Origin of the sequence: Paraglaciecola arctica BSs20135 (assembly GCF_000314995.1) — a bacterium.
In the GTDB taxonomy this organism is placed as follows: Bacteria; Pseudomonadota; Gammaproteobacteria; order Enterobacterales; family Alteromonadaceae; genus Paraglaciecola; species Paraglaciecola arctica.
The window spans coordinates 57,672-173,014 of record NZ_BAEO01000031.1 but is presented as its reverse complement, the minus strand read 5'-3'; the positions used below and the strand labels follow the sequence as shown (position 1 = coordinate 173,014).

Annotated in this window: 105 protein-coding genes and 3 pseudogenes (2 of these 108 cut by a window edge); 69 read left to right on the top strand and 39 right to left on the bottom strand. The window is 40.3% G+C overall.

Going from position 1 to position 115,343, the window contains the following annotated elements; all coding sequences use genetic code 11:
• On the bottom strand, nucleotides 1-233 hold the start of the coding sequence (locus GARC_RS12500) for a DEAD/DEAH box helicase (RefSeq protein ID WP_007620524.1). It extends 1,084 nt beyond the left edge of the window; 233 of the gene's 1,317 nt are visible here — the first part of the coding sequence; the start codon lies at nucleotides 231-233; its stop codon lies off the left edge, out of view.
• A gap of 199 nt (nucleotides 234-432) precedes the next feature.
• Entirely contained in the window at nucleotides 433-3,339 is a 2,907-nt protein-coding gene (gene rne, locus GARC_RS12495) for a ribonuclease E (RefSeq protein ID WP_007620522.1), read from the bottom strand.
• A gap of 608 nt (nucleotides 3,340-3,947) precedes the next feature.
• Here rne and rluC point away from each other — a divergent pair.
• A complete protein-coding gene (gene rluC, locus GARC_RS12490) occupies nucleotides 3,948-4,901 on the top strand; it encodes a 23S rRNA pseudouridine(955/2504/2580) synthase RluC (protein ID WP_007620519.1) in 954 nt (317 codons plus the stop codon).
• Nucleotides 4,891-5,532: an HAD family hydrolase gene (locus GARC_RS12485; protein ID WP_007620517.1), complete on the top strand. Its 642-nt coding sequence runs from the start codon at nucleotides 4,891-4,893 to the stop codon at nucleotides 5,530-5,532. Before rluC ends, GARC_RS12485 begins: the two co-directional genes overlap by 11 nt.
• Nucleotides 5,533-5,537: 5 nt before the next feature.
• Here GARC_RS12485 and GARC_RS12480 read toward each other — a convergent pair whose 3' ends face one another.
• The gene (locus GARC_RS12480) at nucleotides 5,538-6,143 is read right to left on the bottom strand and encodes a Maf family protein (protein ID WP_007620515.1); all 606 of its coding nucleotides are present in this window, start codon (nucleotides 6,141-6,143) and stop codon (nucleotides 5,538-5,540) included.
• Between the two features lie 120 nt (nucleotides 6,144-6,263).
• Between GARC_RS12480 and yceD the strand changes: the two genes are divergently transcribed.
• The 13 genes from yceD (at nucleotide 6,264) to GARC_RS12415 (ending at nucleotide 16,645) form a co-directional block, all read left to right on the top strand.
• The gene (yceD, locus tag GARC_RS12475) at nucleotides 6,264-6,791 is read left to right on the top strand and encodes a 23S rRNA accumulation protein YceD (protein ID WP_007620513.1); all 528 of its coding nucleotides are present in this window, start codon (nucleotides 6,264-6,266) and stop codon (nucleotides 6,789-6,791) included.
• Nucleotides 6,792-6,801: 10 nt separating this feature from the next.
• Nucleotides 6,802-6,972 (top strand): 50S ribosomal protein L32, encoded by a 171-nt coding sequence (gene rpmF / locus GARC_RS12470; RefSeq protein WP_007620512.1) that lies wholly within the window; start codon nucleotides 6,802-6,804, stop codon nucleotides 6,970-6,972.
• Nucleotides 6,973-6,989: 17 nt separating this feature from the next.
• Complete coding sequence (gene plsX, locus GARC_RS27100; protein ID WP_007620507.1) at nucleotides 6,990-8,015, top strand: phosphate acyltransferase PlsX; 1,026 nt, start codon at nucleotides 6,990-6,992, stop codon at nucleotides 8,013-8,015.
• Between the two features lie 3 nt (nucleotides 8,016-8,018).
• A complete protein-coding gene (locus GARC_RS27095) occupies nucleotides 8,019-8,978 on the top strand; it encodes a beta-ketoacyl-ACP synthase III (RefSeq protein WP_007620505.1) in 960 nt (319 codons plus the stop codon).
• 24 nt (nucleotides 8,979-9,002) lie between these two features.
• On the top strand, nucleotides 9,003-9,929 hold the full coding sequence (gene fabD / locus GARC_RS12455; RefSeq protein WP_007620504.1) for an ACP S-malonyltransferase: 927 nt from the start codon (nucleotides 9,003-9,005) through the stop codon (nucleotides 9,927-9,929).
• A 27-nt stretch (nucleotides 9,930-9,956) separates the two neighbouring features.
• Nucleotides 9,957-10,694, top strand: a complete 738-nt coding sequence (gene fabG, locus GARC_RS12450; protein ID WP_007620502.1) for a 3-oxoacyl-ACP reductase FabG — start codon at nucleotides 9,957-9,959, stop codon at nucleotides 10,692-10,694.
• 169 nt (nucleotides 10,695-10,863) lie between these two features.
• Nucleotides 10,864-11,103 carry an acyl carrier protein gene (gene acpP / locus GARC_RS12445; RefSeq protein ID WP_007620501.1) on the top strand — a complete coding sequence of 80 codons (240 nt, stop codon included), beginning with the start codon at nucleotides 10,864-10,866 and terminating at the stop codon, nucleotides 11,101-11,103.
• A gap of 76 nt (nucleotides 11,104-11,179) precedes the next feature.
• The gene (fabF, locus tag GARC_RS12440; RefSeq protein ID WP_007620499.1) at nucleotides 11,180-12,415 is read left to right on the top strand and encodes a beta-ketoacyl-ACP synthase II; all 1,236 of its coding nucleotides are present in this window, start codon (nucleotides 11,180-11,182) and stop codon (nucleotides 12,413-12,415) included.
• Between the two features lie 63 nt (nucleotides 12,416-12,478).
• Nucleotides 12,479-13,324: an aminodeoxychorismate lyase gene (pabC, locus tag GARC_RS12435; RefSeq protein ID WP_007620497.1), complete on the top strand. Its 846-nt coding sequence runs from the start codon at nucleotides 12,479-12,481 to the stop codon at nucleotides 13,322-13,324.
• Entirely contained in the window at nucleotides 13,321-14,316 is a 996-nt protein-coding gene (gene mltG / locus GARC_RS12430) for an endolytic transglycosylase MltG (RefSeq protein ID WP_007620495.1), read from the top strand. Before pabC ends, mltG begins: the two co-directional genes overlap by 4 nt.
• 11 nt (nucleotides 14,317-14,327) lie before the next feature.
• The gene (gene tmk / locus GARC_RS12425) at nucleotides 14,328-14,957 is read left to right on the top strand and encodes a dTMP kinase (protein WP_007620493.1); all 630 of its coding nucleotides are present in this window, start codon (nucleotides 14,328-14,330) and stop codon (nucleotides 14,955-14,957) included.
• Entirely contained in the window at nucleotides 14,958-15,845 is an 888-nt protein-coding gene (gene holB / locus GARC_RS12420) for a DNA polymerase III subunit delta' (RefSeq protein ID WP_007620491.1), read from the top strand.
• A 29-nt stretch (nucleotides 15,846-15,874) separates the two neighbouring features.
• Complete coding sequence (locus GARC_RS12415; RefSeq protein WP_007620489.1) at nucleotides 15,875-16,645, top strand: TatD family hydrolase; 771 nt, start codon at nucleotides 15,875-15,877, stop codon at nucleotides 16,643-16,645.
• 17 nt (nucleotides 16,646-16,662) lie between these two features.
• Here the strand turns inward: GARC_RS12415 and GARC_RS12410 are convergent, their stop codons facing one another.
• From GARC_RS12410 to GARC_RS12385, 6 genes and pseudogenes are all read right to left on the bottom strand, one after another.
• The gene (locus GARC_RS12410; protein ID WP_081587547.1) at nucleotides 16,663-17,337 is read right to left on the bottom strand and encodes a glutathione S-transferase family protein; all 675 of its coding nucleotides are present in this window, start codon (nucleotides 17,335-17,337) and stop codon (nucleotides 16,663-16,665) included.
• Between the two features lie 173 nt (nucleotides 17,338-17,510).
• On the bottom strand, nucleotides 17,511-17,990 hold the full coding sequence (locus tag GARC_RS12405; protein ID WP_007620482.1) for a YchJ family protein: 480 nt from the start codon (nucleotides 17,988-17,990) through the stop codon (nucleotides 17,511-17,513).
• 106 nt (nucleotides 17,991-18,096) lie between these two features.
• Complete coding sequence (locus GARC_RS12400) at nucleotides 18,097-18,474, bottom strand: hypothetical protein (RefSeq protein ID WP_007620480.1); 378 nt, start codon at nucleotides 18,472-18,474, stop codon at nucleotides 18,097-18,099.
• A 63-nt stretch (nucleotides 18,475-18,537) separates the two neighbouring features.
• Nucleotides 18,538-19,197, bottom strand: a complete 660-nt coding sequence (gene msrQ / locus GARC_RS12395) for a protein-methionine-sulfoxide reductase heme-binding subunit MsrQ (protein WP_007620478.1) — start codon at nucleotides 19,195-19,197, stop codon at nucleotides 18,538-18,540.
• Nucleotides 19,198-19,209: 12 nt separating this feature from the next.
• Complete coding sequence (gene msrP, locus GARC_RS12390; RefSeq protein ID WP_007620476.1) at nucleotides 19,210-20,214, bottom strand: protein-methionine-sulfoxide reductase catalytic subunit MsrP; 1,005 nt, start codon at nucleotides 20,212-20,214, stop codon at nucleotides 19,210-19,212.
• 115 nt (nucleotides 20,215-20,329) lie between these two features.
• Nucleotides 20,330-21,337, bottom strand: a pseudogene (locus tag GARC_RS12385) (anti-phage deoxyguanosine triphosphatase); the annotation flags it as partial.
• 92 nt (nucleotides 21,338-21,429) lie between these two features.
• Here GARC_RS12385 and GARC_RS12380 point away from each other — a divergent pair.
• The 4 genes from GARC_RS12380 to GARC_RS12365 are packed head-to-tail and all read left to right on the top strand — an operon-like array spanning nucleotide 21,430 to nucleotide 28,314.
• A complete protein-coding gene (locus GARC_RS12380; protein ID WP_007620474.1) occupies nucleotides 21,430-22,662 on the top strand; it encodes a site-specific integrase in 1,233 nt (410 codons plus the stop codon).
• On the top strand, nucleotides 22,652-25,006 hold the full coding sequence (locus GARC_RS12375) for a hypothetical protein (RefSeq protein WP_153810923.1): 2,355 nt from the start codon (nucleotides 22,652-22,654) through the stop codon (nucleotides 25,004-25,006). Before GARC_RS12380 ends, GARC_RS12375 begins: the two co-directional genes overlap by 11 nt.
• Nucleotides 24,996-27,809, top strand: a complete 2,814-nt coding sequence (locus tag GARC_RS12370) for a hypothetical protein (protein ID WP_007620472.1) — start codon at nucleotides 24,996-24,998, stop codon at nucleotides 27,807-27,809. The genes GARC_RS12375 and GARC_RS12370 overlap by 11 nt, the downstream gene beginning before the upstream one ends.
• The gene (locus GARC_RS12365; protein WP_007620471.1) at nucleotides 27,802-28,314 is read left to right on the top strand and encodes a hypothetical protein; all 513 of its coding nucleotides are present in this window, start codon (nucleotides 27,802-27,804) and stop codon (nucleotides 28,312-28,314) included. The genes GARC_RS12370 and GARC_RS12365 overlap by 8 nt, the downstream gene beginning before the upstream one ends.
• A 946-nt stretch (nucleotides 28,315-29,260) precedes the next feature.
• Here GARC_RS12365 and GARC_RS12360 read toward each other — a convergent pair.
• Nucleotides 29,261-30,313: a DNA-binding protein gene (locus GARC_RS12360; protein WP_007620467.1), complete on the bottom strand. Its 1,053-nt coding sequence runs from the start codon at nucleotides 30,311-30,313 to the stop codon at nucleotides 29,261-29,263.
• Between the two features lie 200 nt (nucleotides 30,314-30,513).
• On the opposite strand from GARC_RS12360, the gene GARC_RS12355 reads away from it, so the two are divergent.
• A complete protein-coding gene (locus tag GARC_RS12355) occupies nucleotides 30,514-31,524 on the top strand; it encodes a tyrosine-type recombinase/integrase (protein WP_007620464.1) in 1,011 nt (336 codons plus the stop codon).
• A gap of 125 nt (nucleotides 31,525-31,649) precedes the next feature.
• Here GARC_RS12355 and GARC_RS12350 read toward each other — a convergent pair whose 3' ends face one another.
• On the bottom strand, nucleotides 31,650-33,104 hold the full coding sequence (locus GARC_RS12350) for a heavy metal sensor histidine kinase (protein WP_007620462.1): 1,455 nt from the start codon (nucleotides 33,102-33,104) through the stop codon (nucleotides 31,650-31,652).
• On the bottom strand, nucleotides 33,091-33,771 hold the full coding sequence (locus tag GARC_RS12345; RefSeq protein WP_007620460.1) for a heavy metal response regulator transcription factor: 681 nt from the start codon (nucleotides 33,769-33,771) through the stop codon (nucleotides 33,091-33,093). Before GARC_RS12345 ends, GARC_RS12350 begins: the two co-directional genes overlap by 14 nt.
• 313 nt (nucleotides 33,772-34,084) lie before the next feature.
• On the opposite strand from GARC_RS12345, the gene GARC_RS12340 reads away from it, so the two are divergent.
• The 24 genes from GARC_RS12340 (at nucleotide 34,085) to GARC_RS12225 (ending at nucleotide 58,633) form a co-directional block, all read left to right on the top strand.
• On the top strand, nucleotides 34,085-34,408 hold the full coding sequence (locus GARC_RS12340; RefSeq protein ID WP_153810922.1) for a hypothetical protein: 324 nt from the start codon (nucleotides 34,085-34,087) through the stop codon (nucleotides 34,406-34,408).
• A gap of 99 nt (nucleotides 34,409-34,507) precedes the next feature.
• A complete protein-coding gene (locus GARC_RS12335) occupies nucleotides 34,508-35,035 on the top strand; it encodes a DUF411 domain-containing protein (RefSeq protein WP_007620455.1) in 528 nt (175 codons plus the stop codon).
• Nucleotides 35,035-36,495: a TolC family protein gene (locus tag GARC_RS12330; protein ID WP_007620453.1), complete on the top strand. Its 1,461-nt coding sequence runs from the start codon at nucleotides 35,035-35,037 to the stop codon at nucleotides 36,493-36,495. Before GARC_RS12335 ends, GARC_RS12330 begins: the two co-directional genes overlap by 1 nt.
• Nucleotides 36,492-38,057, top strand: coding sequence for an efflux RND transporter periplasmic adaptor subunit (locus tag GARC_RS12325; RefSeq protein ID WP_007620451.1), 1,566 nt, complete (start codon nucleotides 36,492-36,494; stop codon nucleotides 38,055-38,057). The genes GARC_RS12330 and GARC_RS12325 overlap by 4 nt, the downstream gene beginning before the upstream one ends.
• Nucleotides 38,058-38,059: 2 nt before the next feature.
• The gene (locus GARC_RS12320; RefSeq protein WP_007620445.1) at nucleotides 38,060-41,197 is read left to right on the top strand and encodes an efflux RND transporter permease subunit; all 3,138 of its coding nucleotides are present in this window, start codon (nucleotides 38,060-38,062) and stop codon (nucleotides 41,195-41,197) included.
• Nucleotides 41,198-41,246: 49 nt separating this feature from the next.
• On the top strand, nucleotides 41,247-41,570 hold the full coding sequence (locus GARC_RS12315; protein WP_007620444.1) for a hypothetical protein: 324 nt from the start codon (nucleotides 41,247-41,249) through the stop codon (nucleotides 41,568-41,570).
• A 68-nt stretch (nucleotides 41,571-41,638) separates the two neighbouring features.
• Entirely contained in the window at nucleotides 41,639-42,172 is a 534-nt protein-coding gene (locus GARC_RS12310) for a c-type cytochrome (RefSeq protein ID WP_007620443.1), read from the top strand.
• Between the two features lie 190 nt (nucleotides 42,173-42,362).
• A complete protein-coding gene (locus GARC_RS12305; RefSeq protein WP_007620442.1) occupies nucleotides 42,363-44,273 on the top strand; it encodes a vanadium-dependent haloperoxidase in 1,911 nt (636 codons plus the stop codon).
• 51 nt (nucleotides 44,274-44,324) lie between these two features.
• Complete coding sequence (locus GARC_RS12300; protein WP_007620441.1) at nucleotides 44,325-44,537, top strand: c-type cytochrome; 213 nt, start codon at nucleotides 44,325-44,327, stop codon at nucleotides 44,535-44,537.
• Between the two features lie 55 nt (nucleotides 44,538-44,592).
• The gene (locus GARC_RS12295) at nucleotides 44,593-45,078 is read left to right on the top strand and encodes a YybH family protein (protein WP_007620440.1); all 486 of its coding nucleotides are present in this window, start codon (nucleotides 44,593-44,595) and stop codon (nucleotides 45,076-45,078) included.
• Between the two features lie 83 nt (nucleotides 45,079-45,161).
• Nucleotides 45,162-45,929 carry a helix-turn-helix domain-containing protein gene (locus GARC_RS12290; RefSeq protein WP_007620436.1) on the top strand — a complete coding sequence of 256 codons (768 nt, stop codon included), beginning with the start codon at nucleotides 45,162-45,164 and terminating at the stop codon, nucleotides 45,927-45,929.
• Between the two features lie 117 nt (nucleotides 45,930-46,046).
• Nucleotides 46,047-46,913 carry a sterol desaturase family protein gene (locus GARC_RS12285; protein WP_007620435.1) on the top strand — a complete coding sequence of 289 codons (867 nt, stop codon included), beginning with the start codon at nucleotides 46,047-46,049 and terminating at the stop codon, nucleotides 46,911-46,913.
• Between the two features lie 787 nt (nucleotides 46,914-47,700).
• Nucleotides 47,701-48,114 carry a MerR family transcriptional regulator gene (locus tag GARC_RS12280; protein ID WP_007620433.1) on the top strand — a complete coding sequence of 138 codons (414 nt, stop codon included), beginning with the start codon at nucleotides 47,701-47,703 and terminating at the stop codon, nucleotides 48,112-48,114.
• 151 nt (nucleotides 48,115-48,265) lie between these two features.
• Nucleotides 48,266-50,497 (top strand): heavy metal translocating P-type ATPase, encoded by a 2,232-nt coding sequence (locus GARC_RS12275; protein WP_007620432.1) that lies wholly within the window; start codon nucleotides 48,266-48,268, stop codon nucleotides 50,495-50,497.
• A 12-nt stretch (nucleotides 50,498-50,509) separates the two neighbouring features.
• Entirely contained in the window at nucleotides 50,510-50,863 is a 354-nt protein-coding gene (locus GARC_RS12270; RefSeq protein ID WP_081587544.1) for a cupredoxin domain-containing protein, read from the top strand.
• A gap of 69 nt (nucleotides 50,864-50,932) precedes the next feature.
• Nucleotides 50,933-51,316, top strand: a complete 384-nt coding sequence (locus GARC_RS12265; protein WP_007620430.1) for a hypothetical protein — start codon at nucleotides 50,933-50,935, stop codon at nucleotides 51,314-51,316.
• 70 nt (nucleotides 51,317-51,386) lie between these two features.
• Nucleotides 51,387-51,695: a hypothetical protein gene (locus GARC_RS12260; protein WP_007620429.1), complete on the top strand. Its 309-nt coding sequence runs from the start codon at nucleotides 51,387-51,389 to the stop codon at nucleotides 51,693-51,695.
• Nucleotides 51,685-51,945 carry a DUF5676 family membrane protein gene (locus GARC_RS12255; protein WP_039989493.1) on the top strand — a complete coding sequence of 87 codons (261 nt, stop codon included), beginning with the start codon at nucleotides 51,685-51,687 and terminating at the stop codon, nucleotides 51,943-51,945. Before GARC_RS12260 ends, GARC_RS12255 begins: the two co-directional genes overlap by 11 nt.
• 85 nt (nucleotides 51,946-52,030) lie before the next feature.
• Nucleotides 52,031-52,591 carry a methyltransferase family protein gene (locus GARC_RS12250; protein WP_226989135.1) on the top strand — a complete coding sequence of 187 codons (561 nt, stop codon included), beginning with the start codon at nucleotides 52,031-52,033 and terminating at the stop codon, nucleotides 52,589-52,591.
• A gap of 272 nt (nucleotides 52,592-52,863) precedes the next feature.
• Nucleotides 52,864-53,838, top strand: coding sequence for an FtsH protease activity modulator HflK (hflK, locus tag GARC_RS12245; protein ID WP_007620416.1), 975 nt, complete (start codon nucleotides 52,864-52,866; stop codon nucleotides 53,836-53,838).
• Nucleotides 53,838-54,797: a protease modulator HflC gene (hflC, locus tag GARC_RS12240; protein WP_007620415.1), complete on the top strand. Its 960-nt coding sequence runs from the start codon at nucleotides 53,838-53,840 to the stop codon at nucleotides 54,795-54,797. Before hflK ends, hflC begins: the two co-directional genes overlap by 1 nt.
• A 580-nt stretch (nucleotides 54,798-55,377) precedes the next feature.
• Nucleotides 55,378-56,658 (top strand): hypothetical protein, encoded by a 1,281-nt coding sequence (locus GARC_RS12235; protein ID WP_226989134.1) that lies wholly within the window; start codon nucleotides 55,378-55,380, stop codon nucleotides 56,656-56,658.
• 128 nt (nucleotides 56,659-56,786) lie between these two features.
• Entirely contained in the window at nucleotides 56,787-58,115 is a 1,329-nt protein-coding gene (locus tag GARC_RS12230) for an APC family permease (RefSeq protein ID WP_007620412.1), read from the top strand.
• A 170-nt stretch (nucleotides 58,116-58,285) separates the two neighbouring features.
• The gene (locus GARC_RS12225) at nucleotides 58,286-58,633 is read left to right on the top strand and encodes a hypothetical protein (RefSeq protein ID WP_007620410.1); all 348 of its coding nucleotides are present in this window, start codon (nucleotides 58,286-58,288) and stop codon (nucleotides 58,631-58,633) included.
• A 103-nt stretch (nucleotides 58,634-58,736) separates the two neighbouring features.
• Here GARC_RS12225 and GARC_RS12220 read toward each other — a convergent pair whose 3' ends face one another.
• The 14 genes and pseudogenes from GARC_RS12220 to GARC_RS12155 all read right to left on the bottom strand — a co-directional run bounded on the left by GARC_RS12220 (nucleotide 58,737) and on the right by GARC_RS12155 (nucleotide 72,032).
• Nucleotides 58,737-59,201, bottom strand: coding sequence for a DUF4124 domain-containing protein (locus tag GARC_RS12220; protein WP_007620408.1), 465 nt, complete (start codon nucleotides 59,199-59,201; stop codon nucleotides 58,737-58,739).
• 211 nt (nucleotides 59,202-59,412) lie between these two features.
• The gene (locus GARC_RS12215; RefSeq protein WP_007620407.1) at nucleotides 59,413-60,333 is read right to left on the bottom strand and encodes a cation diffusion facilitator family transporter; all 921 of its coding nucleotides are present in this window, start codon (nucleotides 60,331-60,333) and stop codon (nucleotides 59,413-59,415) included.
• Nucleotides 60,334-60,423: 90 nt separating this feature from the next.
• The gene (locus GARC_RS12210) at nucleotides 60,424-63,606 is read right to left on the bottom strand and encodes an efflux RND transporter permease subunit (RefSeq protein WP_007620397.1); all 3,183 of its coding nucleotides are present in this window, start codon (nucleotides 63,604-63,606) and stop codon (nucleotides 60,424-60,426) included.
• 26 nt (nucleotides 63,607-63,632) lie between these two features.
• Entirely contained in the window at nucleotides 63,633-64,925 is a 1,293-nt protein-coding gene (locus GARC_RS12205) for an efflux RND transporter periplasmic adaptor subunit (protein ID WP_007620395.1), read from the bottom strand.
• A gap of 55 nt (nucleotides 64,926-64,980) precedes the next feature.
• Nucleotides 64,981-66,225 carry a TolC family protein gene (locus GARC_RS12200; protein WP_007620393.1) on the bottom strand — a complete coding sequence of 415 codons (1,245 nt, stop codon included), beginning with the start codon at nucleotides 66,223-66,225 and terminating at the stop codon, nucleotides 64,981-64,983.
• 104 nt (nucleotides 66,226-66,329) lie between these two features.
• On the bottom strand, nucleotides 66,330-66,677 hold the full coding sequence (locus GARC_RS12195) for a hypothetical protein (protein WP_039989491.1): 348 nt from the start codon (nucleotides 66,675-66,677) through the stop codon (nucleotides 66,330-66,332).
• 349 nt (nucleotides 66,678-67,026) lie between these two features.
• Entirely contained in the window at nucleotides 67,027-67,593 is a 567-nt protein-coding gene (locus tag GARC_RS12190; RefSeq protein ID WP_007620389.1) for a hypothetical protein, read from the bottom strand.
• 82 nt (nucleotides 67,594-67,675) lie between these two features.
• On the bottom strand, nucleotides 67,676-68,125 hold the full coding sequence (locus GARC_RS12185; RefSeq protein WP_007620387.1) for a MerR family transcriptional regulator: 450 nt from the start codon (nucleotides 68,123-68,125) through the stop codon (nucleotides 67,676-67,678).
• A gap of 108 nt (nucleotides 68,126-68,233) precedes the next feature.
• Nucleotides 68,234-69,685, bottom strand: coding sequence for a mercury(II) reductase (gene merA / locus GARC_RS12180; RefSeq protein WP_007620385.1), 1,452 nt, complete (start codon nucleotides 69,683-69,685; stop codon nucleotides 68,234-68,236).
• 23 nt (nucleotides 69,686-69,708) lie between these two features.
• Nucleotides 69,709-70,127: pseudogene (gene merC / locus GARC_RS12175) on the bottom strand (organomercurial transporter MerC).
• Nucleotides 70,127-70,411, bottom strand: coding sequence for a mercury resistance system periplasmic binding protein MerP (gene merP / locus GARC_RS12170; RefSeq protein ID WP_193363076.1), 285 nt, complete (start codon nucleotides 70,409-70,411; stop codon nucleotides 70,127-70,129). Before merP ends, merC begins: the two are co-directional and overlap by 1 nt.
• A gap of 61 nt (nucleotides 70,412-70,472) precedes the next feature.
• Entirely contained in the window at nucleotides 70,473-70,820 is a 348-nt protein-coding gene (locus tag GARC_RS12165; RefSeq protein WP_007620382.1) for a mercuric transporter MerT family protein, read from the bottom strand.
• A gap of 187 nt (nucleotides 70,821-71,007) precedes the next feature.
• On the bottom strand, nucleotides 71,008-71,397 hold the full coding sequence (gene merR / locus GARC_RS12160; RefSeq protein ID WP_007620380.1) for an Hg(II)-responsive transcriptional regulator: 390 nt from the start codon (nucleotides 71,395-71,397) through the stop codon (nucleotides 71,008-71,010).
• A 242-nt stretch (nucleotides 71,398-71,639) separates the two neighbouring features.
• Nucleotides 71,640-72,032 (bottom strand): Cd(II)/Pb(II)-responsive transcriptional regulator, encoded by a 393-nt coding sequence (locus GARC_RS12155; RefSeq protein WP_007620379.1) that lies wholly within the window; start codon nucleotides 72,030-72,032, stop codon nucleotides 71,640-71,642.
• Between the two features lie 80 nt (nucleotides 72,033-72,112).
• Here GARC_RS12155 and GARC_RS12150 point away from each other — a divergent pair, with 80 nt between their 5' ends.
• From GARC_RS12150 to GARC_RS12090, 13 genes are all read left to right on the top strand, one after another.
• Nucleotides 72,113-72,769 carry a cation diffusion facilitator family transporter gene (locus GARC_RS12150; protein WP_007620378.1) on the top strand — a complete coding sequence of 219 codons (657 nt, stop codon included), beginning with the start codon at nucleotides 72,113-72,115 and terminating at the stop codon, nucleotides 72,767-72,769.
• A complete protein-coding gene (locus tag GARC_RS12145; RefSeq protein WP_007620377.1) occupies nucleotides 72,766-73,524 on the top strand; it encodes a transglutaminase-like domain-containing protein in 759 nt (252 codons plus the stop codon). The genes GARC_RS12150 and GARC_RS12145 overlap by 4 nt, the downstream gene beginning before the upstream one ends.
• The gene (locus GARC_RS12140; protein WP_007620375.1) at nucleotides 73,511-74,392 is read left to right on the top strand and encodes a cation diffusion facilitator family transporter; all 882 of its coding nucleotides are present in this window, start codon (nucleotides 73,511-73,513) and stop codon (nucleotides 74,390-74,392) included. The genes GARC_RS12145 and GARC_RS12140 overlap by 14 nt, the downstream gene beginning before the upstream one ends.
• A 120-nt stretch (nucleotides 74,393-74,512) precedes the next feature.
• Entirely contained in the window at nucleotides 74,513-74,866 is a 354-nt protein-coding gene (locus tag GARC_RS12135; RefSeq protein ID WP_039989489.1) for a DUF2946 family protein, read from the top strand.
• Between the two features lie 82 nt (nucleotides 74,867-74,948).
• Nucleotides 74,949-76,244 carry a TolC family protein gene (locus tag GARC_RS12130; RefSeq protein WP_007620368.1) on the top strand — a complete coding sequence of 432 codons (1,296 nt, stop codon included), beginning with the start codon at nucleotides 74,949-74,951 and terminating at the stop codon, nucleotides 76,242-76,244.
• Entirely contained in the window at nucleotides 76,241-77,179 is a 939-nt protein-coding gene (locus tag GARC_RS12125; RefSeq protein ID WP_007620366.1) for an efflux RND transporter periplasmic adaptor subunit, read from the top strand. The genes GARC_RS12130 and GARC_RS12125 overlap by 4 nt, the downstream gene beginning before the upstream one ends.
• Nucleotides 77,180-77,269: 90 nt before the next feature.
• On the top strand, nucleotides 77,270-80,410 hold the full coding sequence (locus GARC_RS12120; protein WP_007620364.1) for an efflux RND transporter permease subunit: 3,141 nt from the start codon (nucleotides 77,270-77,272) through the stop codon (nucleotides 80,408-80,410).
• Between the two features lie 92 nt (nucleotides 80,411-80,502).
• On the top strand, nucleotides 80,503-80,823 hold the full coding sequence (locus GARC_RS12115) for a P-II family nitrogen regulator (protein ID WP_007620362.1): 321 nt from the start codon (nucleotides 80,503-80,505) through the stop codon (nucleotides 80,821-80,823).
• Between the two features lie 213 nt (nucleotides 80,824-81,036).
• A complete protein-coding gene (locus tag GARC_RS12110) occupies nucleotides 81,037-81,432 on the top strand; it encodes a hypothetical protein (protein WP_039989488.1) in 396 nt (131 codons plus the stop codon).
• A 784-nt stretch (nucleotides 81,433-82,216) separates the two neighbouring features.
• A complete protein-coding gene (locus GARC_RS12105; protein ID WP_007620355.1) occupies nucleotides 82,217-83,095 on the top strand; it encodes a bacteriophage abortive infection AbiH family protein in 879 nt (292 codons plus the stop codon).
• Nucleotides 83,096-83,551: 456 nt separating this feature from the next.
• The gene (locus GARC_RS12100) at nucleotides 83,552-84,784 is read left to right on the top strand and encodes a metallophosphoesterase family protein (protein ID WP_007620353.1); all 1,233 of its coding nucleotides are present in this window, start codon (nucleotides 83,552-83,554) and stop codon (nucleotides 84,782-84,784) included.
• The gene (locus tag GARC_RS12095) at nucleotides 84,784-86,568 is read left to right on the top strand and encodes an ORC-CDC6 family AAA ATPase (protein ID WP_007620351.1); all 1,785 of its coding nucleotides are present in this window, start codon (nucleotides 84,784-84,786) and stop codon (nucleotides 86,566-86,568) included. Before GARC_RS12100 ends, GARC_RS12095 begins: the two co-directional genes overlap by 1 nt.
• Nucleotides 86,561-87,532: a hypothetical protein gene (locus GARC_RS12090; protein ID WP_007620349.1), complete on the top strand. Its 972-nt coding sequence runs from the start codon at nucleotides 86,561-86,563 to the stop codon at nucleotides 87,530-87,532. Before GARC_RS12095 ends, GARC_RS12090 begins: the two co-directional genes overlap by 8 nt.
• Before the next feature lie 231 nt (nucleotides 87,533-87,763).
• Here GARC_RS12090 and GARC_RS12085 read toward each other — a convergent pair whose 3' ends face one another.
• The 4 genes from GARC_RS12085 to GARC_RS12070 all read right to left on the bottom strand — a co-directional run bounded on the left by GARC_RS12085 (nucleotide 87,764) and on the right by GARC_RS12070 (nucleotide 91,702).
• Nucleotides 87,764-89,083 (bottom strand): tyrosine-type recombinase/integrase, encoded by a 1,320-nt coding sequence (locus GARC_RS12085; protein WP_153810920.1) that lies wholly within the window; start codon nucleotides 89,081-89,083, stop codon nucleotides 87,764-87,766.
• A 626-nt stretch (nucleotides 89,084-89,709) separates the two neighbouring features.
• A complete protein-coding gene (locus tag GARC_RS12080) occupies nucleotides 89,710-90,783 on the bottom strand; it encodes a hypothetical protein (protein ID WP_007620347.1) in 1,074 nt (357 codons plus the stop codon).
• Nucleotides 90,784-90,795: 12 nt separating this feature from the next.
• Nucleotides 90,796-91,299: a hypothetical protein gene (locus GARC_RS12075; protein ID WP_153810919.1), complete on the bottom strand. Its 504-nt coding sequence runs from the start codon at nucleotides 91,297-91,299 to the stop codon at nucleotides 90,796-90,798.
• Complete coding sequence (locus GARC_RS12070; protein ID WP_039989484.1) at nucleotides 91,292-91,702, bottom strand: hypothetical protein; 411 nt, start codon at nucleotides 91,700-91,702, stop codon at nucleotides 91,292-91,294. Before GARC_RS12070 ends, GARC_RS12075 begins: the two co-directional genes overlap by 8 nt.
• Nucleotides 91,703-91,846: 144 nt before the next feature.
• Here GARC_RS12070 and GARC_RS12065 point away from each other — a divergent pair, with 144 nt between their 5' ends.
• Nucleotides 91,847-92,701, top strand: a complete 855-nt coding sequence (locus tag GARC_RS12065; RefSeq protein ID WP_007620345.1) for a hypothetical protein — start codon at nucleotides 91,847-91,849, stop codon at nucleotides 92,699-92,701.
• 93 nt (nucleotides 92,702-92,794) lie between these two features.
• Entirely contained in the window at nucleotides 92,795-93,394 is a 600-nt protein-coding gene (yfbR, locus tag GARC_RS12060) for a 5'-deoxynucleotidase (RefSeq protein ID WP_007620344.1), read from the top strand.
• A 159-nt stretch (nucleotides 93,395-93,553) separates the two neighbouring features.
• Here yfbR (GARC_RS12060) and GARC_RS12055 read toward each other — a convergent pair.
• Nucleotides 93,554-93,874 (bottom strand): annotated as a pseudogene (locus GARC_RS12055) (HD domain-containing protein); the annotation flags it as partial.
• A 382-nt stretch (nucleotides 93,875-94,256) separates the two neighbouring features.
• On the opposite strand from GARC_RS12055, the gene dld reads away from it, so the two are divergent.
• On the top strand, nucleotides 94,257-95,957 hold the full coding sequence (gene dld, locus GARC_RS12050) for a D-lactate dehydrogenase (protein ID WP_007620341.1): 1,701 nt from the start codon (nucleotides 94,257-94,259) through the stop codon (nucleotides 95,955-95,957).
• Between the two features lie 109 nt (nucleotides 95,958-96,066).
• Here the strand turns inward: dld and GARC_RS12045 are convergent, their stop codons facing one another.
• Both GARC_RS12045 and GARC_RS12040 read right to left on the bottom strand, forming a co-directional pair.
• Entirely contained in the window at nucleotides 96,067-96,825 is a 759-nt protein-coding gene (locus GARC_RS12045) for a GntR family transcriptional regulator (RefSeq protein ID WP_039989482.1), read from the bottom strand.
• Between the two features lie 55 nt (nucleotides 96,826-96,880).
• Nucleotides 96,881-99,568 carry a TonB-dependent receptor plug domain-containing protein gene (locus tag GARC_RS12040; protein WP_007620337.1) on the bottom strand — a complete coding sequence of 896 codons (2,688 nt, stop codon included), beginning with the start codon at nucleotides 99,566-99,568 and terminating at the stop codon, nucleotides 96,881-96,883.
• Nucleotides 99,569-99,834: 266 nt separating this feature from the next.
• Here GARC_RS12040 and GARC_RS12035 point away from each other — a divergent pair, with 266 nt between their 5' ends.
• The 4 genes from GARC_RS12035 to murQ are packed head-to-tail and all read left to right on the top strand — an operon-like array spanning nucleotide 99,835 to nucleotide 104,658.
• Complete coding sequence (locus GARC_RS12035) at nucleotides 99,835-101,049, top strand: anhydro-N-acetylmuramic acid kinase (RefSeq protein WP_039989480.1); 1,215 nt, start codon at nucleotides 99,835-99,837, stop codon at nucleotides 101,047-101,049.
• Between the two features lie 52 nt (nucleotides 101,050-101,101).
• Nucleotides 101,102-102,154, top strand: a complete 1,053-nt coding sequence (gene nagZ / locus GARC_RS12030) for a beta-N-acetylhexosaminidase (RefSeq protein WP_007620332.1) — start codon at nucleotides 101,102-101,104, stop codon at nucleotides 102,152-102,154.
• Nucleotides 102,151-103,719, top strand: coding sequence for a sodium:solute symporter (locus tag GARC_RS12025; protein ID WP_007620331.1), 1,569 nt, complete (start codon nucleotides 102,151-102,153; stop codon nucleotides 103,717-103,719). Before nagZ ends, GARC_RS12025 begins: the two co-directional genes overlap by 4 nt.
• Before the next feature lie 12 nt (nucleotides 103,720-103,731).
• On the top strand, nucleotides 103,732-104,658 hold the full coding sequence (murQ, locus tag GARC_RS12020; RefSeq protein ID WP_007620328.1) for an N-acetylmuramic acid 6-phosphate etherase: 927 nt from the start codon (nucleotides 103,732-103,734) through the stop codon (nucleotides 104,656-104,658).
• 401 nt (nucleotides 104,659-105,059) lie between these two features.
• Here the strand turns inward: murQ and yfbR (GARC_RS12015) are convergent, their stop codons facing one another.
• Both yfbR (GARC_RS12015) and GARC_RS12010 read right to left on the bottom strand, forming a co-directional pair.
• Nucleotides 105,060-105,659, bottom strand: coding sequence for a 5'-deoxynucleotidase (gene yfbR / locus GARC_RS12015; protein ID WP_007620327.1), 600 nt, complete (start codon nucleotides 105,657-105,659; stop codon nucleotides 105,060-105,062).
• A gap of 125 nt (nucleotides 105,660-105,784) precedes the next feature.
• The gene (locus tag GARC_RS12010) at nucleotides 105,785-107,005 is read right to left on the bottom strand and encodes a pyridoxal phosphate-dependent aminotransferase (RefSeq protein ID WP_039989478.1); all 1,221 of its coding nucleotides are present in this window, start codon (nucleotides 107,003-107,005) and stop codon (nucleotides 105,785-105,787) included.
• A gap of 202 nt (nucleotides 107,006-107,207) precedes the next feature.
• Here GARC_RS12010 and GARC_RS12005 point away from each other — a divergent pair, with 202 nt between their 5' ends.
• Together GARC_RS12005 and GARC_RS12000 are read left to right on the top strand one after the other, a co-directional pair.
• Complete coding sequence (locus GARC_RS12005) at nucleotides 107,208-107,726, top strand: C40 family peptidase (protein ID WP_007620322.1); 519 nt, start codon at nucleotides 107,208-107,210, stop codon at nucleotides 107,724-107,726.
• Between the two features lie 169 nt (nucleotides 107,727-107,895).
• Nucleotides 107,896-108,690 carry a DUF2189 domain-containing protein gene (locus GARC_RS12000; protein ID WP_007620320.1) on the top strand — a complete coding sequence of 265 codons (795 nt, stop codon included), beginning with the start codon at nucleotides 107,896-107,898 and terminating at the stop codon, nucleotides 108,688-108,690.
• A gap of 84 nt (nucleotides 108,691-108,774) precedes the next feature.
• Here the strand turns inward: GARC_RS12000 and GARC_RS11995 are convergent, their stop codons facing one another.
• Nucleotides 108,775-109,134, bottom strand: a complete 360-nt coding sequence (locus GARC_RS11995; RefSeq protein WP_007620318.1) for a hypothetical protein — start codon at nucleotides 109,132-109,134, stop codon at nucleotides 108,775-108,777.
• Between the two features lie 120 nt (nucleotides 109,135-109,254).
• On the opposite strand from GARC_RS11995, the gene GARC_RS11990 reads away from it, so the two are divergent.
• Together GARC_RS11990 and GARC_RS11985 are read left to right on the top strand one after the other, a co-directional pair.
• Entirely contained in the window at nucleotides 109,255-110,016 is a 762-nt protein-coding gene (locus GARC_RS11990) for a Nif3-like dinuclear metal center hexameric protein (RefSeq protein WP_007620315.1), read from the top strand.
• A 14-nt stretch (nucleotides 110,017-110,030) separates the two neighbouring features.
• Nucleotides 110,031-110,795 carry a methyltransferase domain-containing protein gene (locus GARC_RS11985; protein WP_007620313.1) on the top strand — a complete coding sequence of 255 codons (765 nt, stop codon included), beginning with the start codon at nucleotides 110,031-110,033 and terminating at the stop codon, nucleotides 110,793-110,795.
• A gap of 6 nt (nucleotides 110,796-110,801) precedes the next feature.
• Here GARC_RS11985 and GARC_RS11980 read toward each other — a convergent pair whose 3' ends face one another.
• A complete protein-coding gene (locus GARC_RS11980) occupies nucleotides 110,802-111,290 on the bottom strand; it encodes a glutathione peroxidase (RefSeq protein WP_007620304.1) in 489 nt (162 codons plus the stop codon).
• A gap of 109 nt (nucleotides 111,291-111,399) precedes the next feature.
• On the opposite strand from GARC_RS11980, the gene GARC_RS11975 reads away from it, so the two are divergent.
• Nucleotides 111,400-112,269, top strand: a complete 870-nt coding sequence (locus tag GARC_RS11975; RefSeq protein WP_007620303.1) for an NAD(P)-dependent oxidoreductase — start codon at nucleotides 111,400-111,402, stop codon at nucleotides 112,267-112,269.
• A gap of 38 nt (nucleotides 112,270-112,307) precedes the next feature.
• Here GARC_RS11975 and GARC_RS11970 read toward each other — a convergent pair whose 3' ends face one another.
• Both GARC_RS11970 and sbcB read right to left on the bottom strand, forming a co-directional pair.
• The gene (locus GARC_RS11970; protein WP_007620302.1) at nucleotides 112,308-113,963 is read right to left on the bottom strand and encodes a DUF342 domain-containing protein; all 1,656 of its coding nucleotides are present in this window, start codon (nucleotides 113,961-113,963) and stop codon (nucleotides 112,308-112,310) included.
• A 159-nt stretch (nucleotides 113,964-114,122) separates the two neighbouring features.
• Nucleotides 114,123-115,343: the 3' portion of an exodeoxyribonuclease I gene (sbcB, locus tag GARC_RS11965; protein ID WP_007620301.1), read on the bottom strand. 219 nt of this gene lie beyond the right edge of the window; only the last 1,221 of its 1,440 coding nucleotides appear in the window; the start codon falls outside the window, past its right edge — the gene reads right to left on this strand; the stop codon is at nucleotides 114,123-114,125.

Here is a 115,343-nt window from a genome sequence, read left to right as displayed (position 1 = left end):
ATCAAAGCTCGTGCTTGATTAGGCCTAGCTGATTGTCCTTGGCTTAGTAAATGTAAAATTGGTAAAGTAAAACCAGCAGTTTTACCTGTTCCAGTTTGGGCTGCAGCCATTACGTCACTACCTTGCAATACCGCTGGTATGGCTTTAGCTTGAATGGGGGAAGGTGTGGTATAGCCTTTACTAGCTACTGCAGATAAAATTTTTGGTGATAGGCCTAGGTCGGCAAAACTCATAGATATTTCTCAAATAGGGTGATTAGCTTATTTGTCAAACAAAGTCTTAGACCTTGCCAAACATAGCTTAAATTTTAAACACTTTAAAATAGTCGCGGGAGGATACAGTAATCAACACACAATAGCACTTAGACTATTAATAAAATGCCGCAAGACTAGAAGTCTTGCGGCATTATTCTAAACTCTTTCGAGTATAGCTTTATTCGCTTTGTGAACCAGGGCGTGTTGCTGGTGCAGTTGATGCGTTTGATGAACTTGAAAAAGCAGCTGACTTACCAGAGCGTTTAACTTCCGGTCTGGCAGCGTCATCAAGTGAACCAATTTTAACATCGACAAATGCTTCATCAATAGAAGCAGGTCGAGCCATTGGGGCTGAAACTGATTCTTTTTTGACTGGCTTAGCCGCAACTTTCAAAGGTGTTGCCTTTTTTGCCGGTTTTTTAGCTGGCGCTTTTTTCACTGGCTTTTCAGATCCATCAACCGCAACGTCACTTGTATCTGCACTGGCAGATTGTGCAACTGGCTCAGGCGTATCAACAACCGGTGCAGACTCAGTTGCTAATTCCATTGCCACTTGAGCTGGCGCTTCTTCAGCAATAATCACTTCAGGTGTTGTTTCAACTTTAGGCGCAGCTACAGGTTCATCAAACTGTAGTTCATCCTGTGTGACTTCTGCTGCTTCAGCTTTTACCGCTTCGTCTTTCTCGTCACCTTCTTTACGGCGTTTTTGACCTGCAGCGCGAATGTGTCTAGGAGAACGACGACTGCGAGTACGAGATGTTGATTCTTCATCTTTGTTTACTTTGCTAAGGGCTTTTGTTTCGCTAACGGCTTCTGTCTCGCTAACGGCTTTTACTTCGCTAGCGGCTTGAGTGTCAGTCGTTGCAACTGCCGGCTCTGGCGCTACAACTGCTGCTGCAGTTTCGGTGACTTTTTGCTCATTAGTTGTTTGACTAGCGACTACCGCATCATTTTGAACCACAGTATCTGGTTGCGCAATGACGGCTGCCTGAGTTTCTTGAACCGCTGTAACTGGGGTCTTTTGCTCAGTATTATCATCGTCAACTCTAACACTACGTCTGGTATCGCGGCGTTTTCTACGTTCTGCTACTTGCTCTTTTTTCTTGGCTGGTGCCGGTGTAGATGCAGCTGCAGGAGTATTGCTCTTCGCAACCGCAGCAGTGTCTTGCTTCGCTTCTACTGGTTTGTCATCGCGACGAGGCTTACGGTTATCATTTCTTGGCTTGCGCTCTGAACGTTCGTTTCTATCTGGGCGCGCATTGCGATTAGCAGATTGTTCACCTTGTTCTTTACGCTCGTTATTTTTGCCGTTACGTTTATTTCTATCAGGGCGAGCATTTCTATTTTGACGCTGATTAGTACCTTGATTACGGGTATGAGTAGTTTTCTTAGGAACCACTTTTTCTTCAGCTTTAAATAAACCAGAAATCCACTTGCTGGCTTTATCTAATAAACTTTCTGATTTAACTGCGACTTTAGCAGGAGCTACTTTTTTCTGTTCAGGTGCAATAAGGCTTTGTAGGGCTGGTTGTTCTTTAGCCATTGCAGGTGCTACGGTTTTATCAGTTATGTTTTCTTCTTGCTCAATTAATGGCAAGTTATAACTCATTTCCTGCACTGCATCGTCTGGACGTCTGCGGGCTACGCTGTATTGTGGCGTTTCCATGTTTGGGTTAGGGATAATAACTAACTGAACACTATGACGTTTTTCAACACCCTGAACTGAACTGCGTTTTTCGTTTAATAAATAAGTCGCCACATTAACAGGTAACTGAGCTTCGATTTGCCCAGTATTATCTTTAATGCTTTCTTCTTCCATGATGCGAAGTACAGATAATGCTAATGACTCTGTGCCACGAACTGAACCGTGACCACTACATCTTGGACACACGTTATTGGCTGAATCACCTAATGAAGGACGTAAACGCTGACGTGACATTTCTAGTAAACCAAAGCGTGAAATACGGCCTAGTTGTACTCGTGCTCTGTCACCTCGGACTGCATCTTTCATACGGTTTTCAACTTCACGTTGATGACGCACTGGGGTCATATCGATAAAGTCAATGACCACTAAACCACCAGCATCACGTAAGCGTAATTGACGAGCAATTTCGTCTGCGGCTTCAAGGTTAGTATTAAAAGCAGTTTCTTCGATATCACTACCTTTAGTGGCACGGGCAGAGTTAATATCGATTGAAATCAAGGCTTCAGTAGGGTCAATCACAATTGAGCCGCCTGAAGGCAGTCTCACTTCACGTTGGAAAGCTGATTCGATTTGGCTTTCAATTTGATAATGGCTGAATAAAGGTACATCACCGCTATATAGTTTTACGCGGTTTGCGTAGTCTGGACGCATTTGTTCAACGTGTTTTAATGCTCTTTCGTGCACTACGGCATTATCGATAAGAATTTCACCGATGTCCCGTCTAAGGTAATCGCGGATCGCACGTACTACTACATCACTTTCTTGGTGTATAAGGAATGGGGCAGGGCGAGAGTCGGCCATTTCTTTAATTCGGCCCCAACCTGATACTAGGTAATCCAAATCGTATGCAAGTTCTTCAGTTGTTTTACCTACACCAGCGGTTCGGACGATTAAGCCCATACCATCTGGTAGATCTAAACCACCTAAAGCTGCTTTTAATTCAGTACGCTCATCGCCTTCAATACGACGAGACACACCACCAGCGCGAGGGTTGTTTGGCATTAACACTAAGTAGCTGCCAGCTAGACTGATAAAGGTGGTTAAGGCTGCGCCTTTTTGGCCACGTTCTTCTTTATCAATTTGAATAATGACTTCTTGGCCTTCTCTGATCACCTCTTTAATATTGGGGCGACCTTCAAATCTATAACCTTGAGGGAAGTAAGTTCTGGCAATTTCTTTTAGAGGTAGGAACCCATGTCTGTCGGCGCCATAATCGACAAATGCAGCTTCTAAACTAGGTTCTACGCGGGTAATTGTACCTTTGTAAATATTGGCTTTTTTCTGTTCGTGGCCTGGACTTTCTATGTCCAAGTCATACAATTTTTGACCATCTACAAGTGCCACTCGCAATTCTTCTTGCTGAGTAGCATTGATTAACATTCTTTTCATTCTTGTTGCTCGGTAAAGTACCGATCACCACAAGTAAAGAACTACGCTGTAATGTGACAATTTTTCAATGCAGCCTCACGACTGTATACTAATGGTTAAGTTTTTGCGCCTAAGTGTTATTTGCATTAATTATTCAATGTATTGTTTTTTAAACACTTTACCTATATTTCATAGGCGCTAAACAAGACGGTATGTTTAGCTACTTATTTATCATTTAAAACTTAGTGGTATTCGAATAACAAATGCTTGTCTGGCTATTTTGTTATTCAAATATCTTGTCAATTCTTTTGTATTCTTTACACCTATGGCGATCAATAGGATATTTATATCGCTGATGTAAGGGTTCTGTTTAATCAAGCTTGTGAAAAGTTACTCGCTTCACAGTTGATTAGCCGTATTAGGCTTGCAAGTCACGTTATGATAAACGGGTTACGACAAATTGGTCGTTTTTGCATACAGAACTGATTAATCCATCTGTTTGTTTAAAACATTTATTATATGTTTGAAAACCGGCGTATTATCACATTAAAGCACTAACACTAGCAAGACATTAAAATACTGGACAACTACTAGAGCAATTCGGTTACAATGCGCGGCTTATGACAGACCTATCATTTCAAAAAGTTCAATTTGTTACTATCGATCCTGACCTGGAAGGGCAAAGGATAGATAACTATTTACGCACTTTCTTAAAAGGAGTGCCTAAAAGCCTTATTTATCGCATTTTGCGTAAGGGCGAAGTGCGAGTGAACAAAAAACGGGTTAAGCCCGAATATAAATTGCAGCCCAATGACGAGCTACGTATTCCGCCTGTGCGAGTATCTGAGCCAACTGATTTGCCTTCTACTAAGCTCAACAAAGTATCGAGTTTAGAAAATCACATACTATATGAAGATGATTGGCTAATTGTATTGAATAAACCTTCAGGTACCGCAGTACATGGTGGCAGTGGTTTAAGTTTTGGGGTGATTGAAGCTCTAAGAGCATTGCGCCCTCAACAAAAGTTTTTAGAGTTGGTGCATCGACTAGATCGCGATACCTCGGGTTGTTTATTAATCGCTAAAAAACGCTCTGCGTTAAAAAATCTCCACGAACAGCTCAGAGATAGAAAAGTAGATAAACGTTATCAAGCCTTAGTGGCGGGAGAATGGCCAGCTAATCGCTTTAAGGTAAAAGCGCCACTATTAAAGAACACCTTAAAATCTGGCGAACGTATAGTATTAGTTGATGATGAAGGCAAACCATCGGAAACCCGTTATCGTATTTTGGAGTCCTTCAACCAAGCAACCTTAGTTGAAGCCTCACCTATTACCGGTCGTACCCATCAAATCCGCGTACATTGTTTGCATGCGGGTCACCCTATTGCGGCTGATAATAGATACGGCGATAAAGACTTTGACCAAAGAACCTATAAGTTAGGTCTTAAAAGATTATTTTTACATGCACACTCATTGGCTTTTATTCATCCTAATACCGATGAACGAGTGAGTTATAAAGCACCTCTTGAGCCAAGTTTAGTCAGTGTGTTGAAGAGACTTAGAAGTGAAGTATAAAGCCATAGTGTTTGATTGGGATGGCACACTGATGGACTCCATCAGTAAAATTGTTGAAAGTATGCAAACCAGCGCTCAACAACTGGGTTTTCCAGTACCAGATTATGACCAAGCAAAAAACGTGATCGGTATTAGTTTGTTACCTGCGTTACAAAAACTCTTTAATATCGATGATGAAAAAGCCGCAATGGATCTTTTTCATACTTATAAAGAACACTTTAAAGATCATGCAACAATAAGTAGTCCGCTGTTTAATGGTGCGATAGCTTTATTAGAAGAGTTGAAGCAACGAGGCTACATATTAGCGGTGGCGACAGGGAAAGCTCGGCAAGGTTTAGATCACAATTGGCATCATTCCAATACTAAACACTATTTTAGTGCTTCCAGAACCGCAGATGATGCCCAAAGTAAACCCTCTCCAGATATGTTGCAGCAAATTCTGTCTGAATTAAATTTGTCGGCAGATCAGGTTTTGATGGTTGGCGACACTAGTTATGACATGGCAATGGCCGAAGCGATTAACATGGATCGCATTGGTGTGAGTTTTGGTGTGCATAGTGCTGACACTTTACAACAACATAAACCTTTAGCTGTGATTGATACCTTAGAAGAATTATTACTGCACGTTTAATACCATTAATCGGTATCTTTTTGCATATAATCAAACAAGTCCACATCCATAGAATTAAATAAATCCATTAAGGCAATCAGTGGTAAACCAATTAATGTATTGGGATCTCTGCCATGGAGAGATTCAAATAAGGCAATGCCTAAACCTTCACATTTAAAACTACCTGCACAGTCGTATGGTTCTTCAATTTGTAAGTAAGTAGAAATTTGATCCTCAGTTAAGGTCTTAAATGTCACATCAAAGGTTTCTACTAGCTGTGATATTTGTTTGTTAGCTGAATGCACTAGACATAACCCTGTGTAAAACCTGACAGTCTGACCACTGAACATTAACAGTTGTTGTTTAGCTTTAATAAAGTCTCCCGGTTTACCTAATACTTGCCCATTAAAACTAGCCAATTGATCTGAGCCAATAACATAACTATCAACGTGAGCCTTTTGTGTGGCGATGATTAAGGCTTTATCTTTAGCAAGTCGTTGTACCTTGTCCGATATTGACTCAGTCTCTATCGATGATTCATCGACATTAGGCGCGACACTAGAGAACGGGATATGGAGTTTTTTTAAAATAGATTGGCGGTAAGGGGAACTCGAAGCCAGAATGATTTTCATAAATGGTGATTACTACATCTTATTAATATTAGTTAAAGCATATAAAATGCAGCGCTGGGTGTCATTAACTATGATTTATTCTTTGACTAAACCGCGATGAAACTATAATATGCGCGCGCTATGCAGAAAGTGAAACTACCCAAGCTGGTTGACCCAGTTAAAAACGCCACATTACGCTCCGATTATCGGGGAGTTATTTTGTCGTCTGAGATGCCCAGATTACTTGGAGCAGTTGCTGATATTGCCAAAGAAGTTGATGTTGAAGTTAAGTTTGCAAAAGACGAGCAGGGTCTTACTTATTTTCAAGGTCATATGGCATGTTCAACATCACTTATCTGTGAGAGATGTAATGAAGTCTTCGATCATCCTTTGGATGTGTTTTTTTGTTTTAGCCCAGTGCAGAGTGCTAAAGAAGAAACCGAAGATGAATTACCGGATGTTTACGAACCGGTTGAGGTCGATGACCAAGGAGAAATCAATTTATTTCAAACTCTTGAAGACGAACTGATTTTATCACTACCGATTGTAGCCCTTCATGCAGAGGAGGATTGCAAACAAAAGCGTGATAAAATGAGCTTCGGAAAAATTGAACCGGCCGATGAACGTCCAAACCCGTTCGCGGTTTTGAAAGAACTTAAGCGAGACTAGGAGTAAAGTAATGGCTGTACAGAAGAGTAAGAAAACTCGTTCAAGACGTGGAATGCGTCGTTCACACGATGCACTAGGTTCTGCGACTTTGTCTGTAGATTCAACGTCAGGTGAGACGCATATTCGTCATCACGTGACCGCTGATGGTTACTACAAAGGCAAAAAAGTTTTATCTCTTTAATTTAAAGTGACAGAACTTTGAGTCGTCTGACCTTAGCGTTAGATATCATGGGGGGCGATCACGGCCCCCATATTATTTTTCCTGCTGCATTAACAGCACTTCAACAAACTCCCCATTTACATTTTATATTTTGTGGTCCTTTAGCACTTATGTCACTGTGGTTGAGCAAACAGCAACCAGATATCCAAGCTCGTATTACCTTATCCGACTGCCCCCAAGCCGTAGCTATGGATGAAGCGCCAGCTCATGCCTTACGGCACAAAAAAAATTCTTCGATGCGACGTATACTCGATTTAGTTCATAACAATGAAGCCGATGCGTGTGTCAGTGGCGGTAATACTGGCGCTTTGCTCAGTATGGCGTATTACGTGTTGAAAACCTTACCTGGCATAGATCGTCCCGCTCTTATTACTTTGGTGCCTACCATTAATAACGGCAAAGTGTATTTTTTGGATTTAGGCGCAAATATTAATTCTGATTCAGAGGTGTTATTCCAATATGCCGTGATGGGCTCTGTATTGGCCGAACATATTGCCAATATCAAACAGCCAAAGGTGGCGTTGCTCAATGTTGGTTCAGAAGAAATCAAAGGTAACGACCAAGTTAAACAAACTGCCAAATTATTAACTGACTCCAAGAACATTAACTATATTGGTTATGTTGAAGGTAACGATATCTTTTCCCAGAAAGCAGATGTGATAGTTACAGATGGTTTTGTCGGTAATATTGCCGTGAAATCTTGGGAAGGTTTAGTGAATTTTGTCATTCAAGAAGTTAAAAAAGCATCACAGCATAATTGGTTGTCTAAAATTGTGGCAAAAATAGCCATGCCTTTGTTTCGTGGTATTTATTTACGGATGAAACCCGACCAGTATAACGGCGCTAGTCTGATAGGATTGCGCGGAATTGTGGTAAAGAGCCATGGTAATGCCTCGTCAGAGGCTTTTTTGTATGCGATCCGTGAGGCGATACAACAAGTCGAAATGCAAGTCCCTGACAAGATAAAAGATAAGATTGAAGCTGTTTTAATGGAGCGTCACTAACAAATGAATTCCAGAATAATTGGCACAGGTAGTTATTATCCAAGTGAGATACGAACCAATGAACACCTGTCAACTATGGTTGATACCTCAGACGATTGGATCACCGATCGCACCGGGATCAAAGAAAGGCGTATCATTGGAGCTAACGAAACTGCTGCTACTATGGGTTTTGAAGCCAGTAAAAAGGCGTTAGAAGCGGCAGGTATTGATGCTAAATCTTTAGACATGATTGTTTGTGCTACTACTAGTGGTCGGTATGCGTTGCCTAGTACCGCCTGTGAAATCCAAAAAGCTCTAGATGTTGATGGTATACCTGCATTTGATGTGGCGGCTGCCTGCGCTGGTTATTGCTACGCCCTTAGTGTGGCTGATCAGTATATAAAAAGTGGTATGGCTAAACGAATATTAGTAGTAGGCACAGATTGCTTAAGCCGTATGATTAGCCCTGAGGATCGCACTATGGTGATCTTATTTGGCGATGCTGCAGGTGCCACTATTATTGAAGCAAGTGAAGAGCCTGGTATTTTATCCACACATATTAATGCTGCTGGCTCCTATGGTGATTTATTAACTATAGGCAACCCGCAACACGGTAATGAACAATCTGTGCATGAAAACTGGGGAAGCATGAAAGGCAACGAAGTATTTAAAGTTGCCGTCACTAAGTTAAGTGAGGTAGTTGAACAAACGTTAGCTGCCAACAATATGAAAAAATCAGATTTAGATTGGTTAGTGCCACACCAAGCAAATTTTCGGATTATTAAAGCGACGGCAAAAAAACTGGATATGCCACTCGAACGAGTGGTGATGACACTTGAACAATACGGTAATACATCTGCAGCTACAGTGCCAACGGCCCTTGATACTGCTATTCGAGATGGCAGAATTAAACGCGGACAGAATCTACTTTTAGAAGCTTTTGGTGGCGGTTTTGCATGGGCATCAGCGTTAGTACGTTATTAAAATACAATTTTTAGAGAATTAAATATGAGTAAACAAGCGTGGATTTTTCCTGGTCAAGGATCACAGACTTTAGGCATGTTAAGTGATTTAGCTGCCGAATTTAGCAGCATTCAAGATACCTTTGCCCAGGCTAGCGAAGTCTTAGGTTATGACTTGTGGGATGTGGTACAAAATGATGAACAACAACTTAATCAAACCCATATTACTCAACCGGCTTTATTAGCGGCGAGTTATGCAATATATAAACTGTTGCTCGAAAAAGAGCTCAGTCAACCGGCATATATGGCAGGTCATAGTTTAGGAGAATACTCCGCTTTGGTGTGTGCTGGGGTAATCGACTTTGCTGATGCTCTAAAGTTGGTTGAGGCTCGCGGTCAATTTATGCAACAAGCTGTGCCAGCTGGCGTCGGAGCTATGTATGCAATAATAGGTTTGGATGACGATAAGGTTGTTGCTAGTTGCGAGCAGGCACAAGGGCAAACCAATGAAGTTGTGGCTGCAGTAAATTTTAATTCACCAGGACAAATAGTGATCGCTGGGAATAAAAACGCCACAGAAGTCGCCGCAAATTTATGTAAAGAACAAGGTGCAAAACGAGCATTACCATTGGCCGTTAGTGTGCCGTCTCATTGTGCTTTGATGAAACCAGCAGCAGAACAACTGGCTAGTTTACTTAAAGACATTCAGTTCCACGCACCTAAAGTGCCGGTTATCAATAATGTTGATGTGGCTTACCCTAATGATCCAGAAGCAATAAAGCAGGCATTAGTTGAGCAATTGTATAGCCCAGTTCGATGGACAGAAACAGTCAATAAATTAGCAGAACTTGGTGTTGAAGCTTTATTCGAAGTGGGGCCAGGGAAAGTCTTAACTGGATTAACTAAGCGTATTGATAAACGTTTAAGTTGTGTTGCGATTAATACAGTTGAATCTGTAAATTCATTGATTTAATTTAATTATTGTTTGTAGAGAGAATGTATGGCTAATTTAAATGGCAGTATTGCACTAGTAACAGGTGCAAGTAGAGGAATTGGCAGAGCGATAGCCGAGCGTCTAATGGCTGATGGTGCAACTGTTATAGGTACTGCAACATCCCAAAATGGTGCTCAGGCAATCAGTGATTACCTGCAAGGTAGTGGTGAAGGTAAAGTACTTAATGTTGCCGATCCTGATTCGATGCAAACATTGCTGACAGAAATCACAGAAAAACACGGCACTGTGGATATATTGATAAATAATGCTGGGATCACTCGTGATAATTTACTGATGCGTATGAAAGATGACGAATGGCAAAGCATTATGGATACTAATTTGACCTCTATTTTTAAAATGTCTAAAGCTGTGCTGCGTGGCATGATGAAAAAACGCAAAGGACGTATTATTAATATAGGTTCAGTAGTTGGCTCTACAGGTAATGCGGGGCAAGCTAATTATGCTGCTGCAAAGGCTGGTGTGATTGGTTTTAGTAAGTCTATGGCTCGTGAAGTTGCATCTAGAGGTATTACCGTTAATGTTGTTGCTCCGGGCTTTATTGATACTGATATGACAAAATCATTAACTGATGACCAAAAAGAAAGTATATTTAAAGATATTCCAGCAAACCGTTTAGGTGACCCAAAAGAAATAGCCGCGACTGTTGGATTTTTAGCCAGTGATGATGCAGCATATATCACTGGTGAAACAATACATGTCAATGGTGGCATGTATATGGGGTAAGATGTGTTAAAGTTTTCAATTATTGATGCTTTATTGAATAAATGAATAATTACTAATCAGCGAGTGGTTAGACCAGATAAAAAGTTGAACCTGTTGCTTGCAAGGGCTCACTTAGCTGAATACACTACTCGCAAATTTATATCTAGCGACTTAAAGGATAACTAGAATTATGAGTACTATCGAAGAACGTGTAAAAAAAATCGTCATTGAACAACTTGGTGTTAAAGAAGAAGAAGTTAAACCAGAAGCCTCGTTCGTAGATGATTTAGGTGCGGATTCATTAGACACTGTTGAATTGGTAATGGCTCTTGAAGAAGAGTTTGATACTGAAATCCCTGATGAAGAAGCTGAAAAAATTACTACTGTTCAGTCTGCTATTGACTACGTTAACGCTAATAAAGACGCGTAATGTATTATAAACGGTCCTCTCAGGGCCGTTTTTTTTTCAAAAATAAACAACCATTCATAGATAAGCGGAGGCCAATGTGTCTAAACGTCGCGTAGTTGTGACCGGTCTTGGCATGCTTTCCCCTGTTGGCAATACTGTAGATTCTACTTGGAAAAACATTCTTGCCGGTAAAAGTGGCATTGCCCCTATTACTTCTTTTGATCCTTCTTTGTTAACCACTCAGTTCGCTGGTGAAGTCAAAGATTTTGATGTTGAGAAGTATATCCCCAAAAAAGAAACCAAGAAGATGGATAGGTTTATCCAACTAGGTATTGCAGCGGGTAAACAAGCCCTAGAAAATTCAGGCTTTAAAGTCACAGCACAAAATGCATCGCGAGTTGGTGTTGCTATTGGTTCTGGGATTGGCGGTTTGGGTTTAATTGAAGAAAATCATCGTAGAATGCTTGAATCAGGTCCGCGCAAAATATCACCATTTTTTGTTCCAGCGACTATTACTAATATGATCTCAGGATTCTTTTCGATATTTGAGGGGCTCAAGGGTCCAAATATTAATGTTGTCACCGCATGTACTACTGGAGTTCATAATATTGGTATCGCAGCCCGTATTATTGCTTACGGAGACGCTGATGCGATGATTGCCGGTGGTGCTGAGTCGACCGTTTGTGCGCTCGGTATTGGTGGTTTTGCTGCAGCCCGTGCTTTATCTACTCATAATGATAACCCTGAAGCGGCTAGCCGTCCTTGGGATAAAGATCGGGATGGTTTTGTAATGGGTGAGGGGGCTGGTGTTGTGATGTTGGAAGACTATGACTCAGCTGTCGCTCGTGGTGCAACAATATATGCTGAATTGGTTGGTTTTGGCATGAGTGGCGATGCTTATCATATGACCTCGCCGCCAGCTGACGGTGAAGGTGCTGCAACTGCTATGGTCAATGCTATTAACGATGCCAAGATTGACGTTAGCGAAATTGGTTACATCAATGCTCATGGTACTTCTACCCAGGTAGGGGATATGGCTGAAGTGGCTGCGATTAAACGTGTCTTTGGTGAACATGCCAACAGTGTTTTGGTTAGTTCAACTAAATCGATGATCGGACATCTTCTTGGAGCCGCAGGCTCGGTTGAAGCCATATTTACTATTTTGGCACTACGTGACCAAATAGCACCACCCACTATTAATTTAGATAATCCGGGTGAAGGCTGCGATCTTGATTTTGTTGCTCATACATCCAGACCTGTGAAGATGGATTATGCTTTATGTAATTCATTTGGTTTTGGCGGCACTAATGGCTCATTATTATTTAAAAAATAATAGGCAACATTTAACTTTTGGGTAATATTGAAGTTCTATTACGGCATCTAGATACAAAAAATAATGATTGTTAACGGAAGGCAGCAACAACATATAGAAATTGCAGATAGAGCTTTTCAGTATGGTGATGGCTGCTTTACCACTATGGCGTTTAGAAATGGTCATCTTGAATTTTTTGATGCCCATATTGAACGTCTAAAATTGGCGTGTAATACTTTATACCTAGATTTTGATAAATGGTCAGAGTTGACAAGTTGTATATTCGATTCGTTAAAGTCTACTTCTGACTGCGTAGTCAAAGTCATGATTACCCGGGGCGAAGGTGGCAGAGGATATAGTCCAGAAGGCGCCTTAAGCCCTAATTATATTATTACCCTGCATACAATCCCAGCACATTACACTCTTTGGCATACCAAGGGCATAAAGTTAACTATTAGTCCCATCACTTTAGCTAGCCAACCTTTGCTTGCAGGTATTAAACATCTTAACCGTCTAGAACAGGTTTTAGTCAAGCAAGCATTAGTACAAACTGGTTATGATGATGCGATTGTTTGTGACATTCAGCAACAAATAATTGAAACCTCTGTAGCTAATTTGTTTTGGTACAAGGATAATGTCTGGTATACCGCAGACCTTTCAAAATCAGGGGTTGAAGGGGTTATGCGTAACCATGTTCTGGAAGTTATGCAACAAAAAGGGATAGAATGTCAGGTGGTCAAGCAGGATGTCAGCGTTTTGTTTAGCGCTCAAGAGTTGTTTGTTTGTAACTCGTTAATGATGGTGGTTCCGGTGCTGAGTTTGTTTAATCCAATTAATCAGCGAACTAAAAATTATGTTGTAGAGCAGACAAAACAATTACAACATTATCTGCAACCTACAATTAATCTCAAAGCGATAAAAGTGTCATGAAAATTGTAAAATGGTTGTTTATCTTTGGGATTATATTAGGTTTTGTTTTTGTCGCAGCTTTATTTCATTTTGACAAAAAAGTACATCAGCCACTTAACCTTACTGAGGCAACTCTGTATCAAGTTAAAGCCGGACAATCTGCAAAAGGCATACTCAATAGATTAAAAGAGCAGGGGATCATCAAGGATAATATTGGCCTCAAAATCAGGTTAAAGCTTGTGCCAGAACTAGCTAATATCAAAGTAGGTACCTACGAATTATTGCCGTCAATGAGTGCACTAGATTTGTTAGAGTTATTATCTAGCGGCAAAGAATTTCAATTTTCAATCAGTTTAATCGAAGGACTAAATTGGCGGGAGTGGTTAGTAGCGATCAAGTCTCATCCACAAATTAAATTTAATGATAATTTTTATCAACAGCTTGAGACGTTAACCGCTGAATTGCCTGAACAGTCCATTGAAGGATATCTATTACCCGATACCTATCACTTTGTAGCGCAAACGGCGGCGATTGACTTGGTTAAACGTGCTCATCTTAGTATGCAACAATATTTAAACATGGCATGGCAAGATCGTGCCCAAGGTTTGCCCTATGATTCGGCTTACGAAGGCTTGACTATGGCGTCGATCATTGAAAAAGAGACAGGGGTGGCAGATGAACGTCCACGAATTTCTGGGGTATTTGTTAACAGACTTAACCTAAATATGCGCTTACAAACCGATCCTACTGTAATTTATGGCATAGGTGAAAGTTTTGATGGCGATATCAGGCGTAAAGATTTGAAAACTCCGACACCTTATAATACTTATGTCATTAAAGGGTTACCGCCAACGCCTATAGCTATGCCGAGTAAATTGGCCATTGATGCTGCGTTTAACCCTATGATAACGGATGAATTGTACTTTGTATCCAAGGGTGATGGCAGTCACAAGTTTTCAACCACTTTGCAAGAGCACAATCTTGCAGTGCGTCAATATCAATTAAAAAGATAAGTGAGTATTAGTTGCAAACATTAGGCAAATTTATTGTTATTGAAGGTTTGGAAGGTGCTGGAAAGAGTAGCGCTGTAGCTATATTGACTCAAACCATTCAAGCTGCCGGTCATACTGTGGTTAATACCAGAGAGCCAGGTGGTACTGCTATGGCTGAAGCGATAAGAGATGTAGTCAAACATGACTGGGTTGATGAAAAAGTCACAGTAGAAGCTGAGTTGTTGTTAATGTATGCCGCAAGAGCGCAATTAGTGCAAAACGTTATTTTGCCTAATTTAGAAAAAGGCAACTGGGTACTAGGGGACAGGCACGATATGTCCTCACAAGCATATCAAGGTGGTGGTCGTCAGATTGATCAGAATATGATCGAAAGCCTAAGAGTTATCACCTTAAAAAACTTTAAACCAGATTTTACCTTATATATGGATGTTGAGCCCAAAGAAGGGCTTAAACGCGCCAAAGGACGTGGTGAACTAGACCGTATTGAACAAGAAGATCTAAGCTTTTTTGAACGAACCCGAGCGCGTTATTTATTATTGGCCCAGCAGGATCATAATTGTGTGGTGATCGATACCATGCAGAGTATCCAGGCGGTGCATCAAGATGTTGAGCTAGCGATTAAACAATTTTTGGAGAATTGAGTGTTTCCTTGGTTAGATGGGACTTTTAAAAAGTTGAGCAACAGAATTGCAGCAGATAAGTTGCATCATGCTCTGCTTATTCAAGGTCCCTCTGGATTAGGTAAATCAAACTTTGCCCTAGAGTTAGCTCAGTTACTGCTATGTAAAGCTAGAAAAGGGGATGAAGTGTGTGGTTTTTGCCAGTCTTGCCTATTAAATGCTGCAAACAATCACCCTGATTTACATGTGGTGGAATCAGATAAACAAATAGGTGTTGATCAAATTCGCGATGCCATTAAAACCTTAGTCAGCTCTGCTCACATGTCAGGGGCCAAGGTTTTGATTATCTATCATGCACACACTATGACTGAATCAAGTGCTAACGCTTTACTTAAAACCTTAGAAGAGCCAACTGCCAACACGTTTTTATTACTTACCACGGATAAGCCGGAGCGCATATTACCAACAATCAGAAGCCGCTGTGAAAAGTTGGCTCTACCTTTACCTGATTTAGATACCACTATTGCTTGGGTGAAAACCCAATATGATGCTGAAATCGATATTAATTTTGCCAAGTTGTTTAGTGCCCGCCCTTTGGCCTTATTTGCCGAACTGCAAGAAGAACAGAGTTTCACTTATGAAACCTATAGCACCGGGCTAGAGTCTTTGTTGCAAGGTAAAACGAGTGCCACACAACTGGCAATGGATTGGCAAGATAATGCCGATAAAGTACTTAAATGGACGCAATATTGGGCAAGACAGCAATGTACCGAACAGCTTTCTGAAACACTTTGGCAGCTAAATCTACAAGCGACTAAAGTCATCCGACAATTACGCAACCCTGGGGTCAATAAAACCTTAGTGTTAACCGCGCTATTAGATAAACTTGCCTTAGTAAAAGCCGCTTAAACCTAACTCTTTAAAAATGGAAAAATTACGTGTTTGTTGATTCACATTGCCACCTAGACCGATTAGATAAAACCCCAGAAGAACTGTCAGATATACTCAATTTTGCTAGAAGTCGCGGTATTGAACACTTTTTATGTGTGTCGGTGTCGGTTAAAGATTTTCCTGCGATGTTAGATACGGTTAAACATTTCAAAGATGTGTCTGTTTCTTGTGGTGTCCACCCATTACATCAAGAGGATGCGTGTAGTTATGATGAGCTCCTTAACATGGCTGATAATGATGAAGTAGTCGCCATAGGTGAAACTGGCTTAGATTATTTTTATAGTGCCGAAACAAAGTCTGTGCAATTAACTTCTTTTGTTGATCATATTAAAGTAGCCAATAAGCTAAACAAACCTTTGATTATCCATACTAGAGATGCCCGTGAAGATACCATTGACTTACTTAAGCAACACAAAGACCCATCCACCAGAGGTGTGCTGCACTGTTTTACCGAGACTTGGGAGATGGCTCAGGCAGCAATAGAATTAGGCATGTATATCTCAATATCTGGCATAGTCACATTTAAAACTGCTACAGAATTGCAAGAAGTCGTTAAAAAAATTCCACTAGACAAATTACTCATTGAAACAGATTCACCTTGGTTAGCACCAGTTCCTTACAGAGGTAAACCCAATCAACCGGGATTTGTAAGAGAAGTTGGAGAGTTTATTGCAGAAATAAAGGGGGTAAGTGTGGAAGAGCTAGCTAAAATCACAACGGACAATTTTTATGAGTTGTTTGGGATTGTAAGAACGTAATATAGTACTTTTAAAACTCATAATACTAGCGATTTAAAAGGGTCTAATTCAACACCTTTTTTCATTGCTCTTTTAAAAGCAGTTCTAGCTGTTAATCTTGTTAGGTAGGAAGATACATCAGAATTAAAATGCTCCTTCAAACCAATAATGGTAGCAAAATGTAGCGCATAACCTACAGCGATATCAGCAACAGTGAATTTGTTACCACATAAAAATAATCGACCCGTTGATAAGTGTTGTTCTAACCAACGTAGACGCGCCGAAAACCATCGAATATAACCTTCTGCAACTTGTGGCAACTTACGGTCATCGGGTTCTAAATGTCGATATCTTAAAATAATTGCTAATGGGAATGTCAGGGTTGTATCGCTTTGATGCAAAAAATTTAAGTAATGACCATAATCGGGAGCGTTAACTGCAATACCAAATTCAGGTTTGTTGTAAACGTCGACTAAATATTGGCATATTGCTGATGATTCAGTCATTTGGCTTATGCCATCGTCAAAAAAAGGAATAGTGCCAAGGGGATTGGTTTCTAAATACTCACTTTGGGTAAAGCGAGGTGGGAATGGCATAACATTTAATCGATATTCTATCCCCATCTCTTCTAAAGCCCATAATGGACGTAAAGATCTAGTATTATAGCAATGCCATAATGTGGGTGGAACCTGGTTTGTATTAAAAGATGTCATTATTTATACGCTTATACTTAGTCAAGGTGTTAAGTTGAAACGGGGATCCCATCAGAATAAGTGAACAATCCTATCTGAATTTTAAGTAACAAAATACTGAATGATTGAGGCAGATCAAATCTAGGCTATATTGTATATTTGCTTGGCTAAAATCTAAGTAGATCTCCAATTTCCTATCTTGCACAACATTTCTTAAATTTTTTACTGCTAGCGCACAAACATTGGCTGTTACGTTCTGGTGAAAATTTACCAGAGCCTTTTTGCATTACTCCTTCGGTATACAGCCACCGTCCTGCTTCAAACACAAAATCTGATAGTTCATGCATCACGTAATAGCAGCTGTCGACTTGATAGAAGGCTTTGAATTCAACCTGAGCAGTATTTTTTTGAGAGAAATGGGTTAGGACTTGTAGGGATAACCATCGGGTATCTTGAGAACTTTCTGTTAATTCGCTAACTGTTAATTTAGCACGTTGAGCTGATGCGTAGGTTTGCAAAATATATTGATAGTTTTTTATTACATAAGCCGTAAAACGCGAACGCATTAACTCTTCGGCATTTTTCGCATTCACTTTACCAGCAATAATAGGCTGGCAGCATTGTTCAAATGTGAACTCGTTACCGCAAAAGCAGTTTTTAATAGACGTAGTCAAAGTTTTAATACTTAAGGAAGCAGATAGTGAAGACTAGGCGATTGTACTTAGTAGAGTCAATATCAAACGAGGCTAAATTTAACTAAGTGTCCCGAGTTCAGGTTACTTACCAAGGTCCTTTTACTACGTTATCTTTTTGTAGGCTGTTGGGCATTAGGTTTACTAACGCAACTTTGTAATCAATACATAGTTGTTTTAGTCGCTCAAAACTTATTTCATCTAATGTTAATTGTTCAACAAACAAATTTGAACATTGACCGCCAGTGACAATTTTTTCGAGCCACAGTGACAAACTCTGTTGTTTAGGTTTAGTTAGACGAATGCAATAGGTTTGTTTTTCAGCAAAACGAATTTTATTGGCCACCAAAAAAGTCCACTTGTGGTCATGGTTAACATTTATATTGTTGCTATGCTTATGATCCGCTGGCACTTGCATGGTGACTAGTGGAGTCGAGCTGTTAGTAAATGCATGTAAACTTGCCATAATGATTTCCAAGTAGTGATGTTATATACAGTGGTTGGATATACAGTAGTACTGTATAAATCATCATGCAAGCTTTTTTTTACTTTGTTGGGTTTTTGTTCGTTTATTGAAGCGTGATTGTATCGGTTTTAAAAACTTGGTCCTTCGTGCCACTAACAAAGCCAGTAATACTAGGGCGTATATTATTGGCTGAATGAGCTCGGATTTTACTGACCATATATAATGTAAAGCAACCAATAAACTTGCCACATACACCCAGTTATGGGTTTTTTGCCAAGTTCTTCCCATACGTCTTTGTATTGGTTTGGTTGAGGTGGCAGCTAAGATACTCAAAATGAGCAACGCGATAAAACCAACACTAATATAAGGACGTTTTAGTATTTCAGATAATAATAGCGACCATTCAAGTTGTAACTCAAACAACAAATAACTACTGAAATGACATATCGCGTATACAAATGCATAAAGACCTATGGGCCTTCTAAGCGTTACTAATTGCCCTTGACGTAGATACTTAGCCAAAGGTGATATTAATAATGACAGCAGTAACAAATTGAATGCACCTATACCGCTAAAATGTAATATGGCTTTGACTGGATCTGCACCTAATTGGTCGCTGAAAGCTTGATAGTAGGTGAATAACAAGAGGGACAAAGCCACTAGATGTAGCGTTACTTTGATCCAAAAAGTATGAGCAGCTGTAATGCGCACAGATTTAATCATTACAATTTCCACTTAATAGAATTTTCTGAGATCCATATCCGCATACATAGAAGCAGCTTCAGGATATCCGTTAAACATTTGGGTCTCAATACGGTTACGAGTAAACAATCCGCCTGACGTTATGCGACGCTCACTGGCTTGAGTCCATCGTGGGTGGTCAACTTGAGGGTTAACATTGGCATAAAATCCGTATTCGCTAGCAGCCAGTTTCTCCCAAGTGGTCTGGGGTTTTTTATCCGTTAAGCGAATACGCACCACAGACTTAATACTCTTAAAACCGTATTTCCAAGGTACCACTAGCCTTATTGGGGCACCGTTTTGTGGTGGTAGAGTTTTGCCATATAAGCCAACTGACATTAACGCTAGAGGGTGCATGGCCTCGTCAATCCTTAAACCTTCAACGTATGGGTAGTCAATTCCTCCACCTGTAAAGCGATTTTTCTGACCAGGCATTTGATCAGGATCGTATAGCGTTTCAAACACTACATATTTTGCAGAACTCAAAGGTTTAGCTTTTTTAATCAAAGCGGCCAAAGAAAAACCAATCCAAGGTACAACCATAGACCAAGCCTCAACGCAGCGTAGTCGATAGATCCGCTCTTGCAATTCAAAACTTTTATATAAGTCGTCATAATCTAATGTCAGAGATTTTTCTACTAATCCATCAATTTTTAGTGACCATGGGTCAACTTTGAAAGACTGTGACTGTGCAAGGGGGTCAGATTTTCCAGAGCCAAATTCATAAAAATTATTGTGACTGATGATTTTCTGCTCTGGCGTCAAGAGATCTTCTGAGTGATAAACTTGTGGTTGGGAAAATTCAAGTGGGGTGGTTTCAAAGGTTTTGTTTTCATCACCGCCAAACCAGTTTACTGCCTTAGCATGTGGACTGACCATTAAGGCTGAAGCCCCTAAAAATCCCATAGACTTTAATAGTTGCCGCCTATTTTGGTAGACACTTTCATCAGTTACCTGATTTTCTTTTATCTCACTGGGTTTAGGCGTGCGAATTAACATATTTGTCTCATTACTTTGATTCAGCTAAAGGTATATACGTATAGACAGCTAATTCAGCACAATAATTTCTTCACATTTTTATCACGATAAATACGGCCAATTGTTCTGTAACGATTTATGAACCGATTTTTTCTCCAACAATGCCTGAGGAAGGAAGAAATAAACTGCCATACAATTTAGAAGCAAAACCATCTGTCATACCCGATATATAATCGGCAATCACTCTATGACCGTTACCTGCATCATTAGCTTCTAACCAACGTTGACAGGTGTTGTCAGGTAATAATCGTTGAGGATCGGATGCAAAAGCCTGAAATAATTCCATGACTATTTGTTGGCCTTTGTACTCGAGCATTTGTATCTCTGGTTTTCTGATCACCCGATTAAAAACATAAGCCTTAAATATACCCAGTGCCTGATGGAAGTGAGCAGGGAAAACTGCATTGTATTTTAATAAATCATCTTCAAACTCTGCTGCAATTTCGATTATTTCAATATTAGTAATAAAACAATTAACCAAAGCACCAATGGCGTCTTTACGTTCATGATGGTGTTGGCTAAATAGTTTTTCACTGAGTGCCACTATGTTTTGGTTCATCCAATCAATGTCTAATTTAAGTAGCGGATCTGCCACTTCTTGATTAAATTGTGACTGATTGACTATACCCATAACAATGGCATCTTCGAGATCATGGATAGCGTAAGCAATATCATCGGCCAGCTCCATAATAGAACAGTCAAAAGATTTATATAGGGTTTTGTAATGGTTTTTGCCATTGCTGTTAAATTGCATAAATCGCTGAGTGTCTTGGCTAGAAAAGCCTTCAAGTAACCATTCAAAAGAAGCTTGATCACACTCATATAACCCTTTAGGTGGATGCCAAAGGGATGCTTTAACTTCTCTGTGAGGCACTGACTCTTGACCTTGTGGCGGCTGATTAAGTTGCGGCAGATAGTTAGGGTATTTGATTAAACCTAACAAGGTGCGCCTGCTAAGGTTCATACCATGTTCGGCGGTATAAGGTTCGAGTTTAGTAACTATTCTAAAGGTTTGGCCATTGCCTTCGAATCCACCATGATTGCGCATCATATAATGCAGTGCTACCTCGCCACCATGACCGTAAGAAAATACACACCCACCTTAATATGTAAAAACGTATGTTGTTTTAAGATCATTGTGCTATTGTCAAGTATCTTTTAGAAGGGGTTATATTTGTGTATTGGTTCAAAAGTAAACGCTTTGATGCGAAGCTTTTTTCTAACGAAGAGGGAATACCTTTGATATTTCCATGTATTTTCTGTCATGCACTTGCTAATAACAGAGCCATATATAAGTTGAATTATACGAATGATGGTTACCGAAGAATCAAAGGAGCTGAGCTGGTAAAAATAAATATTTCAGAAAATACTAGTGAAATTATTAACGAATTAAAAAACTTTTTACTGTGGGCAGAGGTTTATTGTCTTGATAAGAAACTAATCTCTTTCGATAAGCATCATAATTTTCCTGCTGAGCTGTTGAATCATTACTTAAATAATGTGCTAATCCAAATTAAAGGCAAAAGTTTGGAAATGGCAAAAAAAGCGCTTATTGCACTAAGGGCGTATTATAACTTTCTGGCATTCCACGGTTTTACGGAATTAAAAAATTTAGAAATAACGAAAGATTCACAGGCCATTGCACGTGAAAATACGAATCATCGAGGCGTCATTAAATATTTTTCTCCCGGATTGAGAGCACAATTATATGCAAATGCTCGTTGCCTAAGGGATGAGTGTATTTTGCGTGCCGCTGGGACAACTGGCGTTAGGGCAAAAGAAAACATCGGATTTTTGTTAAATGACTTTGTTGTCGGTAATAAGAAATATATGGGCCTGTTGTCGTTATTTCAGCAGTTAGAGCAGAGTCCTGAACAGGAACAATTTGAGTTTTGGTTGCAGGGCAAGTACTCAAAAGGACACAGAGGAGCAGGAGGTAAGTCGAGGAAGCTTTATATCCCACGAGATACATTACACAGGTTTAAGCAATATTACGACAAAGAACGGCCTAATTGTGATATTGACAACTTATTTGTTACAGAGCCGAGTTCGGGTTATTTAAAAGCTATATCGCCAGCTTGTGTGCAAGTTCTATTTAAACATGCGCGAAAGAAAATTCTTCTGAAACAAAAAGAGGGGTTATTACCAGACCATTTAGATCAGTTACAGGAAAAACAAACATATCATATTTTAAGGCATTCTTTTGGTACCGATACATTCTATGATGCCCTACTAATTAATGGATTGAGAGTGGACAATGTTACACCGACGTCCCAGCCGTATTTGGTTACAGCAGCTCTACTGGGGCATGTGGTAAATGGAAGAGGGGCCCCTGCAACAACCAAGGAATATATCCGCTCTTGTCATCTGAAAATTGAATTAAATAATTTTAATCATCGTGAAAAATGATCGTTCCCATCGTGGTGATGGTGCTCAGACTGAGTTGGATCTAATCAGACAAGAGAAGGGTATGCTGACGGAGTACCGAAAAGGAATAGATGTCGTACCTATCGAATTTAAACCTGAAACACGTCGTTTTATTGTACCAGCTAGTCTTAACCGAGCTATTCGCACTATTATCTTGAAGGATAATTCATGTCACGAAAAAAGGCTTGTGTTTTCAGCTCTGTATACCGCGTATTACTTGGCATTTGTTTGTAATTCCGACAATGCGTTACGCTCTTTGGTTTCAGATATATTCCCACGGTTTGTTGAGTATCTCAATCAGCTTGATATAACGTCAAACAACAAAGGAAATATATTAAAAGGATTTGAAACATTTCGCGTTAAAAATGATCAAGTTAAAACGCAGAGTACTGGATTGCGAGAATTAATCACAGCATTAAATAAAGCGCTGTCATACATACCTTTTGGTATTGAATATTTGTCGAATGACGAATACCGGTATTTAGATCAGTTATCAAAAACGAAACTTGCAGCTAAAGATGAAAGTGAACAAAACACTTTAACTGAATGGTTTGGTTTCCATTCCTGGCTACGGTTAGATGAAGTTGGGGTTGGGAGTGAACTTTTTAATCGAGTTGTGTCGCCTAAGTTGCTAACTAATTCATTACAAATTACTTGTGCTACAGCCTTAATCGAGTTGCACAATGCTAAGCATTCATTGATAAATTTGTTTATTGTTAAAGCTGTTAAACGTAATTATTTTCCTATGCCCCCTTCTTACCCGGATGCATCGCTTTATGCGAATGGATCAGTAGACCCTCAATATATAAAAGATATAGCCCAGTATAAAAAGAACACACTTAATTATAAACGAACTTTTTTTGAGCGCTTGGCTGAAATATTATCTTGTACGTCTGATGAGAGAGCATTTTCAATTAGAGTTGCAATAGATGCTTTAATATATTCTCAATGTACAAAAAATGTTATTGCTTATGTCAGGGATAGAATTGAAAAAAATGGCAACATTAATCAACAGACAACCTTACAAGGTAAAATTGAAACTGTATTCAAGCAGCAAACCCCACAATGCCTATTATTTACCATAGAATTTATCCTTGAACTTGTCGACTATGTAGGGGCTAAAGCTAAAAGTGTCATTGTGCCTACATGTAAAGCTGAGAACTATTTGTTTTCAGTTTTAATGGCCTATCAAACTGTTGCTGTAACTGATATTTATCGACTTAGGCGTTCGAATTTTAAATTCCTTAAGAAACAAAACGGTAAAGTCACACATATTGATTGTGCATATTTTAAGTCAAGAGCCAACTCAGTTCACAGTACAAATATGATTAACGCCAATTCCCAACTTGGTAATGCAATATTAGCGTTTATTAATGACAGAACAGCTGAAATGTCACAGGATTGCGGTGCACTGGTATGTGATACGGGAATCACTAAGTTAAAAACAGGTGCTTTTTCTTCAGCATCTACACTTTTTAGGTTTTTATCGTACTCTACAGTTCGACTAAAAATTGATAATGAAATTAAAAGATCAAATAGTTCGCCAGTTTTTTTAGATACTTTGAATAGGGTTCTTGATCATGGTGTAAAGAAAGAAGCTTTCAATCGGCAATCCAAGTCCGGCCATGATGATTGGTTGATGGAATGTCAAACTCCGTGTAAAGGGCGATTGTTCGGTTTGGAAAATATTAAGAATTCCAGCGTGCATGCAGCTTCTGACGACTTTGATGCGTCAAGATTAATGAACTACCGTTCTCATACTATGGAGACAGAGCGACATCACTATTTAAATAAGGAGAATGAGGTATGGTTGAACAACTGTGGGCGTATTACCAGAGCAGTAATGCATGATTTGCAGTGCAACGTATTTAGACCGTCTAAAGGTGATAAGGTCCTATTCCAAAGTGATTTTACGAAAGCTTTACGGTACGTTGAGCAACGAAAATCCGATGTATTATCTCGCCTGAAAATTATCACGGAAAAAAAGAATGGTAGGGTTGATGAATTAGGTTTTAGTAAGGCTGATGGGCATATTGAAGGGGAGTTGCCGGACAGTCTGTATTTAGTTGAAAGTCCTGAAACAGTGATGAAGTTAAGACATTATCTCGACGAGTTACACCGGACGCATGAGCAACTTGCAAAATGTAACCCAGATTTTTTGTTTTATACCGCTTTACCTACGGCTGAATGGATTGAAACTGTATTTTCAATTCGATTGTTTAACCGTGAAACTGTGAATCAAGGGGAAGTAATGTATAAGAAGTATAAGGAACACCTTCCTCAATTGTTTTTTGCTCAGACGGGAGGGAATTCTGTTGGTAACTAATATCAGTGAACAATCTACTGAATTACTTTCAGTTAGCCCAAAAGAAGCTGGGCTTAGGAATAGATGTTTAACATTACTTCAGCAAATAAGCCAAGTTGAAAACACAAATTTAGATGACTTAGTATGGGAGGTTTCATTTACACACCACCGATATAAAAATAGTAAGGTGGTACTTGATTTCGCGCCATTTTGTCAAAGTGAGTTGGCATTTGCTAAAACAGTTAAAGTATTGTGGGAAACCGATCAAGCGATAGAGTTATCGCCTGTTGTTTTTGCTAAGTGGCTTTTTCTTGAGCTAGTTCAAGACCAATCAGTCGATTATCGTTGTGTGTGGTTGTTAGATTTATTGAAAATGTTGTTTCATTACTTAAAAGTAGAAAAATTAATAGTTCTGACGGAGGCTCAATTACCAGACTTTTTTTCCCTATTATTAACCCACGACTTTGATAATAACCGTTTTGTAAAGCGATTTTCTATACCAGCCTATGGAAGTCGAATTAAATTGTTCACTCTTAGATCAATCTATAAATTACTTACTCGTCATAGAGTTAGAGTTTTATTAAACCAAATAGACATAACGAGTCAAAACAAGGCATTGAATGAAGCTTGTTTAAGTCAGACCGGTATGACCTTAACTGACTATAAGGCCGGTGGTTCGTTTGACTTTTTAGGTCTTGATATTGGTAGGCATTACATAGATTACTGTGCTGAATTTTTTGAACAAAATATTACTTTTGCTACGGCTGTAAGTAAGACACTAAAGCAAATGAAAACCTATATTGAAGGAATAGGTGGTTTAAAATCTGGGACGATAAGTAGGTTAATAAGAGTCGTCGCGAATATGCTGCAATTGGGACAACAACCAAAAAAATACAGAAATGGCCGGTTAGAACATGAAAAAGTTTATGAACTAGAGTTAATGGTACTTAACAAGGCATTAACGGTATTTCAGCAGGCGTACAATGAATGTGTGATTCACAATAAAGCGTATTCATTGGATGTGTTAAATGCAGTGGCAGCCGATTTAGGGGTCAAGGAATTTCGTCTCGATACGCACGAATTCATTCGTGCAATGCTGTATACGCGATTTGTTGACGGTGATATAAAATCGAGGAAGAGTATCTGTGAAGAATATAAGTCAGTAATTCTTACAAGCGATTTCGCAAATGGTGCCTTCAAGTGGCAGCTTGATGAATTTGATCAGGTTTGTGATAAATACATTGCGGGCTTCACCATTGAACAGAATGAAGTTAGCGACTTATGCAAAAAATTTTCTACCTCAAACAATTCAATAAAGAATAATAACGGTTTAAAAGCTTTTCTCTCTGATGTCGAAGCTGCTGGTATAACATTATTTGCAGCATATACTGGCTGGCGCGCTAGCGAATTCGGCTTTCCTTTATCTGCAATTTCAGTTGAAATTAATAAAGATATTGTCGACTCATCATATACCCCATTTCGTTTTTATGTGAACTGGACAGCATCGAAGACCAGCGGTGATACAGCCCTACGACGTGAAATTACACAATCAACTGCAATGGTTGCAAATCAGATTAGCCAGCTTAACTGTGCAGGAGCTGAAGATCCTGCACTTATTTCAGTAACGATTTCGAATAAAAATAACTTAGCGACTAGAGTCGAAAAGATGTGGTTACGATTTCCATTTGAATATGCATTGTTTAAAGAACTTGATGAACTTGAAGCTTTGAATGCAGTGAAAGGTGCACTATCTGCCGACAAGCGGATATCGTACATGCGGCTTAATAAAAAGTACGATATCAAAAATAGTCTCGCGCAGGAAGTAATAAAACTCCGCAATCAGTTACGACATGGTGTTGCTAAATTAGAGTTATCAAAACGTAGTTATCAAAAGGAAAACCGATCGACCGCAAGATTTTCTGAAACGTTAAGGCGTTATAAACAAGGTACTCTAGATACTACAAGTACGAATTTACTTAATGAAAGCCTCAGCGAGAAAACGAAGTCGCATATTTTTTCAAATGACAATGACAATGACAATGGCAATGAGAGTGTTTTCCGTTCGGAAACGGTTAGGGGGATAAGAGAGGAATTTGTCCATGATGTCCTAAAAGTAACGCCGCACGCGTTTCGACACATTTGGGCAGAGGCAATACTGCAACGTTATAGAGGAGATGTAGGCCGATTTATTCGTGCAAATTTTAAGCATATAGATGAACGGTTTTTCATGGCCTACCTGCGAAATAAAGAGGTAAAGTCTATATATGATGTAGCAAAAAGAACGACGATTAACTCGGTAGTTCAAAAGCACGTAGCAAGCCTTAAAGATGAGCGGAGATCCTATTCAGGTGGTTTTGACCGTTTTGTGTCAAAAGCGGTGAATCTCACGAAGGTTGTTACAAATGAAGAATACGTTGTTATTGCTAACAAGATAGCAAAAGAGCGAGTTATTGATATTAAATCCAACGCTTGGGCAACCTGCATATTAAGGGCGGGGACTGAAAGTCATGCGAAGTGCTCTGTTGATGGAATCCCACAGCGTCATAATGCTTCGCCTAAGCTTTGTTTGGGTTGTATTAATGCAGATATTATTAACAGTAACTTTGCTGGTATTGTCATTTACACACAGAATGATGTTGAAGTCTGTAAAAACCCAAATTTACCTTTATCAATAAAGGAATTTCATGTTGCAACGCTACGAAAAGCATTGTTACGAATTGCAGAGCTCAAAGTGAATGAAAAGAGCAGTTCGTATGATGACTTTATTACACACTTGGAAGGAGTGATAAGTGACGTCGATAAAGAAGGACATTTAAATGGCTGATGACTATCTAAATAGATTTTTAGGTGACGAAATAACGAAGGATTATATAGAGACTTCGGAAGTTTTGCCTAGCTGGGTTGATAAAAGTAACGCATCTTTTCCAGCTTATAAAATGATACACACGCTAAAACAGGAAAAATTTCGTTTTATACAAGGGCATGGGAAGAAAACTGATTACAACAAGAAATCAAATTATGAAATTAATAAAGCTGAGGTTGCCAAAAAAATTGATAAAACTGCGCAGTCAATATTTCATGCATCTTCATATTCATCTGAGTTGAGACGCTGCTTAGATGATGTGAATGAAAAGCTGGCAAAGGCTAAAGATAAAAAGCTAGAACGAAAAGCTCATGGTCTTCAACATTTATCCAAGGAAGAACTTAAATCAAAAACAAGAAGCTCAACAGAAGAATTAAAATTGATAAAGCAGTCAAACTGCGAAAAATTATATGCACGCTTATTAAGTAATATGCCCCTTGATGTTAAACGAAAACTGGGATTGTGAACGCAGTTTGGATATTTAAAGTAAACTGTACTCATATATATCAATCAAAAAGCCACACTTTTAATAGTAATATAATAAAAGACTTACAATCATTGTAAGAATTATTCTTTGAAAATAAGCAAAAATTTCATTTTAACTGAATCGATTCACCGCCCCTACCATGTCTAGACGTATACATTATTATCTCCTAACTTATCCTGTGTATCCTAAATCTACATAAACCCAAGTAATATAGGGAATATAACAATGATGGTAATGTAAAAAATGTTGGTAAAATCGCTGATTATGACATCCCATATTTTGGCCCGGACGCAATTGAGCTTGGATTATGGGAACCCTTAAGACTTGCGAATGAAATAGGTTTTGGTTCTATTTACTAGTGCCTTGGCAAACTGATAAGGGTGTATTAATACTCGTTCACGTTATTACTGACTCGCCAAAATCATGGCTGCTAGTCACTAAAAGTTTGGTTTTGAATCAACGGCAAGTATTATTATTTCACTATCTATTGGGTTTTAGTTTAGAGGCCTAAGACAAAGTACTCGCCAATTTAGTAGAAGAATTACACCAGCGAGTGGGTGACAAAAGAGTGGATATTATTGCACATAGTATGGGCGACCTAGTTGCAAAACGTTTATCCAGTTTCACCACTATCGCAACACATGTCAAGTTAACAAGCAGACTTAAAAACGTGCGATAATTGCGTAATAACATGAAACCGATCAGTCAATATTAGGTGATCGGGTTGGATGTTAATATGCAATAATCAGGGCATGAAAAATACTAATATTTATGTAGGATATCGCAATCCATCCCAAATTATCAGAAACGCTGTGTGGCTTTACACTAACAAGACGGGTTTCAGTGCGTCATGAGTCAAATTTGCCAACACGTTTTAGAAATACGTATGATTTCACGTATCACGTTGTCTATTACGCAGCGTAGGTTAGGGGAGTGACATCGCCAATTGTTTATACTGTCCCTGCAGTTGTGCTTTTTCTTGCAGAGCAAGCTGATATTCGCTCTGTAAATTGTGGTGAGTGATTTTTATCTTTTCCAGCTCTGCCGCTATGCCCTCATGAGATTGTGTTAATAATCCCCGTGTTTTGTCCGCCTCCACACATTGAAGTGTTAACGCGTCTTTCTGATCTTGCAGGGTATCAATTTCCTGCATTAGCACTGAGTTGTCTTGTTTCTTGGCGATAAGATCCTGTTGCAAGGTTGAGCATTGCGTACTTTTTGCGGCCAGGCGCTGACTCAACGATTGATTGTCATCCCTCATTTCCCCGTATTTTTTCTCGAGTTGTGTTTGTTTGGTCACGCATGTAGCAAGTTGCGCGGTGATATCTCGAACTTGCTCGGTCAATGATGTGATCTGTGCTTGGTCACGAAATTGTGTGGATTGAAACTGTTCACGCTCATGTTGTCTATCTTGTGCGGTGCGCACTTGATAGTGCTCAAAGTGGGCGCGGATGTCTTTAGATTCCTGCTTAATCTCCGTGTTAACGGCCTTTAATTCGTTAATCCTCGTGTGCGCTCCTTCCAGCTCATACACCGATTTATCATGTCTACTTAGCAGCACCTGATGAGACTGCGTGATTGTCTTGTTTTCAATCTGGCTGTCCCGCAACGTCTGTTTGATAGTCGCATTGTCCTCAGACAATTGAGCGATTTGGGCGGATGCATCAGCTAGCCGTTGGCTAAGCGTATCTGTAATGCTATTACACTCATCCTGGATCTGTTCGATTTTACCATCAGCATGTTGGTGCACGCGTGCATGCAACGATTTCACGACGTCCATAAGATCAGCGGGCAAACCATGGTCCACATTTTTGGACTCGTTGGATGCGCGCCATTGTTTGAGCAGGGGCGCGATGGTGCTTTTACTGCCAGTGCCGAGATAGTCCCTGACGCGATCGACTGTGGGCGTATGCCCGTCGGCCTGAATAGATTCTGCGGCTTGAATAATATGACTAGCGTTGACGCCTGCACGTGCCACTACGGTCTCCTGTTTATTTCGTACTGTATTATGTATTACATAATATTACATATGAATTAGAATTCAATGTGAACATTGATATTTCATTTATAACTAACGATAATGTTGCTTATCGTAGGTTATAGTTTTCTTAAAAAATACAATTTCTGTGTTCCTGTTACAAAACGGGGATTCCAACATGATATCAATGGGAGCTAAAAGTGGAACTTAAACAAGCTGAGTCCGCATCGTTAAAGAACGAAGCTACGCAGACAGCTTCGTTGATGGACAACAGTCAAACTGCATTGCAACTTTACATCACGGCGGGAACGTCTGATAACACCCGTAAGGCCTATCGTAGTGCCATCCGTCAATTCGAAAAATGGGGTGGCCGTTTACCTACCGACTCAAGTGTGTTGGTACGCTACCTTATCGAGCGAGCAGGGCAGCTGAATCCGCGCACCCTAGCATTGCATCTCACTGCGATCAGTCAGTGGCATCACCTACAACTCATACCTGATCCGTCTCGTACCCCGTTGGTTCGTAAAACGATGGATGGGATCCGGCGTACGCATGGCAAGCCCAAGTCAAAAGCAAAAGCCTTGCGTCTCGAGCACCTCGTTTCCATGCTGTCGACCCTTCACGCCTTACCTGACGGCAATAAGAAAGCGCGGGACAGGGCGTTGCTGTTAGTCGGTTTTTTTGGTGCGTTTCGGCGCAGTGAATTGGTCGCTATCACCGTTGAAGATTTATCTTGGGAGCAGGAAGGCGTGTTGATCAGCCTGCCTAAATCGAAAACAGATCAAGAGCTTGCGGGATTGACCCGCGCACTACCGTATGGAAATGAATCCATCTGTCCTGTAAAAGCGTTAAGGGATTGGCTGAATAGGGCGGGTATCACACAAGGGGCGGTCTTTAAGCCTGTTAATCGCTGGGATCAGATTCAGGATAAGTCGCTGAGTCCCGGGGCCATTAATGGCTTTTTGAAAGACTTAGGCGATAAATGTCTGTTTGATTTTGTGCCAGAACTGAGTAGTCACAGTTTTCGTCGGGGATTGTCAACGTCCGCGGCGAGAGAGAGGGTAGATTTTGCCTTAATAAAAAAGCAGGGTGGTTGGAAGAGTGATGGAACGGTGAGGGGATACATTGAGGAAGGTCAGCAGTTTACGGAAAATGCATCGTTGACGTTGATGGATAAAATGGCTGTACTTTGGCATCAACATGGTAAATAAACAAATATCGCAGAAATTGTTGAGTAAATAATAACTGCGAGAAGAGTCTAACCAAATCCGGAAAGTCTTATTACCTTTTGCTATCCTTATCCTTATTCTTCTTCTTTTAGTTCGCTAATAAAACATCACGTTTTCATAGTTTCATTTGTGGAGTCGTCAAATTTAGCTACCTTATCTTTCTTGAATATAATGGTAAAACAGGTGTTTTTTTCTGAGGATTCAGCAACGATATCGCCTCCGTTAATATTTACTATAGATTTTGCAATCGTCAACCCGAGACCAGCGCCATGACCATCTCGATTACGCGAGAAGTCTGCTCTGTAAAAGCGATCAAACAAACGACTCAAATGTTCTTTAGGAATTACATCGCCATGATTTATAATAGCAATTGAGACTACATCAGATGACGTTTTTGTTTTAATTATGATTTTGTCATTTTTAGGTGAGTAACGAATTGCGTTAGAAATTAAATTGCTCAGCGCTTGTCGCAACATAGTTTTATCACAAACTAACTCTAAATTTGAACCGTCTAATATAAGTTGTATATTTTTCTCATCAGCGAGCAACTCAAAATAATCGAACAGCCCCTTTATTTCCTTATTTACTACTACAGTATCTTTATTTGGTTTAATTAAGCCCTGCTCGGCTTGTGCAAGTAGAAGCATGTCACTTACCATTTTGGTCATGCGATCATATTCTTCAAGATTCGAATATAGAATTTCAATATATGCTTCACTATCTCTCGATTTGCTGAGCATTACCTGTGTCTGTGTTGTTAAATTTGTGATTGGGGTGCGTAATTCGTGTGCGATATCTGCTGAAAAGTGAGAAAGCCTTTCAAAGCCGTCTTCGAGACGCTTTAACATGGTATTAAAAGAATCCACTAATGTGGTGAGTTCGACTGGTACATTTAAAGGGTCCAGCCTAATATCAAGCTTATCAGCAGTGATGGACTCAATTTCCCTGCTTAATTGCCTTAACGGGGAGTGTCCTCTGTATACTGCAAAACGTGCCGCAAAAACGGTAATCACACCAGCTAAAAATACAATTCCCCACAGTGTACTCTTAAAGTTCTGCATGTAACTCATGTGGAATTCCATGTTGGATGCAACTGTCACTGTGTACCTTTCTGGTCCCAACTTGGTGGGTAATTCAAAGGTTATTTTTGTACCTCTCAACATATGCTTTCCATCGTTAAATAGAATTAAGTTCGAGGGAATAACTTGGTTATGGGCTTTAAACTTTGTCGGAAATGTAGATAAGTCAGCACCTTGACTGGTGAATATCGTATTTTCATTTTTGTCTTTGACGTGATAGTAAACGCCGTGATGACCGGACACTGCTTGAAAGAGGATACTAGATGGCAATACATTCAATTCATGAGCTTCACCGAGCTTACTTTGAACCGCTTCGAACACCTCATTTAGCTCGTCCGCATCCTGCTCTATAAAATGCTGATCTATGGATTCAATAACAATTAGGTTCATGATGCTCAGACATATAAAAATGGTAACCCCAACTAATACTGTGACTCTAAATGCAAGAGAATTGGGTTTCTTTAGCACGTTACTCTCGCTCATCTATCGCCAACTTATAGCCCATACCTCTGACAGTTTGGATCAGTTTAGGTGTAAACGAATCATCTATTTTGGCTCTTAGCCTCCTAATTGCCACGTCGATTACATTGGTATCACTATCAAAGTTCATGTCCCAAACTTGTGATGCTATTAGCGAGCGAGGTAACACTTCCCCCTGTCTTCGAACCATGAGTTCTAGAAGCATAAACTCCTTAGTCGTAAGGCTTATAGGTTTACCTGAACGTGTTGCCACGCGGGACGGAATATCTAATTCAAGATCAGCAATATTAATAGTATTTGACGGCACGGATGTGCCTCTTCTTAGCAGCGTTCTGACTCTTGCAAGTAATTCAGCAAAAGCGAATGGCTTGACCAGATAATCATCTGCTCCGAGTTCAAGACCTTTCACTCTGTCTTTTACACTATCTCTAGCAGTTAAAAACAACACTGGTGTGTGATTACTTTTCTCCCTCATAGAGCTTAAAATTCTCCATCCATCAATATCTGGCAGCATAACGTCAAGTATCACTAGTTCAAAGCTGCCGGTCATAGCCTTGTGGTGACCATCAAGCCCGGTTCTTACTAACTCCACTACGAAGCCTGATTCAGTTAAACCCTGCTTGATATAATCTCCGGTTTTAGTTTCGTCTTCGACGACAAGGATCTTCATTATTAACCTCGTTAGTTATGGAAAGGTGTTTTGTATTCAATCGGTCAAAGCAGGAACTTTTAACTGCATACCAATTTACCTCATAATCAGTGACTAACAACCAATATAAAATATAAATCAGTGTAATAGGTGTTGATTACAAAAATGTAATCAATGCGTAATGGCCGTGACATGTTAGGTGAGTATTATAAAAGTGTATTTTAACTCAACACTTCTCCAAGTTAAGACGTACACATTTTTTAGTGAACTTGGTTTTTTAAGTTTAAGGTTTCAAGTGTTATACAAAATCACCAAAATAATTATGATATTTATCATGCTCACAGCGCAAATCGGGGAGTCTTTTGCTCTTTCATTTATGCCGTGCGCCGATAATGGCATAATGGTGATGAACGATAAAAATATGGATCATTCTAAACACTCCATGGCCATGGATAAATCTAGCATGACTTCTGATAAAGATTGCTGTCAAAAAGACTGTTGTTGTCCAATGGGTTTGATGACTGTTGCCGTGCCTAGTGAACCCAATATTGATACGCCAATTGACTACAAAACAACTCAATTGATTATGAGTCATTCTACTATACACAATATATTCTTAGCTCTCCCTCAACGCCCCCCAAAAACAACTTTTTCTTAAGCAGGGTAGATCTGCTTGAAATTTGACTTTCCAGAGTAGCTGGAACTGATTTGTTTCGACCTTGTGTTACGCAATGTCAAAAAGAAAGAGAATATTAAAATGAAATTAATAAATATATTTCCAGTAAAAACACTGTCCATCTTATCTGTTTTGTTTGTGGTTGCTTGTTCTGATGCATCAACATTAGAAGCGAATGCAAAAGCAGGTAAAGAACCCAAAATGAACGAGGCCATAGAACTCACGGTTTACAAAAGTCGTTCATGCAAATGCTGTCAAAAGTGGGTAACACATGTCGAGGAGCATGGCTTTGAGACTGAAGTAAACAACATTACGCTTTTGTCTAAGCTGAAAGACAATAAAGGCATTCCTGCCAACTATCGTTCTTGCCATACCGCTGAATCAAATGATGGATACCTTTTTGAAGGGCATGTGCCTGCCAAATTTATTAAACAGTATTTAGCCAATGTACCAGAGGGGTCAATCGGTCTTTCTGTACCAGCCATGCCAGTTGGAACGCCTGGCATGGAGGTTGGGGATCGATTCATGCCTTACAACATCTTACTTCTTAATGCAGACGGCACTGTGACTGAATATAAGCAAGTGATGACTTATGAGGAACAGTTTTAATGAATAAACTCAATGAAATTCGTAAATTCCACATAAAATTCGGAGTAGGGATTTTCGCTTTTACTCTTTTATCTGCTAGTGCCACTGAGTTTCCATTGATGAACGCCAATACCCCTTTATCTTTCGAAAAGGCTATCAGGGCGGCCCAAATAAATGATCCTTGGTTAACTGGGAATGTTCATAAACAAAGAGCCATCGAATCGATGAGTATTGCAGTAAATACATTACCAGATCCTAAGGTGTCGATTGGTCTGGCAAACTTGCCCACTAACGGTTTCGATTTTGGTCAGGAAGGCATGACACAGGCAAAAGTAGGCATTACACAAATGTTTCCTCGCGGCGATACCTTAGATATTAAAAGCCAACAGCTAAAAACTCAAAGTGAAGCATTCCCATATCAACGAAAGGACAGAGAATCAAAAGTAGCCGTTACAGTAGGAAGCTTATGGTTGGACACTTATAGGGTCCAGCAAAGTATCGCATTAATTGAAAGTAACAGGTCGTTATTTGAACAGTTAGCAGATGTAGCAGAGGCAAGCTATTCATCAGCTTTAGGTAAAACTCGACAGCAAGATATTGTTCGAGCACAGCTAGAGCTAACACGTTTAGAAGACAGATTAGATCAACTAGAGCAACAGAAAAACAGCTATGAAGGCATGCTTGCACAATGGCTAACCACGTTTTCTAATGAAAATAGTGCTGAATATGCAGCACCATTAGCGTCTGATTTTATTTTACATAATATCGTTCTTAACCAAGTGCTACCTCAAATAGAGTTACTTAATAGTGATTTAGTTTACAAAGAAAATTGGCATAAGACAGAAGAGTTGGTCTCACATTTCTCAAATCATCCCTCGGTTGTCGCTATAGAAAAAAAAGTAAAGGCTTCTAAAGCAGGCATTAAATTGGCAAAGCAAAAATACAAACCTGAATGGGCTGTAAACGCAAGTTATGGCTATCGCGGGGATGATCCTATGGGCGCAAGTCGAGCTGATTTATTTTCGGTTGGTGTGACCTTTGATTTACCACTCTTTACTGAAAACAGACAAGATAAAGAGGTGCAATCAGCGATATCTGAAACAGAAGCTGTTAAAACCGAAAAGTTACTCTTACTTAGACAATTGTTAGGTACTTATTCGAGCGCAAAAGGCAGGTTATTGCGCCTAATCGACAGGCAGAATTTATATAAAACCAAATTATTACCACAAATATATGACCAAGCAGAAGCCTCTTTGACTGCCTATACCAATGATGATGGCGATTTTTCAGAAGTTGTTCGTTCACGTATTGCGGTGTTAAATGCCGAAATAGACGAACTAACACTCAACGTAGAAGAGCAGAAAATACGGCTAGAGCTTAATTATCTGTTTATCGACAGCCGCGATACTGTCACTACAAGAAATGATATGAATTTACCTAACAGCCACCAATATGCTGCAATTTCGGGAGAAAAACAATGAGCCCAAATATCTCAAAGAAACACATTAGCCCCATAGTTATTGGCATGATCTTAGGTGGCATTATCACTTTTACGGCAACTTATTTTATCGCTCCTTCAGAAGGTGATCCAATAACCAGCAAAACCACTGACGAAAAGAAGCCGATCTATTGGGTCGCCCCCATGGATGCAAATTATAAGAGAGACAAGCCGGGTAAATCGCCAATGGGAATGGATTTAGTGGCTGTTTATGACGATGACGGAAAAGGACCTGATGAAGGTCCCGGTACAATTCGTATCTCACCTGATGTTGTGAATAACTTAGGGGTACGTACCACAACAGCAGGTTTCAAATCACTGCATACTGAAATAAACACAGTGGGTTATGTGACTTACAATGAAGATAAACTTGTGCATATTCACCCTCGAGTTCAAGGATGGATCGAGAAGCTCTATGTTAAGGCTACCGGTGATCCTGTTGTAAAAAACCAGCCATTATACGATATTTATTCCCCTGAGTTAGTTAATGCTCAAGAGGAGTTATTATTGGCGTTAGATAGAAAAAACAGTCGATTAATAACGGCTTCTGAAAATAGATTATCAGCACTACAGTTACCTAAGTCGGCTATTGAAAAACTCAAAAAAACCAGAAAAGTGCAGCAAAACATTACGTTTTATTCCCCGCAAAATGGCGTGGTTGAAAACCTTAACATACGCGAAGGCTTCTATGTAAAACCTGGCTCAACCTTGATGGCTATTGGTGATCTATCCGATGTGTGGGTCGAGGCAGAAGTATTCGAAAGACAGGCCGGCCAAGTTAAAACTTCTACGCCCGTGACTATGACACTAGATTATTTACCCGGTAAAACATGGGAAGGTCAAGTCGATTATATCTACCCAACCCTTGATGCTAAAACACGTACGGTGAAAGTACGATTGCGCTTCGATAATGAAGAGGGGGAATTTAAACCTAATATGTTTGCACAAATTGCCATTCATGCGACAGGTGATGAACAAGCACTACTTATTCCAAAAGAGGCCCTCATTAGAACAGGTAATCAAGATAGAGTTGTGTTGGCACTAGGTGAAGGTAGCTTTAAATCTGTTGAGGTTTCTGTGGGTCGTTATGACAGCGAAAGCGTTGAAATACTTCAAGGATTAAGCGAGGGAGAAAGAGTCGTCAGTTCGGCGCAATTTTTACTCGATTCAGAATCAAGCAAATCATCTGATTTTAAACGTATGAATCATGACTCTTCCCAAAATGAGTCAACACAAATGGATATGAGTGAGAACAACGATAGTGTTTCCTCAGCCACAGTGAACGGTACTGTGGTGTCGGCAATGGTTGATCATCGAATGGTCACCATCGACCGAGAAGCCATCTTAAAGTGGGGGCGTGAGGCAGACAGAGTTGATTTTATTGTTGAAGAAAATGTTGATATGGCCTTATTTTCAAATGCTGCTTATGTGATGTTCACCTTTGAAATTAGAGACGGTAATTTTATTATTGTCAGCGCGATGGCAATGGATATGCCAAAAACAGAGCCTGCAATCAAAGATGCTGCTAGCGACAAAGGAGAGTAATGATGATTACGTCGATTATTCGTTGGTCTGTTAGCAATCGATTTTTCGTATTATTAGCGACATTTTTATTGGTTGGCGTTGGATTATACTCCGTCAACAGAACACCCATTGACGCACTTCCTGATTTATCAGATGTACAAGTGATAATTAAAACAAGCTACCCTGGGCAAGCACCACAAGTAGTCGAGGATCAGGTCACTTACCCAATGACCACTGCCATGTTGTCGGTGCCAGGTGCCGTTACCGTACGCGGTTACTCATTCTTTGGCGACTCCTATGTTTACGTTATTTTCGATGAAGATACCGACCTTTATTGGGCACGTTCACGGGTACTTGAGTACTTAAGTCAAGTGGCTCCCAATCTACCTTCTGCTGCACGTCCTCAATTAGGCCCGGATGCAACCGGTGTTGGCTGGGTATACTTATACGCCCTAACAGATACCACTGGCCAACATGATTTAAGTCAATTGCGCAGTATACAAGATTGGTTTTTAAAGTTTGAATTACAAACAGTACCTGGCGTTTCAGAAGTATCGGCCCTTGGCGGTATGGTCAAGCAATATCAGGTAAGAGTTGACCCTGATAAATTACGAGCGTTTGGTATTCCACTTTCTCACATTCAAATGGCCATTAAACAAGGTAATCAGGAAATAGGCGCATCAGTAGTTGAGATGGCCGAAGCTGAGTACATGGTCAGAGCGACGGGATACATCAAAAGTGTCGATGATTTAGAAAACATTCCTTTGGGAGTCAACGAAAATGGTACGCCTTTATTGTTAAAGGATGTGGCAGATATTGGCACTGGCCCACAGATGCGTCGGGGCATTGCAGAGCTTAATGGCGAAGGAGAAACAGTTGGTGGCATAGTTGTCATGCGTTTTGGAGAAAACGCTCAACAAGTGATTAAAAGTGTCAAAGAAAAACTCGAAAAGCTTAAAAAAGGACTGCCCGAAGGCGTAGAGATAGTGCCTGTTTATGACCGTTCTGCCTTGATTGAACGGGCTGTCGATAACTTAGCCTATAAGTTGCTGGAAGAGTTTGGTGTGGTAGCCTTAGTTTGCATCATTTTCTTATTCCACGTTCGTTCATCTTTAGTCGCGATTATTAGTTTGCCAGTAGGTATTTTAACTGCCTTTATAATTATGCATTTACAGGGGCTTAACGCCAATATCATGTCGCTAGGAGGTATTGCTATTGCTATTGGCGCGATGATAGATGGTGCGATCGTCATGATAGAAAACATGCATAAGCATATGGAAAAAACACCCTTAACGAATGAGAATCGATGGCAAATCGTCACAGAATCGGCGAGTGAAGTAGGCCCAGCATTATTCTTTAGTTTATTAATTATTACGGTGAGCTTTGTTCCTGTATTTACTTTAGAAGCCCAAGAAGGTCGAATGTTTGCGCCGCTAGCATTTACTAAAACTTATGCCATGGCTGCTTCTGCTGCATTGGCCATTACCTTAGTGCCAGTGCTAATGGGGTATTTTATTCGAGGTAAAGTGTTACCTGAACATAAAAACCCGGTAAATAGATTTTTAACCTTTATTTATATGCCAGCGTTGAAAACCGTTTTACGCTTCCCAAAAATGACAATAGTAGCTGCATTAGCAGTGCTTGCCATTGGCATATATCCACTGGATAAAATAGGCAGTGAGTTCATTCCACCCCTTGATGAGGGGGATTTGATGTATATGCCCACGACTTACCCCGGTATTTCTATTGGTCAGGCTCGCCAACTTCTGCAACAAACGGACAAGTTGATTAAGACAGTTCCAGAAGTAAAAACCGTGTTTGGTAAAGTCGGTCGTGCTGAAACAGCAACCGACCCAGCACCTCTAACCATGATAGAAACCTTCATCCAGTTAAAGCCTCATGATGAGTGGCGAGAAGGAGTAACCACAGAAAGCTTGAAAAAAGAACTGGATGCATTAGTCAAACTTCCAGGGGTAACTAACGCCTGGGTAATGCCAATTAAAACCCGTATTGATATGTTGGCAACTGGTATTAAGACACCTGTAGGAATAAAAATTGCCGGTCCTAAACTAGACGTTATACAAGATATAGGTAAACAAATAGAAGAAATTTTAGCAGACGTTCCTGGTACATCCTCAGTTTACTCTGAGCGTGTTGCCGGTGGTCGATACATAAAAGTGGACATCCAACGGGCAAAAGCGGCGCGTTATGGATTAAATATCGCTGAAATACAGCAAGTTGTAGCTACCGCTATTGGTGGTATGAATGTTACTCAAACAGTTGAAGGTTTAGAGCGCTATCCCGTGAGTTTACGTTATCCACAAGATTATCGTGATTCGCCTGAACAGCTATCATTGCTGCCTATTGTGACGCCTAATGGACAACGAATTTCATTAGGAGATGTGGCTAATGTCATCGTAGAAGATGGACCTCCGGGTATTAAATCCGAAAATGCACGTCTAAATGGTTGGGCATTCGTGGATATCGACGGCGTTGATGTAGGGACCTATGTTGAAGCTGCACAGAAAGTGGTGGCAGATAAATTAGATTTACCCGCTGGTTACTCTATCTCTTGGGCTGGGCAATATGAATACATGCAGCGTGCAAAAGCTAAGCTGACTTACGTTGTGCCATTAACCTTATTTATCATCGTTATATTACTTTATCTTAATTTTCGTAACGTGATTGAAGTTGCGATGATTATGGGTACTTTGCCGCTAGCCATGGTCGGTAGCATATGGTTGATGTATTTAGAAGGTTACAACTTCTCAGTGGCGGTTGGAGTGGGTTTTATCGCGCTAGCAGGAGTGGCTGTAGAAATTGGCGTCATCATGCTGGTGTATTTAAATCAAGCTTACAAAGAAATGCTCAGCGAACACCATTTAAATAATGTTTCGACAACAAAAGAAGATGTACTCCAGGCCGTTTTACACGGCGCGGGTATGCGTGTTCGCCCTGTGATGATGACAGCCGCAGCGATTATTGTTGGCTTATTACCTATTTTGTACGGTACGGGTACTGGATCTGAGGTCATGAGTCGTATTGCTGCGCCAATGGTCGGTGGGATGTCGAGTGCAGTCATTCTGACGCTACTTGTGTTACCAGCCTTATTTTATTTATGGCGCTCGTCATCAATAAAGAGTACAGCGTCAAAAGTATAATTGTATGAATTTAACTAGAAAACCTTAATGACTAATATAGGAATAAACCATGAAAACAAACTTAATTAAAACAATCAGTAAAATCGCTTTGGTATTAATACCAACACTTACTTTATCCATGACAGCTTCGGCACATGACCCCAAGTTGCACGCAAAAAAGCCTGAAAAAGCTGATTGCAGCAAAATGGATCACAGCAAGATGGATATGAAAGATCCTGTCGCTATGGCCATGATGAAAAAATGCATGAAACAAGCAGAAGCTTCGAGTGACAAAATGGACGGAAAGATGGATCACAGCAAAATGATGGATGACAAAATGGATGATAAGGATATGAAAAAAGATATGAAAAAGGATGAGCACGACAATCATTAATTAATGAGAGATAACACTTAGCCCAACGTAATGGGCTAGGTGTCTTTTAACCTAAGTAGGAAAAGGCTATGAAGATACTTAAATTATTACTGCTACTTGTTGTGTTAGGCATAGCAGCCGCTACAACCGTTATTTACTCAGGCATTGTTAATGTGGCAGCCGATGAACCTCACAGTGACCTAGTTTATTGGCTTTTAGAAGAAACAAGAGAAACGTCCATAAAAAAGGCAGCGGAAGATATTGAAGTGCCAGATCTAGTCGATCCTGAATTGCTCCTTAGTGGCGGTGTTGACTATAACTTTATGTGTGCAAGTTGCCATTTAAAACCAGGACAAAAAGAAAGCGACATGAGTGTGGGTCTATACCCAGCACCGCCAAATTTAACCATTTCTGCTGAAAGCCATGAAGGTCATGAGCACGGGGATGATGCACAAAAAGCTCGTAAAAACTTTTGGGTAATCAAACATGGTATCAAAGCGTCTGGTATGCCAGCTTGGGGTAAAACCCATGATGATAAACGGATTTGGGCCATGGTGGCATTTATAAACAGGTTACCGACTTTAACACCAGAGCAATATCAAATAATCACAGCAATAGAATAAAAAATATTACGTATTAAAAATAATTATTTTTAATACGAGGCTTTAGTAATGTACTTTTTTTACTAAGAAATTGAAGTTTCACAAATAACTGGCCGTTGGATGGCCAATCTATACTAGATATTGAGATATGAAAATGAATAAAATTTGTATAAGAAAAATGCTCAAATGTCTGAGCATAGTAATTTCGATTATGGTGATTTTAACCGCGTGTGGGGATAGCTCTAAAAAAGAAACCGTTGTTTTAACTCCTGAGCGAGAAGGTCAATCTGTCGCCCGTATGTGGAATGAAGTGCTATTGCATGCAATTCGCAATGATTTCGCACGGCCCACTGTGCACGCGAGAAACTTATTTCATATTTCCTCTGCGATGTATGATGCATGGTCGGTATACAAACCCGATACTCATGGTTTTTTATTAGGTAATGAGGTCGCGGGTTTTGCTTGTTCTGCTGATACTATTGATTTACCAGAGGATGTGTTGCCACAACAAGAGCTTGCAATTAGTTATGCAGCCTATCGGATAATTCAACATCGTTTTAGATTATCACCTGGCTCATTTGAAATAATGGATGCCGCCGACGCATTAATGCAGAACTTAGGCTTTAACATTGATGAAGAGTCATTGGATTATTCTCAAGGGTCAGCTGCTGCCTTAGGTAATTATATCGCTGATTGTTATATTCAATTTGGATTGCAAGATGGAGCCAATGAGCAAAATTTCTACGCAAACACCAGTTACCAACCAGTTAATTCACCATTAATCTTAAATAGTGGTTCTTTTGGTAATTCATCAATTACTGATTTAGATCGCTGGCAACCTTTGTTAATTGATGGATTTATTGATCAAGCTGGTAATCCAATTGATGATGCACCTAGCTTTTTAGGACCCGAATGGGGTTCTGTTGTCCCTTTTTCTTTGTCGGATAATGATAAAACGGTTTATACACGTGATGGTTTTGATTATCAGGTATATCATGATCCAGGAGCGCCACCATTGGTAGAAGGTCCTTTAAGTGACGAATATAAATGGGGATTCTCATTAGTGTCAATTTGGTCGTCACATCTAGATCAAAATGATGGAGTGATGTGGGATATTTCGCCTAACAGTATTGGTAATATTGATTCGTTTCCGAACTCATTTACAGAATTTAATGAATTTTATAAAAAACTTGAAGGTGGCGATCCAAGTATGGGTTATGCCCTGAACCCTATCACTAATCAGCCCTATGAAGAGCAAATAGTGCCACGTGGTGATTACACTCGTGTATTAGCTGAGTTTTGGGCCGATGGTCCAGAGTCTGAGACTCCTCCTGGGCACTGGTTCGTTGTCTTAAATACAGTGAGTGACCATGAACTTTTAGAAAAACGCTGGGCAGGTGAAGGCGACATTTTAGGGGCGCTTGAATGGGATATTAAATCTTATTTTGCTATGGGAGGCACGATGCACGATGCGGCTGTTGTTTCATGGGGGATAAAAGGATGGTATGACTCTATTAGGCCTGTATCAGCTATTCGTGCTATGGCTACTGGGCAAAGCAGCGACCCTTCGTTAAGTTCTTATAGTGTTAATGGTTTACCTTTGGTTGATGGCTTTATTGAAGTGGTAACAGAAAATGACCCCATAGCCATCGGTTATCCTCAAAATATCGGTAAAATAAAAGTTTACGCATGGAAGGGACCAGGCTACATAGCCGATCCCTTGGTTGACCAAGCCGGAGTGGGCTGGATATTGGCTGAGTACTGGTGGCCCTATCAGAGACCATCTTTTGTTACTCCTCCTTTCGCAGGTTATGTATCTGGGCATTCAACCTTTTCTAGGGCTGCTGCTGACCTGATGACAGCCATGACAGGCTCAGAATATTTCCCTGGCGGGATGAGTGAATTTGAAGTGAAAGCAAATGACTTTTTGGTGTTTGAAGAAGGGCCTAGTGTGAATATGACCTTGCAATGGGCGACATATCAAGATGCATCTGACCAGTGCAGTTTGTCGCGAATTTGGGGTGGGATCCATCCTCCGGCTGATGATATGCCTGGCAGAAAAATTGGTACAAAAATCGCCGTCGATAGTTTCGAATATGTACAGTCGTTTTTTGCGCAGTAAAGGTTTGGATGGATAATTCATCCCTTAATTCATCTGTAATCCTTTTTCAAAATGGAAGATGTTGCACAAAGTGCTCGTAAAAACTTTTGGGTAATCAAACATGGAATCAAAGCGTCTGGTATGCCAGCTTGGGGTAAAACCCATGATGACCAACGGATTTGGGCAATGGTGGCTTTTTTACAAAGACTACCGGAGTTAACGGCAGATCAGTACCAAATATTGACTGCGCTTGATCCCAACGTCAATCAGGAAATGGCGCATTAATGAGCCCAATTGAAGACCAAAACAGCTTTTAATGTTTAAAACAAAGGAAATAATCGTGAAAATAAAATCAAACGCTTTTGCTTTGGTATTTATTACTTTAGTTGGACTGTGTTTTACATCTTTTTCCTGGGCACATGGCGAAGAAAAACACTCCGACTCATCACCATTTTTTGTGAACATCGACACTGCACCCGCTAAGGTGGTAAGTGCCTTTCATCAGGCACTGGAGAGTGGCGACAAAGCCAAGGCTCGTGCATTACTGGCCGACGATGTGTTAATTTTTGAAGGGGGCGTTGAACGCTCAGCAGACCAATACGCCAACCACCATATGCTGGCCGACATGAAATATCTGGCTGTGGTTGAAACAACAACGCTCGAGCATCAAGTGGATATAAACGGGAACATGGCTTTGTCCATGTCACGCAGTAAAACGACTGGAAACTACAAAGATAAAAATGTGGATTACGAAGGTTTGGAGACCATGGTGCTAAAACTAAGTGACGACGAGTGGAAGATCACTCATATCCATTGGTCACGATAATTGAGTTTAAGGAGATATAAGATGAAAAGTCTCATCATTAAGTGCTGGGGTGTTAAATCGTCGCTCCATGATGGCGCTGCACCTTGTCTGATGGATTGATGCAAATTGAGGCCGTTGGCAAACAATTCTGGACAGGGCGTTTCGCCCTTGCCCAAGGAACCGGCTTATTTATCGGTAATGCGGGTGACAATTGTCCACACACACACTATGCCCACCAACTTAGTGTGGCATTGGACAAAACGGTAGAGATAAAAACAGACATGGGAGTGATGAGCAGTACTAGCCTGTTTATTCCAGCTGGTTGTCATCACCAACTTAACCCAGGACGGGTTATATCCCTGTATGTAGATGCCACTTCTACCATGGCAAAACAGTTACTGACCAGTTTTTCTAACCCTGAAAATGTCAGCCAATTGCCGAGTAAGTTAGAATTTACGATCCGTGGTCTGGTGACAGTTGAGGCGGATCTTCAGCAAACATTAAGCCAATTCGCCGACCAATTTCAGCCAAACTTCCGTGCAGATAAGCGACTCGAAGTGGTACTGACAATGTTGAAAAATGAGCTTATTGAACAACAACTACTGTCACTTACTCAGCTCGCCCATGCCGCTGAACTAAGTCAAAGTCGATTTTCCCATTGGTTTACCGAGCACACCGGCTTGCCTTTAAGAAGTTATCGAAAGTGGCTACGTTTATTGGCAGGCGTCAGATTAATTGCAGCTGGAAAACCCTTAAGTGAAGCCACCCAGGAAAGCCTTTTTTCTGATCAGGCCCATTTTAGTCGAACCTTTAAACAGATGTTTGGGCTAACACCTAAACAACTAGTACATATGGCAGCTAGCAATACATAAAAAAAATCAGGAATACAGCTGTTTCGTTCAATAGTCGATTCTGTTTTGCAAATACAATATTAGTACAAAATTGGCGAAGAAAGTCACGCCGGTTACTTTGTATTTGAGGTTTCTACCATGCAGTATTTCATTCGTTTAATCTATTTACCCTTATTCCTAATTGTGGGAAATGGTTTGGCTATATACCTTGTTCAGTCTGGCTACCCAACATTTTATTTGTTTGCCCTCTTAGCCTTATTTATAGGTTTATCATTTCTACTGGAGTATTTGGCACCCTATGATAATGCATTTAATCAGCCTCAGGGGGATGTTAAGCGCGATGTGATCCATGCGTTGGTCAATGAATCCTTAAGCGTAATAGGAATATTGAGTGTTCCTGCAATCGCCAGTTTCATTGTTCTGCCGCCCATTTGGCCTGTGAACTTCCCTCTTTGGTTACAAGTGGTTATAGCAATCTTCATAGCTGATGTGGGTATCACCTTGGCCCATTATGCCAGTCACCGAATAAATACCCTTTGGCGATTGCACGCGGTACATCATAGTGTAAAACGTATGTATGGCTTAAATGGATTAATGAAACATCCCTTACATCAGAGCATTGAAACCCTCGCCGGAACTTCACCGCTATTACTTTTGGGGGTGCCACAGCAGGTATTGATTCTGCTCGTAGTGGCAGTAGTGCTGCAATTATTGCTGCAACACTCCAATGTGGCCTATTTCAGCGGCCCCCTAAAAAAGATGCTGGCCATCAATGTTGTGCACCGCTTTCATCATTTAGGCACAGCCAAAGAGGGGGATGTCAACTTTGGTCTCTTTACTAGTTTAACGGATCGTCTGCTGGGCACTTGCTACTTTGACGAAGATAGAACTATCGGTTCAGAAGATATTGGGATCTCAACGCAGCCTAATTATCCAATCGCTTACCTAAGCCAACTTATTGAGCCTTTTTGGTCCCGATCGCCTGAAGAAAAAATTGTTGAATGATTAGGTCAGGAGAACCATATGCTTACCTTCTTAGTTATATTACTGGTGCTTATACACTGGATAAACTCGCCGGTGATATCGACGGCCTGATCGATGCGTTGGGTTACACTAAGGTATTTTTAGTGTCGTCTATATTTTGGAGGACTCGCACAATTATTTGAGCTAAACATCGGTCAGTCAAAACACGATATTTTTGCGGATAGTCAACAATAAACAAATTTTGTGCGTTAAATATCATAACGAATTTTAACCTCAAAGGAAGCAGCATACTGCTTGCACGATCTAACATGCTGATTGACATAGATTATTCAATATGGAAATGCATAAATTCTAGATAATCTTCTGGGAAGTACAGTCATTCAAGTCCCTTCTAATATGTAATCTATTGATTACATTACAAAAATGTAATCAACTTGTAATCCAATTGCCGTGAAATATTGATCAAGGTCAATTAATATATTTGTGTAAATACTAGTATGTCATTACACAAAACAAAGAGGGTTAGTTTCAAGTGAGAAAGTGATTTGTCGCACCATTAATTGAGGTGTCTAGTTTAAATGCCATTCCAATTGAGCATGGAGAAGAATTAGAAAACTCCTTTATAGCCTTTAGCGTCAAGAACCATATTTTCTCTTCTCTATTTACTCATCTTAACTACATATTTAAGTAAACAAAAATCGCTTGACCTGTGTCCAGCTCACAGGTTTACAGTTAGGTTCAATACCTAGGATTTAGTCATAGGATCGGTACGGTTACATGATTAGCTAGAAGTGAGGAGGACCAATAAATGCAGGTCAGACAATTAGCGGAAATGCTCGGTGTAAGCCCCGATACGGTGCGGTACTACACACGAATTGGCTTGTTAGAACCGAAAAAGTCGATTGACAATGGTTACAAATTTTATAGCCCAAACGATCAAAACCGTCTGCGTTTTATCTTGAGCGCAAGGGATTTAGGTTTTTCAGTAGATGACATTAAGCAGATTTTTCATAAAGCGGACGAGGGAGAGTCTCCTTGTCCAACGGTTAGGCGATTAATAGACAACCGCCTACATGAAACTGAACAACGTTTTCAAGATACATTGAGACTCAGAGCAAGAATGCACGTCGCAGTCGAAAGTTGGGGTGATAAACCAGATAAACGACCAAGTGGAAATGTTATTTGTCACTTGATAGATGATTTCAACAAGATGCCAGAGTGAATGTTTTTAAATATGAGGATTTATGAATACTGATAGCCACAAAGAAGGTGCGGGAAGTCCCCACAAATGTTGCCAAACCGAATCAGAACAGCCCAACGTTAAAACGGCTAGTCACTCTAAGACCTTGGAATCGACTGCGACAGGAAACGAAATGATCGAACATGAGTTAATAATTGACGGTGCTAGTTGTGCTAGTTGTGTGAGTAAAATTGAAAAAGCTTTGCTGTCAGTGTCTGGCGTGCATTCAGCAGAGATGAACTTCGCTCAACGAACCGTGCAAGTCAAAACAAATGTGGATGTAACCACATTAATTCAAGCGGTAGAAAAGGCTGGCTATAACGCCAAGGTATCAACTAGCGGGTCCGAAGAGGAAGCGTTAGATGAAAAAGAGCAAGCCGATTGGCAGTATTATAAAAAGCTAATGCGAGATATGACGCTTGCTTTGGTGCTTGGTGTGCCTTTAATGATTTACAGTTTGGTTGTCGGTGAAATGACCGTGAATACTGACACAGAGAGGTTAGTCTGGCTGATAATTGGCTTGCTTACACTGGGTGTTATGGTGTTTGCGGGTAAACATTTTTACAACGGAGCTTGGAATTCATTTAAAAATCATTCCGCTAATATGGACACATTGATTGCATTGGGTACCGGTACTGCCTGGTTATATTCCATGGTGGTGGTGTTTGCTCCAGAAATTGTTCCTTTAATGGCTCGGCATGTCTATTTTGAAGCCACTGCCATGATTATTGGTTTGATTAATTTAGGTTTGGCGCTTGAAGTAAAGGCAAGAGGAAAAACCTCTGAGGCTATCAAACGTTTGATTGGCCTTCAGGCAAAAACGGCCAGAGTTATCAGGGATGATAAAGACATCGATATTCCTATAGAAGACGTACTTTTGAACGACTTAATCCGAGTCCGTCCCGGTGAAAGAATATCTGTTGATGGCGATGTGGTTGAAGGGCATACCTCAATCGACGAATCTATGCTTACCGGTGAACCTATGCCCGTGGAAAAATCTAAGGGTGGGCAGGTGGTTGCAGGCACTATCAACAAATCAGGTTCAATCGTTTTTAAGGCCACCAGAGTAGGTAAAGATACTGCACTGGCGCAGATTATCAATATGGTTAAGCGTGCGCAAAATTCAAAACCCCCAATAGGGCGGCTGGCCGATGTTATATCTGCATACTTTGTACCTGTTGTAATGATTATCGCGGTGTTGAGTGCACTGGTGTGGTTGAATTTTGGTCCTTCACCCGCTATCGCCTATGCCATGGTATCCGCGACGACTGTGTTGATTATTGCTTGCCCATGCGCATTAGGGCTGGCTACGCCGATGTCAGTGATGGTCGGAGTAGGCAAAGCAGCCGAAGCGGGCGTTTTAATCCGTAACGGTGAGGCCTTACAGACAGCATCCAAGATCACTACCATGGTACTCGACAAGACAGGCACGATAACGGAAGGGGCACCTAAGGTAACGGATATTATCGTTGCCGGTTCGCAAACTGAAGATGAAATTTTACTGTTAGTCGCCAGTCTGGAGGCAGGTTCGGAACATCCTCTGGCCATGGCAATTGTTGAATCTGCGGCAGATAAGGGGATTTCCCCTAAAAAAGTCACTGACTTTGCCTCACTCTCGGGCATGGGTGTAGAAGCAACGTTGCAAAACAAAAAACTGTTGTTTGGTAATGAAAAATTGATGAAACAGCAGGGCATTGCAATCGATAAGTTCGTAGACAAGGCTCAACAACTGGCAGCAGAGGCTAAAACGCCTATGTATTTTGCCGTTGATGCAGAGTTAGCTGCTGTCATTGCCGTAGCAGATCCAATTAAATCGGACTCGATTGAAGCTATTAAGCGTCTTCAGAATAATGGGATCCGCGTTGTTATGTTAACCGGTGACAATCGAATGACCGCCCATGCAGTAGCTGGCAAAGTGGGGATCACTGATTTTGTGGCTGAAGTGATGCCAGAAGACAAAGCCAAAAAAGTCGCTGAATACCAAGCCAATGGCGAAATAGTTGGCATGACCGGCGACGGCATAAATGATGCCCCAGCGCTGGCTCATGCCAATGTAGGCTTTGCCATTGGAACCGGTACTGATGTGGCCATTGAGAGTGCAGATATCACGCTTATGCGCGGCTCTTTGCATGGTTTAGCCGATGCCATAGCCGTCAGTAAAGCCACCCTTACCAATATAAAGCAAAACCTGTTTGGCGCGTTTATTTACAACATTGCAGGCGTTCCTTTTGCAGCAGGCGTCCTCTATCCCTTTTTTGGTCTTTTACTGAGTCCAGTTATTGCAGGTGCAGCCATGGCGTTTTCATCCCTTACTGTGGTGACCAATGCCAATCGTTTGCGTTTTTTTAAAGCAAAAGAACATTAGGAGTTTGAAATTATGATGTGGATTAACGTAGCTGGATTCGGATTGATACTGCTCATTGTCTGGTGGTTTTGGATGTACAAACCACCCAACGTGGCTATGCAAGATGGAGCGATTGATATAGTCGTTAAAGATGGAGTATATCAACCGTCAACTATCAAAATAGCGGCTAATAAAGACACTGCGATCACTTTTACAAGAGTAGATGCGTCCTCTTGTTCTGAGACATTACTTATCCCTGATTTGGATATTAATGCCACCTTACCGTTAAACAAAAAAGTGAGTGTCAGCATACCCGCCGCATTACCTGGACGTTATCCATTTCACTGCCAAATGAAAATGTACCTAGGCGAGTTAATCGTCGAGTAATGCGGGCGCAAAGCCCACTCAACTGGCGATGTGATGCCTGATGCAAACACAAAAATAGGAGAATAAAATATGAGCGATTTAGATCACAGAGTAGGGGTGACAGAAGCAAATTTGGTACTTCGTCATCTAAAACTTTGCAACACCGATGAAGCCAATATTAGCGCCATTGTTCGTGATATTGACGCGACTTTTGGTATTGATGCCGTTTCATTCGAACAAGCCAAACAAACATTGCACATAGGTTATGACGCCACGCATTGTGAGCTGGACAGCATAGAAAACATAATAAAAACACATGGTGCTGATATTTCACACGATTGGTGGACAAACTTAAAAGAAGGCTATTACCAGTTTGTTGATGAAAACATCAGAGATAACGCTAAACATAAGCCTTGGAGCTGTCATGCCAGTCCTCAAGTGAATCACTCGAAGCACAAGAAAACGAGGATATGACATGACTAGCTGTCAGATCCAATTGAAATATACATTAAATTTACAGGGCTATTAATTAAAGGAAAAACTCATGGGCGGATTATTTACGCTATTGATTTACGCAGGACTATTTTACCTTTTTATGCGCTTTGGTTGTGGCGCACATATGACCCATGGCCATCATCACGGCCATGAAAAACCTAAAGATAAAGAAATTTTTATTGATCCGGTTTGCGGAAAACAAGTCGCGGATGATGAGGGGTACGGAGAGTTAGTTGACAAAAAATTGTTTCGTTTTTGCTCTAAAACGTGTTTAGAAAAGTTTGATGAAAATAAAGCCGAATTGAGTAAAAAGCCAAACACATTACTAGTAAACGAGGGACAACAGCATGAAGCATAAAATATCACTTTTCGCTTTTGGGCATGCAACGAGCTTATTTTTACTTATGAGTTTTAGCGTCTGTGTAGGGTTTGGTCTGCTGTTTCCTGAGCAAGCTATGTATGAAGTCTGGTTAAAACTACTACCTGGATTTGAATGGATAAGCTGGAAAAGCTTTTTCATAGGCGCATTAGAAAGTTACGCATACGGCTGGTTTATCGCACTGATTTGGGTGCCTCTCTATAACTTCTTTGGAAGTAAGGCGAAATAATATGAACGAACAAATAGCACATTCAGGGATGTGGGTAATAGCGCTAATCATAATCGTGCTTGTCTCATGGTATATGTATAAATATTTGGCCCCTTCGTCTTGGCACGAATGGGCGGGGGCAGGGGTGGTACAAGCTTTTATTATTGCGCTATATGCAGAAATGTATGGATTTCCATTAACGATTTACTTACTTGCACGTTTTGGTGGTCTTGACCGAACCGGACTCAATGCCAATCTGTGGTCTTCTTTGATGGGGATGGGTGAAACGGGGATGATGATCTCAATGATTTTGGGCTACGTTTTGCTATTCATTGGCATCGGGATCTTTTTTCAAGGCTGGCGTCAGGTACATCGAGCCAGAAAAGAGAATAAATTGGTGACCGATGGGCTTTATGCCTTGGCACGGCATCCACAATACACGGGGTTATTTATTGCCTTGTTTGGTGAAGGCGTAGTGCATTGGCCAACACTTTTTTCTGTCGGATTATTACCGGTTATTATCTTTATCTATTACCGACTGTCCAAACGCGAGGAATTAGCAGTAATAAAAGAATTTGGTGAGGAATATATCGAATATCAAAAACGAGTACCGATGTTTATCCCTCGCGTATCGCAATGGAAGTCTTTTATCGCTCAATCGAGATAATTACGAAAGTGGAGGTTGAAGCGCCATGCCACTTACTTCAGTCACTATTGGTGAACACATTTTATGGAGGGGCACTACTGCTTCTTTGTAATGTAAATATTCAACCTGTCTAAGTTGTCGCCAGCTTTATGCTGACAGTGCTTGAAAATTCTATTTTACGGGCGTGTCCTCACAGGCAACTAATGCACATCCATTTAGTTGTGCCAGCGCATCGACATAGTAATAGCAATGTCGCTGAAATTGGCACCGAAACAATTTATTAGGAGATTTCCATGGCACAAGAACTACAAAAATTACCGGATATAAAAGTTTCACCTAAAACTATCACTTTGGGCGTTATCACCGCGATCATACTTTATATTGGATTCAGCAGTTACTACACAGTGTCTGCCGAATCAGTTGGCGTGTTGCAACGCTTTGGACACTATCATCAGATTCTTGACCCGGGACTTCATTGGAAAATTCCGTTTGGTGTAGACACAGTAATACAGGTGCCTATCAAGCGTCAGTTGAAAGAAGAGTTTGGTTTTGGAACACCCGGAGCTACCTTTGTGAATCAAGTGGCATCTAAGCAACAATGGAATTTAGAAACGACAATTGTCACAGGCGATTTGAACACTGCACAAGTGGAGTGGGTGATTCAGTTTCGAATTGAGAACGCCTTCGACTTTTTATTTAAAGTGCGAGACCCAGGTGAAGCACTACGAGATATTTCTGAGTCGGTAATGCGCGAAGTTGTCGGGGATCGCACAGTGGACGAAGTACTGACCGTTGGACGCCAAGAAATAGAAACGAATGCACAAATTCAAATGCAGGAGGTCGTTAATCTATATGAAATGGGATTACGCATTGACCAAGTGCAACTTAAAAATGTTAATCCTCCCGACCCAGTTCAATCATCTTTCGATGAAGTGAATGAGGCTCAACAGGAACGAGAAAGAATGATCAATGTCGCCCATGGGGAGTACAACAAAGCTGTGCCACGGGCAAGAGGTAAAGCGGATCAAAACATCCAAGCAGCACAAGGTTATGCCATTCAAAGGGTAAATCAAGCACAAGGCGATGCTTCCAAATTTAATGCTTTGCTTACCGAATATGTTAAAGCCCCCGAAGTGACCGAACGCCGCTTGTACTTAGAAACGATGGCGGAAGTGCTACCACAGGTTGAACAAAAAATCGTTCTGGATGTGAAAGCTGGAAACGTACTGCCATTGCTAAACCTAAATCGTCAACAAGGAAACCAATAATGAAAAAGCTACTAATCACATTAGCAGTGTCAGTTTTTCTAGGGATAATTGTATTAGTTCAATCCCTCTACAAGATCGATGAAACAGAACAAGTCATCATCACACAATTTGGCAAGCCTATTGGCGAAGTCATTTCAGATGCAGGGTTAAAGCTAAAAGTACCGTTTATTCAAACCGTCAATCGAATTGAAAAACGTATCTTACTTTGGGATGGAGCGGCCAACGATATGCCGACTAAAGATAAGCTCTATATTACTGTCGATACATTCGGGCGATGGAGAATAAAAGATCCGTTACAATATTTTTTACGACTTCGAGATGAACGTAGCGCACTTTCTAGGCTGGAAGACATACTTGGCAGTGAGACACGAAATGCTGTTGCTAAACATGAACTCATAGAAATTATCCGCACTACAAAGGATCGAAAACCAGCGGTAGATCCTTTATTAGAAAATGCAAACATCAGCACGCTTCTTCCTATTACCCGTGGCCGTCGTCAAGTCGAACAGGATATTTATGCCGCAGCATCAAATAAACTCTTGGAATTTGGCATTGAGCTTTTGGATATTCGATTTAAACGGATCAATTATAACGAAAGTGTTCGCCAGAAAATCTATCAACGCATGATCAGTGAGCGACAACAAATTGCTGAACGTTTTCGTTCAGAGGGGGCAGGTGAAGCCAATAAAATAATTGGAAATATGGAGAAAGATCTTCGCGAAATAGAGTCGGTGGCATATAAAACCATACAAACAATTCAAGGTGATGCAGACGCTAAGGCCACTGAAATCTATGCTAATTCATATAACAAGTCCAAAGAATCACGTTCGCTGTACAACTTCGTAAAAACCCTAAAAACGTACCAGACTATTATTGATAAAAAAACCACCCTTGTACTGACGACCGACAGTGCGCTTTACAAACTCCTAAGTGATGGAAAAACGGTTGTCGAAAAATGAATCTCCACCTCATTATATTTAGTGAACCTTTGATAGAGAAAGTGAAGTGGATAAAACAGAAGCATTTGAATGGAACTTATATGAATGAGGGTGTTTTTTTATGACCGATAACATGCCAGGTCTTTCTATTGCGGCTACCCTATCCTCCGGACCTGATTCGATTGAGCTACTCAACAGTGAATGTTTTTGCATTAGCCTTGATACCAAAGCGCTAAAACAAGCGTTGGAGTCTGAAATTGGTCAACCTGGCCTATTTGATTTAATTCAGCAGCGTTGCCCTTATTTGTTCGCTACGCGCCCCGTTTTTGTCTCAAAGGCCAACATGGCACGCATGGAGCAAGTTGTTCATGCTATAGAGTCAGTTGTGGCATTGCCGGCCTATCGTGAAGAAATCTTAGGTGAATCGCCGCACATTGCGAACCATAATCCAGGTGGCGCTAAGGGGGTATTTTTCGGTTACGACTTTCATGTCACTGAAGGCGGCTTTGGACTGATCGAGATCAACACTAATGCGGGGGGAGCCATGCTCAACGCAGTATTGGCAAGGGCGCACCGGGCATGCTGTCCGGCAATCGATAAAATGCTGCCAGCGCAAAACAAGTCTAGCGTCCTTGAAGATGAAATTGTAGCGATGTTCCGTCAAGAATGGTCTCTATCAGGTCATGAACGAGCGTTGCGTAGCATAGCTATCGTTGATGAGAACCCCACACAACAGTATCTATATCCAGAATTTTTGCTCTTTCAGCAACTATTTCAAAGACACGGATTAGAGGTTGTGATTGCAGACCCCAGTGAGTTCACCTTGCATGAAGGTGTGCTTAAACACGGCAAGATGAATATCGACTTGGTATACAACCGACTGACAGATTTTTCCCTTAGTGAGCCTGCCAGCGCTACATTGCGAGAGGCTTATCTGCAAAACGCTATTGTGCTCACGCCCAATCCGCAGGCGCACGCTCTGTTTGCGGACAAACGTAACCTTGTGTTGCTTAGTGATCCTATACGGCTACAGGCATTGGGGTTGCCAAAGGCCACACAAGATATTTTGCTTGCGGCGATCCCTCACACTGAAATTGTGCTACCCGAAAACGCGGAGCGACTTTGGCAAAAGCGCCGAGGACTATTTTTCAAGCCTTTCGCTGGGTTTGGCGGTCGAGCTGCCTACCGTGGCGACAAGTTAACTAAGCGTGTCTGGAAGGAAATCCTCGCAGGCGGTTATATAGCACAAGCTTTGGTGGTACCCGGTAGTCGGGTTATTTCGGATAACGAACCTGCACAAGTTCTCAAATTTGATTTGCGAAACTATACCTATGACGACAAGGTGCAATGGGTCGCTGCACGCTTGTATCAGGGACAGACGACCAATTTTCGTACCCTCGATGGCGGTTTTGCACCGGTCTACGAAGGGCCAATTGACCCTAGTGAAATAATTTGTTCAATCACGCCCGCATCGGACATTGAGTTCCCCCATATTGACGGTCCCAACGACATTGGTGATCACAACGACGCCTGTTGCCCCGAATCGATTGTGCAACATGAAACCCGATTGTTTTTAATAGAAGAAGACACAGTAAAGCCACTCGTACATGACTACTACCTTGCGCTCGTTCGAGGCAAGTCCACAGCGCCAGAGTTTGCCGGTCGTTGTTTCATTTTAGTCGATTGGTATTTACGACTTGTATGTTGCCAACCGGAAACCGTTGTTAATGAAACCTGTAGTTGGTTGGTATTCGATGCACAAGGTAGGCTGGACTTTAACGCAGCTCATGAAATTGATGTTGAAACAGTACCAACAGAAGCGCATTGGGCGCAATTAAAGGAATTGGTATTCGGTGCAGCAGTGGTAAGTGACAGCAAATAAATTAACCCACAGGCGGCTCAATATGCTTATTCAGGAGAGTACCTTAATTAAATAATTTGAGCCGATGGCGTTTGTAAAACTAATTTAAGTAAACATTTTCATTCAATTTCCTATGGGGTATCCGACATATGGATCATAAACATAAACACAACGAACAGGGCAAAGAGTCAATCTCACTTACTAGTGCAGTTGCAATGGGAACTGGCGTTATGATTGGTGCCGGTATTTTTGCGCTAACAGGCCAAGTAGCCGAATTAGCCGGACCTTTTTTTCCATTTGCTTTTATTGTCGGCGCTATTATTGCCGGATTCAGTGCTTACAGTTATATAAAAATGTCCAATGCATGGCCATCATCCGGTGGTGTTGCGATGATTTTACAAAAGTCCTATGGCACTGGCGCGATTGCCGCTGGCGCGGCTTTATTGATGGCACTGTCCATGGTCATTGCGGAAAGCCTTGTTGCTAGAACCTTTGCCTCTTACGTTTTGCGACCTTTCGATATCACTGGTGGTCTATTGGTGCCCATCATATCTGTTGGCGTCATACTTTTTGCATTTGCCGTCAATATGGCTGGAAATCGGTCGGTTGGCTTTTTGTCATCAATTATGGCGGTCATTAAAATTGGTGGTATTTCCCTGTTTGCCATAGCGGCATTGTGGTCGAGTGGATTTCAATTTTCTGCCAACATTGATACGACATCTACCTTTAGTTTAACGGGATTTATAGCTTCAGTGGCACTCACGATTTTAGCTTTTAAAGGTTTTACGACCATCACGAATAGCGGGTCGGAAATCACCAACCCTCATCGAAATATCGGTTTGGCTATCATGATTTCTATTGCACTGTGTGCTGTTGTTTATGTGCTTGTTACATTTGCTGTTGGCTCTAGTCTTTCAATTGAAGAAATTATCTCAGCAAAAGATTACTCGTTGGCAGAAGCGGCAGAGCCAGCTCTTGGTCGCACTGGATTCTATTTAACAATCGTTCTTGCTGCTGTGGCGACATTGTCTGGCGTATTAGCAAGTGTTTTTGCAGTATCGCGCATGTTGGCCATGATGACTGATATGAAAATGATCCCTCACAGCCATTTTGGTATGTCAGGCTCTATTCAAAAACACACACTTGTATATGCCGTGGTAATTGCGTCACTACTTGCCGTATTCTTTGATATCGGAAGGATCGCTTCACTCGGCGCTTTTTTATACATAGTAATGGACATGATCATTCAATGGGGTGTTTATCGCTATATGAGAAAGGAAATAAGTGCTTCGTCACCGTTAATATTGATGGCGTTAACTTTCGATGCGATCGTTCTAACGGCTCTTACAATGTATAAAATAAACACAGATCCGCTCATCGTTGTTTATTCAGCGGTTGCTATTGTTAGCATATTTTCATACGAGCGCTTTTACTTGTCTAAGTGGTACGGTAAAGGCTCAACTGAAACATCTGAGTAGTTAGAGTAGTAATCAAACAATTAGCGAAGATAAATACGATTAAACTTAGGGATATCACTATACAAGTTGAAACAATTAGAGACGTACTTAATTGGACTGTTACATTTCATAAAAACTTAAAGGACTGCTTAAAACACTGTTCTGAACAAAATAAAGATGAGCGGGCGCAAATGACCCTTAACTACTTGTCTGATCACGAAGCGAGTTTAGAGCGCATTGTGCAGGGGTTTATCAATACTGCTGATAAAAAAGCATTGAATATGTGGTGTTATGACTATATCGAAAACCCCCCCTTTATTGAGCATGGTCATTGCGACTCACCTTTTAAAGAATTAGATATGACGCACATTATGGAAAAAACAGTAAACCATCACGAGCAAGTGATTGAGTTGTACACTCATATTTATTCTCGTGTCGATATAGACAGCGCCAAAGAGTTGCTCGATACGATAAAAGATCTGGAAGAAAATGAAATTAAACGAATGGTACAAGGGGTAAATCGGTTTTCAGACATGTAATTGAATGGGAAGCTGGCAATGCTCATTGAGCAAGTGACTTTGTTGCCATTAATTAGCTGATAAAATTATCAGCTAATTAATGGCATTTACGGGTCCGCGTTATTCAACAATAGGATTGAACATTTTTTTCTGATCGTTTAATGCGTTTGAGCCGCTCTTTTTCTGTTAATATTTGAGTCTCACTATTATCATTATCACGTGTTCTTATTCTTTGGCCACTTTGATAAAGATCTAGATTTTTGCGCGCGATTGCACAATTAATTTTATTTGTTTGTGCTGTTTTTGATGATTCTATTTGCATATTTCTAGCACTTTCTCTTTCTTTGATATATTTCTTAATATTTTCCATCCGTTCCTTGTTGTTTTCTTCTTTTGGAGGCATTGAAATCGGGATTGACACCTGAATTTTTTCTACCTTAAAATTATTATTTTTGCCTTCAGGTGGGAATTGGGACAAATGGATTATTCCAGAGTCATCCGTCCATCTGTATATTTGCATAGTTTGAGTGGCAGCAATTGCGCTCAACGGGTTAATCAAAATAAAAAACAACAAATAACGAACAATCATAAATTATTTATTCCTTAAGAAAATGTGCCGAGGTTAAATTAACTTTAATTAAGATCACATCGTTTATCTTTTGAATCATCTGCTAGTGATAGCATATAGTTCACAAAGTCCCAAACTTGGTTTTATCCTTGCGTATATTTCCAAACCATCATGACGAAGACGTTTCTAGTGACGGTTTGGTTAAAATGTCTTTTCATCTTTGAAAACATTTCTAATTGTTTTTTGAATCTCTACATATTTCGTCTACAAACTCAAATTCCAACGTTGTATGTTCAAGATGAAACGGGCTTAGTCGTGTTGATATTTCATGCTTTATCGCAATATATTCCTGTTGATCAAAATAATGGTTCACTACTAAATGAGCAGTAAGTACATGCCTTTCACCATCAAGTGACCACAAATGAAAATGATGAATGTCTTCAATAGACGTCAATGTTGATAATTCATTTCTTATTTTTTCTTGCATGGCTTGTTCTGGTGTTGCCTGCAAAAATAGACGTATTGCAGTGCGGAGGTTTTTTAAGACATTAAAAAGAATAAATAACGTAAATCCGATTGAAAGTATGGGATCAAGTATTGGCAGTTCGATAAACATTAAGACAATAGCGACAATTAGCACAGCTACCCAACCTAAAACGTCTTCCAGTAAATGCCAATTAAGTACACGTTCGTTTAATGTTTTCCCGTCACTTAATTTGAAGGCAGCATAACCATTAACAGTCACCCCTAATATCGCTAACCACAGCATGCCTTGTGCATCAGGCATCTCTGGCGATAACAATCGAGGGAATGAAATGGTTAACACCCAAATTGACCCCGCTACTAAGACAACGCCGTTAATAAGCGCACCAAGTAAAGAAAAACGGTGGTAGCCGTAACTAAACGTTTCATCATGGTTTTTCTTGCTGAGTTTATTTAATCCCCAAGCGAGACCGATGGATAAACTATCTCCTAAATCGTGAACCGCATCCGCCATTATTGCAGTACTGTTGGTTAACCAGCCGCCAATAAATTCGATAATAGTAAAACAAACATTTAATATAAATGCCCAGCCAATACGACTTGAAGACATATCTTTAGGAATATGACTGTGTCCATGGCTAGCTGGGTGTTGATGTAAATTGTCGGACATGACTTTCTCCTATAAATTGATATCCCGCAGCGAATACCTACGGGATATCTAGTTAAAGCAAACCGTTATATTTACTTTAACCAAGTAGAACTACCTTCTCATTTCTTCAATCCGACCTTTAGAAAACCAACCATAAAGTACGGGGAGTACAAATAAAGTAAGGAAGGTCGCGGTGACCAAGCCACCCACAATGACGGTCGCTAATGGTCGTTGTATCTCAGAGCCTACACCACTTGACATGATAATAGGTATCAAACCAAGGGCGGAAGTAATCGCTGTCATCAGTACTGGACGAAGCCTTGATACAGCGCCTTCGTAAACGGCTTTGGCAATACTTTCCGTACCTGTTTCAATGCGTAAATTAATCGCTTCAACCATAACCACACCATTAAGAACAGCAACACCAAATAAGGTAATAAAACCAATCGAGCTAGGTACAGATAGGTATTGACCAGAAATATATAAGGCGACAATCCCACCAATCATAGCTAAAGGTAAATTAACGAGGATGAGCATGGCTTGACCAACACTGGTAAAAGCAAAATATAACAACAACGCAATAATGCCAATAGAAAGTGGAACAACAATAGCGAGGCGTTGCTGTGCTCGTTGTTGATTTTCAAATTGACCACCTATATCAACAGAATAACCGGGAGGTAAATCAACCTTACTTGCAATTGCTTCTCGAATATCTTTTACGACACTCCCCATATCTCGGCCTTGCACATTGGCTTGAATAACGACGCGTCGCTGGACATCATCTCGGCGTACCTGAGGTGGCCCTGATTCAATAGCAATATCAGCAACATCACTCAATCTCACCCATGCACCTGTTGGGGCTTGTAGTCGTAAATCAGCAATAGTTTGTTGCTGATTTCTAAACTCTTTGGCTATTCGCAGGTAAATGTCATAACGCTCATTTCCATTAATGACTTGTCCTACTTCGTGGCCACCAATACCATTACGCACTAATCTCATCACATCACCAACCGATAAACCGTATCGAGATAATTGACGACGGTTTGGTCTAACGACTAACTGAGATTCACCTGCTATTGGCTCCATAGCGACATCCCTTGCACCATCAACACCTTGAATAGCATTAACTATAGCTTGGCCTTGCTGAGCAAGGACATCGAGATCAGCACCAAATAGTTTTATGGCTAACTGCGCTTTAACACCAGAAAGTAATTCATCTACTCTTGTTGCTATAGGTTGAGAAAAATTCAGTAGTAAACCTGGAAATTGCTCAAGCTTTACTTCCATCAAACCTTGAAGTTCATGGCGTGTTTTAGCACTGGTCCACTCTACAACTGGTTTGAGACCAATATAGATTTCAATGTTACTGACCGGCTCTGGATCGCCACCAATTTCTGCTCGGCCAATACGACTGGTAGCATAAATTACTTCAGGAAATTCAAGTAATATTTTTTCCAATTTAGGTGAAACTGAAAGGGCAGTCGCTAAACTGGTTGAAGGGGCCATGGTTACACGTAAATTAATAGTGCCTTCTTCAAGCTCTGGCACAAATTCAGTGCCTAAATTTGGCACTAAAAATAACGTACCAACAAGCAAGGCTCCAGACCCGATAAGAACTACTTTTTTGGCGTTCATCGCTTTTGTTAAACTACTGCGGTAAAGCTTTTCTAGCACACTAACGAAAGGGCTGGTTCGTGCTTTAAAACCTCGTTGAAACAGGTAACTGGCTAACGCAGGTACAACAATGAGTGATACGGCTAAAGACGCCACCATAGCAATCATAATACTAATCGCCATGGGTTGAAATAGTTTGCCTTCAACGCCTTCTAAGCTAAACAAAGGCGCAAAAACCACCATAATAATGGTTACTGCAAAAAATACAGGCTTAGCGACTTCTCTAGCGGCAATTTGTATACGCAAACTTACATCGATATCTTTTTCGACATCAAAAGGGTTCTCACTGTCATGCGTTCCTTCATGACGACGGTCTGGCTGACTGAGATGTTTGAAAATATTTTCCATCATAACCACCGCACCATCTACCATCATCCCTATAGCGACCGCTAAACCACCCAGTGACATTAAATTCGCAGACAAGCCATTGTAAGCCATAATCATTAATGCCATACCAACAGAAAGCGGGATAGAAATAAGTACCAGTAAAACTGCGCGGATATTCAGTAAGAAAAGCACCAGCACAATAACAATAAAGACAAAAGCCAAAATCAATGCCTGCGAAACTGTACTGACGGCTTTTTCAATGAGGTCTGCTTGATCATAAATAGGTTCAAACGTCACTCCTTTTGGTAGGGCTTGTTGGATGAGCGGTATTCTGTCTTTTATGCCATCAATGGCAACTTTGGTATTTGCGCCCATACGTTTCAAAACAATACCCGATACAACTTCACCTAGAAATTTGCTTCCGTTAGCACCGACACGTTTTGTCATCGTGACCGCGCCTTGTCTAATTTCGCTTCCAAACTCAACAGTTGCCACATCAGCAAGATAAACAACAGTACCTTCAATTGTTTTAACAGGAATTTGTTTTAGTTCTTCAATACCTTTTTCATCACTACTTAACCAACCAACGCCTCTAATAATAAGTTGCTCTTGGCCTCTATCCATATACCAGCCACCCGCATTGTCATTATTATCATCCAATGCATTAGCAATATCTTGTTGAGTTAATTGGTAAGCAAGCAAGCGAGAAGGATTAACATTGACTTGATATTGTTTAACATTTCCACCAAAGGCTAAGACATCAGTTACTCCGTCTACTGGCATTAATAATAATTTAACCACCCAATCATTTAGACTTCGAAGTGACGTACTGTCATAACCAGAGTCTTCATCAGCGAGTAGTAAATATTGATATACCTGCCCCAAACCAGAGGTGTTTGGACCAATTTCAGGTGTTCCAACACCTTCAGGTATTAATTCTTTTGCTGATTGCAATCGCTCAAAAACCAATTGACGAGCAAAATAAATATCAGTGCCTTCCTTGAAGACAACCGTAATACCAGACAAACCTGTTTTGGAAATAGAGCGTACTTCTTCAACATCAGGTAAGGCATACATTACCGCTTCGATAGGAAAGGTAATGAGTTGTTCTACTTCTTCTGAAGCCAAACCTGGGGCTTCAGTATTTATGGCTACTTGCACGTTGGTCACATCTGGAAATGCATCCAAATTCAAACGTGGAATAGTAAAAAAGGCCGAAGCCGTTAACGCAACCAAGGCAAGTATCACCAATAATCGGTTAGCGACAGACCAGTCAATCAAACGATTTAACATGTGTTAGTTCTCCAATTATCAATAAATTAATGGTTATGTGCGTCAAAACTGCCTTTGGCAATTTCCGCGGCAACATAAAAAGCACCAGTTGTGACAATTTTTGAGCCTGCTGGCAAACCATGAATTTCACGCAATATTCCAAGTTGTCGTCCCAATTCGATTTCAACACCTTTAAATTCGCCATTTTCTTCAACAAAAACCATCCAATCACCATCACTACCTCGCATTAATGCTTCTTCAGGTACAGCCAGGACCTTTTTGTCAGTTTCAAGGGAAAAATAGACATCGGCAAATAATCCTGGATGAAGCTTATGATCGTCGTTTTGAACCAGTAAACGTACTATGCGCGTGCGAGTCACTGGATCGATGGTGTGAGCTTGTTGAGTAACTGTGGCTAGATATGTATTATTACCGACTTTAATTTGCGCTTTCGAATTTTCACGTAAGTCTAAGTCCATTAATGGAGCTAAACGTGCTTCAACCCATAACGTGCTCTCATCAGCTAAATCAAATAAAGTGCCGCCTGATTCGATGCGTTGGCCTTGACGAAAATCATCAGACAATACAGCGCCAGAAGTCTCTGCGTTTAAAGTGTATTGACCCAGTTTATTAGTGTTGGTAGCCAAAGAGGTAATAGCGTCTGTGGATAAACCAAACGCATACAAACGCCCTAAGTTAGCCTCATAATCGGTCTGAGATTTTATAAAACGTTTATCACCTACCGCTTTTCGACCCAGTTTTTGAACCCTTTTCCATTCTGAATCAGCGAGTCTATAACTGGCTTGCGCCTCAGCCATTGACTCACTAAACAAGGTAACCAAGGGCTGATTAATTTCAACATGATCGCCTAGAGCAACATGGCGTTTTAGGATGACGGAGTCGACTCTTGGTGAGACTAAATAACTGGTATAGTCATTCGCTTTTATCTCGCCTTGCGAATAAATACTGAAAGACATCGCCTGAGGCTCTAACACGGTTAGGCTAATTCCTGCTAAATTCAACTGTTTCTTTGAAAGTTTAACTCCTGCACCTTCTTCTTCGTGTTCATTTTCGTCTTCATGCCCATGCCCATCGTCTTTTTCTTCTTCATGCCCATGCCCATCATCTTTTTCTTCTTCGTGTCCATGCTCATCATCTTTTTCTTCTTCATGCCCATGTCCGTCATCTTGTTCTTCTTCAATATGTTCTTTACTCTGACTTTCGGCTTTATGTTTTTCGGTTTTCTCAGCCGATTGAACATTTGCAATTGTTGCAGTGCTTATGGTTGTTATTCCACAAAATAGTGCGGCTATCGTTATTAATTTAATTTGCTTATTCATATGTTTTTCCAAAATTTGTTCATTGACTATTAATTATTGAGAGGGCCTTTGAATTTCAAGGCTGAGATAATTGCTGGAGCGCAGCTTTTATTTGTCCCACTTGTAATAGCCAATTTATTTGATTTAGTTGAAATTGACTTTGTAATTCAATGCCAGCATTAAGACCTTCAGCACGCTGTTGTAATGCAAGTAAATACTCGGTAGTGCTCACATCACCACTTTGCCATTGCTTTTGCAGTAAATCGCCACTACGTTTTCCTCTTCCACCCATCAATTGTTGCCATCGTTGATAGCTTTTTTGATAAGTGACTAAAGTGTCGGTACTTGATTGGATAGCAAATTGTTGCTTGCGCATAACGGAACGAAAATTGGCTTCGGCAGCTAATGCTTGTTGATTTGCAGCCCGAGCTTGTGCTGAAAAATTGTTGCGAATGTTCAGAGGCATTGAAAACGTTACACCAAGCACATTTTCTCGTTGATTTTTACCAATATTCATACCGATAGTAGGGTCCGCTTTAGTCTCCAATAATGCCAGTTGCGCTTCACTTTTAGTAATTTGCCATTGTGCTTTTGCCGCTAAGACTAAGGGATGTTGTTCAAGCCATTGAGGTGAAATTTGAATATTGGTAATAGTTAAACCTTGCGCAGGTAAAACCTCTTTATTCGGCGTCCAATCTCGTAGTAACTCTTTGGTTTGGGCTTCCGCTTGTTTTAATTGAACTTGTGCTTTTGCGGTAACATTCAACATTTGAGATAAACTTAAAAAAGTAAGTTCGGCATCTACTTGTCCAAGATCACCTGCTTTTTGACGCTCCTTAACTAGATCAAGTAAGGTTTCTAACTGCTTTTCTTGTTCTTGGGCTATAACAGCTTGTTTTTTAGCTGCTTGCCAAGTAACTAACGCTTGTAAAGCTTGCGCTGTCTTTTCTTGAACAAGAAAGTCAAAGTGTTTGCTTGCTTGGGTTAAGCTAAAGTTAGCTTGTTGCTCTTTCGTTTCTCGCTTATCCCACCAATCAATAGTTTGACTAACACCAATTGAATAATTATTACCGTCACCTTCTCGTTCATAACCAGTCTCTAGTTCAGGATTATAAAGCGGCTGCTTGTTTCCTTCCGCATTTGAAAAAACAGCATTCATTTCTTCTTTGGCAGCAATAATATCGGGATGCTTGTTTACTTGCATTGACAGCCAAGACGTCGATGTTGGTTGTGCATTTACTCTTTGTATATTAATTAACATAGCTAAAGACATACCGACGCATAGCACAGCGCCAATATTTTTTTGAAAAAATATTTTCATAAATTAAACTCATATTTATTTAGATAGTGTTAACTGACGACAGTAAAATCGTAAGTAGACACGAATATAAAGGTGCTCAGCTAAACTGAGCGATTCAAATAGAGTTAACTTATAGGGGGGATTATTGGGTTATCAGAGTATGCATTAGCATATTGAAATGAATATAGGTATTGATGAGTTACGAGTTTATCGTGATCAATACTAGCTTTAGTTTGAGTCAACCATTGAGAATGAAACCCATGGCAGTGTCCACAGTGATGACAGTTCTCAAAACTATGTTCACCTTCTATTGGTAATTCGTTATCAATTATTTGGCGATCAGATTCATGAGAATGTTCAGTTTGGATATGTTGTACATCTAATTCATGCGTTTCTTGTGAATTTGCAATAGCTACAAACGATTGTATTACAATCGCAAACGCTAATATTAAATTCAGAAACTTATTTTTCAAAGAGATAACCTTTAAATGCATAAAAAATTATTAGAACATTTCTTACAAAATTCGTCAATTTTTTTCGAATAAGAGTATTAAAAATTAACTTTAGATTAATGGGTTTATAACGTACACCTCTTTGTGCTTTTGAACTAAATAATTAAAACACGAGAAAGTAGTAATGAGTAAAAATTCAGCCCACTGTACGGTCGATCGATTAGTCTATACAAGGTTTTGAGCTGTTAACTGCTAATAATTTGATGCTAGTTTAACTAGATCTCAGATTAATAAACCAACGGCACTTATTTTATCAATAATGCAAAAATTCGTTTTTTACACTGTCAATATCAATTACACGAATGGACATTCACTCTTTGGGAACTCGACTTTTTTTTGATAGTTGCCTTTTCAATTCCCATTGATCTAGAGGGTGTAATGGACCTATAGGACAACAATGTTCTTTAGTTCGAATTCCAGTTAATAAAGTATAAAGATGGTGTAATGCACGCATCTCACAACCGGGTGTTGCAATAGCAGCAGATAACAAAAAAGAAAAACCTAAATGACAATAAATGTAAATCAGCCACAAGAAAATACTGTTAGCAAGAATTTGCGTTTCAAGCTTTCCATAACTTAAGTAACTGTACATGCCAAACAATGCAAACACTAGCAAACTGCCAATCATAGGGTATTTTTTCCAATCCCGTGACCAGCCAATATTGATAACGTAATTGACTAACAGCAATGACGGGAATACACCGTTCCATAGTAAGGGGTGGATACCATTAGTATCAATAATCAAAGGCCACATTTTAATGAGGTTATAAAGATACCAACCACATAAAGCGCCAAATATCACACGAACCAAGCGGCCTAAAGGACCGGGGGGATGAAGGGAGCCTGATTCTTCCAATTTAAGTTTCGTGGTTGACACTTTTATACTCCTTATTTGACCAACTTGAATAAGATAGCAGGCTATATTCCTTCAGGATAGCAAGCGTTCTATCTCCTAAGTTCTAGGCTAATTCCCCTGAGGCATTAATTTGTTTGGCGACAATATCCAAATAATTTTTTCTTTGCTGAACTTTAGTATTCAATGTACTGAGTAGATCTTGAGAGGCACCCTGCTCATTAGTATTGATGGCAATTAACAAGGGTTTGTTATCGATAATAAGTAGACCGGCAGCTCTGACTGCCCAGATAAATCTAAGACGTTTTAAAGCACTTAAGTCATAAAGGCCATAGCCTAATTTCGTTTTCTTTTTACTGTGTAATAAATTTTCTATAACGTAATTCCTGCCAGTGTGAACCGTTGTTTGGGCGGCGTTCGTCAATTGAGAAATACTCAAAGGAAAAGTTAACAATTCATCATTGGCATGAATGAATCCGTTAAAGTCAGGTATTACATTGTGAAAAAAATTTTCTAGTCCAGCAATATTTTCAATTTTTGGGGAATTATTAGCCATTACCCGTTCCTAATTTGAGATTGTAATTGGACGCAGCATTTAGCGATAATAGCGGCAGTAAGGTAAATAAACGCTACGTTTTTTACCTTACTGCAAATGCAATTATTTTTAACCTGCACAGCAGCTTAGGTCTTTAACATCCTTATTAAACGTTTGTGCACACAATTTCAAACCTTCTACCATCGTTAAATAAGGGAATAGTTGACCTGCAAGTTCTTCTACTGTCATGTTGTTATGAATGGCTAACGCTGCACTTTGAATTATTTCACCACCTTCGTGGGCAAGTATTTGAGCACCTAGTATTGTACCCGTTGATTTATCAGCAACCAGTTTGATAAAACCATCGATTTCAAAATTAGCTAATGCTCTTGGCACATTTTCCATGTCTAGAACACGGGTAATTACCTCGTGCCCATTAGTTTGGGCTTGCTCTTCCGTTAAGCCAACGGTGGCAACTTGTGGGTCGGTGAAAATTACGGCAGGCATGGTAGATAAATCAAGCTGAGCGTCTCCACCGGTCATGTTTATACCCGCACGGCTGCCCGCTGCGGCGGCAACGTAAACAAATTGCGGCATGTTAGAGCAATCACCGGCTGCATAGATATTGGCCGTTGATGTTTCCATTTTGTCATTGACGATAATGGCACCAAGTTTGTCTGTTTCCACGCTCACGTTTTCCAAACCAAGCTTAGCGGTATTTGCGTGGCGACCTGTTGCCACAAGTAACTTGTCAGCTGTTAATATTCCCCGATTAGTATCTAATGTAAATAATTCTCCATCATAACTAACGTGACTTGCTTGAGTATGATCGAGCACCGTAATGCCTTCTTTCTCGAAACATTCATTAAGTTTTTCACCTATTAACGGATCTTCTGCATACAATAAGGTATGGCGCGCTAATACGGTAACGTTGCTGCCTAAGCGACGGTACGCTTGTGCGATTTCCAAGGCAATAACCGATGAGCCAATTACCACCAGACTTCCGGGTAGCTCATGGGTAAACAAAGACTCGGTAGATGTCCAATAAGGCGTGGCAGTTAAGCCCGCAATTAGTGGAATACTGGGCGTCGAGCCGGTGGCAATTAATATACGGTCTGCGCGCAGCTCTTCTTCAGAGCCATCTGCTTTATTGATAATTAAGGTGTTTTCGTTTTTGAATCGTGCATAGCCTTTTAGTAAGGTTAATGCAGGATTTGATTCTAAAATACTGGTGTATTTGGCAGCGCGCAACTCCTCAACACGTGCGCTTTGTTGGTACGCCAACAAAGAACGGCTAATTTGAGGGTGACTATTTTCAAGGCCGTCAAATGGGTTGCTGCGTTGTTGATGGGCTAATTGAGCAGCCCGAATAAGTATTTTGGAAGGTACACATCCTACATTCACGCAACAACCACCAATAACATCAGCCCCTTCTATAATAGTGACTCTCGCACCACCTTCCGCCGCTTTTATCGCACTGGCAAAGGCCCCTGAGCCGCTACCGATAATGGCGACATGTAATTGTGTTGATTGCGTCTCATTAGATGATGCGCAACAATCTTCATTTGTCGTATCTGACATTCTATTTTTTCTCTTTTATAAATTTAAACAGCACACGTTTCATCATCACAGCGTTTGCTCGCTGGCGAGACCATGTCCCAAATTGAAACTGCCACCATTAAGCCCAAGCCCGTATAGGTGGCGTATGTACTCCAGCCGTATTGAAACCAAGGATATAAAGACAATAAAACTAAAATAGGCCCAAGTATACCAAGCACGGTGCGGTGCCATTGGCGATGACTAAACCAGCCTAAAATGTTCATCGCCAGCGCCAGGGAGGCAAACAACGGAAATAATGTATTAATGAAGAGTCCTTCCCATTGCCCTAAAAAACCCATGCCTAGAGCGGCGGCAATGTTTGCAATAGCGGGAAGCACATTGCACATCCCATTGCTGACACCAGTGCCCCTAATGACCCAGCTTTATCACCTGCGCGGGTTAATAATTTCAACGGATTGAACATTATTCACCTTTGCTTTTTAGGGTTGATGGATAACCAGCATTTGTTGTTGCTTCGATTAATGCGTCTACATTGGTTTTGCTATCATCAAATGACACCACTGCCAACTTGGTGTCATAAGTCACTTCAGCTTTGTTGACGCCATCTATATTTTTTAATGACTTCTTGACGGTTATAGGGCAAGTCGCACAATTCATGGTGGGCACATCAAGCGTAACGGTTTGAGTTTCTGCAAAAGTACTTATGCTAAAAAGTGGAAACAAAGCAGCTAATAATAGTTTTTTCATCATAATTTCCCAAAGTTACGGTTGTGTATTGATCAGTTTAATATTGTAAAAGTCCAAAATGTTAAGCAAACCAAAGTATCCAATAGTTGCTTGTCACTAAAACAATGGCGGTAATCGTAGTGAGCCAAAAAATCACTTTGCGACGCTGTTGTGTTGCGGGTACTGCGCACGCGGTATTAGGGGCGCACTCTTCAACGGGGCGATAAATTTTCCACCCCGAGTAACCAAACAACATAACGACAAAAAGAATAAACACGGGCCGATAGGGTTGAAATGCCGTTAAATTACCTATCCAAGAGCCGCTTATTCCAAGTAGCAGTAGCACCAAAGGCCCAACACAGCATACGCCGGCTCCTATTGCCGCGATAATGCCGCCGAGCATAGGAAGGTTGGATTCTTTCTCATTCATATAATTACCTATTATGTTATGACTCATTATAAATTGCGTACCATGGTACGGAGTCAACAGGCTTTTTTTACTTGGGTATTACACTTTTTTGAGATGTCATAAAAGGCACAGCATCAACCTTGAATACTTGTGCCAAAAACAATTTTTTGTAATGGAGGGACGCGTGGGGGGCAGGTATCTCGTTTATTTATGGCAACTGCAAAGCATCAATAATTGGGCAACGGGTTTGATCATCATTGCTTTGGCATTGTTCTAAGTTTTCCAAAAGCGCTTGTTCTAAAAGGAGCAAGTCGGCTTGTTTTTTACGAATATCGATTAATTTTTTCTCAGCTAACTCTTGCACCTGACTACAAGGGTTATCATTGAGTGACAGCAAACCTTCAATTTCATGTAACGTGAACCCTAAATCCTGAGAGCGCTTTATGAAACGAATTCTATTCACCGTTTCTGTAGGATAATGTCTATAGCCTTGCAACGGTTTAACAGGCTGCTCGATCAATCCCCGACGCTCATAAAAACGAACAGTTTCGACGTTTATCTTTAATTTTTTTGCTGCTTTACTGATGGTTGTAGACATTCAATAACCTTAACTGTAGAGCGTAAACTAAACGCATTTACGAATAGTAAACCGCATTGTAACTTAACTGAGCAAATCCTATATAACATCGACGAGACATCCTGTTGTGCTGTTCAAACAAAAAGCCCGCCATTATTCATCTTAACTCATAAGCAAGTATGCTCTCTGCGTAATATGTAAACCTTGAATGTATGAAGATGCAGCTTGGACAGTGCCTGGACATGACGTTCACTTTCTCATCTTCAGTTTTTTTCGAGGTTTTTCAATATGCCACACGACGCGACAGCGCTACCTGAATGACATGATTGCTGCATCTCACTCAACATTTCTTTCAAGGTGCAGAGCTCATCGATTCTTTTGACAACCGCTATTAAATGGGCGTCAATCATTAGGTTGATTGACTCACAACTACGCTCAGGGAATTGACGTATTTCGAGCATCTGCTTTATTTCTTTTAAGGTCATATCGAGATTTCGGCAATGTTTAACAAATTCCAATCTTTTTACATCATCGGGATGATAAAGGCGAAAGTTCCCTTCAGTGCGTGACGGCCTTGCTATTAGCCCCTCTTTTTCATAATAGCGGATAGCTTGCACTGAAAATCCTGTCATAGTGGATAATTTACCTATCTTCATTTATTTGAATTCCTACACTTGACTCTATAGCCACTATAGAGTCTATAGTGGCTATATTCAAATTTGTTGGGAATAAAAATATGAGCGGATGTGGATGTGAAGTTGAGATAAAAGACGCGAGCCAAAGGCGCGTACTTTATTGGCTTTTGAGTATTAACGCCCTGATGTTCTTTGTCGAGTTTGCATTGGGTTGGATTGCCCAATCCACTGCCTTGATTGCTGACTCCTTAGACATGCTTGCTGATGCAGTTGTGTATGGTATAGGCTTATACGCCGTAGGAAAAACCTTGACGCACAAAGCCAACGCGGCATTAGCCAGTGGTTATCTTCAATTAATGTTAGCCGTGCTTATTTTAATGGATATTACCCGTCGCCTCATGTTCGGAAATGAGCCCGATTCCATGCTAATGGTCTTAGTGGGTTGCATTGCCTTGGTAGCAAATGTTATTTGTTTAGTGTTGATACAACGGCACAAAAGCGATGAAGTACATATGCGCGCGAGTTGGATTTTTTCTGCCAATGATGTGATTGCTAATGTGGGGGTTATTTTCGGTGGTGCATTAGTATTTTGGTCAGGACAGCGTTGGCCTGACATGGTGATTGGTTTGATTATTTCCATCATTGTTTTTAAGGGCGCATTGCGAATATTAAAAGATGCTCGCCATGAGCTTGACACTATCGCCTCTGCTGGCATATCAGAAAATGCTTATATTGACAGCAATGGGGACATCAAATGAACACTACATCAAGATTATCAGCGCAGCACGCAAAGCTTACCGAGGCTAGTGCAATATTGGATTTTAAGACCCCTAACATCGCCCAGCTCATTAGTGAGCGTGACTGGGAAAGGTTAGACACATTTGAGCAGATAGGTGCGGCCTATCAATTTGTGAAAGACGAAATACAGTTTGGCTACAACCGAAGTGATGACATGCCTGCCAGTGAGATATTAAAAGATGGTTACGGACAGTGTAATACCAAAGGAACGCTCTTTATGGCGTTACTCCGTGCCCTTAATATCCCATGCCGCTTACACGGATTTACCATTGACCAGTCATTACAAAAAGGCGCTATTCCACCGCTGATATTTCAGCTAGCGCCAAAATATATATTGCACAGTTGGGTTGAAGTATATTTTGATGGGCGTTGGGTCAATCTTGAAGGCTTTATTTTGGATGCGCGTTATTTGTCAGCTATCCAAACGCGCTTCGGTGCGGACACAGAGACATTCTGCGGATATGGCGTAGCGACCCAATGTCTTTCATCGTCGCCTGTAAATTGGACGGGAAGCGATACCTACATTCAAAAAGAGGGTATTCATGATGACTTTGGGGTTTTTAACACACCTGATGAGTTTTATACGAAACACGGCACCAACCTGTCAGGTGTTAAGCGTTGGTTATACATATACGTGTTCAGGCACATAATAAATTGGAATGTGGCCAGAATAAGACGCTACCACAACAGAGGTAAACAAATTGCATCAGCATAATCATTCGCACAACCACAGTGCATCAAACCGCATAGGTTGGGCGTTTTTTCTCAATGTGATGTTTACCATCATTGAATTTATCGGTGGTTGGTTGACTAACAGTACCGCCATCATGGCAGATGCCGTGCACGATTTGGGTGATAGTCTGTCCATTGGCAGTGCTTGGGTACTCAATAAATTAAGTAATAAACAAGCCTCTGATAGTTTTACTTACGGCTATAAAAGACTTTCATTACTGGCCGCATTGCTGAATGGCGTGGTGCTTATATCGGGCTCAATCTGGGTGTTGTTTGAAGCGGTCCCTCGCTTAGCAGAGCCACAAATGCCTCAGGCACAAGGTATGTTGTTGCTATCGATTTTCGGTATTGTGGTGAATGGCTTTGCAGCCTATAAGCTCAGTGAGGGAGAGTCCTTAAATGAGCGAGTATTGAACTGGCACTTAATGGAAGATGTGTTGGGCTGGGTGGCAGTATTCATCGTGTCGATTGTGCTGATGTTTGTCGACTGGCCGATACTTGATCCACTCCTGTCTATCGGTTTTACATTGTTTATTTTATTCAATGTGATCAAGAATCTGCGAGAGACGGTGACCCTTTTTCTTCAGGCGACACCGGATAATAAGACTCAGCAACAGTTACGAGAAGCCCTCATGAGTATCGCTCATGTGGCACAACTGCATCATTTACATTTTTGGTCTCTTGACGGTGAACATCATGTTATGACAGTGCACTTGGTGCTAGATGAAACGATATCAACTCCTAAGTTAGTCATCCTCAAAACAAATGTTTCTGTGATGCTGGCACGCTTCAATTTAGCGCACACTACTATAGAATTCGAATTCCCCAGCGAGGCCTGCCGTGATGCCTGATAGTCTTGTTGTGTTACATATTGTGTTGTTATGGTGGGTATTCATCTTGGGTGTTTTTTGTTATATTGATAATAAGCTTCACTTTACCATTTTGACTATGACTAGGTTCTGAAGAAAATAATGAAATCGACTTCCTTAGCTTACCTCTTGCTTATATTGATTGCATTGCAGTCAGTGTTTGCTGTGGCTAAAGCGGAAAGATTTCATCAGGACGAACCCGCGCATTTAGCCCAAGTTCACGAGCATCAGAGTGGCGATCAGCTTAAGCATAACAATCAAAGCGGTGACCCACAGTCCCAGCACAATCCAAGCGACTGTCATCACTGTGGTCACTGTCAAGGCTCACATTTGCAGTGGGCCTATACCTCATCTCCTCTGGGAGTTGAGGCGTTCATCGATGTCAATGCCTATTGGTATCGTTCCGCTATTGTAGAAGGATCTGCCAGCAGATTGCTGCGCCCACCTAAAGCCTAATTTTATTCAATCTAATGATTAACGGTTTGTGTCTTCACACATAAACCGCTTTGTGAATTGTTTAAACTATTAGGATTTACCAATGTATTTGAAATTAGATGCGCGAAGTATTTTTATCACACTGTCGTTACTACTTTGTATCAATAGTGTCGGCGCGACAGAGTCAGAGCCTCGCGAGCGACTGACACTTGCGATGGCAATCAAACAAACCCTTTCCCTCAATCCACAGTTAAAGGTATTCGGCTACCGCCAACAGGCCCTCGATGGCCTGGCGCAAACCGCAGGCCTGTCTCCGGCCATGGAGATCGGCGTTGAACTGGAAAACGTGCTTGGCACTGGAGAAGCCCGTGGTATTGGCGGAGCAGAACTGACTGTCGCACTTTCATCTGTGCTCGAAATGGGCGATAAGCGTGCGGCACGAAGTCAGGTTGTGAGCTCTAGCCGAGCGGTTCTTGATGCGCAAAAACTGGCTGATTCACTGGACTTGCTTGGCGACGTAACGCGCCGCTACATCGATGTGTTGGCGGCACAATCACAAATTTCTTTGGCATTAGAGGCCCAGGAGCTAGCCAGTAGCACCCTTGATATAGTGAAAAAACGTGTCGAAGCCGGCGCAGCACCCAAAGCAGAGGAAAAACGTGCGACAGCGGCCTTGGGGCAGGCTCAACTTACCTTATTGTCAGAGCTGCAACGGCTTGATTATTTGCATATCGCACTGGCAGCACTATGGGGCGAGACCAATCCTCAGTTTTCTCAGGTCGAAGGGGAATTGTTTCGCTTTGGAACCGATACCGATTTTGAGTCGCTTTATGCCAAAGTGCAGCGAAACCCGGCTATTCAGGTGTTCGCGTCCGAACAAAGGCTCAGAGACACAGAAGTGAGGCTAGCCGAAACACAATCTACTGGTGATATTAGCTGGTCCGTAGGGGCACGTCGCCTGCAAGGCTCGCGTGACACCGCACTGGTGGCCGGGTTCAGCATGCCGCTTTTTTCATCCAAGCGAAATTCAGGGGCCGTATCCACTGCCTTAGCACAGCGTAACGAAGTGTCGGTTCAACGCGAAGTCGCGCTACTCAACATGTATAGCCAATTGTATCGCGCCTATCACAATCGAAAACAAGCAATACTAAGCGCAGAAGCCCTGCAAAACACCATCATTCCGGCTTTGGAGCAGGCATTAAACGAGACACAAAGTGCCTATCAACGCGGTCGCTACGGCTATCTTGAATATATATCTGCCAAACAAGAGCTACTAAATGCACGAAGAACCAGTATCGAAGCTGCTTTTGCAGCGCTTACCTATGGGGCGGAAATAGAACAACTCACCGCTGTGCCTTTAGCCGCTTCATCGTATCAATTTTCAGGATCAACACAATGACATTACAAAATTCCAACAATACGTTATTTCATAAAGCCGTTTTGGCCGGTTGTGCATTTTTGCTCATAACATCTCAGGCAATGGCCGAAGTGGGTCATGATGACGAAGAAGAGCATGAAGAGGGGCATATCGTACTGACTCAAGAACAAATAGAGCATGCAGGCATTGGTTTGGCCCAGGTGGGCTCAGGTACCATTCGTGATGTCTTGCCAGTATACGGTGTGATTGCCGTAAACGCAGAGCGAGTACAATCGGTTAGTGCCCGCTTTGAGGGGAGTATTCTTAATGTCACCAAATCCATTGGCAACCCAGTGCGTAAAGGCGAAACGCTGGCGACAATAGAGGCAAACGAGAGCCTAAACACTTACAGCATAAAGTCGGCAATTAATGGGGTGATCACTGAGCGTGCGGCTAATGTAGGTGAGCAGACAGCCAGTAGAGCACTGTTCGTCATAAAAGATTTTTCGAATGTGTGGGCTGAACTGTCTTTGTTTACTAAAGATCTGCCGAAAGTGTCAGTGGATCAGGAGGTTCGCATTCATAGTGTGAATTCAACCGTGACAGCGAACGGGAAAATCGTCTATATCGCACCTTATGGGGATCGTAATAGCCAGACCATTACCGCGCGCGTGTTGATTGACAACCCAGACGGACGATGGAGTCCTGGGCAATTTATTCAAGCCGAGATTACTTTGAGTGACACTGTTGCCCCTCTGGTCGTGCGCAATGAAGCGCTACAAATTGTGGAAGGGCGTAGCGTTGTTTTTGTTCAAGAGGAAAAAGGTTTTGAACCACGCCCTGTGACTCTAGGTCGCTCTGACGGTGAGGTGACTGAGTTGCTAACAGGCTTATCCGGCAACGAAACCTATGTCACAAGCAATAGTTTTATCCTTAAATCGGAGATGGGTAAAGAGGATGCAGAACATGGACATTAAGGCTGACAATTCTAAGGTTTATCACAATGTCGATGCACTCACACTGGTGCAGTGCAACGTGACAGGTAACGATCAAAAGAGGATGTCATTATGCTGGACAAACTGATCCAATTTTCCATTGCCAAACGTTACCTAGTGATGTTTCTCACCCTCATTATTGCTGCCTTGGGCGTCTGGAATTATCAGAATCTGCCGATTGATGCGGTGCCTGATATTACCAATGTCCAGGTGCAGATCAATACCGAGGCTCAGGGATATTCGCCTCTGGAGGTAGAGCAACGTATTACCTATTTAGTGGAGCTGGCCATTACCGGTTTACCCTATGTGGAAAGTACCCGTTCTTTGTCCAGATATGCCTTGTCGCAGGTGACAGTAGTGTTTAAAAAAGGCACCGATATTTACTTTGCGCGCAATCTCATTAATGAGAGGCTACAACAAGCTAAAAGTGAGATGCCCGATGGTATCGAGCCAGTGATGGGGCCGGTGGCAACGGGACTTGGAGAAATCTTTCACTACGCAGTCCATGCCGAGAAAAATGCCCTGCAAGCAAACGGCCAGCCTTTTGATGCTACTGCACTTAGAACCTTACAGGACTGGGTTATTCGACCACAATTGCGTTTGGTACCCGGGGTCACCGAAATTAATACCATTGGTGGCTTCGAAAAACAATTCCATATTACTCCCGATCCTACACGTCTACTTGCATTTGGTGTGAGCTTTGACGATATCGTCAGGGCAATGCAGCAAAATAACGCCAATGTGGGCGCGGGCTATATCGAAAAAAATGGCGAGCAATATTTAATTCGGGCACCCGGTCAAGTAGCGGATATTGCTGCCATTGAACAAGTTATTGTCACTTACTCACAAGGTGTACCGGTGAGAATTTCCGATGTGGCGGAAGTGGGGTTTGGCAAGCAGTTGCGCACCGGCGCTGCGACGCTTGATGGTGAGGAAACCGTGCTTGGTACCGCCGTCATGTTGCTCGGCGGTAACAGTCGCAGCGTATCTGCGGCCGTTGCGACTAAGCTCATTGAGATCAATAAAACACTACCCAAGGGCGTAAGCGCTGATCCAGTCTACGATCGCACAGTATTAGTGGATAAAACGATTGCAACGGTACAGACAAACTTACTCGAAGGGGCAGTATTAGTGGTCGTTGTTTTACTGGTGATGCTCGGTAACGTGAGAGCCGCGCTTCTAACAGCCATGGTTATTCCTTTATCTATGTTGATTTTGATGACCGGGATGGTGGAAACCAAAGTCAGTGCCAATCTGATGAGCCTAGGGGCCCTGGATTTTGGCCTCATAGTGGATGGTGCGGTGATTATTGTGGAAAACTGTATTCTACGTTTAGCCGGACGGCAACACCACCTCGGCCGTATTTTAACACTCGAAGAGCGTTTTCAAACTGTGTTTACCGCGACCCGGGAAGTGTTCACCCCAAGCTTAATCAGTGTGCTTGTGGTGATCCTGGTCAACCTGCCCATTTTGGCGCTGACCGGCGTAGAAGGGAAGATGTTCACGCCCATGGCACTGACCGTTATCATGGCTTTGTTGGCCGCATTAGTGCTGTCTCTGACTTTTGTGCCAGCGGCCGTCGCGTTGTTGCTAACCGGTCACATCGCTGAGAAAGACAATGTGATTGTGCGTGGAGCAAAGCGTTTTTATGCCCCCGTGCTAGAAATAGCCTTAAAATTGCGTCTACTCGTTTTAGGTTTGGCCGTGGTCTTTGTGTTGTTCTCTGGCTGGCTGGCGACAAAGATGGGCACGGAATTTATTCCGAATCTGGATGAGGGTGATATTGCCATTCAAGCCTTGCGCATTCCAGGTACCAGCCTTACGCAGTCCCTAGGCATGCAATTCCAGCTTGAACGTGCAGTATTGGACGTCCCTGAAGTGAAAACATATTTTTCTCGTGTTGGTACAGCAGAAGTGGCCAGTGACCCGATGGGACCAAATATTTCCGACGGTTATGTGATGCTCAAAGATCGTCAAGACTGGCCGAACCCGGACAAGACTAAAGCTCAATTGATTGAGGATATTCAGCAAAAACTGGCATTAGCTCCAGGTAATGCGTTTGAGATCAGTCAGCCCATTCAGTTACGTTTTAACGAACTGATTTCAGGCGTTCGGTCGGATCTGGGGATCAAAGTATATGGTGACGATCTAGGCCAATTACTCACCTCCGGCAACGAAATTGCGGAACTACTGGGTGGTATCGAGGGGGCTGAGGGAGTCAAAGTCGAGCAAGTTTCCGGGCTACCTATTTTGTCGATGGAAACCAATCGAGAAGCCTTATATCGTTATGGCTTAAACGTGGCGGACGTGCAGGATGTGCTTGCCGCTGCGACGGGAGGCGAAGAAGCCGGTTTGGTGTTTGAAGGTGATCGCCGCTTTACCATAGTGGTGAGGTTAACCGAACAGTTACGCAGTAATCTGACGGCATTAGAGCGCCTTCCTGTGCCGCTTCCTCAAGGTGGGTATGTGCCTCTTGGAGAACTGGCCACACTCATCCTTGAGCCGGGGGCTAACCAAATTTCACGGGAAAATGGTAAACGTCGCCTGGTGGTAAGCGCCAATGTTCGGGGACGCGATCTAGGTGGGTTTGTGTCTGAAGTTCAGGAAAAAGTTGATCAGAAAATTAGTTTGCCACCCGGTTATTGGCTTGCATACGGCGGTACTTTTGAGCAGCTTCAATCTGCTTCAGAGCGATTAACGCTGTTGGTGCCGATCACTCTGGTAATGATCTTCGCGTTGTTGATGATGACCTTCGGCTCAGCCAAGGACGCCGCTCTGGTCTTCAGTGGTGTGCCGCTGGCCTTAACAGGTGGCGTGATCTCCTTGTGGTTGCGTGATATTCCCTTATCAATCACTGCTGGTGTGGGATTCATTACCTTATGTGGAGTGTCGGTGTTAACGGGCGTGATGATGGTTTCAGCGTTTAGGGATGGATTGGCAAATGGTAAGAACATAGACAGTGCCATTCGTGAAGGTGCCATGTTGCGACTGCGGCCCATATTGATGGTTGCCTTAGTCGCGGCGCTGGGCTTTTTGCCCATGGCACTCAATACCAGCACAGGTGCAGAAGTGCAAAGGCCACTGGCTACCGTGGTGATTGGCGGGATTATATCCTCCACCTTACTCACCTTGTTGGTATTGCCGGGGCTATACCGTATGGCTTTTCGCAAACCACGTATCGCGGTAGAAAATGCTGCGGCTATTAAATCCTAATCGCTTGTCTTTGCAACAGGGGCAATGCTCTCCTGTTGCAAAGCAGGTATTTAATCGCGAGATTGTTTACTGTTTATTGGAGAAAATTAATTATGAAACAAATAACAGCTTTTATTCATCATGTCCGCTCAGCCGCAGTGTTTGAAGCACTGCGGGATGCGGGCTACAAAAACATTACTTTATTCGATGTAAAAGGCACACTCAAAGCGCTGAGTGAATCTGAGCAAGATTACTCTGCTGAATCAGGTGTGGTCATCTCAGAGGTGCGAATATCACTATTTTGTGAAGATGTTGACGTTGATACGGTGACCGGCATTATCCGTAAAACGGGGGATATAGGCACAGATATTTCGGGATGGGTGTATGTTAGCCCTATAGAGCAGGCTATACCGATTGGAGGCAATAAAATTTAGCCCTAAAGCGCAAGGAAGCGCTATTTCAACATGTTGTTCAATCCGTTGATCACTTAGTTGAACGGAATAATGAAAAAGGAGACCCATGACGATAGCGTTGTAAATAATTTTACCCATATGTAAGATTTTTCACAACATACTAAATTTTAACGACTGGGTCTTCCTTGCTATTTACATGCATACAACAAGAACAGAATATGGGAGTTTTATGTTATGCCAAAAATTCATAGCGCAGTAAGCCTTATATTATTAGGCTTACTGAGCTTATTCCTGATTGGATGTAGCTCGTCGACAAGATTGACAGAAGTGGTAAATATTCCAAACGAAAAATGGAGGATCACAATCGTAACCGTATCCAAGAGTGACTTGGGTTGGAATGTTCATGGTAGATTGAACTCACCCAATATATTTGGTTTACCGGACGGACATGTAGTCGTTTCTATAGTCTCCGAAAATGGCACACTATTAGAGGAAAAAACGGCTAACTACAGAAAAATAACTGGCAATGCAGGGCGACATAGAAAGCACCAATTCGGCGTTGCTTTGTTCTCTGTTTACTTTGATTATGTTCCTGAAGGGTCAAAAGTGGTAGCTAAGCATTGCATTTAAACAATAGATAGTCTTGGGGAAGTCGTTTGAGGAAGCATCCCTCAATGTTACATTTACAGAGTTTAAACCAATCAGATTAGGTGAATGAATCACTGGAATTTTAGCTGCCAGGCGCTGTAACAATAAGCCCTGAAATTAGCATGTAACCGAACGAGTAATAGAAGGAATATCCCAAATAATACTTATATGTCTAATACTCTTTAGTATTGGACATTGGCTTTGGTTTTCGCTATCTCTTCGGGCCCCTTCCAAGTCTTTCCAAAGCCTCAGGCCAATGATTTACATTCAATAATTAAACACTGTACCTTTTTCGCTACAACGATTAAGGTAAATAATTGTGTCGTCATCTTATTTCGGCTCACAACCCAAAGCAGACCTTAGGCTTAAACTATTTTACGGCTACTTCATCCGATATTGCTGATATAAGTATGATTGAGCTATTTCCAATTACATCATGAATAATTTAACTTTGTTCTGATCCCGATAGCTCGAGTATTGTGAAGCAAGCAACTTGCCCCCTTTTTTTATAGCTGGCTAGTTGGTTAGGGCGATCATCGGCCGTTCACGTAATACGTATTTCTTTAGATTTGTTAATATTTCCGATTGATATCCTAATGACTGGAGATCCGACAACGACTGTTAGTATTTATATATAAATGCTGTCATATTTCAATGTAAACGGAACCGCTAATTTAAAAACTTGGCTAAACTTTTTACACCACTACATAATATGCATATTAGTAACGGTTGAGAACCTTCGAATTAAACGATTTGGAAATATAAAATGAATGTGTTGTATATAATAGGAAATGGATTTGATCGATGGCATGGTCTTCCTACGAGCTACTGTGATTTTTATAAATACTCAAAGCAAACTCTGGATCAATATAAATATTTTTTTGAACAAAGTGGTGTTACTGAGCCTTGGAGTGATTTCGAAAACAATTTAGGAGAATATGATTGGGAGTTACTGTATTGCGAATATGAGCAGCCTAATTTAAGTAGTGAATCTTTTCGATCAAGTTATGTTTATGGTTTAGAAGATGGGATTACAGAGCAAACAGAAAGTTTGGTGTCTGATATTACAAGTGAATTTGAGTCGTGGGTGAACTCAATTGATATAACTAATGTTAGCCCTAAAATGTGTTTCATACCAGAATCTAAGTTCCTCTCATTTAACTATACTAATACTCTGCAAAGTGTTTACAAGGTGCCCCATGGCCACGTTAAGCATATTCATGGGAATGTAGATACGCGTGAAAAATTAATTTTTGGGCATTGTAGTATGAGAATGGAACCGTCTGAGTTCGATGAAGATGGCTATAGTAATAGCAAATATTTTCATGATGCAGAAAATGCAGCGAGAAAACCCTTAGCCGCTTTAAAAAAACCAGTTGAATTCATTATCGATAACCTTTCACACTGGTTTGATTCCTTAACTGATATTGACTGTATTGTAGTACTCGGCCACTCTCTAAATTCAGTAGATATGCCATATTTTAAAAGAATATTTGAATTTAACCCATCAGCAGAATGGGTTGTGAGTTGCTATTCAACAAGTGAATGTGAAAAGCATAGAGGGTCCCTCGTAAACATTGGTATCACAATAGATAAAATTAGAACATGTGATTTAGATAAAATTAGCGAAGTTTTAGACCAATAAGAAGGACATTTTACTTAAGTGTATTTTGGTCATGGCTAATTAACATAGTACCTGCTGCGTCAGAGCTATTGAAACCTGCGACTAGAATACAGTCCCTGAATAGCCTTTATTGGCACAAATTTGCCCTTCAGCTTAAGCCTGGCTTCGGCCAAAAAGCAGATCTAACAGGTTGGCCTATACGAAGGCAAAAATAAACGTTCACCAGCCAGTTACGTTTCATTCAGTCGTATAACTGTTGATCGCCCATTGCTGCCGTTTTCGTAATCCCCCCCACTTAGGGGGTACGATAGCGGGTAAACGACTAACTAAACCTTCCCCATTAGAAGTTACTTTTTAATATAATTTCCCAAAGGAAACATATTTCATATTAACTAGATAATTAAGCGCGAATGCTTTTGAACTCCTGCATCTTTATGTTAATTTGGATAAATAAAATTAAATATTATTCAATAACATATGAAACTATTGGTAATCAGTGATCTGCATGTCGGCCCTAAAGCAAGAGCTCAGGACTTTTCGACTGCGCCTGACGATATGGCGTGCCGTAATACTCCTGATTATCTAAAAGAGTTTGATGATTTGGTCGATAAAAATCAGTTAGAAGTTACTCATATATTGATCGCTGGTGACATAACTCAAAGTGCAACTTATGAAGAATTTGAGTTAGCCGCATGCAATATTCAAAAATTAGCAAAAAAACTCAATGTAGATAAAAACAAAATTTTCTTTGTCCCTGGCAACCACGATGGTAATTGGGATGAAGAACGAATATCTATTGCAAATAAAGAACCTCTTGCGTTAAGCATTTCAAAAAAATACACCAACATAGAACAACATCCATTTTTTTCTACCTTACTCGATAATGCTCAGTTTAAAGACATGTATAAAAGTCCCTTTGGTTCAATTTGGATGGATAAAGAACTTGTAGTTGTTGGTGTCAATTCATCTGCAAATGATCTAGCCATTAATGATTTACATCATGGTTTGGTAAACTTGAAAGAGCTAGATATTCTTAAATTAAAATTGTCTGAACTTGATACAAGTGGAAAATTGAAAGTACTTATTACACACCATCATCCTAAAAATCTTGCCGACAGAACTTTTCCAGAAAATGATTATAGTATTATGCAAAATGCTGATTATTTTCTTCGATTAGCGACTGAAAAAGAATTTGATGTAATCGTACATGGTCATAAACATATACCTAGGTTTGATATTCATTCGGACGCTAATAATTTTCCTATAGTTACACTATCTTCAGGGAGTTTTAGTGCCTCTCTAAAAGACTATCATAACGGAGTTGGTAACTTCTTTCATATAATAGATGTAGAAGGTAAGTGCCCCACAAACAAAAATATTCTTGGTAAAGTAATATCATGGGCATATTTTGATAATAATGGGTGGATAACTGCGGATAAATCGAGGGACTATATAAGTCATGTAGAGTTTTTTGGTGATGTCAGAAACAAGAGCGTCTTAAAAAATGAATTTAGAGCTGAAATACAAACTCATCTACTTGTGAATGATTTTTTTAGGTGGTCTTCTTTTTTAGTTAAAAAACCTGAAATGAAATACTGCAACTTAAACCTCCGCGAAAATGCAATCAAAGAAACTTGCTTAGAAGAAGGTTGGGAATATTGTCCAATGAAGAGAGATGGTGATTTTATGATTATGAAGGAGGATTTATAGTGAGCTCAAGTTTCAAAAATGCATTCGAAGCTTCTAACGCTCGTGATTTTACATCTCACCAATTAGTAAATGAATTTATCTGGACTGATTCATTTAGTGACCTTTTATATTCGACAAAAAATCAAATGGTTTTAGGATCAAGAGGCTCTGGGAAGACTGCATTAATAAAGATGTTATCGCATCAAAATTTAAGGAAGCTTTCAGTTAAAGTAATAGATAATGAAGATAATGAAGAATTTAGACAGATTGAAGAAGCTAAAAAAGTAATTAGAGAAAAAAGCTTTATCGCAACATACGTACCTTTAAAAGTTGAATGGATTAACTCCCTCGAGAATTATGAAGGATCCAAAGAAGCATACTTCACGTGGAGTTTAAATTTAGCAACATGTGCCAGATTGCTAGATACAATTATTAGTTGTACTGAGGAGTACATTGAAGGTGAAGTTAAAGCAACTTTAATGCAAAGAAAAATTTGTAAACAACTTTCAATCTTATGGACGTTACCAAAAATCATTAATAATTTTTCTGATTTTCGTAAAGAACTTGAAATTATTGAATATAGGAAAAACCTAATTTTCAATAAAGAGTCAATGGGAATAGAGTTAGGTGAAGAGGATAAAATGCTCGGAATTTCTTTTCATGGAAGTCTGTTTGCTCCGTTCACAATCGCTACCAAGACAATTGCAAATTATTTAGATATTCCTGAATCAAGTAAATGGGTGCTTTGTTTAGACGAGGCTGAATTTTTAGCTGAGGTACACCATCAAATACTTAATACCCACATGAGATCAGCTAACGATATTTTCTTTAAAATAACTACAATGCCTTATCGACATCATACTCTTTCTACTACCGTTGAAGCTAATATAAATGTAGGTCATGACCTTGAATATATCTATATCGATAAGCTCGGCACCATCAATATGAATCAAACCACTTCTGATGCTAGGATTGAAAAGTTTGCCACAAAGTTATTTGAAAATCGTCTAAAACAATTCACTAAAATCGGTGACATAAGCCTTGAAGGTTTAGTGGGGTTATCAAAATTATCTCAAGATACTACAAAATTAACTGATAATGATGAGTTACTTAAACTCATTGATAGTCACTGTAATCCAGCAACTAAAGAGAGAGCAAAACGTTTATATAAAACAGATATAAATAGGTTTAATGATGAAATATCGCGAAAGCTAAGAGGAATATTACTTTTGAGAGATGAATTTCATAATCGCGTTGGTAGTAGTAATACGCCTTTATACAGCGGAAAATCTATAATATCTCGTTGCTCCGACGGAAATCCAAGAAGACTCTTTAGACTTTTTAATCACTTGCTGAATGGAAATGCAACAAAGATAACTCCTGAAACTCAAAGTAAGAGAATTAAAAGTTTTTCATACAGCGAGCTTGAAGTTATAAAGTTCGAAAAAGGTGGAAAGAACTCATTCGATTTCCTGAATAAAATAGGCTCATTTTTTAAGGAGAGAACTCTGGAAACAAAACTTGGGTCGGATTTACCCCAAGCAATTAAGTTGAAAAATTCTATTGAAGACCAAACTTGGGAAGCTATAAAATCAGCTGTTGATTTAGGTTTAATGTATCCCGTAATGAAAAAAGACAGTAATCATAAAAATTTATTTCCAATTAAAGAAGGAACATTTTGCCTAGCAAATTGCCTAGCACCGCACTTTAATCTTTTTCCTCGAGTTGGAAAAGCAATTGACCTTTTTAACGTCATGACCCCTCAAAAGGGTAATAAACAATTGGGACTTTTTAGTGATGAATAATATTCGTATAAACGATTTATCACGTTCTGAGTTTATTAATAATGAATATGACTTGGTGATAATGACTTCTGGATATGAACCTAGGTGCACTCATATAGCTAGTTTACTTTCTGGTACTACTAGAGTTAATGACTCGTTAGTATTCTCTTATGAAGAAAGTAAGGAAGACCCTACGCAAATAGAAAATGAAAAGAAGTTTGAATCTTTTGGTTATGATCAAAAACTCAGTTTAAATCACAACGAAGTTAAGAAGGTGTACCAAGCCATAATTGAAAAATTAAAATTTGTAGCTGTAGATTCAAGACCATATAAACTATTAATAGATTACTCATCTATGTCGAGAAACTGGTATGCCGCAATACTCAATTATTTATTTAACTTCTTTGAACATTCAGTTGAAGTAACGTTTGTTTACTCATGTGCTGAGTACCCTATAAATAGCGGTTTCTTAGATTTTGAACTAGGTGATGTAAAAATACTCCCTGGGTGTCAAGGTTCATCTATAACCAAAAGTAAAACTGCTGGTATTTTTATGTTGGGATTCGATAAGATAGGTCCGTTGAGCTTTCATAATTTACTTGAGCCGAACTTAACCTATGGCATGCTCTCAGCACCCGGTTCTTTACCCAATTACGAACAGCAAGCTAGAGATATTAATGCCCAATTTATTCAACACCAACTTAATGATGCTAAAAATTTACTATGTTCTCCAATTTTCAGTGTTTCTCAAACATTTGAGAATTTGTGCCAATTAATTAGGCCTATTAAGGATCATTATAACATTTCTGTAGTTCAGTTTGGACCTAAACCACACCTACTTGCGTCCATATTAGCTGGAATATCTTTTAAAAATGTTAGCTGTATTTATTCTGAATATAAAAGAAGTAAGTCACATGATGTAAAGGCAAGTGGAGAATTAGTTGTAACGTCGATAATAATAAACCACAAAAAATCCAACTCCTAGGCTAAACGCTTAGTACCACTTGTCAATTTGTGTTTTTTATCGAAGATACACACTTAAACAATTGCGACTTAACTTATCGTTTGAGCAACAGGAAACCTATTGGATCACAGCCACTGAAACGTCCGCTTTGGGCGTAAACCCGAAGTAATAATCAAAGGTACACGATGACCGTTTTCGGCCGAAAATGATTAACGGGGTTGATTTACTGGATGACTTAGATTTTGTCAGCTGCTATAGCTTTCTCGATACACCTTTTTTAATTCGATCCCTGTGTGCCGGTGCAACATAAACCTCAACTGTCGTCTTAACACTCGCATGGCCAAGTTCTTCAGCTAACATGGTTTCGCTGATTTCACCTAATGCCTGCGTGGCACCGGTGTGCCTTAACCAATGGGAAGATGCACCAGCAATGGCATGAGCCTGTTGCTTTTTTTCTTTCTTAACCAGCGACTTGATCACCAAATCAAATGCTTCTTCCACCATATTATTCAGGCTATCTTGATGAAGCGGTTGACCGGTTTTTTGTGATGGCATAATAGGCGTGTTTTCGTCGATATGGGGTAGGGGGGTTAACCCTAACGACTCTCGATAGCGAATTAGCACATTGTCGATAAATTCGTCGGGTACAGTTACCAGGCGTTCTTTTTTGCCTTTGCCAATGATGTTCAACACCCAACCTTCACCGCTGGGGTCTTGTCTGAAATGGCCAAATATCGGTGTATAATAATCACGATGTGACAGCTCTGATATCCTTAAAAACAACACTTTTAGCGTAAGAACCAGAAATCGATGCATCTCGTATGCAGGATTTTCATCGGCCGCCTGCGTAAGCGTATCCACAAATAGCTGCCAGGTTTCATCGTCCAATGTGTGTGGAGGCTTGTAGATCTTTCCTTTCACCATGTACTTACAGCTTTTCTTCACCAAACTGATTGGATTACGGGCAATGTGTTCTGATTCCCATAGCTCCTTCAAAAACACATTTAGGGAGGCATAAGAATTTTGTAATGATGTTTGATTAAGACTGTAGCGGTTTTTAGGCTGATCTAAAGCTGAACGCTCTGGTGAAATGAGCTCATTGGTTTTACGGTTGGCTTTTGACTGCCGAAGGACAAATGGTCGCCAGGTTTTATTCACAGTGCGTATATCAGTACCAGCCTTAGCTTTAAAGCGACTAGCAATGGTGGTATCAGAAATCAGTGCTTTAGGCGGTGACCAAATCCAATCGATGTAATCTCGGATTTCTTCCGTACCTAAATCTAAAATTGACTTTTTCTTTTCGTTCCAGCAAAACAAGATAAATCGCTCAGCTTCATTTCGAAAGCCGGTTTGTGTGCCTTTTGAGTTGCCCACCACGCTAACAAGAAAGTGAAGCAACAATGCCAAATCTTTTCGCGCAGCAATGCCGTTGTCTTCCATTTTGGTTAGGTATTCATCCAAAGAAGGGTAAACATGTGGGAACTCTGAAGAGTTTAATAATTCTCGTTGCTGAGGCAATAAGTTGATGGTGTCGGTGATGGGATGATATTTCATAGGAAGTAGAGTACACACACAAACACACCTGGTCAATTCGTAATAATGTCAATTATTACGAATTGTAGGTAGGTTTGAAACGCTAGTCAAAATGGCCAAACTAAGCATCTAAACGTAAACTCCATTCCTAATATCGGTAAAGACATCAAATAAATATCGGATGACCTTGAAATACGACAATATTTTTGCAGTCGTCTCAGGCGAAAAGTGATCCGACCTAATAAAAAGATACACAAGCATGCTGATTTCGATAGCATTCCCATAAAACATATCGCTAACAGGTTAGGCGTAACCGTGTCGATAGCCAAGTCACTCGCCAAGGTGGAAGTATTCAACGCAAGTGTATTTCCCAAACTTCTATCGTGACATTTCTTAAACGTTTGAGTGCAAAAAGACCAAGATGCTGAGCAGCGAACAAAATCGGAACGACTAATAGATGAGGACGTTAAAGCTGTAGAAAACTTATTCAGTCTATTGTCGATTTAATGCAATGAACTTTAACGAGCAATGGTTTTAGCCCGCAAACCAACCTAACAGACCATGCGGATAATTTAATGTTGTTTAATGGAGTTTCCCTTTGCGACTTTGGTTAATGGCAACCGGTGGCCCAATTAAACCGGTAGTTTAAAGTCTTGACTCGTGACTTAATTAAGCAGTTTTGTGGCTGTTATCTGGTGAACCATACTTGCTATTTCAGCGTTTTGACCTATGGCACCAATGATTACAGGGGCAAGCTTTGTGATTGGAACATTATAATGATCAAGCTTGCCATCAACAGGTAATATATGGCATCTGGCCAATTGACGCCTGACAATTGACTCGATTTTGCGAGCATCACCATTCTCTGATCTAGATTTTAGTGTTAACACCACCGCAAAACTATTGGTCTTAACTCTATCGTTACACCTGTCAGCGCTTCCAATTTTAGATAAAGAATTAACTTCTTTTACATAAAAATATGGGCTTTGTCTGAAATCAGAAGTTAACTCATCTACATATTGCAATAAGGGTAATGTGCTAAACGATGGTAGCCAATGAGTATTCCTGTTGATCTTATATTGTTGTTCCGCCGTGCAGAATATTTGTACAGCCTCATTAAGGGTTGATTGGTTCAAATGAGAAATGTCATGTAACTCCAGCAAATCGGTAATATGTTTGAGCAGTCGTCGCATTTTTACTGGCGTGTCATGTGATGCGGGGACAATTATTTGCAACTTCCTTTTTTGAAGGATTTTTAATAATTTAAGACTTGGCCAATTTTTGCTGCTTCCAACGTTGAACGATTTGCTTGATTGCCAAAACTCATACAAAGTATCTTTAACGGCATAATCACCGTTATTGAGAATGGTGGCTAAAGCCGCTGACGGTGAATCTGGTAGAGCCGTAAAGGCAAAACTTTGTTCAATATTTTTGGTTAAATTAAAAGGAATTCCGTGAGCGATTGGAACGCCTAATGCGTCTGATATATCTTTTACAAAATGTTGGCCAGTTTGTTTATAGTTACACAGGTTTGATGTTGTTAATGTTATTCCTGTGAGTGAAAGGATTATTTGTGAAATTAGTGGGCCAGATATACAGTTTAAGTAAGACCTGAATCCAACAGCATTAGATATTTTGGAAACAATTAGACAGCAAAGTTGCTCATAATGATTATAACCATCTTGGTCAATATTTAGTCGTTCACAAACTTCTCTCCACTTAACATATTCAGTGTGCATATTTTTTTTTCCTTATTGTGGCGTTCTTGGCATGCGGATATGTTGATTGACGTAGGATAGTATTTCAGGGCAAATCTGTTTCGATATACATTGCTCGTCTATAAACTGAGAGGCAATTAATGCAATTTTTTGAAATGTATTCGTGTGCTCGAATCTGCGTATGATTGGGGCAACCCGAGTGTCATGTTTTAAGTTTAACAAGCACTCAAAGGCACCAAACAGATATCTAAACGACAACTCATAGGAGCGTATTGGCCAAGATATATCATCGTAAGGATACAAGCTTTTACCTAGTTTTAACGCCGCAATAGGGCACCCGCAATCAGCAAAGTACTGTAGGATTGCTTGAGCATCTGGGCTGGGAGCATCAAGATATACATTTCTAAACGTTGCTTTACTCCATATAAAAATTTCACCATCATTTTTATGCATTTGAATTTGAAATTCTTGCTCACAGTCTGCCAGTAACTCTTTATTGGCCAGTCGAGTAAAATCAGTGTGAAACAGTTTATTCATTTCCATCTTCCAACTGCCTTTCATGCTCAATGAATGTAACAGCACTACTCCATGATGTAGTATTTTCAAATGTAATGACTAAGCATTGCCATGGCATTATGGTTATACGGTGTGAGAGGATTGATACGAGATCAACATAAGATTCAGATAGATGTACTTCGTCAGATTTAATTAATGTAATGACTTGTTCACCGTCAATTATTTGTGCTGACCAAACATCATCTTTTTCAACGAAAAATTTTGTTTTAGCAATTTTATATGGCCCGCACATTTGTCGATGAAAATTGAGCCATCGAGGATTTAGCAATGTTAATTGGTTTGGTTTTTGACTGGGAGTTGACGGAAGTGGGATTAATGATTCAGAGAATTTAATGGTGTGAGTTTCACTAACTATTGTATCCATATTTAACCTCATAATGCTTATAATAATGAACTAAGTATAGTCAAATATCTCAAATGTCAAATCAAAATGATTCGACATTAAATGAGGGTGACATAGATGATTTTAGTCATGTATATTGGATAAAAATCATAAGAAAAGATTAGATTGGCACATTTTATATTAAAAAATATTTCTATGGCTCAGCAGTCTAGGCTGGAATCAATTGATTTCTTACTGGAGTTTTTTGGTAAAGTCAGTCGGCAATGGTTGAGTGAATATTGGAAAATGGGTTCGGCAAATTGTACGCGTGATCTGGCACTATACAAACAGCTTGCTCCAACCAACTTAATTCTGAGACATCAAAACAAAACGTACTATCGAACTGATGAGTTCCAACCAGTTTTTACACATGACGTACAAGCTGCTTTAGCTAAATTGAATCAATGTTTAGATAAGAACTTAACTGAGGAACTAAGCAATGAAAATACTGATATAATTAAAGGTAATGATGCACTCATTTTACCAGATAAAACCATTCTAGCCACGGTATGTCGGGCGGTCAGTTTAGGTAATACTATAAATATTAGTTACCAAGGTTTATCAGAAAAATGCAACTTAATAGAAATAGCTCCCCATACAATCTTCTTAGGTTTTTTAGGTTGGTATGTTAGAGCATATGATAAAAGTTTGGGAAAATTCAGTGATTTCTTCCTTTGCCAAATCGATGGAATAAGTGAACTCAACCAAGGGTTCGATAGAGTCGAGTTAATTAGCAAAGATGAACAATGGAATAATTTGGTTGAACTGATATTGGAGCCTCACCCAAGTGTTAATAATGCAAAAGCCATAGAATTGATTTATAAAATGAAAAAAGGAGTATTGAAAATCAGGGGTAATGCAGTGATGGCAAAACATTATCTTCGACGTGAAAATGTTGACTGTAATCTTAAGTCATCAGAGGGGAAATTTTTACTTCATCTAAAGAATAAAAGGGAGGTCGACTTTGCCTTTAAAACGTGAGAGTTTTTATTATATTACCACGTATATTTAAAATACATCGGGAGTAAATTAAAAATTGCTTTGAATATATTAAGAAAATTGGGAAGTATCGCTATGATAAAAAGCTCATTTTTAGCTTGGATATTACGTATGCCGCTTATACAGCGTTGGGCTGTTATGCACTTGATAAAACCGGAAAATGTTGCTGAACATAGTCACCAGGTTGCCGTTATTGCGCATTTGCTGGCAACAATTAGGAATACATATTGCGGGGGAAGTATCTGCCCAGAAAAAGCAGCGACAGTTGCTCTTTATCATGAGGTATCAGAGACGAAATTACAGGATGTGATCCATGTAACAAAATACCACAATCCTGCAATAACAAAAGAATTTAAAGCTATTGAAGAGTTGACGGAAAGAGAGTGTTTAAAAACGCTTCCTGAGGATCTTCAACCAATTTTCAGTGAATTATTGATACAGAAAAACGTTGATCCGGAATATAAGAAAATTGTAAAAGCTGCAGATATGATTTCAGCTTACTTAAAGGCATGTGACGAAATCAAATTTCTTAATCCTGAATTTAATGCTGTTAAGCAAAGACTTGAAGAAAAAATTAACAAATTAAGAACAGAGCTACCAGAAGTAGAAGTATTTATGGAAATGTTTGCTGAGCGTTGTTTAGTAAATATTGAAGATATGCCGACTGAATTTTAAAAAACGGCAATAAACTGACTTTTTATTGTAGTTTTGTTTTTAAGCAAAACGATAAACGTATGTTATAATACGTATGTTATAATTATATCCTATGGCTAGGTTTTCTAGGTTGTGCGTTAGATTATTTGATTAAACATACGAATTATCGTGATTTATTGCGTAAGGAGGATGTCCGATATCATGAGCTAAACACAATGCCTCTATCAAGGTGTCATTCATACCTAAATGTTCGGTTAATTCAGCGTACTTACTTCTTAGCTGCGCCGCTATTCCTTGGCCAATTTGTGATGCTTCTAATGAATGTGTTAGCCGAGTGCGATAAAAGTCACTCATGCCAACGCCTAATACTTGGGTTTTGGCCTGCAGGCGTCTAAATGCTGCTGAATGTAATATTCTGGCCTTGTCTCTTTGATAGGGGGTGCGATGATCACCTTGGCGTTGAAGTTTCTGTCCATGCCTGCGCTGTATCCAAATATCCATAAATTATATTTGCTCCCAACTGAATTTTTTAATGCCAATAATTTAGGCTAATGTGACCAGATGCTGCTGATTTAATCAAGCCATCTTCTAATAGTAATTAGCATATGGGTCATAATGACTGCTAGATGTGAGTTTATTGCTTGGTTTTTCAATTGAAATCATGAGATTAGTAACATGTCGAAAGAAAAAGCTGTGAAGTAGAAAAATGTGTATTGGTTTTAAAGTGAATTTTAATATTTATTTATCCTAATTTTAATTTATTGGAATAATATATTCTGGTGTTTTAGTTTTATTTCCTTAAAATCGACCTATATTCATTTTCTTAATTCAACATTCAGGATGTTTGCAGTCTACTGTTGAGTGAACGCTAGGAAACCACTTCATGCAGCATCCACAGTTATTGCAGCAGCTTAAAGATGTTTTAGGTCAAGAGCACACCATCATTAATAAACAAAAATCACGGCGCTTTCGTTTTGGTTGGCGCACAGGGGGGGGAGATGCATTAGCTGTGGTTAAACCACAGACATTGTTGTCCTTTTATCAGACCTTACAAGTGTGTGTTAAACATAACTCCATTATTATTATGCAAGCGGCTAATACTGGCTTGACCGAGGGCTCTACGCCTAGTGGTGACGACTACGATAGACCTATAATTATCATTAATACTTTAGCAATGAACCAGATATATCTATTAGAACAAGGTCAGCAGGTTTTGAGTTTTTCGGGGGCGACCCTATTTAGTTTGGAAAACCTACTTAAACCCATTAAGCGTACTCCACATTCAGTTATTGGTTCTTCATGTTTAGGTGCCTCAGTAGTAGGTGGTATAGCCAATAATTCCGGAGGCGCGTTAATCAAACGTGGCCCCGCCTATACAGAGATGGCATTGTTTGCACGAGTTGATGAACAGGGGGTGTTACAACTGGTTAACCATTTAGGTATTGAACTGGGAGAGACTCCTGAGCAAATATTAAGTAATTTAATGGCCGGTAATTTTGCTAAAAATAACTTAGTTCCGAGTGAGGCTCAGTGTTCCGATGGAGAGTATCAGCAGCGTGTCCGTCAAGTGGATGAAACCAGCCCTAGCCGTTACAATGCAGACCCAAGACGTTTGTTTGAAGCCAGTGGATGTGCAGGTAAGTTGGCTGTTTTTGCGGTCAGACTTGATACTTTTGCGGTTGCGGAACAAGAGCAAACCTTTTATATAGGTACTAATGATCCCCTTGTATTAGGTAGACTCAGGCGAGAAGTTTTACAGCAATATAAACATTTGCCGGAGGTGGGCGAATACTTACATAAAGATATTTTTGATATTTCAGCCAAGTATGGCAAAGACACATTTTTGAGTGTGAAATTATTGGGGACTGATCGTTTACCTCAACTGTTTGCTTTAAAAGGTCGCGTTGATGCAATATGTAGAGCAATTCCCTTCGTGCCTACTCACCTTACTGATTGGATTATGCAGACTGCTAGTCGCTTTTTTCCACAACATTTACCTCCTCGTATTTTAGAGTTTCGTGCCCAATACGATCATCACTTAATTTTGAAAATGAGCGGGCAGGGTATACTAGAAGCAAAAAAACATTTGGCTGAGTTTTTTGCTGAACATGAAGGGGATTTTTTTGAATGTGATCCAAAAGAAACTGCCGCTGCTGTGCTAAACCGATTTGCCGCTGCTGGGGCCGCAATGCGTTATCACACGTTATATCAAAAAGATCTTGGGGATTTATTATCTTTGGATATTGCCCTCAGACGAGATGATATTGATTGGTTGGAAACCTTGCCAGAAGAGTTGCAAGCTCAGCTTGAAATGAAGCTATATTATGGGCATTTCTTTTGTCATGTTTTTCATCAGGACTATATCTTAAAAAAAGGATCTGATCCTAAAGAAGTTAAGAAAAGCATGCTTGAATTACTTAATAAGCGAGGGGTGAAATACCCAGCTGAACACAATGTTGGGCACTTATATGAAGCGGAGAAAAGTCTAAAAGAATTTTATTTACAGCTTGATCCAACCAATACTTTCAACCCTGGTATTGGTAAAACAGATAAAACCCAACGTAATTGTAGTTGCCAACATTAGTTGTAGTAGAGCTAACTATAAGGTTCACTGCTAAGTTACTCATTTGCCTAAATGGTGCAGGGGGAAATCGCCAGAGTTACAATTTAAGGTGAAAACATAAAACTATGTTTTACCAACCTTGATTAAAAAGCTGAAGTTTAGAGGTAAATACATATTTATCCCCACGATAAACACTTCGAGTATATTCAAGAGGGGTATTGTCTTCTAAAAAAGTATACCTCTCGATACGAAGCACAGGACCCCCTTCCTTGATTGACAGTAAACCCGCTTCAGTTGGCGAGGCTATCGATGCTGTTACTTTTTGTTCACCATGACAAGGAGCACGATTATTGGCTTGTAGAGCATGATAGAGTGAATCGGTTAAGCTGTCTAAATCGGGTAAGAATTGTGCAGGAATAATAGTATTTTCAATCCCCATGGGCATCTCGTTTGAGAGACGCACTCGAGATAAGCGACATACTTGAGCGCTTGTTGATAACTTAAGTGTGTCGGCTTCTTCCGTGGTTGCTTCTGCATGCATTTTAATTAGCCAAATAGAGCTAGGATCCACACCCAAGTTACGCATTTCAGCAGTAAAGCCAGATAGATCTTCACCCTTATGCTCGATTCGTTCACTGATAAAGGTTCCCGAACCTTGTCGGCGAAACAATAATCCTTCCATTATGAGTTGATCTATAGCTTTGCGAACAGTTACCCGTGATGCGTCGGTTTTTTCGCATAAGATACGTTCTGATGGTATGGATTCTCCACTGCTTATTTTGCCATCTAAAATTAACTTACGTAAGTCATTGGCAAGTTGTTGGTAAAGCGGCGAAGAGCTGTTCCAATCAGAGCCAATTTGGTTTAACAATACATCTTTGATAGCCATTTCCTTAATCTTAAAATAGGGTTTGCTAATGTGTATTAGCAAACCCTAACCTTATTTATGGTCTAAAACGGAAAGTAACACCAACAGTACGACCAATGACGTCATAGTCACTTACTGTACTGAAAAAGTTACCACCTGATTCAGGAATCGGAGGTTGTTTATCGAGTAAGTTATCGATACCAAATGTTACTTCATATTTTTCAGCAAATTTGTACGTAGCAGCTAGATCAATATAATGTTGCGAACCTATACTGACACTGTCACCAATTGCCGCATCTACACTGCCAATCATGCGCCAACCAAGTTGTACATCTACTGCGTCTAACGAAAAGTCAATCCAAGCCCTGTGTTGATAATCAGCTTGTACAATACTCGCAAAGTCACCCGTACAAGATGTACCAAAGGTACCTTTGCAGTCTAGAGACTCCACAGTGGCATTATTTTGTCTTTCTTGTGAATCTACGATATTACCTTGATAACTGATTTGGAAGTCTTGGATATTATCGCTTAAATCACCTAGTGCATAACGTACACCTACATCAAAACCTGATTGTGACAATACGGCTAAGTTAAAATCGTTAACTAGAGTCTGACTGATTAACCCAGTTGTTGGGTCACGTAGCACAGCTCCACATAATGGATTACCTGCTACTGGATTATCGATATAGCAACTTGTCAACGCAGCAATGGGCTGAATTTGACTAATAGCATCGGTTATTTCTATATCGTAATAATCGACAGTAATGTCTAAACCAGCTATTACATTAGGGGTGTAAATCAGCCCGAAACTGGTTGTTGTTGATTCTTCCGGCTGGATCATATCGTTGCCGCCAAATGTGTATATGGCCTGTGATGTATCAAAAGGTGTTCCTGCTGTGGGCGCTCCTAAACGCTCACATTGTGCTGCATCACCTCTGCCGTCTAAACAAGGATCGCCGTCAAAACGTCCTCCTAAACGGGAAATGAAGGAGGCGCTATTTGGGTCAAATAAAGCAAGTGATAAGGCTACTTCAGGCCCTGCAAACTCACCTAAGTTAGGCGATCTGATAGCCGTTTGGCGAGTCGCTCTTAGTCTGAAATCTTCGGTCAACGCCCAGCTTAAACCAAGTTTATGTGTATTTGCTGAGTCAACATTTGAATATTTAGAATGACGGTATGCCCCTTCAACAGACAGCTCCTTTATAAAAGGTAGATCTCGTACAACTGGTACTAATACTTCACCGTACAATTCTTTGGTATCGAAGCTTGCGTCAATTGCCGATATGCCTCCTAGTCCATAGGCTGAGCCTGTAATGAGTGCTGTGCCTGGTGTTTGTACACCTTTTTCATCTCTGTATTCATAACCTACAGAGAAACCTACTGGGCCTGCTGGTAATTCAAATAAATCGCCGGAATCACCAGAAATGTTGAGGTTGATAACAGACTGTACACGCTCACGGTTAGAGTGAATAAGTGGTGTGCTTAAATCGTTCAAATCCGTTGGCCCAAAAATATTACGAGTATTGGCTATATTTTGGAAGTTACTGACAATGCCATTGTTATACACTTTTGCAGTACCGTCGGTACGACCATATTGTGCATAAACATCCCAACCGATAAAGTCAGTTAGATCGCCTTTAAGACCAAGTTGAAATTGTAGGGTGTCCCTTACTGTGCGAGTTTCTTGTATGCCAAAACCAAGGTTTTTTTCAACGCCAACCAAAGCCTCACCATTGTCGTTAAATGTGAGTAAGTCGCGAATAGAATTACTTAAGTAGGGGTTGTCTGATGTTATTGTTATTTGCTCATTAACCACTACAGGTGATTGTCCAGTAGAGCCAGCGCCATTGACTCGTACTTGAGTAAACATAGCGCGACCATAAACTTCAACGCTGTTATCAAAGGGGGCGTAGTTAAAAAATACGTTTGCGGTTAAACGTTCTAATGGTTGCATCAGGTAAAGGTCTGGAGTGATGTTGGTCGTCTGAGGAGTATCAGTTAATGCGCCAGAGTCATTAAACGCAAAAGTGTTGCCGCTAGAGATATCAGTGAAGTTACCGCCTGTACCGGCAACAGTACTAGAAAAGTTGGCTGCAAAATCACGCTCATTGGCCAATAATGCTTCTCGTTTTGAGTATCCGACGTAGGCTGTTATATTTCCTTTTCCGTCGTCAATGTTTGCACCCATAGTGGCATCAAAATTGAAAGTTTCTCCACCGCCTTGTGGCGCGTCATATCCTGCGGAGGCCTCGAAACCTTCATATTTATCATCCAAAATAAAGTTCACCACACCGGCCACAGCATCAGCACCATAAACCGCAGCAGCGCCACCAGTCAAAACTTCAACTCTTTTAATAAGGCCGGCAGGAATAGAGTTTACATCTACCGCATTTCTAAAACTAAAAGGTACCACTCTAGATCCATTCACCAACACTAAGGTTCTGTTTTGGCCTAAGCCTCTTAAGTCAATGGTTGAAGATCCTAAAGAGTCACCAACAGTTGCCCCTGTGCTGTTCGCTCCTGTTGCCGCTTGAGGAAGTTTTTTTACTATGTCTTCAACCGTAATGGCTTGATCTGTCTCTAACTGCACTTCACTGATTGTAAATACGGGGCTAGTCGCAGTCAGTTCAGAACGTGGTATACGAGATCCGGTAATTTCAATCACTTCAGCTTGTTGTGCTATGGCTTGTGTACTTAAAAATGCAGAAGTCGATAGGGCAATTAAAATACTATTTGCGACGGGTTTTAATCGGTAGGCTTTCATTTCACGCTCTCTTCTTATTTATTGTGCAGTTAGTTATGCAGTTGTAATTAGGTATTGAATTGGTATTAATCTAAAGGTATTTAAGTACAGTTGTCAATACCTTTGTAGATTGAATTGGTTAATAAATGATTGATTTTGGTGGGTTATATCTATTTAAAGTAACATAATCGAAATATTGACAATACCAATTTTTGAGTGGTATTGTTAACTGGTATCTATAGTTGTCTAAGACTTTTAACTAAACTACCTTGTTTTTAGGTGAGACCATGCATTCACATATTGAAAAACTACATTATATTTCTAACAAAAATTCGAGATTAGTCATTGGACTCATGAGTGGCACTTCATTAGATGGATTGGATATTGCTTTGTGTAAAATTAGCGGTTCTGGTGTTAACACTCAATGTGCCTTACTGGATTTTATAACCATAGATTATTGCGAAGAATATCGACAACAAGTAAAGGCCATTTTTGCTAAACCAGTAGGCAGTATAGAGCAGGTGTGCTTGTTAAATGCGTGGATTGGACGATATCACGCTAAATTGGTTAATGAAGCAATCTTAGGATTTGGTTATCAAAATGGTGATATCGATGTTATTGCCAGTCATGGTCAGACTATTTATCACTGTCCATTCGAACAACACCAGTATGATGATTTTCCTAATGCAACCTTGCAAATAGGCGATGGCGACCATATAGCGGTGCTAACTAATATCATCACCTTAAGTGATTTTAGACAAAAACATATTGCAGCGGGAGGGCAAGGTGCGCCATTGGTGATGTATGGTGACTATCTGTTATTTCATTGCGCTGATGAAAATCGCATTATGCTTAACATTGGGGGTATAGCAAATTTAACTTATTTACCCAGCAAGGGAGGTGTTTCAAAGATTTTTAGTTCTGACATAGGTCCTGGAAACACTATGATGGATGCCTATGTTCAGAGTCATTATTCAGATTTGCACTACGACAATGACGCGCAAATCGCCCGTGCTGGAAACGTACATCTAGGTTTACTTAAACAACTAGATTGCTCTTCATTTTTTGAACAATCTTTGCCAAAAACTACTGGTCCTGAAGTTTTTAATCTAGCTTATTTATATACAGCACAAAAAAAGGCAGAAGCTACAAATTTGTCGAATGAAGACATAATGGCAACGCTTTGTGAATTTAGTGCGCAATGTATAAGTGATAGCATCATCACCCTAGGAAAAGCACACCCAGATTTAATGATATATGTTAGTGGTGGAGGTATTCACAATCCGCTTTTAATGGAACGAATTCAAATCAAGCTAAATAAACAATTACCCCAGGCGAAACTTGGTAGCACCGAACTACTATCGTTAAATCCCGATGCCAAAGAAGCCGTTTTGTTTGCACTTTTAGCCAATGAAACCTTAGCTGCAAATACTGAAACATTTCCCTCTAATGAGACAAACATGCCAAATGTAAGTATGGGAAAACTCAGTTTTCCCAGTTAATTTTCTTACTTGATTTTGCGACGAAAATGTCATTAAAAAAATATGGAGTGATATGAACAAACTCATCACATTTAGTCGCCCACCCTCTAATGTTATAGTCGGAAGTGCTGCAACTAAATTAAGCGTTTCAGAAAAAGCATTGTTTAAACAAATGCGCCCCCTAGGGTTGATTTTGTTTGCACGTAATATCGAAAGTCCTGAACAAGTATCAGCGTTGGTTGATGAATTTAAAATAGTTACAGATAATGAACATGCATTGATCTTGATTGACCAAGAAGGTGGCAGAGTATCGCGCTTGCCAGCTAGGCATTGGCGCATTCCACCTAGCCCTACTGAATTTGCCAAGCTTTATCATTCTTCGCCTCAAAACGCGATTCGCGCTTGCGAATTAAATTACCAATTAATCGCTGCGGATCTAAAGGCTATTGGTATTAATGTTAACTGCGCTCCTATGCTGGATATTCCACAACCCGATGCTTCTACTGTAGTGACAGATCGCGCATTAGGGGATACACCTAAAAGTGTTATAGCACTCGGACAGGCAACCATTAATGGTCTGAAAAGTGGTGGCGTTGAGCCTGTAATTAAACATGGGCCAGGTCACGGCAGAGGAACCAAGGACAGCCATAAGGCTTTACCTATAGTTGATGCTGACTTGAAGGTTTTAGAACAGTCAGACTTTTTACCTTTTGAACACTTCAAACATGAATCAATGTTAATGACTGCGCATATTCTTTATACCGCTATTGATCCTGAGTTTCCAGCAACCCTAAGTCCTATAGTGATAAACGAAGTACTAAGAAAACACATTGGCTTTAACGGACTTATCATGACTGATGATATTGATATGCATGCCCTTAGTGGTACAACCGCACAAAAAGCGAAGCAAGCTATAAATGCAGGTTGTGATCTAGTGTTGCAGTGTAGTGGCAAAATTGATGATTTACTTGCTCTAGAAGCCACGGTGCAGCCATTAGCCAATATGGCGCTCGAACGGACTCAAATTGCGGTGTCAAAAGCAGCCTTGGGTCAAACTAATATTGATGAATCGGCATTGCTTGATGAGTTATCACTGCTTTTATCCAGCAGGAGTACACCTTTATGATTGATCAATACTCAGCCATAGATGTGTTAGTTTTTGCGCTGTACTTTTTGGTACTTCTGATCACTGGTTATTTCTTTAATAGACGGGCTAAAAATACCAATGACTATTTTCTAGGTGGCAATAGCATGCCTATTTGGACAGTGAGTATTTCAGTGTTGGCGACATCTCAGTCGGCAGCGACCTTTCTTGGAGGGCCTGATCAAGGTTATCGTGGTGATTTAACATATATTACAACTAATATTGCAGGGCTGATCGCGGCAGTATTTGTGGCTAAATTTCTGTTGCCTAGATTCTATGCACTAAAAGCTTTCACTGTATACGAATTGCTTGGTAGCCGTTTTGGCGAAAATGCAAAATACCAAGCCGGTATGGTGTATCTATTTGGACGTTTATTTGCGAGCGGTGCACGATTATTCATGGCGGCTATTGCTGTGGCGATGATTTTATTCGGCGATGTGACGCCTAGCTCAGTCACTATTGCTATTTCTATAATTGCGGTTGTAGGTTTTACTTACACTGTATATGGGGGGATCCGTACTGTTATATATTCGGATGTGGTGCAATGTTTAGTCTATGTTGGAGCCGCAATACTTGTACTATGGTATCTATTGCAATCCATTCCTCTAAGTACCAGTGAAATAATAGATGTACTGCAAGCGCCAGGAGGCGGTCAAGCGTCTAAACTGACCTTTGTTGACTTCTCTTTGGATTTTAGTAGTGCGGGTGTATTCAATATTTGGTCAATATTAACCGGTTTTGTATTGTTAAATATCGCGGCTTTTGGCCTAGATCAAGATGTCACGCAGCGCATGTTAACCTGCAAAGATGCCAAAAGTGCCACTAAAGCACTAGTTACATCAATTATGATGGGTATTCCCGTTGTTTTAGTGTTTATTTGTATTGGCTTGCTACTTTTCATTTTTTATCAAAGACCTGACATTATGGCGCAAGCCACTAACGGTGCCCCCGTGCCTGAGTTTGAAGGGCAAACAGTGACTATCTTTATGTATTACGTATTAACCAGCTTGCCTAATGGAATCAAAGCGGTGGTGACTATTGGCATTGTAGCTGCGGCTCTGTCGACCCTTAATTCTGGACTAAATTCTATGTCGTCGGTAGCAGTACAAGATATCTATCGTGGCTGGTTTAAAAAAGGTGTGGCTGTCAGCGAAGAGAAACTTGTTCGTGTGGGTCGTTGGTGTATGGGAATTGTGGCTATAGCGCTGGGTAGTGTTGCCTTGCTTTGTTATTACTGGCAACAATATACGGACACACCTCTTTTAGCGTTTGCATTGAGTGTAATGGCCTTTTCATATAGTGGTCTTTTAGGTATTTATTTCACCGCGTTATTTTCAAAACGAGGGAGTCCAGGCTCAATTATTGCCGCGTTACTGGTTGGTTTTGCAATTCCAACGTTAATGCAACCTTATATACAGTCTTTATATTTACCCGTTTCTTGGCAGTTTGATTTGGCCTTTACTTGGCAGTTGGTGCTAGGTACCGCAGCATCAACCCTAATTTGTCTTTCTGGAAAGAATAATAATGCTCACGTGGACACTATATAAAAGGAGAATGCCATGAATACATCGGCAACAGATTTAATACAGCAGCTTGAAGGGTTAATGTCTGAGGGACGTAATCCAGCTACTATTAGCCTTGACCAAATGACAACAGCTGAATTAGTCAGCGTTATTAACAAGGAAGATCGAAAGGTTGCGGCAGCTGTAGACCTAGCTTCGGAAGAAATATCCGCAGCGGTGGATTTGATTGTTGCAGCATTCCAAAAAGGTGGCAGACTGATTTATATCGGGGCTGGGACCAGCGGGCGTTTGGGGGTATTAGATGCGGTTGAATGTCCTCCCACTTTTAGTGTCGACAAAACCCATGTTATAGGGTTGATAGCAGGCGGCGAACATGCTGTTTTAAATGCTGTTGAGGGAGCTGAAGATAATCAAGAATTAGGTAAGCAAGACTTGATTAATGCCTCATTATCTTCGAATGACATAGTCGTTGGGATTGCTGCAAGTGGTCGCACTCCTTATGTAATTGGTGGCCTTAACTATGCTAACGAACTTGGTTGCAATACTGTCTCTGTAGTATGTAATAGAAATAGCCCTTTAACAAAAATAGCTAAAATAGGGATTTGTGTTGAGGTTGGCCCTGAATGTTTAACCGGCTCTACAAGGATGAAAGCCGGAACCGCCCAAAAATTGGTTCTAAACACACTTAGTACTGCTGCTTTCGTGAAAATGGGTAAGGTGTATGAAAACCTGATGGTCGATGTGAGCACCAGTAATGCTAAGCTCCGGGCTCGTGCTCAGCGCATTGTCATGCAGGCAACGGCTTGTACTCAACAACAGGCAGAATCTACTCTTAAGCTGGCTAACAATAGTGTTAAAGAAGCGATTCTTATGTTGTTATTGGATATAGACGCAGCAAAAGCTAATTCAAAACTTAAACTTTCCTCAGGTTATTTAAGGCAAGCCTTAGATCAATCTGCATAAAACAATCAGTACTGAATACCCTCATGCCTAACTGTACCAACTGGCAAGACTTGGTGGTACTTTGAAAGGTTTTTGTTTTGATATGACAAGTGGAGGTAACAAAGCAGATAAAATTGTTAGTATTAAATGATACGCAACACTTACACCTAGTAAGTGTTGGGGGGGTGAATAAGATTGGCCATCTGCAAATAGGAACAAAAGCGGACCTTTTAGTTATTGATGAAAAGTGCATGCTCAATGTATCAATATTTTGAGCTGAAGGTCAGGGCCATAATCGTCACCTTGCCTCATTTTATAGCGTTAACTATTCCACATTTTATTCGACTCACAATGTTCACTTAAGCATATTAATTCCCTCAAATAGGATATACAAAAGTGAACTGCTATGATTTTAAAATTATTTAAATATTGATTATTTTATCAAGAGTTAGAGTGCAGCTTTCTACAAATATTTCTAAAAAACACTTAACTTCAGGCATTGAATGTTTTAATTCTTGAAGTTTTGCACTAAGATTTTTTTCTACATGTTGAAATTCGTCATTATTAAAGCGCAGTTCATTAAGTGTTTTTATATAGGCTTGTAAAATGTCTGCTGCTTTTACAATTTCTTTATATTCGGGAGGCACTTCAGACTGCACAATAAGAGGGCGTAGCTCATCTCGCAAATCTTCAGGCAATGAAGCCAAACATTCTTTTTCAGCCAAATCTTCAAGCTTCTTAAAGGCCTTAGTAAATTCAGGACTATGGTATTTAGTATTAGTGTTCATGTCCTGTAATTTTGTTTCTGATACTTCATGGTACAGGGCTAGCGTGGCCGCTCTTTCTGGGTTCAGTGATCCACCAAAACGTTTGTTTTTAATGACCACCAACATGTGAGCTATTACCGCTACTTGATGACAATGTTCTGACACATTTTCTGATTGAAAGCAGTGCATTAAAGCCCAACGTTCAAGTAATGGCATTCTGGTTATCCAGGCCATAAAGGTACTTTGCTTTTCCATTAAATCCTCAGTGTATTGATTACGTAATTATTTGTTTATTTTGTAAACCCAAAAAAATCACTCGTTATAATGTCCAATAAGTCATGCTAGTTAACAATAATGACGAGTTGATAGGGGACATGCTACTAATCTTGCTGTCTATAATTTTTGAAGAAGTTTGCAATACTTTCAAGTGCTGGCTTGAGTACGTCAACATGAGGTAGAAATACTAATCTAAAGTAACATCCCTCTTTAATATTGAACGCTGAACCGTGCACTAGTAGTATTTTTTCGGTTCGTAATATATCAAAGATCATTTGTTCGTCGTTGCTAATATTAAATTTTTCAGCATCTACTTTCACAAAACAATACATGGCGCCTTTGGGCATAACACATTCAAGTCCGTCTACTGCATTTAACATTTCAAAGGCCATATCTCTTTGCAGTTTTAGGCGCCCGTCGTCAGCAATTAGTTCGTTTATACTTTGATAACCACCTAAGGCGGTTTGTATGGCGTGTTGGCTAGGCACATTTGCGCACATACGCATGGATGACAGTATGTTTAACCCTTCGATGTAGCTCTGGGCTATTAGTTTGTTGCCACTGACCACTAGCCATCCAGCTCGAAATCCGGCTATACGATAGTTTTTTGATAAGCCGCCCATAGTGATACAAAAAATATCTGTGGCCATTGATGCAATACAGTGATGCTTTGCATCGTCATATAAAATTTTGTCGTAGATTTCATCGCTGATTACAACTAATGAAAATTCACGGGCTAATTCAATAATTTGTTGTAACAGTTCAGGGCTATATACTGCGCCTGTGGGGTTATTAGGATTAATTAATACTATGGCTTTAGTTTTATCGGTGATTTTACTACGGATATCTTGAATATCAGGTTGCCAACCATTGGTTTCATCACAGCGATAATGTACTGGAGCACCAGATGCGAGACTCACTGCTGCTGTCCATAGTGGATAATCTGGTGCGGGGATCAATACTTCGTCATCGTTATTTAGCAGTCCTTGCATGGCCATAACAATGAGTTCACTCACCCCATTACCAATAAACACATCTTCTACTTTGACGTTTTTAACATTTTTCTGTTGGTAATATTGCATCACAGCCACACGGGCTGAATAAATACCATTTGAGTCTGAATAACCTTGAGATTTTGGCAGGTTATGGATCACGTCTTTTAATATGTCGTCGGGTGCCTCAAAACCAAATGGGGCAGGGTTACCAATATTAAGTTTTAATATTCGGTGGCCTTCGTCCTCCATTTTTTTTGCTTCGGTAAGAATGGGCCCTCGTATCTCATAACAGACGTTTTCCAATTTATTTGATTTACTAATTTTCTTCATTGATTTTGAACCATCTCCTACACAGGGCGACAGGTTAAACCAACAGGGGGCAGGCTGTTAAGTGTTTAATTCGCTATGCTATATAAAAATTCAAAATTATTGTGTTGTTAATGCATGTTGTTACATCCCATTACATTGCTAATTTGATTTTGTGTCATTTTTCATTTTAGCTAGAGCCAAATGTATTACTGAGGAAAAGTATATGCCAGCTCCTTTATTGTGGCTTGGTGCCAGTGCCATAGCGATCTTGGCTGGGGCTAAATATTCGAATGATAAACAGCTAAAAGAGTCAGTTAGTAGTTTACCTGGAAGTTTAGATACCAAAATATTGCCAGTTAATGGTGCCATTGTTACATGTGGCGTTTATGGTCTGTTTGAGCACACCGGTATATGGGTAGATGGCAATATTTTGGAATTAAAAGGCAACGGTTTAATTCGAGGGATCTCCCCAAACAGATTTTTGAAAGAACGTAGCGGTGACTATATTTATATCGCATGTGACAGTAATAATGTGCCGCTAATTCAAAGCGATGCCGCTGAAAGAGCCATCTCTCGACTTTTTAGTTACTCAGAATATGACCTTATCAAAAACAATTGTCACAAATTTGTGTGGCATTGTATCTCTGGAGAAGATATCCCACTTACCCGATTTTCTGCATTAAACCAAAAAATAGCTGAACGATTCGCCACTACTATCCATTGGCACCCCGCTCATTATTGATTGAACCTACACTTACCTATGAAGCAAGAAAGATGACTATTTGCCGAAAAATTCGGGGCAGTATTTTAGTCACTATAGGTCTATGTACTTTTTTAAATGTTTTAGTAAACTGGAACCACCGTTTAATTATCAAACAATCATTCGTTTAGATGTTTTCTGGAGCAAAATTATGTCACAACATTTTAAAGAAACACCCCACAATGGAATTGTCGATAGTGGTATAGCTCGTGTGATACCTTGTAAACAATTGTCGATGAGCGATCCTTTCAAATGGTTAATACTTGGACTCAAAGATGCGAGTAAGGCACCTGTCTTAACATTATGTTTTGGTTTGATATTTACTGCTATTCCTTGGTTTATTACCTACTTGGTGCAATTAACAGGCTGGCACTTGGTGATCATGCCGGCAATAGTGTGTTTTATGTTGATTGGTCCTTTTTTAGCCGCGGGCATGTACGACGTCAGTTGGGAACTAGAAAAGAATCATGTACCTTCTTTATGGCACAGTATTAAAGCAATTAAACGTAATGCAGTTAATGAATGGGGCTTAGGTATCTTGCTTATGGTCTTGATGATTTTTTGGTTGCGCGTTGCTTCGATGGTCCATGCTTTATATCCCCCATATCTAGATGAAAACTTTGAGAATCTGTTTCCTTTTTTAGCGGTGGGAACGGTAGTAGGTGCTGGTTTTACGATGTTGGTATTTTTCCTCAGTGCGTTTACCCAGCCAATATTGATGGAGCGTAAGGTTGATCTCGCCACCGCTTTGTTAACCAACATGAACGCGGTATGGACCAACAAAGCGCCTATGATGTTATGGGCATTTATCATACTGATAGCAGTACTGATAGGTTTTGCTACTTGGTTTGTGGGTTTTGTGTTTTTAATGCCATTGATAGGCTATGCGACTTGGCATGGTTATATAGATACAATAGAAACCAAAAGAGAGCGGCAATTCGAATAATCAGTCGGCGTAGATTTAGCGCAATAAAAAAGCCTCATGATTAGAAAATTATGAGGCTTTTTTCAATATGTTAAGTATATAAGCTTAACGGGGCAATTTAGCTTCAGAGCTCTGTTCTAAAATTTTATCAGCCCAAAATGCTTTGACTGAAAAGTCTGATTTTTTAGCTTTTTTCTTAGCTGGCGCTTTGGCGGCCTTTTTCACAGCAGCAGGCTTCTTCTCTGCTACATTTTTAGGCTTTTCAGCAGCAGTTTTGGTTTCTTTAGCTGGTTTTGACGAACCTAGTTCAGCAGTCAAAGTATCTAAATCTGCCAAGCGCATATTTTTGCCACCATCAACACTATACCAGCCACCTTTGGCTTCGATTGCGGGGGCTTTACCATTTACTGCAGTGTAAGCTTCGGTAAAAGCCGCTATTACTTGATCTTTATCCAATTTACTCATAGTCAGGTCTTTGCCTTTAATATGTTTATTTTCAGAATAGGGGCGGGTTTTATACCTTTTTTTATTTATAATGTCTAATTTAGTCAGATTCGTTATGAGTATAAATTAGTAGGAAATTTCATGTCAGTATCAAATTATCAATTATTACAAACACTCAATACGATATTAACGCCAGAAAAGGTTAAAGATTATTGCCCAAATGGTTTGCAGGTGGAGGGTAAAAAAAAGGTAACTAAAATCGTCACAGGTGTGACTGCTTCGCAGGCTTTGATCGATCATGCGGTATCAATTAGTGCGGATGCTATTTTGGTTCATCACGGATACTTTTGGAAAGGTGAATCACCTTGTATTACAGGAATGAAAAGGAAACGAATACAAACATTGTTGCAACACGACATCAATCTTTATGCCTATCATTTGCCATTAGATATTCACCCTACTCTTGGTAATAATGCCCAACTAGCTAAGTTGTTAGGTATTACAGATATCTCACCCTTAGAAGAAAACAACCCTCAATCTGTGGTTATGCAAGGTAGGTTTGAAAGGGGCATTAGTGCAACCGAATTAACTCAATTGTTAACTACTAAATTGTCTAAGAGTCCGTTACATGAGGCTGCAGCGTCAAGTAATATTGAAACCGTTGCTTGGTGTACAGGTGGCGGACAAGGTTATATTGAATTAGCGGCCGAAAAAGGAATCGATGCATACATCACCGGTGAAGTTTCAGAACAAACCATTCACACAGCACGGGAAATGAATATTCATTTTTATGCTGCTGGGCACCATGCAACCGAACGTTATGGTGTAAAAGCGTTAGGGGAGTATATTCAAGATGCATTGGAAATTGAGACGGTGTTTGTTGACATCGATAACCCCGCTTGAGGCACATTTTATAAATGGAAAATAATAAGCAAGATCAAAATTTTGATAAGTTTGCAGATAAATTTGAGAAAAATATTTATGGCTCTACTAAAGGTCGATTGCGCCATGAGTTGTTAGTACATCATCTACACAATTATATCTCCCATAAAAGTATGCCTTTAGAGGTTTTAGATGCTGGCGGAGGTACTGGAGTGATGACTGAAGTGATGCTTGGTTTGGGTCACAAGGTCACGCTTTCTGATATGTCTTCGGAAGTTTTGTCTATAGCAAAACAAAAGTTAGGCGAAAATATCAATCTGGATATTCAGCATACTGACATATTATCCCTAAGCAATAACAAACAATTTGATCTGGTGGTTTGTCATGCCGTTTTAGAGTGGTTACAAGATCCTCTCGAAGTAATAGATAAACTGGTGGATTTAGTTAAACCTGGTGGGCATCTCTCCCTTAGTTTTTTTAATCATGATGCTCAGCTATTTGGCAACATGTTGTATGGTAATTTTGATTATGTTGAACAAGGCATGACAACTAAAAATATTGTGCGCTTAAGCCCTAATAATCCACAAAAACCTAAAGTTATTGTATCGCAACTTGAAAGCTTGCCGGTTAAGATCATAAAACAAGCAGGTATACGCTGTTTTCACGATTATTTAAAACAGCCAGAGAAACAAACTAGTGAATATGAGCAGTTAAAACAGTTAGAAATTCAATATGGCTCAACTGAGCCATATCTTTGGTTGGGTAAGTATTTTTTAATTATTGCTCAGAAAGACGGTTAGGCTGAATTATTCAGCGAGTAATTTTTCAATATCCTTAGTCATCTCTGCAGGCTTAGTTGTGGACGCATAACGTTTAGTTACTTTGCCTTGTTTATTCACTAAAAACTTGGTGAAGTTCCATTTGACACTTTTGCTGCCCATAACTCCAGGGGCTTCTTCTTTCAAATATTTGTATATAGGGGCTGCGTTTGAACCATTAACTTCAATCTTCTTAAACAAAGGAAATTTGACGTTAAAGTTTAAACTACAAAATTCTTGGATCTCGGCATCAGCTCCTGGCTCTTGGTGACCAAATTGATCACAGGGAAAACCAAGCACCTCTAAACCTTGGGTTGCAAATTGTTGATGTAAACTCTGTAGACCATCATATTGTGGTGTAAAACCACATTTACTAGCCGTATTAACTATTAACAGCACTTTGCCTTCATAGTCTTTAAAATTAATAGTTTTACCATTATTTAATATGGCATCAAACTGATATATGGTATCTGACATTATTATTCTCTATATAATTTTGTACTATGTATATTGTCATTATTTAGTCGTGTTTCAACTATTTAAGTCAATATATTTAATAAGTCAGACCAAAATTAAGGAAACTAAATTGGGACAAAAAATAGCGTTTGTTGGACTGGGTGTTATGGGATACCCCATGGCTGGCCATTGTAAAAAAGCAGGTTATGAAGTCACAGTGTTTAATCGAACCACTGAAAAAGCCAATGCTTGGGTGAAACAATATTCAGGTGACATGGCATCAACCCCTAAACTTGCTGCACAACAAGCCAATGTGGTTTTATTATGTGTTGGCAACGACGACGATTTACGTTCCGTTATGTTAGGAGAAAATGGGGTATTAGCTGGAGTGAATTCTGGGGATATTATAGTTGATCATACTACAGCGTCAGCAGAAGTCGCCAGAGAGATGGCTGTACTTTGTGCAGAATTAGGTGTGGGATTTTTAGATGCACCAGTATCAGGTGGTCAGGCTGGTGCTGAAAATGGTCAATTGACAGTAATGCTAGGTGGCCAGCAAACACATTACAACAGTGTTGAACCCGTTATAAGTTGTTATGCAAAATTCAGTCAATTACTCGGTGATGTAGGAAGCGGACAATTGGCTAAAATGATGAATCAAATTTGCATTGCTGGCACAGTACAAGGATTGGCTGAAGCGATTAGCTTTGGAGAAAATGCTGGATTAGATTGTCATGCGGTCATCGATGTTATCTCTAAGGGCGCTGCTCAGTCTTGGCAAATGGAAAATCGTTTTGAAACTATGTTAGCGGGTAAATTTGACTTTGGTTTTGCTGTTGATTGGATGCGTAAAGACTTAGATATAGCTTTAAATGAAGCCAAGAGAAATGGCTCTACCTTGCCGTTAACGGCATTAATTGATCAGTTTTACGCTGATGTTCAGAAAAAGGGAGGAGGGCGTTGGGATACCTCTAGTTTGTTAACTAGGTTGAAATACTAAAGGTAACCAAATAACCTGAGGTCGATTTAAATTAGAAGTTAGGTCAGTGGCTCAAAATGCCACTGATGATCTTTGAAGCAAATTTTTGCACGGTCGTACTCTCTTTCTGCTCGCCAAGTACGGTTATTAAGCTTCACCACTACACCAGGATAAACGCGTTTATTGCCGATGAGTTGAATGTCAGTTTGATACTTCTCTTTGGTATCGTTCATTTCTTTGGCTTTGCTTTCAAGCCATTGCAGCAATTGTGTTTCATTTTCAAACAATTGATTGGCGTTGTCTACTCGGCCCTGCATATCATGTGGAATGAACTTAGAATTAATAATATTCATTCGCTCAAAATGCCGAGTATTATTTTGTTTTATTTTCTTTAGAAGCTCGTCGAGAGTATCTTTGCGCTCTAATAAGGTATTAAAACCTTCACTAAAATCGATACTCAAATTACTACCAGAAACCGCCCCAAGAGTGCCTGCGGTAACGGCATCTTGGCATTTAATAGTACAAGCAAAAATATTGCCGTTGGGTTTATCCAAGGCACCAACTGTCACTTTTCCTCGACAGTTAATTCGGCTGTAAGCTAGTTGTCTGCCCACAGTGACATTGCCATTGCAATTAATATCTAAGCCTTGACCATGCTGTACGTGAACACTGCCTTTTGATGTTAAACTAGTACTGTATTCAGTGGCGCTATCATTAACTTTTCCCATAGCACCTTCAGTAATAATAATATCGCCACCTGCATGTATGGTAGCAGATTCGACAAAGCCATTTACTGTGACATCACCAGTGGCATAGATTTCCATTTTTTCAGTTACGTCACCATTAACTAATACTGAACCATCATATTCAACATTGCCGCTGCCTACATTGACACCTTTGCAAATGAAAATATCGTCAACCCACATTTTTTGATCTTTAAATTTGGGCATTCCAGAAATATCTGCCAGCAACAAATTCTCATCGCCATCACTGATAACTGTGCCTTCACCGGGTCTAAACTTGACCCATTCACCTGATTTAGCATCGATAATATCGCCACTTACAGTATATCCATTTCTACCTTTAGTTGGTGGCATCCTACGTAGCAGTTCGGTACCTTTTTGAACACATATAATCGAACCTAAGTTACGCATATCAACACGGGCGGAACCTACTGTTTGAGGTTTAAGAATTCTATCTAGGGCGTTGAGTACTAAAGGTTTTAATTGAGACGATTTGCCAACTTTAGCAGGCAAACCTTTGGCTATTAACTCTTCAAATACTTCACCCGGCAGTGCTTGGGTACATCTTTTAACTAAGCTAGTTAAACCTTTACTGCTGACCCCACGTTTTATGCCGAATGTATTTAATTCTTCTTTTAAGGATTTTACTGTGGGAAGTTTACCTGCATATCCAGTAATTAATGTTAAGTAAGCACTAAGTTGGTCTTCAACAATTTTATACTTTATTTGGGTATCTCTTCGCTCTCCAATGCGATTTTCAAGAACTTCCGAGATGTTGTTTTTTTTGGCGGACTTATAACTATTAATGGCACCAATGATATTTTCATCAAATATAAAAAAGTGTTTAAACTCACTTTTTTGAATGAACTCATGGATAACACCTGCATCAATCTTTTCTTGCACAAGGTCTGGACTGATGTCTAAATCCAAATATTGATCTGTTTCATCAACTTTTAATGTTATACCAAGCATCAAATCGCCTTTGATTATTACGGAAAATTGTTAAATGTAAATTCAAGCCAGACTAACACGTCACATTTCTGATATCGGCTTAAAATTAAGTTACATTAGCAGCTAACTAACCTTAGTCTCAAATAAATAGTCTAAGAATTTAAGCCACAGAATACCTTTTTATAAACCTTTCGCATAATTGTAAAGATTTTTTAATACGGCTAACTTTTCTGGGTTACGAGCATATTCACTGCTTAATTGTTCGAGTTGCATTAAATATTCTGGCATTTTAATGCTAGCAGGTGATTCATTGTCATAAAATTTAAAATGTCGATAACGTTGCCATCTCTCAACTTCTGTCTCTGATAACGATTGTGGAGCATTCCGTGCTCTGTATCTAAACAACAATGTATTTAAACGTTCGTCCTCAAAAGGTAAAGAAAGCTCAGTCAGTCCCTGCAAATCAGAATGAGTTACTTTTTTCATAAGTTCTTTATCGTTGGACGAAAAAAAGCCGCCCGAATATAAAGCATGCTCTGCATCCAGAGGATCCCGTTGTTCGGTTTGGATGTATACCTGCTGCAATTTTTCAAGACTCTGCAGATTCGCTTTAATTTTCTGCAAGTTTTGAAGACAAAGTTGCCTATCAATTCCCAAACGTTCGGCATTTTCGGCGCTGAGTGTCTTAGCCGGAGCCAACACAGGACATTTATTTATATGGATAAGCTTGATCGGCAAGCGCTGTTCATTTTCCCCTAACATTGCATTAGGGGTGTATAACTTCTGTCTTATTTGGTCAGCTGAAAGTGTAAAAAGTGGACTAGGATCTAGTGCTAAATTAAGAACAATAACCGCATTTTTATTGGTCGGGTGCATTGCTATAGGCACTATCCAAGTACAACAACCATGGACTGAAGGGATCTTAGAGGAAATATGCACTAAAGGTGTTAGTTGTTGATAATCGATTTGTTCAAGTACTTTTCTTTTATCACGTAGGCTAAACAAATAATCAAATAACTTGGGTTGACGTTCCTTGATCAATTTAGCCACTGCAATGGTTGCATACACGTCGGACATTGCATCATGGGCGTCTTGATGCTGAATATCGTTGGCTTTAGTTAAATCTTGCAACTTAAAGCTGGGTAATCCTGCTTCATTTAATGGCCAATTGATGCCTTCAGGCCTAAGCGCGTAACAAGCTCGAGCTAAGTCGATAATGTCCCAACGGCTATTACCATGTTGCCATTCCCTTGCATAAGGATCATAAAAGTTTCGATATAAAGTGTAGCGAGTAATTTCATCATCAAAACGAATATTGTTGAAGCCGGCAACACAGGTATTGGGCTGTGAGAACTCTTTAAGGATTTTAGCGATAAAATCTCTTTCTAGGAGTCCTTCCTT

What these genes read in the sequence shown, in the direction of transcription:
- GARC_RS12125 (WP_007620366.1), top strand. Translation starts at nt 76,241, where the DNA reads ATGACATTACAAAATTCCAACAATACGTTATTTCATAAAGCCGTTTTG.
- GARC_RS12165 (WP_007620382.1), bottom strand. Translation starts at nt 70,820, where the DNA reads ATGAATGAGAAAGAATCCAACCTTCCTATGCTCGGCGGCATTATCGCG.
- GARC_RS12325 (WP_007620451.1), top strand. Translation starts at nt 36,492, where the DNA reads ATGAGCCCAAATATCTCAAAGAAACACATTAGCCCCATAGTTATTGGC.
- GARC_RS12305 (WP_007620442.1), top strand. Translation starts at nt 42,363, where the DNA reads ATGGTGATTTTAACCGCGTGTGGGGATAGCTCTAAAAAAGAAACCGTT.
- GARC_RS12035 (WP_039989480.1), top strand. Translation starts at nt 99,835, where the DNA reads ATGCATTCACATATTGAAAAACTACATTATATTTCTAACAAAAATTCG.
- GARC_RS12260 (WP_007620429.1), top strand. Translation starts at nt 51,387, where the DNA reads ATGGGCGGATTATTTACGCTATTGATTTACGCAGGACTATTTTACCTT.
- pabC (WP_007620497.1), top strand. Translation starts at nt 12,479, where the DNA reads ATGATTGTTAACGGAAGGCAGCAACAACATATAGAAATTGCAGATAGA.
- GARC_RS12230 (WP_007620412.1), top strand. Translation starts at nt 56,787, where the DNA reads ATGGATCATAAACATAAACACAACGAACAGGGCAAAGAGTCAATCTCA.
- GARC_RS12220 (WP_007620408.1), bottom strand. Translation starts at nt 59,201, where the DNA reads ATGATTGTTCGTTATTTGTTGTTTTTTATTTTGATTAACCCGTTGAGC.
- hflK (WP_007620416.1), top strand. Translation starts at nt 52,864, where the DNA reads ATGGCACAAGAACTACAAAAATTACCGGATATAAAAGTTTCACCTAAA.
- GARC_RS11970 (WP_007620302.1), bottom strand. Translation starts at nt 113,963, where the DNA reads ATGCTTGGTATAACATTAAAAGTTGATGAAACAGATCAATATTTGGAT.
- GARC_RS12335 (WP_007620455.1), top strand. Translation starts at nt 34,508, where the DNA reads ATGAAATTAATAAATATATTTCCAGTAAAAACACTGTCCATCTTATCT.
- GARC_RS12155 (WP_007620379.1), bottom strand. Translation starts at nt 72,032, where the DNA reads ATGAAGATAGGTAAATTATCCACTATGACAGGATTTTCAGTGCAAGCT.
- GARC_RS12205 (WP_007620395.1), bottom strand. Translation starts at nt 64,925, where the DNA reads ATGAATAAGCAAATTAAATTAATAACGATAGCCGCACTATTTTGTGGA.
- GARC_RS12100 (WP_007620353.1), top strand. Translation starts at nt 83,552, where the DNA reads ATGAAACTATTGGTAATCAGTGATCTGCATGTCGGCCCTAAAGCAAGA.
- GARC_RS12235 (WP_226989134.1), top strand. Translation starts at nt 55,378, where the DNA reads ATGCTGCCAGCGCAAAACAAGTCTAGCGTCCTTGAAGATGAAATTGTA.
- fabG (WP_007620502.1), top strand. Translation starts at nt 9,957, where the DNA reads ATGGCTAATTTAAATGGCAGTATTGCACTAGTAACAGGTGCAAGTAGA.
- GARC_RS12105 (WP_007620355.1), top strand. Translation starts at nt 82,217, where the DNA reads ATGAATGTGTTGTATATAATAGGAAATGGATTTGATCGATGGCATGGT.
- GARC_RS12005 (WP_007620322.1), top strand. Translation starts at nt 107,208, where the DNA reads ATGCCAGCTCCTTTATTGTGGCTTGGTGCCAGTGCCATAGCGATCTTG.
- merR (WP_007620380.1), bottom strand. Translation starts at nt 71,397, where the DNA reads ATGTCTACAACCATCAGTAAAGCAGCAAAAAAATTAAAGATAAACGTC.
- yceD (WP_007620513.1), top strand. Translation starts at nt 6,264, where the DNA reads ATGCAGAAAGTGAAACTACCCAAGCTGGTTGACCCAGTTAAAAACGCC.
- GARC_RS12090 (WP_007620349.1), top strand. Translation starts at nt 86,561, where the DNA reads ATGAATAATATTCGTATAAACGATTTATCACGTTCTGAGTTTATTAAT.
- fabD (WP_007620504.1), top strand. Translation starts at nt 9,003, where the DNA reads ATGAGTAAACAAGCGTGGATTTTTCCTGGTCAAGGATCACAGACTTTA.
- merA (WP_007620385.1), bottom strand. Translation starts at nt 69,685, where the DNA reads ATGTCAGATACGACAAATGAAGATTGTTGCGCATCATCTAATGAGACG.
- GARC_RS12400 (WP_007620480.1), bottom strand. Translation starts at nt 18,474, where the DNA reads ATGGCAAGTTTACATGCATTTACTAACAGCTCGACTCCACTAGTCACC.
- rluC (WP_007620519.1), top strand. Translation starts at nt 3,948, where the DNA reads ATGACAGACCTATCATTTCAAAAAGTTCAATTTGTTACTATCGATCCT.
- nagZ (WP_007620332.1), top strand. Translation starts at nt 101,102, where the DNA reads ATGAACAAACTCATCACATTTAGTCGCCCACCCTCTAATGTTATAGTC.
- GARC_RS12075 (WP_153810919.1), bottom strand. Translation starts at nt 91,299, where the DNA reads ATGAATAAACTGTTTCACACTGATTTTACTCGACTGGCCAATAAAGAG.
- GARC_RS12265 (WP_007620430.1), top strand. Translation starts at nt 50,933, where the DNA reads ATGAGCGATTTAGATCACAGAGTAGGGGTGACAGAAGCAAATTTGGTA.
- GARC_RS12350 (WP_007620462.1), bottom strand. Translation starts at nt 33,104, where the DNA reads ATGAGCGAGAGTAACGTGCTAAAGAAACCCAATTCTCTTGCATTTAGA.
- GARC_RS12210 (WP_007620397.1), bottom strand. Translation starts at nt 63,606, where the DNA reads ATGTTAAATCGTTTGATTGACTGGTCTGTCGCTAACCGATTATTGGTG.
- hflC (WP_007620415.1), top strand. Translation starts at nt 53,838, where the DNA reads ATGAAAAAGCTACTAATCACATTAGCAGTGTCAGTTTTTCTAGGGATA.
- GARC_RS12365 (WP_007620471.1), top strand. Translation starts at nt 27,802, where the DNA reads ATGGCTGATGACTATCTAAATAGATTTTTAGGTGACGAAATAACGAAG.
- dld (WP_007620341.1), top strand. Translation starts at nt 94,257, where the DNA reads ATGCAGCATCCACAGTTATTGCAGCAGCTTAAAGATGTTTTAGGTCAA.
- GARC_RS12480 (WP_007620515.1), bottom strand. Translation starts at nt 6,143, where the DNA reads ATGAAAATCATTCTGGCTTCGAGTTCCCCTTACCGCCAATCTATTTTA.
- GARC_RS27095 (WP_007620505.1), top strand. Translation starts at nt 8,019, where the DNA reads ATGAATTCCAGAATAATTGGCACAGGTAGTTATTATCCAAGTGAGATA.
- murQ (WP_007620328.1), top strand. Translation starts at nt 103,732, where the DNA reads ATGAATACATCGGCAACAGATTTAATACAGCAGCTTGAAGGGTTAATG.
- GARC_RS12135 (WP_039989489.1), top strand. Translation starts at nt 74,513, where the DNA reads ATGAAATCGACTTCCTTAGCTTACCTCTTGCTTATATTGATTGCATTG.
- GARC_RS12070 (WP_039989484.1), bottom strand. Translation starts at nt 91,702, where the DNA reads ATGGATACAATAGTTAGTGAAACTCACACCATTAAATTCTCTGAATCA.
- GARC_RS12045 (WP_039989482.1), bottom strand. Translation starts at nt 96,825, where the DNA reads ATGGCTATCAAAGATGTATTGTTAAACCAAATTGGCTCTGATTGGAAC.
- GARC_RS12130 (WP_007620368.1), top strand. Translation starts at nt 74,949, where the DNA reads ATGTATTTGAAATTAGATGCGCGAAGTATTTTTATCACACTGTCGTTA.
- rpmF (WP_007620512.1), top strand. Translation starts at nt 6,802, where the DNA reads ATGGCTGTACAGAAGAGTAAGAAAACTCGTTCAAGACGTGGAATGCGT.
- GARC_RS11985 (WP_007620313.1), top strand. Translation starts at nt 110,031, where the DNA reads ATGGAAAATAATAAGCAAGATCAAAATTTTGATAAGTTTGCAGATAAA.
- GARC_RS12225 (WP_007620410.1), top strand. Translation starts at nt 58,286, where the DNA reads ATGACCCTTAACTACTTGTCTGATCACGAAGCGAGTTTAGAGCGCATT.
- mltG (WP_007620495.1), top strand. Translation starts at nt 13,321, where the DNA reads ATGAAAATTGTAAAATGGTTGTTTATCTTTGGGATTATATTAGGTTTT.
- GARC_RS12115 (WP_007620362.1), top strand. Translation starts at nt 80,503, where the DNA reads ATGAAACAAATAACAGCTTTTATTCATCATGTCCGCTCAGCCGCAGTG.
- GARC_RS12150 (WP_007620378.1), top strand. Translation starts at nt 72,113, where the DNA reads ATGAGCGGATGTGGATGTGAAGTTGAGATAAAAGACGCGAGCCAAAGG.
- yfbR (WP_007620327.1), bottom strand. Translation starts at nt 105,659, where the DNA reads ATGGAAAAGCAAAGTACCTTTATGGCCTGGATAACCAGAATGCCATTA.
- GARC_RS12145 (WP_007620377.1), top strand. Translation starts at nt 72,766, where the DNA reads ATGAACACTACATCAAGATTATCAGCGCAGCACGCAAAGCTTACCGAG.
- GARC_RS12110 (WP_039989488.1), top strand. Translation starts at nt 81,037, where the DNA reads ATGCCAAAAATTCATAGCGCAGTAAGCCTTATATTATTAGGCTTACTG.
- GARC_RS11980 (WP_007620304.1), bottom strand. Translation starts at nt 111,290, where the DNA reads ATGTCAGATACCATATATCAGTTTGATGCCATATTAAATAATGGTAAA.
- msrQ (WP_007620478.1), bottom strand. Translation starts at nt 19,197, where the DNA reads ATGATTAAATCTGTGCGCATTACAGCTGCTCATACTTTTTGGATCAAA.
- GARC_RS12010 (WP_039989478.1), bottom strand. Translation starts at nt 107,005, where the DNA reads ATGAAGAAAATTAGTAAATCAAATAAATTGGAAAACGTCTGTTATGAG.
- GARC_RS12310 (WP_007620443.1), top strand. Translation starts at nt 41,639, where the DNA reads ATGAAGATACTTAAATTATTACTGCTACTTGTTGTGTTAGGCATAGCA.
- GARC_RS12120 (WP_007620364.1), top strand. Translation starts at nt 77,270, where the DNA reads ATGCTGGACAAACTGATCCAATTTTCCATTGCCAAACGTTACCTAGTG.
- GARC_RS12200 (WP_007620393.1), bottom strand. Translation starts at nt 66,225, where the DNA reads ATGAAAATATTTTTTCAAAAAAATATTGGCGCTGTGCTATGCGTCGGT.
- GARC_RS12040 (WP_007620337.1), bottom strand. Translation starts at nt 99,568, where the DNA reads ATGAAAGCCTACCGATTAAAACCCGTCGCAAATAGTATTTTAATTGCC.
- merP (WP_193363076.1), bottom strand. Translation starts at nt 70,411, where the DNA reads ATGAAAAAACTATTATTAGCTGCTTTGTTTCCACTTTTTAGCATAAGT.
- GARC_RS12345 (WP_007620460.1), bottom strand. Translation starts at nt 33,771, where the DNA reads ATGAAGATCCTTGTCGTCGAAGACGAAACTAAAACCGGAGATTATATC.
- GARC_RS12285 (WP_007620435.1), top strand. Translation starts at nt 46,047, where the DNA reads ATGCAGTATTTCATTCGTTTAATCTATTTACCCTTATTCCTAATTGTG.
- GARC_RS12215 (WP_007620407.1), bottom strand. Translation starts at nt 60,333, where the DNA reads ATGTCCGACAATTTACATCAACACCCAGCTAGCCATGGACACAGTCAT.
- rne (WP_007620522.1), bottom strand. Translation starts at nt 3,339, where the DNA reads ATGTTAATCAATGCTACTCAGCAAGAAGAATTGCGAGTGGCACTTGTA.
- yfbR (WP_007620344.1), top strand. Translation starts at nt 92,795, where the DNA reads ATGATAAAAAGCTCATTTTTAGCTTGGATATTACGTATGCCGCTTATA.
- GARC_RS12330 (WP_007620453.1), top strand. Translation starts at nt 35,035, where the DNA reads ATGAATAAACTCAATGAAATTCGTAAATTCCACATAAAATTCGGAGTA.
- GARC_RS12080 (WP_007620347.1), bottom strand. Translation starts at nt 90,783, where the DNA reads ATGCACACTGAATATGTTAAGTGGAGAGAAGTTTGTGAACGACTAAAT.
- GARC_RS12185 (WP_007620387.1), bottom strand. Translation starts at nt 68,125, where the DNA reads ATGGCTAATAATTCCCCAAAAATTGAAAATATTGCTGGACTAGAAAAT.
- GARC_RS12320 (WP_007620445.1), top strand. Translation starts at nt 38,060, where the DNA reads ATGATTACGTCGATTATTCGTTGGTCTGTTAGCAATCGATTTTTCGTA.
- GARC_RS11995 (WP_007620318.1), bottom strand. Translation starts at nt 109,134, where the DNA reads ATGAGTAAATTGGATAAAGATCAAGTAATAGCGGCTTTTACCGAAGCT.
- GARC_RS12025 (WP_007620331.1), top strand. Translation starts at nt 102,151, where the DNA reads ATGATTGATCAATACTCAGCCATAGATGTGTTAGTTTTTGCGCTGTAC.
- GARC_RS12315 (WP_007620444.1), top strand. Translation starts at nt 41,247, where the DNA reads ATGAAAACAAACTTAATTAAAACAATCAGTAAAATCGCTTTGGTATTA.
- msrP (WP_007620476.1), bottom strand. Translation starts at nt 20,214, where the DNA reads ATGTTAATTCGCACGCCTAAACCCAGTGAGATAAAAGAAAATCAGGTA.
- GARC_RS11990 (WP_007620315.1), top strand. Translation starts at nt 109,255, where the DNA reads ATGTCAGTATCAAATTATCAATTATTACAAACACTCAATACGATATTA.
- GARC_RS12275 (WP_007620432.1), top strand. Translation starts at nt 48,266, where the DNA reads ATGATCGAACATGAGTTAATAATTGACGGTGCTAGTTGTGCTAGTTGT.
- GARC_RS12255 (WP_039989493.1), top strand. Translation starts at nt 51,685, where the DNA reads ATGAAGCATAAAATATCACTTTTCGCTTTTGGGCATGCAACGAGCTTA.
- acpP (WP_007620501.1), top strand. Translation starts at nt 10,864, where the DNA reads ATGAGTACTATCGAAGAACGTGTAAAAAAAATCGTCATTGAACAACTT.
- GARC_RS12340 (WP_153810922.1), top strand. Translation starts at nt 34,085, where the DNA reads ATGCTCACAGCGCAAATCGGGGAGTCTTTTGCTCTTTCATTTATGCCG.
- GARC_RS12270 (WP_081587544.1), top strand. Translation starts at nt 50,510, where the DNA reads ATGATGTGGATTAACGTAGCTGGATTCGGATTGATACTGCTCATTGTC.
- GARC_RS12000 (WP_007620320.1), top strand. Translation starts at nt 107,896, where the DNA reads ATGTCACAACATTTTAAAGAAACACCCCACAATGGAATTGTCGATAGT.
- GARC_RS12410 (WP_081587547.1), bottom strand. Translation starts at nt 17,337, where the DNA reads ATGACATCTTTTAATACAAACCAGGTTCCACCCACATTATGGCATTGC.
- GARC_RS12280 (WP_007620433.1), top strand. Translation starts at nt 47,701, where the DNA reads ATGCAGGTCAGACAATTAGCGGAAATGCTCGGTGTAAGCCCCGATACG.
- GARC_RS12300 (WP_007620441.1), top strand. Translation starts at nt 44,325, where the DNA reads ATGGAAGATGTTGCACAAAGTGCTCGTAAAAACTTTTGGGTAATCAAA.